We start from the raw sequence: 115,343 nt of genomic DNA, 5'->3' as shown, positions 1-115,343 counted from the left end.
AGAAGTTACAGAAGGTGCTTTGGATGATGCTATTCGTCATGCGATAACCAAATTGAGTTATTTGCATTTTACAAGTACTGAAGCTTATCGGAGAAGAGTAATCCAGCTGGGAGAATCACCGGAACGTGTTTTTTGCGTGGGAGCCATCGGGATAGAGAATGTTCTTAATACCAGGCTTCTTAGTAAGGAAGAACTGGAAAAAGTTTTAGGCTTTTCCCTTGATAAACCGTATGCGGTAGTTACCTTTCACCCGGTTACTTTAGAGGAGCAGACAGCTGAGAAGCAGATAAGAGCCTTGCTTAATGTATGCAGGGAATATAAAGATATAAATTTCATATTCACCAAAGCTAATGCTGATGAAGGCGGGAGGATTATAAACCAGATAATTGACCAGTTTGCCCGAGAAAACGCTAATGTAAAAGTTTTTGATTCTTTGGGGAATGTTAACTATCTGAGCGCGCTTAAGTATTGCGCAGCAGTAATAGGAAATTCTTCAAGCGGCTTGATAGAAGCACCCAGTTTGGGCATACCGACGGTCAACATAGGGGATAGGCAAAAAGGTAGGATGCAGGCGGCAAGCGTTATCAGCTGTAAACCTGAAGAAGGAGATATAAGAAGGGCTGTTGATATTGCTTTAAGCCAGGAATTTAGAGAAAAGGCCAAAAAAGTGACCAACCCTTACGGAGATGGCAGAACATCGGATAAAGTTGCTGGGATAATAAAAGATTTTTTGATTAACAGGAAGATAGACTTAAAAAAGAAGTTTTATGATATTTTTGGCTAAGGAGGAATAAGTTTAATTGCGGGTACTTGTTGTCGGATTAGGTTCCATGGGAAAACGTCGAATCAGGCTTCTTAAACAAAAATATGCTGATGAGGTGGATATAATTGGCGTAGATTTAAGAGAAGATAGAAGAATTTTTTGTCAGGAAGAGTATAATATAATGGTTTTTTCCTCATTGGAAGATGTTTTGGATAAATTTGACATAAAAGCTGCTTTTATATGTACTTCTCCTTTGTCGCATGGCAGGATAATAAATAAGTGTTTAAATAAGGGTATACATGTTTTCAGCGAGCTTAACCTGATTGCTGATGAATTTTACCACAAAAATATTAAATTGGCAGAAGCGAAAAAATGTGTCCTGTTTGCTTCTTCTACTTTGCTTTATAGGAAAGATATAGAGATCATAAATGAATATGTAGTGAATTTAACTAAACCGGTAAATTATATTTATCATGTAGGCCAGTATTTACCTGACTGGCATCCGTGGGAAGACTACAAGGATTTTTTTGTCGCTGACCGGCGCACCAATGCATGTCGCGAAATTATGGCAATAGAGTTTCCCTGGATTATTGAGGTTTTTGGGGAAATAGATTTTTGGAATGTCTTCTCCGATAAGATGAGCGGTTTAGATATAGAATACAATGATAATTTTTTTATATTTATCAAACATAGAACAGGTAATAAGGGATTATTAGAGATTGATCTTGTATCCAGAAAAGCAGTCAGAAATTTAGAAGTATTTGGAGAAGAATTATATTTGAGCTGGGATGGAAAACCTGAAGGATTAAGATTATATGATTTTACCGAAGGGAAAGAAAAATTATTGAATGTTTACCCTGTTATTGACAGAAATAAAGGATATTCTGAATTTATAGTTGAAAATGCTTATATGAGGGAAATAGAGATTTTTTTTGAGGCAGTGGCAGGCAAAAAAGAACTTGTAAAATATGATATAAACAAGGAAAGAGAAGTTATAAATCTTATGGATAAGATAGAGGGAAGAGTGTATGAAAAACTATAAAATTGCTATAGTAGGCCTGGGATCCATTGGTAAAAGACACTTGATAAACCTGGGGAAAATAGCCCGGGAAAACCAGATGTCTTTTTCTATTGATTTGATACGCAGTCAGAGAAGATATGATGATATTGAAAGCGATTATTTAAGGTTGGTTAATAATATTTATTTTTATGATGATAATTTTGCAGATGATTATTATGATGTTATTTTTATCACTAATCCTACTTTTTTACACTATGATACTATAAAAAAATTTTCATCCAAGACTAAACATATGTTTATTGAAAAGCCAGTTTTCCACGATTGTGGATTGTCTCTTGATGAATTGAACTTAAAAGAAAATTCTGTTTATTATGTAGCTTGCCCTTTAAGATATAGCAGTATTATAGAATATTTGAAAAATAGTATAGTAGGAAGGGAAAAAATATATAGTGTGCGAATTATATGTTCCAGTTATTTGCCTGATTGGAGACCAAATGTAGATTATCGTAAAATTTACAGTTCATACCGTGACAAAGGTGGAGGAGTTGTATTAGATTTAATACACGAATGGGATTATGCATGTTATTTATTTGGCTATCCCAAACATGTAAGTTGTATGAGAGGGAAATACTCTCATTTGGAAATTGACAGTGATGATCTGGCAGTATATTTGGCTGAATATGATAACATGTTGCTGGAAATTCACCTGGATTATTTTGGTAGAAAGGCTTTGAGGCAAATAGATGTATTGACAGAAGAGGAAACTATAACAGCGGATATAATCAATGGGAAAATAGACTTTTTGAAAGAGGGAAAGACCATCTCTTTTTCGGAAACTAAAGATGATTTTTATTTGAAAGAATTGAAATATTTTTTTGATGTGCTGGAAGGTAAGAAAGAAAACATGAATTCTATTTATAATGCAGTAAAGGTTTTGAAAATTGCTTTGGAAGGTAATGCAAAATGAAGATTTTGTTTACATTGTGTGCCAGAAAAGGTTCTAAAGGGTTAAAAAATAAAAATTTATTAAGTTTTGTAGGTTACCCCTTACCTTTTTATACTATTTCAGTAATAGATTTATATGCCAGAAAAAATTTAGATGTAGATATTGATATAGTTTTGAATACAGATTCTATTCAATTAATTGATATTATCAAGAACAATATAAAAATTAAAATTGACTTTATCGAAAGAAAATTAAGTTTGGCTGGCGATAATGTACCTAAAATCGAAGTAATTAGAGATAGTTATTATTTAATGGCTGATGCCAGGAAAAAAGAGTATGACTATATAGTTGATTTGGATTTTACTTCTCCTCTTAGAACATTACAGGATTTAGAAAATTTAATCGAAAAAAGAAGAAATTCGCATGCGGATGTGGTTTTTAGCGTTACTAAAGCAAGAAGAAACCCTTATTTTAACATGGTTAAAAAATTAGATAATGGATATTATGGAAGGGTAATCAACTCTAATTTTAATGCCCGGCAGGAAGCACCTGCTGTTTTTGACATGAATGCCTCAATGTATGGATATTTGCCAGGTTTTTTGAGGAGTAAAAAAGGAATTTTTGATGGAACTTGCGACATTGTTGAAATGGTTGATAGTGGTATACTGGACATAGATGATGAAGAAGATTTTGAGCTTATGCAGGTAGTAGCAAAATATTTTTATGATACGAAGAAAGATTACAGGTTAATCAGGGATAATATTGAAAAAATCCTGATAAACTGAAAACTGAAAAATAGACTTATTAAACAATAGATATCAAAATGTCTCTATACCTGTTAATTTCACAATAATCAGGCGAATAATTTTTTATGGGAGGGTGTATTTATGAAACATATTTTTTTGGATATGATTTTTGAATATGATTTACCTGAGATTAATAATGGGGATTTTAATCTAGAATATGGTTATGACAGAATCAAAGGATATTGGGTTGATAAAGAAGGTAATCCATGTATTTTTGATCCTAATTTTTCAAAACCTCGAACTAAAAAAGCAGATATTGAAACGGGGGAAGATTTAAAAGGTGAGTAGGCATGTGGATTATTTGATTATATCTAGGAAAGAAGATTTTACTTCTGATATAGTTTGTGTGGCTTTACGAAATTTTACGAAAAATTATTTGAGAGTTAACAGGGATGAACTAGCTTTGTATAAGATATTTTGGGATATTAGCAATGAAATGAGATTATTTATAATTATTGATGAAGAAGAATACATAATAGATGAAAAAATTAAGGGAGTTTATTATAGAGCTCCTGTTTTTTTGAGAAACTTTTTAAATGCTTCTGTGGAGGAGCAAATATCTAAAACTCAATGGATGGCATTTATAAAAAATTTAATATATTATGAAGATGCCATTTGGATAAATAATCCTGTAGCAACATATAAAGCTGAGAACAAGATGTTGCAGCTAAAATATGCCAAAAAAATAGGGTTTAAAATACCAGAGACTTTTGTTGTTAATCATTTATGTGAACGAATAAGAGATGATAGAGTATATGCTCTTAAATCTATTGATACTCTTTTTTTGAAATACATTGATAAGGAAGCTTTTTTATATACAAACATGATAAATGGAAATAAATTAAAATATTATAATTTGGATATGGCGCCTATAGTTTTGCAGAGTTTTTTAAGACCGAAAATTGATATTAGAGTTACAGTTATAAATGAAAATGTTTATTCCGTGAAAATAGTTAAAAATGGTATGCCGATAGAAGGCGATTGGAGAAAAGAAAAAGATAGTGTAAATTTTGTAGAGTGTGATTTACCAGATGAAATAAAAGATAAGTGTATTGAGATGGTTAAAATGATGGGACTTATTTATGGAGCAATAGATTTGGCGCTAGTAGATAACGAGTATTATTTTTTAGAGTTGAATCCTACAGGAGAGTGGGCTTGGTTAAAAGAAATTAATGGATTTGATATAGATGAAAAGATTGTGGAGGTTTTGATTAACAAATGAGTTTGTGGTTTTTAAAATCTTTAAAAAATTTTACAACAAAAATAAAATATGTGATGAATAGTGTGTTGGCGTTTTTTGCATCTTTATTTCTTTTTTTTTTGGGATAAACATTTTAATGGCAAAATATTAAAAAAATTGGAAATAATTAAAAAAACTGATGAAGAATCTTTTTACGATTTGGAATTAAATTTTTTAGGAAATATAAGGAGAATCTCTTTAAAAAAGATAAAAGAAAGATACGAAAAGAGCTTTGAAACAAAAAAAATTTTAGAAGAAAAGGCAAAAACTAATGTTGTGATTTTTACATTATTGACAACAGCTCTATCTATTTTTTCTTCAGAATTCCAGGATGTTAGCAATTTTGAATGTACGATATGGTGGCTTTTTAAAATGATGGTTGTTATTCTTATGATGTCCTATATGATTTTTGGTGCAATTAAAACTTTTGATGTTTTAATGAATAAAAATGTAATATATTTAGTCGATGATGATATTGATTCTTTTAGTAAGAGAAAACAGAAATCAAAATATGCTAAAGCTATTGAAATAAATGAATATTATAATCTTTTAAGAAATAATCGTATTTTTTTAGGCTATTTATGTATAAGAAATTATTTAATTTTTTTACTTGTTTATGTTTTTATAAAGTTTATAGAGGTACTGTCTATTTAGCCCCCTAAAACCTTTGGAGAAAATCTGTCTAATTATGATAACCTTTAAGTTAAATGGGGGTAGATTATTAATGAGCGGTAAAAAGCAGTACAGTGATGAGTTAAAAGAACAAATCATTAAAGAATATCAGGAAACAGGCAATGTAGCTATTGTAGCCCGGCGCTATAATATTTCATCCAACACTATTCATTCCTGGAGTAAAAAATATTGCAAAACCGGGTCTATGAAAACCTTACCCAGAGGCGAAAAGGATAGAAATAAAATCCTGGAAAAGCAGCTTCAACAAGTAAGCATTGAAAACGACAGGCTAAAAAGATTACTGCTAAAGAATTAGAACTTGCTATTTTAAAAGAGTTGGCTAATACCAAAAACCTGAGGTGAAGGCAGAGTTAATATAGCCAGAAGGTGGATAGAAAAAGGATATAAAACCTGTAAAGTCCTTAACTCTGCCTAAATAACCTCATCCACCTATTATGCTTATATAAAGAAAACTGAAAAAACAACTTTAGATATAGGAACTAATCCCGAAAAAAGGGGCCGTCAAAAACCGGAGTATTCCCTAAATAAGGCTGGTGAAAAAATAAGCGATGAAGAAATAAAAGAAAAAATAATCTTTATAATCTCCGGTGATGGTTTTCCCGGTGGATATAGAAAAATAAACGCAGTGCTAAGGGAGCAATATGGCATAGTGATAAACCATAAGAAGACTTACAGGTTGAGCAGGGAGCCTGGCATTCTAAAACCCCAGAGAAAAATATATCCCAAAAAGCCAGGGAAGTTAGCCAGAAAGCAAGAGATTACTGGTTCTAATCAATTATGGGAAATAGATATAAAATACGGTTACTTACAGGAAGCCCAAAAATTTTTCTATCTGGTATCGATAATAGATGTTTTTGAACGCATGATTGTAGATTATCACCCGGGATTAAACGCAACTGCTTCAGACGTCAGCCGTTTGCTTAAAAATGCCCTGCCCAGGAGAGGTTTATTGCCGGGAAGCAATAGGCCAGTAATAAGGACTGGCAATGGGCCGCAGTTTATGGCAGCAAGCTTTGAAAAACATGTCAGGAATTAAAGCTGATTCATGAGAGAATACCTGTAAAAACCCCTGATATAAATGCCCATATAGAAGCATTTCATTCTATTTTGGAAGAAGAATGCTGTGCCTGTAATGAATTTTTAAATTTCAGGGAAGCGTATGAAATTATCAGCCAGTATATAGAGTATTATAACAACTGGAGAATACATGGAAGCTTAGGATACCATATCCCTGCTGATTCTTATGAACTTAACAGGGATAGAGACATTTCGATACAGGTTGCTTAATAGACTTATCCTTTCAGCAGGCTAATTTTATGTAATTTTTAAAGAGTATTAGATTTAGACAGATTTTTTACATTAATAAGGGGCCAATGCGACCTTTCAGGGGATATTTAAGTATTTATAATATAAGGCTAAGGCGGCAACTGGTAATTTTTTTACTGATTGCAGTCTGTTATGGCTTTGAAACAGGCAATTATTTTTACCTAGCTGCTTGTTTTGAAAAACAGTTTTATTCATGGTGGATTAAGTAAAATTTGCTCCATTTAATTTTAAACCCGTCGTTATTAATATCCTCAAAACTCATAACTTCTTCAGCTTCTGCTATCAAAACATTCTCGCACAATATCCCTGTTGAGGTATCTGGCTCTACATACCGGCAGCAGCCATTAACCAGCTGTCTCCTGTCCATATCAAAAGGATAATAGGCATTAAGAACTCTGGTTTTTAAATCTTTTGTTCCATCCTGGTTTGAGAGCTTATTATCCTTTTCTATCCTGGCTTCTTTTTCAGCTTCCAAATTGGAAGCCTTTTTTCATCTTTTATAAAGTTTTCTGCATTCTGCGGCTTTATGTGATTTAAGGCAATATAACAATTTTTCGGCAAGTTTTCCCACATCAATATATCTTTGCTCAGGAATCTAATTTTAAAGGCAGCAGACCCCGATAAAAAGATAAAAATTTTTTATCAATATAAAATACCCCTTGCGAAGGCCTGGAAGCAGAAGCTTCCAGAACAGCCAGGCTTATCTGGTAGTAATAAGAGGTTCCATCCGGGTTAAATGTATAGACATCCATGAGCCCTTTATCATTTGCACCTGCCCAGGTCCCGATAAGCCTGACTTCCGTCTTCCGCAGCGGTGAAAGCCAGCATAAAAATACTCCCCTGCTGCCAGTCTGATAAAAAACATATACAATGCTTTCCAGGATTTTTTATAAATATATCATAAAATTTATTTATCTGATCTAATAAAAAAATATTATATTATTTTTTTTAGAAATAACCCTAAAAACAATCAGTTTATTTCATTTAGAGAAAAACAAATATTTAAAACAAAAATATATGTAACAAATTTAAAGGAGGTGGTAAATATGTTTAGAAATGTATATTAATAAAACATATATACTTAAAATGGTTAGTGTAGTAAAAATTAATAATTTTAAATAAGGAGGTATACTTTAAATGTCAGATATTAATATTAAAAATTATTTTGAAGAAATAAACAAATTTGAAGCCAAACGTTCATATGAGTTAGGCCGGAAAAAGGAAAAGGAACAGCTAGAAGAATACAGGTTTACAATGCGAATATACAACTTAATTGAAAATACTTACGAAGATAAAAAAGATAAAATAAAGCTATATAACAATCTAATGAAAATTCTGGCTAAAAATAAAGAAGTAATTAATGAATCAGCAGACAAAATGTTTAATTCCTAAAAATTTTCATAATTAAATTACCAAAATAACCATGGAAGGAGGGATTTAATGTTATGATTTTGAAAAAAGATTATCTGGCAAATATTTTAAATATTCCTTATAATCATAAATTGACTATTTTTACTTCAAATAAGGACAAAAACAAAATAGAAGAAACACTAAAAATTGCTAAAACCCAAAAACTTTTATTTCATTATCAATTTAAGGAAAACGAAAACCATAAAAAACAACTTGTAGAAATTTATATAACATATGATATTATACGATATGATATTTTCAATGAAATACTTGATTTTTTCAATAATTTTTACATTGACCAGAGAATATACGCACAACTTATCGATATAATAATATCGGAACCCCCATCAGCTATGCTTGTTGATGAGGATTTAGGAATAAATATTGAAATAAACCCATTAAATATGCAGAAACTCAAACTGGCCTTAAAAATTACCGGAAACATAGAAGAAATAAACTATGCATTAAATTATGCGTTAACAGAAAAAGACTTTCTGGATCCCGAAGCAAATATTGAATTTATAAAAGATCATAACCATCCATTGTTCGAATTTTTACCAACTGAAGAGCAAAAAAGTTTATTTAATACTTATACATCATTTTTCATAATAATACCTATAAATAAAGCAAAAATATTAAAACTAAATAAATATATAATACATTTCCTAAATAATTACGGAATGGAATATAAATTAAAATTTAATTACATCCCATATACAAACTTCTAAGAAATAAAATAAAATGTATGTAGAAAATAAAAGCAATAAAGTTGCAAAAGCAAACGTATACTACTTTTATAACTAAAATTCCTCTGATCCCAATTGTAAAAGTATTCAGCCTGATTGTACTGTAGAAACCTGTGAAATATACAAATGTATATAAAATTTTTTAAAATAGGTCCTTTGTCAATAGTTGGGGGAGCAGGTAGTGGTCAAATACCTGCTGCCTTCTTTTTATGTACAGCAATGCAGTATACGATTACTAAATCTGGAGGAATTTCTATAGCCGTAACCATTGCGCTTAATAAGCTTAATTTTATTATTGAAGCCTTAAACACATCCATTCGTATAAGGCACATCAAACGAATTCAATATTTCTTCTTTCCAATTGATAATGGTATTGGCAAGATAAGAAAACTGTTCAATATTATATACTTTTACCAGCTCAAGCCAGTCATTAAGCTTTATTTCAGCGTCAGCAGAATTAACAGCGTTCACAAAATCCATAAATTTTTCTTTTAATACATATGATAATCTTAGCTTTTCATCTATACGGAGCAGATTAGCTAGTTTTATTTTATCGTTATCACTTAATTTCCTTCGATTACGGGGCAGAAGTTTCCTGTTCTTTTTTAGAAATCTACTTTTCTCATATGGCAGATCCTTTTGAATATATTTACGAACTTTATCTATAGCCCAGATACAGTTTCTTACATAGTGAAAACGGTCGATAACTATGGTTGCCTGGGGAAAAACCTTCTTTACTGCTTCTTTATAAGGTTTCCACATATCAATAACCACATATTTAACATTTTCCCGGCTGGTAAATTTTTTGAAATATTTAACCAGGAAGTCAAAGTTACGCCGGTCCAAAATATCTAAAACAACTGAGTTAACTGGATCAACTAATATACAGTGATATTTTCCTTTATCAGTAGTACCCTTGAATTCATCAATTGATATGACTTCCGGAAGTTCATTGATACTATATGAAATATAATCAAAAATTCTGGCTACCGTACTCGAAGAAATACCGAAATCTTTAGCTATAGAAGTCATGCTGTAGTTAGTTCTTAATTTTTCAATAATAGCTTCAATAAGGCGATGGGTCATTCTTTGATATTTGCCAATAAAATCAGCTGTTTCATAAAACCTTTTGCCACATTCGGTACATCTGTAGCGGCGTTTGCGGTATAACAAATATAAGGGCTTGTTTAAAAAAGGAATATCTTTTATACGTTGATACCTGTAATCATGAATTTTTATAGCCTGTGTTCCGCAAACCGGGCATTTATGAGAACTTACCGGCTTGGAAATACTTATCTCATAATAGTTATCATACTGCCTTATACTGTCGATGTTTACATCTTTCAAAAAAAGCAAATTTTTGTTAAACTGAAATTGCATTGGGAAGAATACCTCCTTTTATGTGTTTTGGGGATTATACACAGGTATTCGACCCAATGCTTTTTATTTCCCTCCTACCCCAACATTTATTATAGAACCTGAAAAATTTTTTAAAAGGTTTTTTATGTGTTTTTAAAGCCAATTATTTGTCTGCAAGCTTATAATTATAGAAAGGGATTTTTTAAAAAGGGGATAGGGGAAGATGAACAGCATTAGCCAGAATATAAAGGGTTTGGTAAGCAAACTTGCTCTTTTGGAAAGCATGTATGATTATATTCGCCTGGTAAATCCGGTGAATAAAAAGGTTATAAATGTTGTTGACAGTAAAACATATGAACTGAAAGAAGCTGCTTCTTTTCCGTGTTTCAGTTTTTGGACTCATGATGATGTATGCAGCAACTGTATTTCTATAAGGGCTTACCGTGAAAAAGAGACTTTTATAAAGATTGAGTATACGGAAGAAAAAATTTTTATGGTAACTGCTATACCGCTTGATTTTGAAGGGCAAAGCGTAGTTATTGAACTGCTGAGGGATGTTACGAGAAGCCTGGTTTTTGATAATGGGGAACCGGCCAGAAATGTTGAGATAAAAAAGCTTCTGGATGAGGCGAATGTAGCTATTGTAACAGATGAGCTTACCAGGGTTTACAACAAGAGGTATATATTAGAAAAACTGCCGGTAGAAATGGTGATGGCCAGGGTGAATGAAAAACCTCTTTCTGTAGTCATGGCTGATATAGATTTTTTCAAGAAGGTTAACGATGTTTATGGACATCTGGCGGGAGACTATATTTTAAAGGAGTTTGCCGGGATACTTAAAAACAATATACGCAATGAAAAAGATTGGGTAGCCAGGTTTGGCGGGGAAGAATTTTTGGTATGCCTGCCTGATGCGGATAAAAAAGCTGCTTTTACTGTTGCCGAAAGGATGCGAAAAGCGGTGGAAGAAGCTGTTTTCACCTATAAAGATCTTGAGCTTAAAATAACTTCCAGTTTCGGGGTATATACAATGGAGCCAGTGGATAATATCAAGGATTATGCTGAGCTTATTGAACATGTGGATGAGAATCTTTACAAAGCGAAGAAAAATGGCCGAAACTGTGTTGTTGGCTGTTAAAAAAACTGATGTATGATGTATTTTCCTCCTCTTTTTAATGGGGAGGATTTTTTATGCCTGAATGTCAATGACAAATTAGGTATCTGGATTGTTTAACGTAGAAAAAAAACATATTGTTAATTTAGCAGATTGTTTTCTTAAAAATGCCAGAAGCTTTAAAAAATCATGATTTTACATGGAAGGGGGCAGTTTTATGCAGGTTTTCCGCACGGTTTTCGGCATGATGATTAATCCATCGGGAACTTTGAAAAGTGCCTTGTCAGAAAGCCACTGGGCACTGGCTCCAGGAGTTTCTGCTCTTGCTTTTACCCTGTTTTTTCTGCAGACAGGGCTTGATTTGTATAAAACCGGGCAGAAGGGGTTTTCTTATGTTTGGCTTGCGCTGGGCAGCGGATTTTTGTATGGCCTGCTTGTAATACCGGTACTGGGGGTTATCGCATGGGGGTTTTTGAAAACTTTCCGTATGGAAAGGAACCTTAAAGACGCGGTGGCTTCGATGTGTTTAAGCTATTCGGGAGCTTTGGTGTACGGAATTATCGGCCTTATTTTTTCCCTGCTTCTGGGCTGGAAGACGGCGGTAGCTTTTGGGGTGACAGGAGTTTTGTGGGCGGTAGGGCCTATGATGGTCGGCATCCGGGAGATGAGCGGGGGGAATAATGTTTTGAGCATGGTTATTTCAGCAGCAATAAGCGTTATAGTCCTTTTTTCCTGGTCATTCTGGGGGAATCTGTAGAAGGGGGGATTTTTTTGAACTGGCTGGGAATGCTTTGTTTTGCGGTTTTGGGGATAAGCGCCTTTTCTAATCCGGTAAATCCTTTATCAGCTTATAACATAGCTTTTGGCCTTATAGCGGGATTTTTTTGGGGCTGGCTTTTTATCTTTTTTATGCGAGTTTTCTTAAGGATAGCCAACCGTTCCCTGGTTAAGGAAAAGGGGAAAGGGGAAATAAAAAAAGCGGTAGATGGGGCGCTTTTGTTTCTTGTTCCCTTTGCGGTGATGATGTTTATTGCGGTTTTTGTGCTGGGATGGTCAAATACGGCTAGCTTTGTTTCTGCTGGGCTGATGGCAGTAGGTACGGCAGCTTCTGTGGAAATAGGCAAAAAGCTGGAAAAACAGGAGATAAAAAATGTTATTGCCGCTTCCGGGGTAGCTTTCCTCTTTTCCCTGCTGTGGATTATATCTTTTAGTTTTATGAGCAAAGTGCCGGGATATATTGAAGGGGGACTTTCTATCCTGCTTTCTCTGATGGAAGGAGGGGGGGCTTTATGAAAAAATACCGCAGGATTTGCTGGGGGCTATTGTCTTTGTTTGTTTTTGTGTATGTTTTTCCCCTGGCGGTTTTGGCAGCCGGCGATGTGGTAAGGGAAGCGTCTGCTGCGGTGAGGGAAGCGCCTGTTTATGAAAGGGTGGCAGCCAAGAAAGGAAGCTGGCATACGGAACAGGTAGCTGCAGGAGATAAAGGGATAATGGCGGTAGGGTATAAAGGAAGATACGGGACTGTTTTGGAAGGAGGGGAGTTCAGGCATAAGATAAGGGATGATGTGCTTTTAACCGGGATTTATGTACCGTACAGGGAAGACGCCGGTGAAAAGGTCAGGCTTGCAATATATGACAGGCAGGGATCCAGGCTGGGGGAAGTGGAGGCTTACCGCACCTGGAACGGGGATGTATCAGGGATGGAGAAGCAAGATGCAGGAGGGGATGAGGACGATTTTGTATATGTGGCTATGCCGGAAGATAACCTGGTGCTGCCAAAGGGGGAATATGTTTTAAGGCTGGAGCCTGCTGAAGGGGCAACCGGGGAATTTCTTGTCAAAGGAAAAAGCATGGCCGGGATAGAAAGGGAGAGGGGAGATTCCTCCCAGCTGGGCCATGAAGGCATGGCAGAAGGGCAAAAAATCACTCCTGAAATGCTGGCAGGCGCAAAGAAAAGCGCCAAGCCGATGGTTTTCGCTCTGGATAAGGATTACAGGCTGGATGAGGTCCTTATCAACACTTATAACGGCGGAGAAGGGGCTCTGCCGGGAATGGTAGAGATTTATAACCAGGCAGGGCAGCTTATATGGCAGGGAAAGGCAAGCGGCTTGAGCCTGGGTGCGACAGCGAATGGAATGTGGGCAGTTTATCCCGGAATAGTTTTAAAGGCGGGAAATTACAGGATTACAGTTTCACTGCCGGAAGCAGTTTCTTATGATGAAAAGGGAGAGCCTATGTTTTATGTGAGTGTTTCGGAGGCCAAACCTTCACCTTTTGATTTTACCGGCACCTATCTGGTAGATGCCGAGGGGAGAAAGACCAGCACCCTGATGGGGCCAGTAAACGGCAGCAGCTATGTTCTCAATGGTTTTGAACTGGCAGTGCTTGAGAAAGAAGGATTTGTCGAGCTTATAGGCAGGTATAAGGGGATGCCTTTTTCCCAGAATTGTGAAGTGGTAGAGAAAACTGAGAAGATGGTAAAAGCCAGATTTTCTTTCTCTGCCAGCTTGAGCGCGGAAGAGCGGATAAGCGCTGAAGGCACAGTGATTTTGTCCCGCAAGGGAGGAGAAAAAGCTTTTATAAATATTAGCGGCAATGCCTATTATACCCGGGAAGGTTCATCAAAAAGGGGAGCTGATGCCAACACTTATGTTTTCAAGGCGCAGGGGAATATGGTAAGAAAAGACCTGCCGCCTTTTGTGGCAACAGTTTTGGGAAGTACAGGCAGTGTGGGCAATATACCTGGCCCTGACAGCGCCGCTCAGGCAGCAGCGGGAATCCTTTTTCCACCTCTGGTAGGTCTGGTGGTAAATGTGCTCCAGGAAGCCAGAAAGGCCAGGGAGGAACGGGAAAGAGAGGCTAAAAAGAAAAGGGTGCGGGATAAAAGCTGGTATAAGGCAAAGTATCCTAATGCTTCCGATGAAACCCTAGCCATGATTATGCTGGCAGATGCCATGGCCAATACCGATGAGCCTGACGAGGAAGATGCTTTTTCAGCCGGGGATGATGAAAAAGGGCAGATTTCAGGGGATAGCACCTATGATGAGGGATATGAGGAAGAAGAGGCCGAAGAGATAGCGCAGGAAGAGCCTGAAGGCGCAGAAACGCCGGACAGCTGTGATTACGGCAGGGAAAATAGCAAACATGATGTAGTGCAGGAAGAAAGGACAGAAAAAAATATACCGGGAGAAACTCCGCTTGAAACTATGGAAATTACAGATCCCCTGACCGGGAATACCTTAACTTATGTAAAAGATCCAGCTTCTGGGGAATGGTATGATCCCCAAACCGGCTTTGTCTTCAGTGAAGACCGCTTGCGGGACGCGCAGCGCGGGAAAGAGTTCCAGGAATTTTATAATAAACAGGACCGCATGAAAAATCAGGAACCAGACCCTTATATGAAAGAAGCTATGGAAGAGATAAATAACCGCTTCAAGCAGGAAGAGTTCAAAGAAGCTATGCGGAGAAAGTATGGAACAAGAGATGATAGCGAGATAATGCGGATTATCAGGGAAAGGCAGGAGAAGGAAAGGGAAGCTTTCGACAGATGGCAGAGGATTGGCGACATAGCCCAGGTGATGGAAACGGGAGGCAAGGTTGTTCAGGTAGGGGCTGATGTAGCTATTGACGGCCTGGCAGCTGTTACTCCGGGAGGAAGCAAGGTGCGCGCGGTATATAAGCTAGTCAAAGGGATAGCCGGATCTGCAGCTGACAAGGGGTTAAACGCGGGTTCTCTGGTAGAAGGGGCTATCAAGGGAACAGCTGATGCCGGATTGGATTATATTGAAGGCCCGGTAAAAGGCGTTAATCCAGCCCTGATAAAAGCGGGAATATCAGTAGCCGGGGAAACGGCAGGTTCCACAGCCGGGGCAGCTTTAAGAGGCGAAAACTGGAAGGCTGCAGGTATGCAGGGCCTGGTGGATGGAACCCTGAAAGCCGGAGTGGGGACTATTACCGATAAACTCACCAGCAGCGCTCCTCCTGTAAAGCTTCCCGAAGGTCCGGTCAATATACTGTCGACCAGCAAACATGTCCTGGTTAACAAAGGAAGCCTTACCAGGATTGCGAGCGGCCTTACTGATGAGTTTGTGGTAAAACCGGTGGTGGGAGATCCCATCAAGAAGGCCCTGGAATAGGCTGATATTTGAGTAAGGAGGGGAATAGAAGATGAATTTTACCTTGCGTGAACTTAAGTTTCTGGGCAGTTTTTTTGCAAATAGCAATCCCCTTGGTTTTTTTAACAATATAAAGGCTGAACTAGAGGGGGATGAAGAGGAACTGTTAAAGGGAAAAGGGGTATTGGCAGACGGCAGGGTGGAAGATAGCCTGGCTGATATCCTTAAGACGGCGGCTGATCCCGAGAAATGCGCCCGTCTGGTGTTAGAGACCCCCTTTCTGGTTGTGGAAAAATACACTTACAGGAAAGGGGATAGGCTGGTCCTGCTTGAAAACCGGATGGGGGATGTGGGGATTGAGCCTTTGGATAGCCTGGAGCCGGTGATGGCTGAGTTGATACATTTTACCGGCCTTTCAGATATTAAAAATGCTGGCATAGATGTGGTTCTGGATAAAGAGGAGACTCTGGCATTCTTAAGCCTCATAGACTGGCGGCGCAGGCAGGCAATGGGCAGCTACTGGGGGGAAAGGGAGGAAAAAGAAGAGGTTGCTATTGGAGAAATTGCAGGCATGATGCAGAGCCTTTTGCCAAACAGCCTGCTTAAGATGATGGTCAATAACTACCGTTATGAACTTCCTCCCCGGGATAAAATCCCTCTCATTATGCAAAGGCTTGAGGAGAAAGGGGTAATAGATGGTGAGGCAAACGGGGGGATATATAAGCTTAAAGGGCAGTATGCCCTGCTGGGGCAGCTTTTTCTGCTTCCCCGGAGCATTGCTGTCCTTGAGATGCTTATAAATGACAAAAAGGAAGGGCTTATAAGCAGCGGATGCCTGCTGGTAAGTGCAGGACTTTATGATAATCTGCTTTTTATGTTCGATGAGGACAGTATCCGCATAAGTACGGTAACCAGCCGGACAGTGCTGGAGATTATGGAAGAGATGCTTATGCTGAAATAAAATGGGCTATATTGTAATATATAGAATAATATTCTATTTTATGGTATAAATTTCTTATATATTATTGCTATTTGCTAGAAAATGTAATAAAATTTAGTAATAACAGAATATAGATAAAATTATTACTTGGCAGGATTTATGCTTGCAAGATCTATGCTTCGGTATAAAAGATTTATGTTATGAAGCATAGATTTTTTTATCTCCAGAAAAGGTTTATAGAGAAAAAAACTTAAGAACGGGGAGGGGTTATGGATGAATATCGAGCAATTTGAAATTTTCAGGACTATTGCCCAGGTAAGAAGTTTCACCAGAGCGGCCAAGCTCCTTAATTTTACCCAGCCGGCAATAAGCACCCAGATTAAGCTTCTGGAAAAATACTACAATGTCGAGCTTTTTGAGCGGGGGAGCGGAGGGGTAAAGCTTACGGAAGCAGGCAGGAAGTTTTACGAGTATGGGGAAAAGATACTGGAGCTTTTTGCAGAAATGGAAAGGGAACTTGCGAGAATAAGCGGTTCGTCCAGAGAAGTTATAAAACTGGGGGCTACTTATTCTCCCGGCAACTATTTTTTGCCTTCAGCCATAAGGTTTTTTAAAACTCAAAACCCTGATGCTTATATAAGGCTTAATATAGCGCAGTCTGAAGAAATCATAGAAGCCTTGAGGGAAAGAAGCCTTGATATAGGGGTAATAGAAGGGGATATAAGCAGTACCCTGGATATAGAAAGGCACAAGGTTTCTGCCAACAAGCTGGTTCTGGTAGCCCCCAACAACCGTAGATGGCGGGAGGTTGAAAATATAAATATTGAGGAATTGAGGAAAGAACCTTTTATTACCCGGGAAGAAGAATCCAGCCTGCGCTATTTTTTTAATTCTTATCTGAAAAGCGTGGGATATGATTTGAGCAACCTTAATATTGTGATGGAGATAACCAGCTGGGAAGGCATGAAACAGGCTGTTTTGAACAACATAGGATTGGCTATAATCCCTTATCCGGTAGTGGAAAGGGAGATTAAAGAGGGAAGGCTTAAAGAGCTGAAACTGGAAGGGGAAGATATCAGGTTCAGCTGGGATACTGAAGTTATAGTCCGCAAAGGGGAAAGCCTTAATGGTTTAAAAAAGGCGTTTCTTGATTTTCTCCTTTCCCCTTCCATGGTGTGGACTTCAGAAGGGGAATATATCGAAAAGAACAAGATGCTTTTTATCTAGCATTTATATGGAAAATAAAAAAGGGAAAACCCCCTTTTTAATTTATTTTATCTTCATCGGTTTTGGCTTCTTCAAGCAGTTCAGAAACAGTAACGAACTGATAGCCCTGTTTTTTCAGCTCTTTTATTATTACCGGCAGGGCTTCGGCAGTTTGCTTGCAGGTGTCGCTGGCATGCATGAGTATTATATCCCCGGGATGCGCTTTTTTGGTAACCCTTTCGATGATGGTGTTTACTCCCGGATTCATCCAGTCCAGAGAATCGGTTCCCCACTGGATAGCCTCATAGCCACATTCATGGATAGCCTCAATCACATGGTTTTTGTAATCACCGTTGGGGGTGCGGATAAGTTTGGCATCTACCCCGGTTACCTCTTTTATGGCCTTATGAGCCTCTTTTACTTCTTCCTTTATTTCTGCTTTGCTGAGCTGGCTTAAATTGATATGGCGGTGTCCGTGGCTGGCTATTTCATGTCCGTCTTCCTTTATGCGGCTTGCGATATCCGGATACTGCCTTACCCAGGGGCCGGAGAGAAAGAAGGTGCACTGAATGTTATTTTCTTTTAGAATATCCAGCACCGGCAGGGGAGTTTGGTTGCCCCAGCTAATGTCGAAGGTGAGGGCAATTATTTTTTTGTCGGTTCTCACCTCGTAGATTGGTTTTTGCCTGTTGTAGGCTTCCACTACCAGAACACTGCTGGCGATAAGGACAAAGCTTAAAAGAAATATCAGTGCCAGGAGGGTTTTTTTGCGGAAATAATAAAATCCGACCATTTTAGGCATAGTTTTAGCCTCCTTGATTTTGCGCTTTTTGCAATTTTATGGCTTATGGAAAATTTTTATTACTTTTTTCTGCAGCTGTAAGTTCAGTTAGGGTTACAAAGCTGTATCCCTCTTTTTTTAGCGCAGGCACCAAAATATCAACAGCCAGGGCGGTTTCTCCCCCGTTAGGGCCTCCATCATGCAGGATAATTATTTGTCCTGGCTTTACATGGTTTATTATATAACCTGCTATTTGTTCCGCTTTTTTGCCCTGCCAGTCTTTCGGGTCCTGAATATAGCTCCAGTAACCTATGATCATTTTTTCCTCCTTTACCAGATCTACCATTTCATAGGAAAGGTATCCACCGGGGGGGCGGAAAAAACGGGGTTTGCTGCCGGTTAAACTCAATATTATTTGATTGGTCTTTTTTATTTGTTCCTGTATAGCTTGGCGGTTTTCCCGGTTAAAGTCGGGGTGGGAAAAGCTGTGGTTGCCTATTTCATGCCCTTCTTCAGCCATCCGCTTTATAATTGAGGGATACTTTTCGGCATATTTTCCCAGTACAAAAAAAGTGGCTTTAACCTGATGTTTTTTTAAAAAGTCTAAAAGAAGAGGGGTATTTATGGGATCAGGCCCGTCATCAAAGGTGAGGGCCAGAATTTTCTGGTCAGTGGCGACTTCCGTAATAATTATTTTTTCCCGCTTCCAGTTTTCCATGTTGGGATGCAGGGTAAGCCTGTAGGCTCCAATGGAAAAGCAGATAATGAAAAGACAGGACAGCATAAAAAAAGCTGATTTTTTCCTGACGTAAATCAGCAATGTGCTGGCTCCTTTCGGCTATTTTTTAAATATATATGTCAGGAACGGTGTAATATGTACATGAAAAAAGGGTGGTTTTCTTTTTTACCACCCTTCAGGTTTTGGCTTTGTGCTGCTTAAGTAGTGGGGAAGTTTGAAAAATCTTCTATTTTGTATTTCCTGAGAATTAAAAGCTCAACCCTTCTGTTCATGGCTCTCCCCTGTACCGTAGCATTGTTGGCACGGGGGCGGTATTCGCCGTAGCCTACCACGCAGAACCTGGCCGGGTCAAGATCCGGATTTTGCAGGAGAAATTTCATTACATTAAGCGCCCTCTGGGTGCTGAGCTCCCAGTTGGAAGGGAACTGGGGAGTGTGGATGGGCAGGTTGTCAGTGTGCCCGGAGACTTCTATGTTGTTGTCCAGGGAAGCCAGTATTACTGACAGGTCTCTCAATATCGGCATGGCTTCCGGTTTTATATCTGCTTTCCCGGAATCAAAAAGGGCCACATCCTGTATTATTATCTGCAAGCCTTTTTCATTTACTGTGGTGGTTACCAGTTTTTCAATGCCCTGTTCCTTGAAATAGCGGTCCAGGGCTTCTTTATACTGCTGAAGCTTTTGGGTTTCGATAAGGCTTTGGGTAGGAGGGTTTTCGGTATCCGGTTTTTCCCCTTCCTCTACCAGCGCTTTCCCGGTAGTCATGATGCCGGGGCCGCCGGCAAAAAGGGACTGCAGCATTCTTTTAAACTCTTCAAATTTTTGCTGGTCCACCTGGCTCATGGCAAATAATACTATAAATAAGGCAAGAAGCAATGTTAACATATCCGCATAAGGGATTAGCCAGGTTTCATCAATGTGTTCTTCATGTTTCTTGTGTCTTTTGGCCATTATTCTTCCTCCAGTTTCTTCCTTTCTTCAGGGGTTAAGAAGACCATCATTTTTTCTTTTATCTGTATGGGGTTATTTCCGCTCTGCAGTGAAATAAGCCCTTCCAGGAGCATGGTTTTAATAACTACTTCCTCTTCGGATTTTCTTTTAAGTTTGGTAGCAAATGGGTGCCACATTACATAGCCGCTGAATATCCCAAAAAGGGTAGCCACGAAAGCTGCGGATATGGAAGCACCCAATTTTTTGGTATCATCCAGATGGCCAAGGGCACCTATCAGGCCTACAACTGCCCCCATAACTCCCAGGGTAGGAGCATATGTACCTGCTTGAGTAAATACAAGAGCTCCTGACTGATGTCTTTCACTCATGGTGGCGATTTCAGTTTCCAGATAGTCGCGCAGGAACTGTTCGTCCTGGCCGTCGACTATGAGCTGTAGACCTTTGCGGATAAAAGGGTCCTCAATTTCGGGAAGCCTGGCTTCCAGGGACAAAAGCCCTTCTTTTCTTGCCTGCTGGGCAAGTTCGACAATCATTTTTACCAGTTCAGCCGGATCTTCTCTTTTGGGTTCGGTGAATATGATTTTAAATAAAGCCGGAATCCTTTTTAATTCTTTCATGGGAAAAGCGTTAAATATGGCAGCTGTAGTCCCTACAAATATTATGATTATAGCTGCCGGATTGATAAGTATGGCGATATTGGCTCCTTTGGCTATCATACCGCCTATGAGTGCAAAGAGACCTAGTAAAAGACCTATGATTACTGCAATATCCATAATGTCACCTCAAAAAAATTTTTAGGCATTTTTAATTATAATGGAATTTTATTTTGCAGGTCAGGTTAAAAAGTTAAATTTTTCGACTGATTCTTAATATATTATCGATAAAATGTTATTTTCCTTCAGTTTTTTGATAAAAATTATATTTAAGATGTATAAGCTGTATTTGGCGATGATGAAGTATTGAATAATGAAAACTGGCCAATCATATAATTATAGAGTAATTTAAACCGGAGGTTTTTTTATGTTTTATCAGTATGAAGTCGCAACAGTACTGGAAAATGGCGGCTGGATAAACGAGTTTGATAAAAGGCTGTGCTGGATTAAGCAAAAGGGATATTATGTAAAAATAGATATATATAAAGGAAAGGATTATGACTTTATATATCTGAAGCTGCAGGGGAAAAAGAGGGATGAGGTTTTTAAGGAAGAAGATATAGTGCATATTTTCCAGCATCAAATAGCGGAAATACTAGCGGAACATATTATAAAAGACTGGGAAGAAAAGCTTTTATGGAAAAAGGTTCTGAAATTGTGCCGCAGGTACCGGCCTCTGGAAAGAGAGGCTGTTTTCAGGAAGGCTTCTCATTTTTTGTCTCATTTTAATGAAAATGAGAGTATCAATATGCTTATAAATTTCAACCGCAAAAACAGGATAACCGGACGGGTTCTGGAACATATAAAACAGAGCGAGCGGATTATAGTTGACGGATTTATCCATTTCTGCCTGCCTGATTATCTGCAGGAGATAAGCTGTGCGGTAGAAATTGCCCTGGAGGAGTTTAAAAATGAGAAAGAATATAATGAATTTATAAGGCTTCTTAAGTATTTCGTCAATTCTCAGGTTCCCAAAACTTATGAAGTAAATATTATGCTGGGGGAAAATGGAAGCTTTTATTTCTGGGATAAAAACGGGGACGCGGTAGAGGAAAAGTATATAGATTATTATCGGGATCTTTGCGCTGATGAGATAAGCCTGGATGATATGCTTATAAGTGTGCTCATAACTATCGCTCCCCGCAGGATAGTCCTGCATAATGTCGAAAAATGCCGGCGCAATAAAGAAGCCCTGGATATAATTAAAAAGGTGTTTGCTGACCGTATTCATATTTGTCCGGGCTGCAGCTCCTGCCTTTTCAGGGAAGATAGGGATTTTAACTGGTAACCAAAGGGGTATAATGGCTGGTTAAAAGATGCTTGCGGTATATTGCAAAATTTGTTATATTCGATAAGTAAAAATAGAATAAGGTGGTAAATATGCTCCATTTTATAGTTATACCCCTTATAAGCGCTTTTATTGGTTATCTTACCAATGTTATCGCCATAAAACTTCTGTTTTGGCCTAAAAGGCCGATAAATTTTGGCTTTTTTACCCTGCAGGGGCTTTTGCCTAAAAGGCAGGCTGATATTGCAGCCAGTGTAGGGACACTGGTGGAGGAACAGCTTCTCTCCATGGACGAGCTTATGGACCGCATAGATAATCCGGATGTGCATCTTAAGATTGCGGACAAGCTGGCAGAAATTGCGAGAAACAAGATTGATACGGTACTTCCCAGCATTTTGCCTGGAAAAATTACCCGCTTGATTACAGACAACCTGGAACGCATGTTAAGACAGGAAGCTCCAGGGCTTATAAGGCAGGTTATGTCTTCCGGGCGCGACTATCTCGCCGAGGAAGTAGACATAAAGAAAATGGTGGAAGATAAAATAAACGGATTTGACCTGGATCAGCTGGAAGCGATGATAAAAAATGTATCATCACCTGAAATAAGGTTTATTGAAATTTTGGGCGGGGTTCTGGGGCTTTTGATTGGGCTTGTCCAGGTTTTGTTTTTGGTTTTGTTCCCTTTTGGCATTTAGACTTGTGTAAAAGCAGGAGGTATACATAGCATGATAAAGATTACGCTGAAGGATGGCAGCATAAGGGAATATCCGGAAGGGATAACCCTTATGAAGGTGGCGGAAGATATAAGCCCTAAACTGGCTAAAAACGCAGTAGCTGCTGTTTTCAACGAGGAGCTGGTAGATTTAAACCGGGAAGTTTTTGAAGACGGCACTTTGGAGATTGTTACTTTTGATGATGAAAGAGGAAAGGAAGTATACCGGCATACTTCGGCTCACATTATGGCTCAGGCGGTAAAAAGGCTGTGGCCGGATACCATACTGGCTATAGGGCCGGCTATTGATAAAGGTTTTTATTATGATTTTGACAGCAGCCACAAGTTTAGCCCCGATGATTTGGAAGCGATTGAAAAAGAGATGAAAAAGATTATTGACGCTGACTATCCGATAATAAGGAAAGAGCTTTCCCGGGAAGAAGCCTTGAAGTTCTTTGAAGAAAAGGGCGAAAAATATAAGGTTGAGCTTATTAATGACCTGCCGGAGGATGCAATTATAAGCATTTATGAACAGGGAGAGTTTGTGGACCTCTGTGCCGGACCTCACCTTCCTTCTACCGGGAGGGTAAACGCTTTTAAGCTTATGAGCCTGGCAGGTGCCTACTGGCGAGGCAGTGAAAAGAATCCCATGCTGCAGAGGATATATGCCACTTCTTTCCCCAAGAAGTCAATGCTGGATGATTATTTGACCAAACTGGAAGAAGCTAAAAAGCGCGACCACCGCAAATTAGGGAAAGAATTGGGGCTTTTTGTGCTTCTGGAAGAAGGGCCAGGCTTTCCGTTTTTCCTGCCCAAGGGCATGATTTTGCGCAATGAACTGGAAAAATTCTGGCGGGAAGAACATATGAAAGCCGGGTATCAGGAAATAAAGACCCCCATTATTTTAAACCGCGAACTGTGGGAGAGATCAGGACACTGGGACCATTATAAGGAAAATATGTATTTTACCCAGATAGATGGTGAAGATTATGCTATAAAGCCTATGAACTGTCCAGGAGGCATGCTGGTTTACAAACAAAACCTGCACAGCTACCGGGATTTGCCTCTGCGCACCTGTGAACTGGGGCTTGTTCACCGGCATGAGCTTTCCGGGGTCCTGCATGGGCTTATGAGGGTAAGGGCTTTTACTCAGGATGATGCGCATATTTTCATGCGTCCTGAGCAGATTATAGATGAGATTAAAGGTGTCATCGACCTGGTCGACCGTTTTTACAGCCTTTTTGGCTTCAGCTATCATGTAGAGCTCTCCACCAAACCTGAAAAAGCTATGGGTTCTGATGAAATATGGGAGCTGGCTACCAATGCCCTTATCCAGGCTTTAAATGAGAAGGGGCTTGAATATAAGGTGAATGAAGGGGATGGAGCATTTTACGGCCCCAAGATTGACTTCCACCTTAAAGATTCGCTGGACCGCACCTGGCAGTGTGGAACTATTCAGCTTGATTTTCAGATGCCGGAGAAATTTGACCTTACCTATATAGGTGAAGATGGGGAAAAACACCGTCCGGTCATGGTGCACCGGGTAGTTTACGGCAGTATTGAAAGGTTTATCGGCATATTGACCGAGCATTTTGCCGGTGCTTTCCCGGCCTGGCTCGCTCCTGTGCAGGTAAGGGTTATCCCGGTAGCCGAAAGGCACCATGAATATGCGAATAAAGTGGTAGAAGAGCTTAAAAATGCAGGTATCAGGGTGGAAGGCGATTTGCGCAGTGAAAAGGTAGGATACAAAATAAGGGAAGGGCAGCTTCAAAAAATCCCTTATCTTCTGGTAGTAGGGGATAATGAATGTGAAAGCGGCCAGGTAGCGGTAAGGCATAGAAAACTCGGCGATATGGGGGTAAAACCTGTTGCAGAGTTTAAGGATATGCTGATAAAGGAAATAGAAGAGAAAGCGATTGTATAATTAAAGCCTAAAATGCTTGCGACAAAATTTTATATATGTTATACTCTTATTCGGTACTAAGCAGGAGCTTCGCTTCTCACCTTACAACTTCGGTTCGTAAGGTAATGGTTTTGGATTGAAGAGTATGCACAGGCAGGGTGTGCCTGTTTCTGTGCCTCGATGAGGAAAGGAAGCGAGTTCATGCGAACTCGCTTTTATATTTTTAGGAGGTGAACTTCTTATCAGTAAGGATTGGAGAATTAATGAAGAAATACGGGCCAAAGAAGTAAGGCTTATCAGTGAAAATGGCGAACAGATTGGGATTGTGTCTCTTAAGGAAGCTCTGGATGTAGCTATGGAAAGAGGCCTTGATCTGGTGGAAATAGCACCCATGGCCAAACCTCCGGTTTGCCGTTTGATGGATTACGGAAAGTTCAAGTTTGAACAGAGCAAAAGGGAAAAGGAAGCCCGTAAAAAACAGAAGGTTATTGAAGTCAAGGAAATCAAAATGCGTCCAGGTATTGAAGAACATGACCTTATGGTTAAGGCTAAAAATGCGCGCAGGTTTTTAAACTCTGGGGACAAGGTGAAGGTTACGATAGTTTTTAAGGGAAGACAGATTACGCATCCAGAATTAGGGGAAAAGCTGTGTCTGCGCTTTGCAGAAGAGCTGTCTGATCTTTCCAATATGGAAAAGCCCCCCAAGATGGAGGGAAAAAATATGGTTATGGTTTTAGCACCTAAGCCAGAAAATGAAAAGAAGGAGGAAAAAAATAATGCCTAAAATGAAAACCCACCGGGGTGCCGCCAAAAGATTCAGAAAAACTGCCAGTGGGAAGATAAAAAGAGAAAGAGCATATGGCAGCCATCTTTTAGGCCATAAAACTCCCAAGAGAAAAAGAAGGCTTCGTCAGCCTGCTCTGGTAAGCAAGGTTGAAACCAAGAGAATTTCTAAGCTTCTGCCTTACAAATAGGAATAGGAGGTGTTATTAAATGCCAAGGGTAAAAAATGGTATAATCAGGCGCAAAAGACATAAAAAAATCTTGAAGATGGCCAAGGGCTACTGGGGCAGTAAATCAAAGCTCTATAAGGTAGCTAAACAGCAGGTTTGGAAATCCGGAAATTATGCTTATGCCCACCGTAAGCTTAAGAAAAGAGAATTCCGCAAACTGTGGATTGCTCGTATAAATGCTGCTGCCAGAGAAAACGGAACTACTTACAGCCGTATGATGCATGGCCTTAAACTGGCAGGTGTAAATATCGACCGCAAGGTTTTGGCTGATCTGGCTGTGAATGATCCGCAGGGATTTAAGGAATTAGCGGAACTTGCCAAACAAAGCGTGAAATAATTTATCTAAAAGTATGGCTTTTCTGCCATACTTTTATTATATATATGAGCATTTAAGGTGAAAGGTATGAAAGCTATAACTTCCAGGGAAAATCCTCAGGTAAAACAGGCAGCTAAACTTAAAAACCGCAAGAACAGGGTTAAAGAGGGGCTTTTTATAATTGAAGGGCGAAAGATGATTGATGAGGCCTTGCTGTTTTCACCCCCGATTGTGCAGAGCATTTTTGTGGAGGATAGATGGGCTGAGGAATATAAGGTTTTGGCTGGAAAATATCCCCATATTAACTGGTATGTGGTAGATGAAAAACTTATGAAACATATATGTGATACTGAAACTCCCCAGGGAGTGGCAGCTGTTGCCTCTATTCCCAGGGCTTCCGCAGAAGATTTAACAGGAGATGATAAACTGCTGGTACTTTTGGATGGAGTCGCTGATCCTGGAAATGTGGGGACTATTATCCGCAGTGCCTGGGCTTTTGGGGCAGGAGGGGTTATGCTTACCAAAGGGTCAGCAGATCCTTTCAGCCCCAAGGTGGTACGTTCCAGTATGGGAGGTATTTTACATGTGCCGGTAGTTCCTGATGTTGGAGAAAAAGATTTATATATGCTTAAGGATAAAGGGTATATTTTTATGGGGACTGATGTAAAAGGTGGCATTTCCTATGAAAATGTGGATTACAGCGGGCGCAGGGTGATAGTCATAGGAAGTGAGGCTAATGGCATAAGCCCGGCTGTAAAAGAATTGTGTGATCAGTTTTTTACTATTCCCATGAACCCTAAAGCAGATTCGTTGAATGCCGCTGTTGCCTGTGCTATAATTTTAAGCAGGGCATTTGCGGCCAGAAATGCCTGATGTGGGTTGTTGGGCATATCACGATATGTTATAATTATTATGGGTTCAAATTCCACATCAGGTGGAAGGGTGGGGGCAAGATGGGAGATCCAGCTCAAAGCTTATGGCTGCTTTTTGAGAAAACAGGCTGTATTATTTATTACCTCCTGTATAAAATGATTATGATGCAATAGACTAAAAAGGCGATGAACAGGAAGAGTAGCCTGCAGGTAACCTTCCAGGGAGGCTGCATCGTGACTGGAAGTGCGGCTAAGGGGATGGCAGGCGAATTCGCCTGGGAGCAGCAGGCTGAAAGAGGAGTAGGCCTGGCCGGCAGCCGCCGTTATCGGCTTCGAGTGAGCTGTGCCTTTATTGAAAGGCCGGCTAACTAGGGTGGTACCGCGGAAAAACTTTCGTCCCTTGGGGAAGAAAGTTTTTTTATTTTTATAAATAGTTATGTGCATTTTAAAGGCACATTTTTTTATGATAAGGAGGCAAAAGGGAATGACAGGTGAACTGAAAAAGATCAGGGTTCAGACTGAAGAGAGGCTAAGGGAAATAAGCAACCTGGATGAACTTAATGAACTTAAAGTTAGAACGCTGGGCCGCAAAGGCGAAATAACCATGATATTAAAAAAGCTTAAAGATATTCCTCCGGAAGAAAGGGCCGAAGTTGGCAAACTGGCCAATGAAGTCAAAAATGCTCTGGAACAGATGATGGAAGAAAAAGAAAAAGAGCTGAAGAAAAAAGAGCTGGAGCTCCGCTTGAGCCAGGAAGCAGTTGATGTTACACTACCCGGGCTTCCTCTTTTAAAAGGACGCAAACATCCTTTGACCCAGGTAATGGAAGAAATAAGGACTATTTTTACCGGTATGGGCTTTGCTGTGGCAGAAGGCCCGGAGGTGGAATCTGACTACTACAATTTTGAGGCCTTGAATATTCCAAAAGACCACCCGGCACGGGATATGCAGGATTCTTTTTATATAACGGAGGAAATCCTTTTAAGAACCCATACTTCTCCGGTACAGATAAGAACCATGGAAAAAATGGCCCCCCAGATTCCAGTAAAGATTATTGTGCCGGGGAGGGTTTATAGAAGGGACGATGATGCTACCCATTCTCCTATGTTCCATCAGATTGAAGGACTGGTTATAGATGAAAGGATAACTTTTGCCCATCTTAAAGGTACCTTGATGCTTTTTGCCAAGAAGGTATTTGGCGAAAAAGTGCGGGTACGTTATCGACCCAGCTTTTTCCCGTTTACAGAACCAAGTGCGGAAATGGATATTTCCTGTGTGATATGCGGAGGGGAAGGCTGCCGGGTATGTTCTTACACCGGATGGCTTGAGATCCTGGGAGCTGGCATGGTACATCCCCGGGTGCTGGAGTATGGCGGTTATGATCCCCAGAAAGTTACGGGATTTGCTTTCGGCATGGGGGTAGAAAGGATTGCTATGCTTAAATACGGCATAAACGACTTGAGGCTGTTTTTTGAAAATGACAAGCGGTTTTTAACTCAGTTTTAGGAGGATGGAAAAATGGGAGTATCGATAAAGTGGCTTAGGGAATATGTGGATTTTGATTGTTCAGCTGAAGAACTGGCCCATAAGCTTACCATGGCTGGCATAGCAGTGGAGGGGATAGAAAAAACAGATGACGGGGACCAGGTTATAGAACTGGACCTTACCCCCAACCGGGGAGACTGCCTGGGTATGATAAACCTGGCCAGGGAAGTGGCAGCTGTAACCGGGAGCAGGGTTCGGATGCCTGAGGTAAACATTAGGGAAAATGATGAAGATGTAAATGACTACATAAAGGTTAATATTGCTGAACCTGAACTTTGCCTGCGCTATGCAGCCCGTGTGATAAAAAATGTAAAGATAAAGCCTTCTCCGGAGTGGATGCAGGAGAAGCTTAGAAAAGCAGGCATAAGGCCGATAAATAATGTAGTTGATGTAACCAATTATGTCCTTTTGGAAACCAACCAGCCGCTGCATGCTTTTGACTACAATCTTTTTACTGCCCGGGAGATTAATGTGCGCAGGGCTAAAAGAGGGGAAAAGTTTACTACCCTGGATGGGGTGGAACGGGAATTGGATGAAGAAATGCTGCTCATCTGTGATGGAGATAGAGGAGTAGCTCTGGCTGGCATAATGGGAGGGCTTAATACGGAGATAAATGACAATACCACCACCGTTATGCTGGAGTCGGCCAATTTTGCGCCGGGCAATATAAGGAAAACTTCCAGGAAACTGGCGCTGCGCAGTGATTCTTCTGTCCGTTTTGAAAAAGGCGCTGACCCTAACGGGGTTATTTATGCCATAAACCGGGCTGCTGAACTTATTCAGGAGCTGGCAGGAGGGGAAGTAGTTAAGGGAATAGTCGATGTTTATCCGCAGCCGGTAGCCAGCAAGAAAATAAAACTCCGGGTAGACAGGGTAAATTATCTTTTAGGTACTGAGCTTGAGGCCGGGGAAGTCAGAAAATACATGGAGAGCCTTGGCTTTGCAGTGGAAGAGGAGAGCGACGGCTTTATAGTGGAGATTCCCACCTATCGTCCGGATATAACCCGGGAAGTAGACCTTATCGAAGAAGTGGCCAGGCTTTATGGCTATGACAACATACCTTCCGGGCTTCCCTGCGGTGATACTACGGTAGGAGGATTAAACCCCTATCAGGCTTTCAGGGAAAATATCAGAAGCATTATGGCCGAGAGCCTGTATGAGGTAGTTAATTACAGCTTTATAAGCCCCGTTCTTTTTGACCGGCTTAGGCTGCCTTTGGACAGCAGCCTCCGGAATACGGTAAGGATAGCCAATCCCTTGTCGGAAGAGCAGAGTGTAATGCGCACCCTGCTCCTGCCGGGGCTTTTGGAAAACTTGAGCCGCAACTTTGCGCGCAAAAACAGCGGATTGGCCTTTTTTGAAATAGGGGCGGTATTTTATCCGCAGGAGAAAAACCTGCCGGAAGAAAGGTTAAAGGTAGGGGCAGCAGTTGCAGGAACTAATGATATAAACTGGCTGAAACACAAGGTGGAAATGGATTTCTTCTTCCTTAAAGGGATTGTTGAGGATATGCTGCGCCGTTTGGGGATACATGAATATCAGTTCAGGAGGGCTTCTTATCCTTTCCTGCATCCGGGAAGAGCGGCCGAAGTGTGGGCAAAAGGCGAGAATATTGGCTTTATTGGGGAAATCCATCCTGAAACAGGTGCCAATTTCGAACTGCGGGACAGGGCCTGTGTTTTTGAATTTGATGTTGATGTGCTGTTTAAACTTAGCCAGGGCAAGCGCATGATGGAAAGCATAACCAAATATCCAGCAGTGGAAAGGGACATTGCCGTACTGCTCAAACATGAAGTAACAGCCGGGGAAGCGGTTGAGGTAATCCGGGAAAGTGATCATACTATCCTGAAAGAGGTAATTGTTTTTGACCTCTATACCGGTGAACAGATTACCCCTGGCTATAAGAGCATGGCTTTCCGGCTAAAATTCCAGTCCAGTGAACGCACTTTAACAGATGAAGAGGTAAATGAAGTGGTACAGAAGATATTGAGCAACCTGGAAGAAAAGTTAGCAGCCAAATTGAGGTAGGTTCAAAGGGCCATGGTTAAAGGTGACGGTTCTTGCAGTCCCGAAAGGGATACAAGAACCGTCCGTCATCAGAGGGGGGAGGCTTTTATATGCAAGAGATACAGCAGGATAAAGGGAAGATAAATGTTCTTGTTAAGGATATAGGGGAATTTGAGGTGCCTTATGGCACTGAGATTGAAGATCTGGTCAGGATGTGTGCGGATAGGCTGCCTTATATGGTAGTGGCGGCTATTGTCAATAATGAAGCGCAGGATTTGGCTTATCAGCTTGTAAAGGACAGCCGGGTAGAGCTGCTGGATCTGACATCTGAATATGGCCTGAGGGTTTACCGGCGGACGGCGGTTTTCATAATGCTTAAGGCTTTTCATGAACTTTTCCCGGAAAAAAGGCTTGTAGTTAGGCATTCGCTCTCTAACGGGCTTTTGTGTGAACTGGTCGGGGAAAGCATAAGCGAAAGAGAAGTACAGCTTCTGGAAGATAAGATGAAAAAACTGGTGGAGGATGATCTGCCGATAAATAAATTTATGCTTCCCCGCAGGGAAGCGGCAGAGATTTTTAAGAAGCAGAACCAGCCGGACAAGGCGGAGATGCTGGAGTTTGTGGAAAATGATGAAGTATGGGTGTATGAAATAGAAGGCTTTTATGATTATTTTTTCGGGTTTATGCTGCCAAGGACCGGGATGCTTAAACTTTTCAGGCTTCTGCCCTATGAGGGAGGCATTATACTGCAGACTCCGGAAATGGATGCACCGGACGGGATTAAGCCTTATATAGAGCAAAAGAAGCTGGGGGCCATATTCAAGGAATCCAAAAGGTGGGCGGAAATGCTGGAAACTCCTCATGCTGCCGCTTTGAACCGTCTTATTGAGGAAGGAAGGATAGCGGAGATTATACGAATCAATGAAGCACTGCATGAGAAGAAGGTGGCCCTGATTGCCGAAGAGATATGCAAAAACAGGGAAGTTAGGCTGGTTTTGATATCTGGCCCTTCTTCATCAGGCAAGACCACTTTTGCCCAGCGCCTTTATATACAGCTTAGAGCCAGCGGGAAAAAGCCGGTTACCATATCCCTTGATGATTATTTTGTGAACCGGGAAAATACGCCGCGGGATGAAAAAGGGGAATATGATTTTGAAGCGCTGGAAGCATTGAAGGTAGACCTTTTTAATGAGCATTTGCAAAGGCTTATAAATGGTGAAGAGGTAGAGGTGCCGGTTTTCAATTTTATAACCGGCAGGGCCGAGCCTAAAGGAAAAAATGTTAAGGTTCCCAGGGGTGAAGTTATCATAATCGAAGGGATTCATGCCCTTAATGACAAACTTACTTTCAGCATACCCGGGGAACAGAAGTTCAAGATTTATGTAAGTGCTTTAACCCAGCTTAATTTGGATAATACCAACCGTATACCGACTACTGATGCCAGGCTTATAAGGCGGATGGTCAGGGACAGCCGCACCCGGGGATATTCAGCCCGGGATACTATAAAGAGATGGCCGTCAGTGAGAAGGGGAGAAGAGAAAAATATTTTCCCCTTTCAGGAAAATGCTGATGTAATGTTTAACACTTCCCTGGTTTACGAGTTTTCGGTTTTGCGGCCTTTTGCCGAACCTTTGCTTAAGGAAATAACCCCTGATTATCCGGAATATCATGAGGCAAGAAGGCTTATGAGATTTCTTTCCCATTTTAAACCTGTAGAAACTGACCAGGTGCCTCCTAATTCGATCCTGCGGGAATTTATAGGCGGCAGCTGGTTTAAAGCCTGAATATATGCCGGCGCAAGCCGGCTTTTTTTATGTAAAAAATTTGTAAGTTTAAGGTAAAAATAAAGTAGGCCTATTTAATTAATCTTTTTTAAAAGCTAACATATAATTGTAAACTTTAATTTACATGACCTGGGGTGAGTTTATGAAAGGCAAAATACTGGTAGTAGATGATGAAGAAGCTCTGGTAAGGCTTATAACCTACAATCTGAACAAAGAGGGTTTTGAAACTTTAAGTGCCTATGATGGGGAGACTGCTTACAGCCTGGCTAAAGAAAATAATCCTGACCTTATTATTCTTGACCTCATGCTGCCGGAGAAGGATGGGCTGGAGGTTTGCCGGCAGCTCAGGGGTGAAGGTATAAATACCCCCATAATAATGCTTACTGCCAAGGATGAAGAGATTGACAAGGTTTTAGGTTTGGAACTGGGAGCTGATGATTATGTAACCAAGCCTTTCAGCGTGCGTGAACTTATAGCACGGGTAAAGGCAGTTTTGAGAAGAAGAGGGGAAAAAGAAGCGGTGCCTTCTGAGGGAGAAAAAACTCTGGTGGTGGGAAGTTTTACTATTAAGCCGGAAAGGTATGAGATTTATCATGAGGGAAAACTGCTGGACCTTACCTTAAAAGAATATGAACTTCTGGAAATTTTCCTGCGCAACCGGGGAAGGGTATTAAAGAGGGATTATCTTCTGGAAGTTTTGTGGGATTATGCAGATGGAGCCAACACCAGGGTTCTTGATGTTCATGTAAGCAAACTCAGGGACAAGATTGAAAAAGACCCCAAAAATCCGCAGTATATAAAGACGGTAAGGGGACTGGGATATAAGTTTGAGGTGGAGAAAAATGTTTAGCTCGGTTCGTGCCAAACTTACGGTGACTTATCTGGCGGTTATTCTGGCTATTATTCTGGTAAGCAGCCTTGTTCTTTCCCATTTTTTCAGGGAATATTATATTGACGATGTCAAAAACAGCCTTATATATGAAGCAGTTCTGACTGCGGAAATGTTCGAGTTGTATAATTCGGGGGAGGAAAATTTTGCGTTATTTGCAGATAAAATTGCTCACCGGGTAGCCAGGGATACAGGAAATCGGGTTACGGTTATTGACAGGGAAGGAAAGGTGCTGGCAGATTCTCATTTTGAAGCTTCCCGTATGGAGTCCCATGCGGGAAGGCCTGAAGTTTATAAGGCATTAAGGGGAGAGGTGGGGCAGGATATAAGGTTTAGCGGCACTGCCGGCATAAAAATGCTTTATGTTGCGGTACCCTTTAAAAAAGGGGACATTGAAGGGGTGGTAAGGCTGGCTAAACCTTTAAACGAGGTGGAAACCCTTTATAAAAAACTTTTCTCGGTTTTATTTTTCAGTATTATTCTTACCGGATTTACCGCTTTTCTTATAAGTGTTTTTATTGCCCGGCGTTTTTCCCAGCCGATAAGCGACATAACCGAAGCGGTGAAGGATATTGCCAGGGGAAACCTTAAACGCAGGGTAAGGTACAAGTCGGATGATGAGCTGGGGATACTGGCGGAAGCAGTAAATGATATGACAGAGTATCTGGAAAAGACCATTATTGCTATTTCTGAGGTCAAAAACCGCTTTGAGGCGGTTTTGAACAATACGGTAAACGCAATACTTATGCTGGATGATGAGGGAAGGATAATATATGCCAATCCGGTGGCTGAGAGGCTGTTTGGCTTTGAGGATGATTATATAGGGAGGAAAAGTGTGGAAACGATATCCAACTATGAACTTGCTCAGGCGATTGATGAAGTAAGGCAGGAACTTGTCCCGGTTCGCCGCAGTATAAACCTGCATGACCGGGGAGAAAGGATTATTGAGGCCAATGTGATACCGGTGATGGAAGGCAGTGAAGGCTTTTTAAACAGTATACTTATAGTCATGAATGATATAACTGAAATAAAGAGGCTGGAAAGGATAAGGCGCGATTTTGTAGCGAATGTATCACATGAGCTTAAAACCCCGGTAGCGGCCATCAGCGGTTTTGCCGAAACCTTGATGGAGGAAAAAGGCGACAATACGGAAAATATCAGGGAATTCAGCCGTATTATCTATGATGAGGCACAAAGGTTAAAGAAGCTTATTGATGAACTCCTGGAACTTTCCCGCATAGAAACTGGGAAGATGCCGACTAATTTTGTGGAAGTCGATGTATTGAAGATAGTTAGGGAAGCGGCGGAAATAATAAGGAGACGTTTTCCGGAAAGAAAGGATGATATTTATATTGCCGGAAGTGAAGATGTAATTGTCGAAGCTGATAAAGAACAGCTTATGCGGGTTATGCTGAATCTTCTGGAAAATGCAGTCTACTACAGCCTCCAGGGAAGCAGGATAACTCTGGAAGTTGCCCGGGAAGGCCAAAATGCTGTAATAAGGGTGGGCGATGAGGGAGAAGGGATACCGGAAAAAGAAATCCCCCGGCTTTTTGAAAGGTTTTACCGGGTAGACAAGGCCAGGTCGCGAAAGACTGGAGGTACGGGATTAGGGCTGGCGATTGTAAAACATCTGGTGGAAAATCATGGCGGGTTAATAAAAGTGGAAAGCCAGATGGGAAAAGGTTCTGTTTTTACTGTAATATTGCCGTTCAAACAAAGCTAGTTTGCATGTATAATTTTTTCGCCGGGAGGCGAGATTTTTTTAAAAGATTTGACAAAAAAATTAGGAGTTATTATCTATATGCGAAATATTATTTATGATAAAATATAATTAAAATGCTGCAGGGGGGAGATATATGGTAAAAAGAGAACATATGAGGGTTTGTACAGTTCCCCAGATGTTTAATGAATCGGTTATAAAATATGGGGAGCGAAGGTGCCAGTGGTTTAAGACAGGCCCCAGTACTACTTCTTCACTTACCTATTCGGAAGTGGGCATGATAGTTCGTGATATTGCCGGTGGACTTCTGGCTTTAGGCATGCAAAAAGGTGACCGGGCAGCGATAATGTCTGCCAACTGTCCCCAGTGGCTGTGGGCAGATTTTGCTATTTTATGCAGCGGAGGGGTTACGGTTACTATTTATCCCACGCTTTCTCCCGGGGAGATGAAATTTATTGTTAATAATTCAGGTTCCCGCTTCCTTTTTATAAGGGATGAAGCTACCCTGGAAAAAGTAGTCCAGGTTCTTGATGAAATGCCGGTTCTGGAAAAGGTTATAGTTATGGAGGATAATGTGAAGCTTCCTCCGGATAACAAATTCATGTATCTTGGTGTTTTAAAAGAAATAGGCATGAGGTATCTTCACAAACATCCCTATGCCTATGAAAAGGCCTGGCATGATATAAAGGTATGGGATCCGGCTACTATAATATATACTTCCGGGACTACCGGCCAGCCTAAAGGGGCGGTACATACCCACCAGACTATAATGACAGCCATTCAGGCCGATAACAATAATTTTGCCCATGCCGGCTATATGATTGATGAAAATGATGTCAACCTTTCTTTCCTGCCTTTATCTCATTCCTATGAAAGACAGTGCGGACAGATGGTTTCTATAAATGCCGGCTGTACTATTGCCTATGCCGAGAAACCGCAGACGATAATGACTGACCTGCAGATTTTCAAACCTACCTGGTTTTGCTGCGTGCCCCGCATTTTTGAAAGGATATATATGGCCATAAGGGACGCAGCCAGCAGTACTCCGGAAGGGAAAGCAGCCTTTGAAAAAGCGGTAAATATAGGACTTAAGGTCGTGGAAGCCCGTATGGATGAAAATGGCTGTGTTGATATGGGGTTTGATGTAGATTTACTGGAAGGGCTTCCGGAAGAGCTCAAAGAAGAATACAGATGGGCTGACCAGGCGGTTTTCAGCAAGGTAAGGCAGCTTTTGGGAGGCAATTTCCGCATTGCTTTTTCGGCTTCTGCAGCTCTCTCCCCTGAACTCTGCAAGCTTTATATGGCAATGGGGATAAGGATATGTGAAGGTTATGGGCTTACGGAAACTATGAATGCCATTAATTTCAACAGCTTGCGCGCTGTTATGCCTGGTTCAGTCGGGCCTACCCTTTATTTCAGCGAAGAAAAAATCGCGGAGGATGGGGAATTGCTGGTAAGAGGCGGCACTGTATTCCTGGGCTATTATAAAAATCCTGAAGCTACTGCTGAAGCTTTTACAGAAGACGGCTTTTTCAAGACTGGCGATATAGCAGTAAAACTCCCCAACGGGTATTATAAGATTGTCGACCGCAAAAAGAGCATAATAGTGCTGGATACCGGCAAAAATGTGGCCAGAGCCAAGGTGGAAAGCAAATTTGCCACTGCCCGCTATATTGAGCAGATATGTGTGCTGGGAGATGACCGCAAATTTATAAGTGCCATTGTAGTTCCCAAGTTTGACTATATAATGAGCCTGCTTAAAGCCAGGGGAATAGAATTTGACCAGTCGCAGATTGTATATGAAGGGGAAGGGGCAGAAAGGATATGTGTCAAAGTGGGAGATGATTTTGTAAATCATGAAGAAGTGAGAAAGCTTATTGAGCAAGATATTGCGGAAGCTAATAAGGAACTGGAGGATTATGAACGGATTAAGAAATTCCATATTTCTAACCGGCGGTTCCTGGAAAGCCTGGAAGAGCTTACTCCCACTTTAAAGACCAAGCATCGTAATATAATTAAAAACTTCAGCAAAGAGATTGAGGAGATGTATAGCTGATAAAAAAGGCTAAAAACCCTGTTTTAGGCTCGAAGCTTAAAATAGGGTTTTAGTTTTTTTAAGATGTTTACAGATATTTTACATTATAAAAAGACAAAATTTAGAAAGAATAGATTTTAGGTTTACATGGGTAAGTTATCTTTAGTTACAGATGAGATTTAAAATTTTTTTGGGAGGTAAGAAAGTGAGAGGAAAAAAATTAATCAGTCTGGTAGTCTTAAGTATGCTGCTCTTTACCACTCTTGTTTTAGGTGGATGTGGAAAGAAGCAGCAGGAAGAAAAAGCTGCCGAGGAAGGAGAAAAGCTTACAGGTACCATAACTATTGCTGGTTCCACTTCGGTGCAGCCTTTTAGCGAAGTGCTGGCTGAAAAATTTATGCAGGATAATCCCGGCGTACAGATTAATGTACAGGGTGGCGGTTCCAGCCAGGGTATAACGGCTGCTGCTACAGGAGCTGCTGACATCGGTTCCAGTTCCCGTGAACTGAAAGAGGAAGAAAAAGGACAGGGCCTTGTGGAAACTGTTATTGCTTATGACGGTATTGCCATTATCGTAAACCCGGCCAATAAAATTGATAATTTGACTAAAGAACAGATAAAAAATATTTACCTTGGCAATATAACCAACTGGAAAGAAGTAGGAGGGGACGATGCTCCTATCACTGTGGTATGCCGGGAAGCAGGCTCTGGAACCAGAGGGGCTTTTGAAGAAATAGTTATGGAAAAGCAGGATATTTCCAATAAGGTTATTATCCAGAATTCTACTGGAGCAGTAGCTTCAGCAGTAGCGGGAGATAAAAATGCGATAGGGTTTGTTTCCCTGCATGCACTCGATGATAAGGTAAAAGCTGTTAAAGTGGATGGAGTAGAGGCTAATGCTGAAAATGTAAAGAATGGCAGCTACAAGATTTCAAGGCCGTTTATCTACCTTACCAAGGGCGAACCGACTGGTGTAGTAAAAGCTTTCATCGACTTTGTTTTAAGCGCTGAAGGGCAAAAGATTATGCAGGATGAAGGAGCAGTGCCTTTAAAATAATATAGCTTAATGATATCTATGGGCATAGACAGATGCTGTGACCCTAGGTTCCCTATGCTAGGAGACTGCACCTTAAGGTGCAGCTCTAAAGCCAGTTGCTGGTTTTTGAAACCTGCCTCATATCGTATAGGATGTGGGGCAGGTTTTACATTGGGTTTACAATAAAACAACATTTTATTAAAGTTGTAATTTATATCGCTTTACAGTGGCATATTAAGATTAGTCTAGAATAGAGCAGAGGCTGGTGAGAGAGTGACCAATTATACTATTGCGAAAAGTGTTAAAGATGGGTTAACAAATGTTTCTTCAGGTGAGGATTTGGGGAAAACCCGCATGGCCAGGAATAAAGAGCTGTGGGTAGAAAAAATTTTAGCCTTGAGTGCAAGTATATTTATTCTGGCCATTCTGCTTATAACCATATTTATTTTTGTAAAAGGCATACCCCTGATTGCCAGGACAGGAGTTGCTGATTTTATCTTAAATACCGAATGGAATCCGATGAAGAATAAATTCGGCATCGGCACCATGTTCGTAGGTTCTCTGGCGGTTACTTTGGGAGCGCTTTTGTGGGCAGTTCCTCTAGGCCTTATTACCGCTATTTTTATGGCAGAAATAGCGCCTTTAAGGGTGCGAAATGTCCTGGGGAGTTTTATAGAGCTCCTGGCTGGTATACCTTCCGTAGTTTACGGTTTTTTTGGGCTGATTGTGGTAGTGCCTTTTATAAGGGATAACCTGGGCGGAAGCGGGTTGAGTATCCTGGCAGGAGCCATTATTCTGGGGATTATGATCCTGCCGACCATAATAAATATATCGCGTGATGCCATCCTGGCGGTTCCTGAGGAATACAAGATTAACTCCCTTGCTTTGGGGGCCACTCATTACCAGAGTATATGGAGGATTATTGTACCTTCAGCCCGTTCCGGGATAATTACGGCAGTAGTTCTGGGGATGGGAAGGGCAATTGGGGAAACGATGGCGGTGGTTATGGTGACCGGGAATGCCACCATTATTCCGGAAAGCATATTATCACCGGTAAGAACGATGACCAGCAACATAGTCCTGGAAATGGGATATGCCGCAGGCGATCATCAGGCAGCATTGTTTGCTACCGGAACTGTACTTTTTGTTTTTATTGTACTCCTAAATATTATAGTCAGTATTTCAGCAAAGGCAGGTATTAATAATGCAAACCGTTAATTATAAGGAAAAGATGATGACTTTGCTATTCTGGCTGGCAGCTTTTATTATTACAGCCATACTGGCAGTTATTATTGGTTATATTATTTTCCGGGGGATTTCTTCGGTAAACTTCGATTTTATTTTTACTCCCCCAGCCAGAGCCGGCAAGGAAGGCGGAATTTCTACCACTATTATAAGCACCCTTTATCTGGTTTTAGGATCGCTTCTTCTTGCAGTACCTATAGGGGTTGCCAGTGCAGTTTATCTTGAAGAATATGCCAGGAAAAACAGCCGGTTTGCCTATCTGGTAAATTTGACTGCCGAAACGCTGGCTGGTATTCCGTCTATTGTATTTGGACTGTTCGGTTTTGTATTTTTTGTGATTTTTTTGGGCTGGGGATGGTCGATATTGTCTGGTTCCATGACGATGGCCATCATGATACTTCCGACTATCACCAGGACTTCTCAGGAAGCGATTCTGGCAGTTCCCCGTGAATACAGGGAAAACAGCCTGGCTTTAGGGGCTGGCAAGTGGCAGACGATAAGAAAGATTGTGCTTCCTTCTGCTCTTCCAGGTATAGCTACCGGTATTATCCTCTCCGTAGGAAGAGCGGTAGGTGAAACAGCAGCCCTTCTTTTAACAGCCGGGAGTTCTCTGGGAATGCCTATGGGGATAACGGATCCTGCGCGTACCATGGCAGTGCATCTTTATATTCTGGCTATGGAGGGAATATCTTTAGAAAGGGCTTTTGGCACCGCATTTGTTATCATTGTTCTTATATTAATAATAAACTATGCAGCTCATTATGGTATGAGACGTTTGTCTCCACTTAACAGATAGAGGTGAAGAGATTATGAATAATATAAAAATAAGCAGCAGGGATTTGAAGGTTTTTTACGGCAGCTTTCAGGCCCTTTATGATATCAATATGGATATAGAAAGCAATAAGGTAACCGCTCTTATTGGCCCTTCCGGCTGTGGAAAATCTACTTTTCTGCGCAGTATCAACCGTCTTAATGAGCTGATTGATGGGGTAAGGATAGAAGGCCAGATATATATTGATGAAAAGCCTATTTATGATAAGGATGTAGATGTGGTGGCCCTGCGCAAAAAGGTAGGGATGGTTTTTCAAAAGCCTTCTGCTTTTCCTATGTCCATCTATGAAAATGTAGCTTATGGGCCCCGCATTCATGGAATAAAAGACAAAAGGGTTCTGGATGAAATTGTGGAAAAAAGCCTTAAGGCAGCCAATCTGTGGAATGAAGTAAAAGACAGGCTTAAATCTCCAGCGACCGGCTTATCAGGGGGGCAGCAGCAAAGGCTGGTTATTGCCCGGGTGCTGGCAGTTAATCCTGAGATTATACTTATGGATGAACCGGCTTCGGCTTTGGATCCCATTTCAACTGCCAAGCTGGAAGAATTGATAGCTGAACTCCGCAGCAACTATACTATTGTCATCGTTACCCATAATATGCAGCAGGCTGCCAGGGTTTCCGATTATACCGGGTTTTTCTTAAACGGCAGGCTTGTTGAATATAACCGTACAGATGAGCTTTTTGTAAATCCCCGGGATAAGAGGACGGAAGATTATATAACCGGAAGGTTTGGCTAAAAAGGAGGAGTTGCTTGATGGTAATTGATAACCTGCAGAATGAGCTGGAAAAGTTAAAAGAAGAAATTTTGAAAATGGGAAGGCTTCTGGAGGAACAGGTATATAAATCCGTAAAATCACTGGTGGAAAAGAATCTGGATTTGGCCAATGAGGTTATTGCCCATGATGATCTTATTGACAAAATGGAATTTGATATTGAAAAGAAAGCTTTGGGCCTGATTGCGTTAAAGCAGCCTATGGCTAAAGATTTGCGGCTTATAGCTACAATTTTGCGCATGATAATTGATATGGAAAGAATGGCTGACCATGCAGAAGATATAGCCGGAATTACCATTAAGCTTTATGAACAGCCTTATATAAAAAGGCTTATCGATATTCCGCGCATGGCGGAGATTGGAAGGGATATGATAAGCATTGCTCTTGATGCTTTTATATATGAAAATATCGAAAAGGCTATGAGCCTTATTCCCATGGAAGAACAGATGGATGCCCTTTATGACCAGATTTTCAGGGAACTTCTTTCCTATATGATGCAGGATCCCAGGACTATTACCCAGGCTACGGAGCTTCTTTTGGTGGCGGGGCATCTGGAAAGGATAGGGGATCATGCAACCAATATTGGAGAAATGGTGGTTTATATCGTAGAAGGACGCCGGGTAGACTTTAACGAACTGGCCAGAAAAAAAAAAGCTGGCAGGTAACTGGATAACCAGCTTGTATCGATCAGCATGATGGATAAAAATCCTTTATGCTGATTTTTTATTTTATGTCAGCTGTTTTATTTTTTAATTCTGACATCTCAGCTTTTGCCTTGGTAATACAGGAAGGAAAAGATATAATGGTTATAGAATAAACCGCTTATGTAAAATGGGGAGGCATTTGTTTTGGATAAAGATAGGAAAACGGTCAATAAGGTGAATGTGGAGATTTTTGGGGAAAACTATGTGGTAAAAGGGGAAGAAAGCCCGGAATATATAGAAATGCTGGCTGCCTATATCGATAAACGCATGAAGCTTATCCAGCAGCGCAATCCCCATCTTTCTACTGCCAAAATTGCCGTTCTTACTGCCCTTAATCTGGCTGATGAGCTTAATAAGCTGCAGGATGACTATGACAAGCTTTTGAAGATGGTAGAAGAAGAAAGAAAAAACAGGATGGGAGAAAAGAATGACTAACAGGCAGATAGCTGATATTTTAAACCGTATAGCTGATATACTGCTTATAAAGGATGAAAATCCTTTTAAGATAAAAGCTTACCGGAATGCAGCCCAGGCTATATATTATCTGGATGAAGATGTACGGGTACTTTATGAGAAAGGGAAACTGGAAGAGATACCTGGAGTAGGCAAGGCAGTGAAGGAAAAGATAGAGGAGATGCTGAATACCGGACGGCTTGACTATTATGAAAACCTTCTTCTTCAAATTCCTCCCGGAGTGCTTAATATGCTGGCTATACCAGGCATAGGGCACAAAACGGTGAAACTTATCTACGAGAAGACGGGAATTGATAATATCGATGACCTTTTAAAAGCGGCAGAAGAAGGTAGATTAAGGGAGATTCCGGGAATAGGGGAAAAAACAGAAGTTAATATAAAAAAAGGCATAGAGATGCTAAAACAGAACAGCGGCAAGGTTAATCTGGGGATAGCTTTGCCCCTGGCGGAAAAGTTTCGTGATTTTCTGCTTGCAGATAAAAGGATTTTTGATGCTTCCATAGCAGGAAGCCTGCGCCGGGGAAAACCGCTGGTAAGTGACATAGATATACTGGTAGCAGCTGACGATTATCTGGCTGTACATGAAAAAGCGGAAAAATTCCCGGAAATAAAGGAAATTACCAGGAAAGACCAGGAAAATGTAAAAGGAAAGCTTGTCTATGACATAGATTTTGAAATTATAATTGTTCCTCCCGCAGATTACTACCATACTCTGGTATGGACAACCGGGTCTAAATCCCACCGGAAAGTTTTGTTTTCCGGAATAGACCGGAAGGAACTAAGAGGCCTTACCTCGGAGGAAGAAGTGTATGCCCGGTTAGGTATACAGTATATTCCTCCGGAATTGAGAGAAAACCGCGGCGAGATAGAAAAAGCCCGCCTTTATGAACTGCCTTCTCTGGTTGAAACTGGGGATATAAAAGGTGATCTGCATGTTCATTCTGACTGGAGCGATGGTGGGCACGATATTATGGAAATGGTCAGCAAGGCAAGAGAAAGGGGTTATAGCTATATAGCAATAACTGACCACTCCCGCTCCCTCCCTATAAGCGGTGGATTAAGCGTAGAGCGCCTTTTGGCCCAGGGAAAGGTTATAGATGAGATAAACAAAAGCCTTGATGGTTTTAAAGTTTTAAAAGGGATTGAAGTTGATATACTTAAGGATGGCACTCTGGATTACAGTGATGATATACTGGAAAAGCTGGATATAGTAGTGGCTTCCATACATTCCAGCTTCAAGCTCGGCAAGGAAGAGCAGACGGAAAGGATTATAAAGGCCATAAAGAGCAACAGGGTTAATATAATAGGCCATTTGACAGGCAGGCTTTTAAACAGAAGAAACGGCTATGAACTGGATATCGACCGCATACTGGAAGCAGCGGCTATGCATAATGTAGCTTTGGAGATAAATTCCCATCCGGAAAGGCTGGACATTGATGAGGAAATTGCCTTAAAGGCCAGGGAATATGGGGTAAAGATAGCTATAAGCAGTGATGCGCACCATAAGGAAGATTTAGAACTCATCCGCTACGGAGTTATTAATGCCAGAAGGGGATGGCTTACCCCTGATGAGGTAATAAATACCTGGCCTTATGACAGGCTGCGCTCTTTTCTGCAAAGAGATTAGAAGAACCCGGTTTTTACGCATAAGCAGCTGTCACCTGGCACAATAATAAGGAGTAGGATATAAAACAGGTGGTAAGCTGATGTGCTGGATTTTGTTTTGAAAGCTGTGGTTATGTATTTTATGGCTCTCATAATGATCAGGCTTTTGGGTAAAAGGGCTTTGGGAGAACTGGGCCCTTTTGATTTTGTAGTTATGACAGGCGTAGGACATACCGTAGTATCGGTAGCCCTGGACAAGAGCATTCCCTTTTATGAAGGAGTGGTAATACTTTTTACTCTGGCCCTCCTCGAATATCTGGTAGGTTATGCAGCCCTTAAAAACCAGAAGCTGGCTCACATTATAACCGGAAAACCGGTTATATTGATTGATAACGGCAGGATTATAAAGGAAAATCTGCGCCGGGAAAAGTTTAATATCGATGACCTTATGCAGGAACTTCGCAAACAGGGCATAAAGAACATAGATGAGGTGGAAAAAGGAATACTTGAACCCTGCGGAGGCTTTAGCGTGCTTTTGAAAGATGATGATGAACCGGTAAGCAGGCGCGATTTGGGAATAAAAGAAGCTAAACGGCGTGATATACCTACTTTTAGCGAGCTTTCGCGCGCGGAACTTTTTGCCCTGCTCAACAAGGAAGAGGAGGAAGTGGTACCGGAAGTAAGGATTACCGAGGTTTTGGATAAAATTTTTCTCAAACTGGAAACTATAGAAAAGAGGATTAATCTAATAGAGGATAAAATAGAAGGATGAATAAATTAAGAATAGTTAAATGATGGGAGGGTATGAAATGAAGCTTCGCCAAATATATGAACTGGCTGTTGAGATGGGGAAAAAGTATGATGTAAGGGGAAATTACCTTTATAAGATACTGGAGGCCAAAGAGAAGGAATATGAAAAATTGAACGACGAAGAAAAAGAATTTTATGATAAAGAAAATCTGGTTAACCCTTTCAGCGATACCCGTATTCTGGTGGGAACCGGGGAGGAGGAAGTCAAGACTGTCCTGTGCGGTATAGATATGGAAATCGGTGAAATACTCCTTGCTGAGCGGCTGCGCGAAAAAGGCCATAAAATAGACCTGGTCATGGCACATCATCCGGAAGGTATTGCCTATGCTGCTTTGCATGATGTAATGCATATGCAGGAAGATATGCTGGAAAGATTTGGGGTACCCATCAATGTAGCCCAGGGTATAATGGCAAGCCGTATTTCTGAGGTGGAAAGAAATATTATGCCGGTTAACCACCAGCGGGCAGTGGATGCTGCCAGGCTTTTGGATTTGCCTTTTATATGCGTCCATTCTCCTGCGGATAACCTGGTCAATAACTATCTTGATGAGCTTTTTAACACCAAAAAGCCTGATACAGTAGGCGATATAGTGGATATTCTGCTTGAAATACCCGAATACAGGAAAGCCCGGGAATTAAAAGCTGGTCCCCGGATTATCGTGGGCGACAAAAAGAGAAGGTGCGGTCGGATTTTTGTCAAGATGACCGGGGGAACCTCAGGCTCGGTGGAAGCTTATGGCAAGCTGGCACAGGCTGGGGTAGGCACCATAATATGCATGCACATGCCCGATAAACACAGGCAGGCTGCCAAGGAAAACCACATTAATGTGGTTATTGCCGGACATATGGCAAGCGATTCTCTGGGTATGAATCTTTTCCTGGATGAACTGGAGAAAGAGGGGGTAAATATTATACCTTGTTCCGGGCTTATAAGGGTTAAACGTTTTTTGGAAAATGAACTGCATTGATTAGGAGGAAGATAAATATAATGGAACTTTTGGCCCCGGCAGGAAATTTTCAAGCTTTGATAGCCGGAATAGAAAACGGTGCTGATGCTGTATATTTGGGAGGCAAAGATTTTAACGCCCGCAGGGGAGCTGAAAATTTTACCGAAGAGGAGATAAAGGAAGCGGTTTATTATGCCCATATACGGGACAGGAAGGTTTATGTGACTATAAATACCTTGCTGGCTGATGATGAATTTGAGCCGGCTCTGGATTATCTTTTCCGTCTTTACCGTTCAGGCATAGATGCGGTTATTGTACAGGATTTGGGTTTTATGCAGGCTGTCCGCAAGGTGCTTCCAGATATGCGCATCCATGCCAGTACCCAGATGACTGTCCATAATGAAGAGGGGGCTCTTTTCTTGTATAATGAAGGGGTTAAAAGGGTGGTGCTGGCTAGGGAAATGTCTTTAGAGGAGATAGAAAAGGTGGGCAGGACAGTTCCCGATCTGGAACTGGAAGTTTTTGTACACGGGGCTCTTTGTTATTCTTATTCCGGACAGTGCCTTTTTAGCAGCATGGTAGGGGGCAGAAGCGGCAACCGGGGAAGATGTGCACAGCCCTGCCGCTTGGGTTATAAGCTTTACGGGAGAAAGAATCAAGCCCCTTTGGCTTTAGATAAGGGACAGTATATATTAAGCCCTGCTGATATAGCCCTTATAGATTTTCTGCCTGAGCTGGAAAAAGCGGGAGTAAAATCCTTAAAAATCGAAGGGCGCATGAAAAGGCCGGAATATGTGGCGGTAGTTACCAGAAACTATCGGCGGATGCTTGATATTTTGGAAGAAAAGAAAGATTATGCGGTAGATGAAGAGGCAAAAAGAGAACTTTTAAAGATATTTAACCGTAATTTTTCCCATGGATATTTTTTTGGGGTGGAAGATAAGATTTTAAGCCCCATGCGCCCCAATAACCGGGGAGTAAGCGTGGGAAGGGTTTTAAGCCAGGACAAGGATTTTAATACGAAAATAAAGCTTACGGATGAAGTTAATCTGGGAGATGGCCTGGAGATTTGGGTAAATAAGGGAAAAAACCCGGCGTTTATTGTGAAGGAAATGAGGATTGATGGGAAGAAAGTAGTTTCGGCAGGCAAAGGGGATATTATAACATTAAAAGTTGATGGGCGGGTAGCTCCTTATGACCGGGTTTTCAAGACTCATGACGAAAAGCTTATTGCTTCAGCCATCTCTACTATCAGGGATAATAACTTTAAGATGGGGCTTTTAGCCCGGGTTTATCTGGAAGAAGGCAAACCTCTGGTTTTGGAGTTTATAGATGAGAGAGGAAACCGGGCTTTGGCTAAAAGCGATATGCCTCTTGTAAAAGCGGAAAAACAGGGGCTTGATGGCGAGACATTGAGGGAGAAGATAGGAAGGCTGGGCAATACTCCTTTTTATCTCAAAGATTTGGAAGTGATGGGGCCTGAAAATCATCTTATGCTTCCTTTCAGTGAGCTTAATGCTACTCGCCGCCGGGCCTGTGAAGAGCTTTATAAAGTTTACAGCTTTGGCTATGAGCGTATAAAAGAAGAGGAATATAATGAAAATAAAAGGGCCTATTTGACCAGAAAATCTGGAAAAACGGCAGTTAGCCGGAAAAAAGGGATGCCCAGGCTTTGTATAACCGTAAGCGGTATTAAAGAAGCATATGCAGCCAAAGAAGCGGGGGCTGACCGGGTTTATGTAGCGGTAGAAAAACTGCTGAAGCCGGGGCAGCCTTTTAAAACCGAAAAGATTAACAGGTTGTTTTTAAATCTTAAAGAGGAATATAAGGGGATTATTCCCTCTCTTCCCCGCATTCAGAAACCGGGCGAATTCAGGAATGAATTCCTTGAAGGGATAGAGGAAGTCCTGGTTGGCAATATGGGAAGCATGAAGTGGTGTCTTGAGAGAGGTATAAAGACCAGGGTTGATTACAGCCTTAATGTTTTTAACAGCTATTCCATGGAGTACCTCCTGTCTAAAGGGGTTATAGGGGTTACTCTGTCGCCGGAACTGAGTTTTAAGGAGCTTATGGATTTTGACTATTTAGACAGGGCAGAACTTTTGGTGCATGGCGAGCTTATTTTGATGGTTTCTGAATACTGCAGTTTCCCTTATCTTTTGGGAGGAGACCGCAAAAAGTGCGATCGCTTTTGCCTGCAGGATGAATATTATATAAAAGATGCCAAAGGATATGAATTCCCGGTTTATACTGATGCTTTCTGCCGTTATTATGTTTTTAATTCCCGGACCCTCTGCCTTATTGAAGATTTGCCCAAAATTGCAGATTTGGGGGTAGAAGCGGTTAGGATTGAGGGGAGGCGGCTTTCTGAGGAAGAGGTGAAAAAAACAGTTGCTATATACCGTAAGGCTCTAGATATAATAAACAGCGGAGGAAATTTTGCTGGAGAAGAATATAAGGAAAAGCTGAGGGAAATAAGCCGTTCTGATTTTACTAAAAGTCATTATTATCGTGGGGTTTTGTGATATGGACAGGAAAACACTTATAAGGCTGGAATTTGACAAAATACAGGAGATGCTTGCAGGGTATACGCATTTTGAGGGAGGAAGGCGGGAAGTGCAAAATATACAGCCTTCCTCCGATTATGAACAGGTTAACATGTGGCTTGATGAGACGGAGGAGGCTATGGAATTTCTCCGTTTTCAGGAGCCTTTATTTTTGAATAATTTAAAATGGGTGGAAAGGGAGATTAATAAAGCCAAAATAAAGTATTTATTGACTCCGGATGAGCTTTATAATCTTTATCTTCTGCTGCAGGCTGCCCATAAGGCCAAAAAGTACCTGACCAATGAAAAGTATCCGCGTTTAAGCCGTTTAGCTTCCAGGATAGACGAGCTTTATTTTTTGGAAGGGGCGATAGCCAGGGCGGTAAATGAAGAAGGGGAGATAAAAGATGATGCTTCCCCTTCCCTTAAAAATATAAGACAGCAGATTAATACAGCCCGCCAGCGTATAAGGGATTATCTGCAGAATTTTGTAAGGTCTGAGCAAAATCAGCGGTTTTTGCAGGATGCCCTGATTACCGAGCGGGACGGCAGATATGTAGTGCCGGTAAAACAGGAGTACCGGCATGAAGTTAAAGGAATAGTGCATGACGAGTCGGCAAGCGGAGCTACGGTTTTTATTGAGCCTCTGGCAGTGGTAGAGCAGAATAACCGGATAAGGATGCTTCTTTTGGAAGAAAAAAGGGAAGTGGAAAGGATTCTTAAGGATCTAAGTGACAAAGCATCTTCCTGTGCTGAAGAGCTTAAGAACAATCTGGACATTTTAAGCCGGCTTGATTTTATTTTTGCCAGGGCTTATATGGCTTATAAAACTGATTCCTACAGGCCGCTTGTAAATACCAAAGGTATTGTGGAGATCGAAAAAGGGAGGCACCCCCTTCTGGGGAAAAAGGCAGTCCCTCTCAATATCCATCTGGGAAGGGATTTTGATATTCTGGTTATTACCGGGCCTAATACAGGCGGTAAAACAGTAACCTTGAAAACAGTAGGGCTGTTAACCCTTATGGCTATGTGCGGCCTTTTTATTCCTGCCAGGGAAAAAAGCCGGATTGCCCTGTTTAAGAAAATATATGTAGATATAGGTGATGAACAGAGCATTGAACAGTCGCTAAGCACTTTTTCTTCCCATATGACTAATATAATATCCATACTGCAGGATATAGATGAAAATTCCCTGGTTTTGCTGGATGAATTGGGAGCAGGCACGGATCCGGCAGAAGGTGCGGCCCTGGCCAGGGTAATCCTGGAAGAGATTTTGCGAAAAAGGGCAAAGGCTGTTGTGTCTACCCATCAAAGTGAGCTTAAAAATTTTGCCTACCAAAAGGAAAGGGTAGAAAATGCCTGTGTAGAATTCGACCCGGTTACCTTAAAGCCTACTTATGAGCTTACTATCGGAATGCCGGGGCAGAGCAACGCTTTTGAGATTGCGTCCAGGCTGGGGCTCCCTTCCTATCTGGTTGAAAGGGCGCGCAGGATGGTACCGGAAAATGAAGCTGAAATAAGCAATATGATAAAGAAGATGAAAGAGGCTAAAAACTATTACGATAATCTGGTAAAAGAACTGGAAGAAGAAAAGAAGGAATTAAAACAGATAAAGGAAAATATGGAAAAAGAAAAAGAAGCGCTGGTTAAGGAAAAGGAAGAGGTTCTGGCTAAGGCAAGAAAAGAGGCAGAGGAATATGTGCGCAGGATAAGGCGGGAAGCAGATGAAGCAGTCCAGGAATTAAAAGAGCTGTTAAGGAAAAAAGAAGAGGTTCCTAAATGGCATGAAATTGAAAGAGGCAGGCAAAAATTAAAGCAGATTGATTTGGGCAAGCTGGAACCTGCGAAAGAACCGGAAAGAAAAGAAGCTGTTAAGGTGAAAGCAGGAGATTATGTCTATATTAAAAGCCTTTCCCAAAAAGGCTATGTTTTGGAGCCGCCCAATAAAATGGGAGAAGTGGTGGTACAGGCTGGTATCATGAAGCTTACTGTCAAGGAAAAAGATATACTTCCTGTAGAGGCTCCAGAGGAAAAAGAAATGAAATTTAAGGCAGAAACTTTTTTAAAAAAGGCCCAGCATATATCAAATGAGATTGATGTAAGGGGAAAACTGGCAGAAGAAGCTCTGGAAGAAATTGAAAAATATCTGGAGGATGCCAATCTGGTAGGCTTAAGTCCGGTAAGGATTATTCACGGCAAGGGTACAGGGGCTTTGCGCAAGGCGGTAAGGGAATATCTGAAAGATCACCGGTATGTGAAAAGCTTTCGGGATGGTATGCTCAATGAAGGCGGTTTTGGGGTGACAGTAGTTGAACTCAGATAAAAAAGAGGGCACATGCCCTCTTTTTTATCTGCCGGTTAAATCATTAATCACATCTTTGACTTTACGTTTTTTGACCTGATGGTCGGGTAACGGGCAGTAAGGCAAATCCTGCCCGGGTGCCAGCACGATTTTTTGAATATATTCTGCAGGACAGCCTCCTTCCTGCAGCGGACCAGGTATATTGGCCCGGTAAAGCTTGCCTTCGTGCCGGGGATCGGTACAAATGGCAACTTCATTTTTAAATATTCCTGACAGGTTAGGATCATTATGAATATCGCATTTTTCAGCAGGTATTTTGTCAGGATCGCTGCTGCCTTCCGGTGCCCTTACCATAACTCTGAGTTCAGGATTGGGGCAATATTTGCCTGCCAGTTTGCCAGACTCAGGACATATATAAACTGCTTCATGTAAATCGCATACTTCGGTAGGTACTGCGTCTTTACGCGCATATTCGCTTATTACCTGGTTTCCCGGACAGACATCGGATGCCAGTTTGCCTGATTTAAGACATATAGACACTTTTACTATGTCAGGCGGTATAGCTTTTGGTTTTGGATTATATCCCTCATGGGCCTTGGCTAATACCTGCCGGAATATTAAAGCTGGGTAACTTCCACCATATACCCTTTGCATGGTGTGTTCTTTATCATATCCCATCCACACAGCACAGGCATAGCCAGGCGTAAACCCGCAGAACCAGGAGTCCTTGTATTCTTCAGAAGTCCCCGTTTTGCCTGCAGTCATTACCCCTGGCACCTTGGCTCTAACGCCGGTACCGGAACTTACAACCGTTTCCAGCATACTGGTCATCAGCCAGGAGGTTTGTGGAGACATGACCCTTTTGGCTGATGGTTTGTAAGTGTATATTTCAACTCCGTGTTCATCCACTATTCTGGTTATGAAGTGGGGAGGGTAATAAATTCCCCCATTGGCAATAGCTCCATAGGCAGCAGCCATCTGTACAGGGGTTACTCCTTTGGTAAGCCCTCCCAGGGCAAGCTGGGCCAGCCCCAGGTCATTGGCTCCCGGACTGTCGATAAGAGGAAGCCCTAAAGCTTTTCCAAAGTCAAAGCCGGCTCTTACTCCGATTTTATCCAGCATCTGTACAGCATAGGTATTTACTGACCACTGTACTGCGGTACGCATGGTGATAAGCCCGCGGTATTTGCCGTCATGGTTTTTGGGCGACCACATGCCGTTTGCCCCTTTAAATGAGATGGGAGAGTCATCCAGCACATAAAAAGGCATATAGCCTGCTTCCAGGGCAGGAGAATATACTGTAAGCGGCTTGATAGAAGAACCAGGCTGCCGGTAGGCGGAAGTTGCCCGGTTGAACCCGCGCCTCTGTTCATATTTTCTGCCGCCTATTATGGCTTTCACTTCCCCATTGTGGTGGTCGACAACTGCCATAGCTGACTGTATTTGTTCTCCATCAGCGCTCTGGTTGGGGAAATTGGCAGGATTAGAGTAAACCTGCTCAGCATAGCTTTGCAGTTCACTGTCCATGGTAGTGTATATCTTAAGCCCTGCTTTATATATAGCATCATTGGGGTTGTCATAAATTTTTAGCTTGCTTAATATATCAATAGCCTCTTCGGTTACTGCATCAATAAAATAGCCGTATCTGAATGCTTCATTATTAACTGATGATTTAAATACCAGAGGTTCTTCATAAGCCTCCTTGGCTGTTTGTTCATCAATATAGCCGCATTTTACCATGTTATTAAGGACAATCTTCTGGCGAGCCCTGGCGGCTTCCAGGTTTTGAAAAGGGTTGTAGTAGTTGGGGCTCTGGGGAAGACCGGCCAAAAGTGCCGATTCAGCCAGGGTAAGTTCGCTTACGTCCTTGCCGAAATAGGTATTGGCAGCTGCCTGTACGCCGTAAGCCCCGGAACCAAAGTAGATTTTATTGAGATACATGCAGAGTATTTCATCTTTACTGTATTTTGATTCGATTTTAAAAGCCAGAATAATCTCCTTAAGTTTTCTTTCCCATTTTTTTTCAAAAGAGAGAAAAGCGTTGCGAGCCAGCTGCTGGGTAATAGTACTGGCCCCCTGGCTGGTAAGGTCGCCGGAAGTAATATTTACTATCAAGGCACGTATGATTCCTTTGAAATTTACCCCGTGGTGTTCATAAAAATCTTTGTCTTCAGTGGCTATAAAAGCATTTATAAGGTCAGGCGGAATTTTGTCCAGGGTTACTTCCGTACGGTTTTCTGCAGAGTGCAGCTTGCTTATGAGGTTGCCCTGGTCGTCGTATATAAGCGTAGATTCTGCTCCCGAAAGCTGGTCAGGATCAAATACCGGCAGGTCATGGGCGGCATAGATAAAAGCCCCTGCCAGTATACCCAATCCTATCAGGCATAAAAATAGCAAACTTCTAAAAATTTTGCGCGGTGTTTTATTTGTTTTTGCCATTCTGGATTTAAGCCTCCTGAATCAAAAGTTTTGTTTGGTATGAGCTAAGCAGATTTTTTTGTGAACAACTGTGAAATATTAAGAGCAGATATAAACCTTATCTTTCTAATTATTGCATATTTCACATTTATTGTGCTATCATTTTTTTTAGTAAGGAGGTAATTTTATGGAAGAGAGTATAAAAAAGCAGGTAGAAGAACAGATGCAGCTTATATCACGCGGAGTAGCAGAAATCGTACCGGAAGAAGAACTGAAGGAAAAGATTTACAGGTCTATAAAAGAAAACCGGCCCCTGCGCGTAAAATTAGGGCTTGATCCTACGGCTCCTGACATACATCTGGGGCATACCGTAGTTTTGAATAAACTCCGCCAGTTTCAGGATTTAGGACATGAAGTGCATTTGATTATTGGGGATTTTACTGCGCGTATTGGCGATCCTTCCGGCAAGTCGGAAACCAGAAAGCAGCTTACTGAAGAACAGGTCAAGGCTAATGCGGCTACTTACCAGGAGCAGATTTTTAAGGTTTTAGACCCGCATAAGACTATTGTACACTACAACAGCGAGTGGCTTATGCCCTTGAAGCTGGCTGATGTTTTGGCTTTAGCCAGCAAATATACAGTTGCCCGCATGCTGGAAAGGGATGACTTCCATAAAAGGTATACTTCTAATCTCCCGATATCTATTCATGAATTTATGTACCCACTTATGCAGGGTTATGATTCCGTGGTTTTAAAGGTAGATGTTGAACTGGGAGGAACTGACCAGAAGTTTAATCTGCTGGTAGGAAGACATCTGCAAAAAGAATATGGCTTTGAACCCCAGGTAGCTCTCATGATGCCCATCCTGGAAGGCACAGACGGGGTGCAGAAGATGAGCAAAAGCCTGGGCAATTATGTGGGAATATATGAAGAACCATATGAAATGTTTGGCAAGCTTATGTCTATTCCTGATGAGCTTATTATAAGATATTTTGAGCTCTTAACCCGCGTGCCTATGGAAGTTATAAATACATACCGGACAGGTATGGAAAAGGGAGAGCTTAATCCGCGTGATGTTAAGATGAAACTGGCCAAAGAGATTATTACCATGTACCATAACGCAGAAGAGGCAGAAAAGGCAGAAGAAAGATTTAAGCTGGTATTTTCCAAAAGGGATATACCTGAGGATATACCGGAAGTGAAAGTAGAAGAAGATGAGATATGGCTGCCTAAATTCCTGTATGAAAATAATATGGTGCCTTCTACCAGTGAAGGCAAGCGTATGATAAGCCAGGGAGCAGTAAAAGTGGATGGGAATAAATACGAAAGCGAAAACCTGGTGGTAGACCGTTCCCTGGTAGTACAGGTAGGCAAGAGAAAGTTTGTGCGTATCCTTAAATAAAAGCAAGCGTCGGGCAGGATTGAGTCCCGACGCTTTTGCTTAATATCCCCTTTTTAAAGATTTCAGCACCTTGCCCATTTCATCCAGATGTCCTTCAAAAAAGATGGCATGCCCTTTTATATTATTAAATTCCGGAGATATGATATTTATGAAGGTAAATCCTGCATCTTCCAGCTGTTCGCGAGTCAGGCTGCGCAGGGTTTTAAGCTGGTCAGCTGTAACTTTGGGAGTTATGCAGTAGATTTCCCTTCCTTTGGAGTTATATAGAATAGTTGCCACTAAAGTGCGCATATTTTCACCTCACTGTTTATATATTTGTGCGATTTTTTATTGCAGGCCTGTGTTTTAACATTATATGTAGAAACAAAAAAATTAAAACGTAAAACGCTTTTCTTCCGTTTTACGTTTTAATCCAGTTTCAGCGTTTTTTTAGCTGTTCGTATAAAATGGCAGCCAGGCCGGTAGATTTGCTCTGGCTTATTTTTTTGGCGTATTCGTCAAATAACATGCCTTCAAAGGTATCCATGGCAAAACTGTAATCAATAAGCCCGCTGCGCGGGATGGTTGCCCGCATAGACTGCAGGACTTTGCTTAAAAAAACGCTTTCCAGTTCCTGACAGGCTGCATATAATTTTTGGTTGTCTTTTTCTTTTAGAGCTGCATTTAACTTTTGTTCAAAGCTTTTTTTGTCAGCAGATGAAGAAATATCCTTAATATAGGAAGGAGAATTTGCCTGGCTTAAGGTACCTGTCATATTTATTTTCATTTTACTTTCCCTGCCTTACTGTTATCTTCTCAGGTTGCTGGCAGTTTGCAGCATTTCATCTGATGACTGGATTACTTTGGAATTTATTTCATATGCTCTCTGGGCAGTGATGAGGTTTACCATTTCTTCTACAATCTGCACATTGGACATTTCCAGGTAACCTGCTTCCAGATAAATGGTATTATCTTCTTCAGGATCCCAGTCTATCGGATCGCCTGAGTTGGCTGTAGCTGCCAGCAGGTTGGAGCCTATCTTTTGCAGTCCAGATGGATTTGTAAATTTAACAAGTTCAATCTGGCCTGCCTCTACTGGTTCATCGCTTCCCGGCAGCATATAGGTTACTCTGCCGCTTTTGTCGATTACTATGTCATAGGCTCCTTCTTCCAGTGGTTCCACTCCTATTATTTTGTAGCCGTCCGAAGTTACCAGGTTTCCTTCCGCATCAAGCTTTAATGCCCCATTGCGGGTATAAAGCGGTTCATCTCTCCCGGGTACTTCCACCTTGAAAAATCCGGGACCTATAATGGCAACATCCAGCGGGTTATCGGTAGACTGCAAACTGCCCTGGGAAAACAGGGTGGTGATGGCTGCCGGTTTGACTCCCAGGCCTACCTGCATTCCTGCCGGCTGATTGGTATCCTCGGTAACGGCTGGCCTTTTTATAGTTTGATAAAGGAGATCCTGAAATTCTACCCGCTGTTTTTTGAAACCAGGGGTATTAACATTGGACATGTTGTGGGCAATAGTGTCTACATTGAGCTGCTGGGCATACATGCCTGTACTTGCGGTATAGAGAGACCTCATCATAAAAATTTTTCCTCCTTCAAGGATGGTTTAAGGTTCAGTGCTTCAGTCGATCAGCACTGATGTGGGCCCCTCTTTTCGAGTCCAGCCCATTTTAACAATATATATCATACTATATTATCGTTAAAAAAAGAATTTTATTTAGCATAATTTTTATCGTTTTCAATTTTGGCTTCTAAGGGGGAAACTTTCATTTCCGCTTTTCATATATTAAAAATAAACACATAAGGGAGAAGGGGGATAATCGTAATGATTAAAATTTCTGACCTTAAAGCCAGGGATGTCGTTAATGTTTTGGATGGTAGAAAATTAGGGAATATAATTGATATAGATCTGGATTTGGAAAACGGCAGGGTAACTGCTTTGATACTGCCGGGAAGGAGCCGGGGGTTAGGTATTTTCGGCCGGCGGGAAGAGCTGGTAGTACCCTGGGAAAAGATTGTCCGCATAGGAAGGGATGTTGTGCTGGTAGAGGTGCCAACTGTAGCCGAAATAGATGGACGCAGGAGGACTTATCTGCTGGATGAAGACGATTTTTAACGGGAGAGTTGAACTAAATATTTTATTCCTGCATAATAAGCTAAAGAATGTTTTAAGGGGTGGTATAGCATGCGCTGCCCTTACTGTGGTGAATATGAGAGCCGGGTAGTAGATTCCAGGGCCAGTGATGATGGGACCTGCATAAGAAGGCGAAGGGAGTGCAACTCCTGCCGGAAGAGGTTTACTACCTATGAGAGGATAGAGGAAAGGCCGCTTCTGGTTATAAAAAACGGCGGCCACCGCGAACAGTTCAATCGGGAAAAAATCCTGAACGGCATTACCAGGGCCTGTGAAAAAAGGCCGGTAAGTATGGAAGAAATTGAAAGTATAGTGGCTGATATAGAAAGAGAGCTCAGGGACAACTATGACCGGGAAGTCAGCAGCAAAGCTATTGGTGAAATGGTAATGGACAGGCTTAAAAAAGTGGATGAAGTGGCCTATGTGCGTTTTGCTTCCGTTTACCGCAAATTTACTGATTTAGACAGTTTTATAAAGACTATTGAGCAGATGAAAGAAAAGTAGAAAGAAAGGATGCTTTTATGAAGAAATGGATATGGCATAATAAAGGTGAAATCGTTTATATCACTTTGCCCTCCTGGCGGGAGCGGGGGGTTGATGTGCTTTTTTCATCCCGCAGAGGAGGAGTAAGCGAAGGGGCTTTTTCTTCTCTTAACCTGGGGCTGCATGTCGGCGATGAAAAAGAGAGGGTAATTGAAAACCGGCGCAGGGTTTTGGAACTGCTGGGGACAAGCCTTGATAGCGCGGTTTGCTGTGAACAGGTGCATGGAAGCGAAGTGGCAGTGGTAGGAAAAGAGCAGATAGGGTGTGGGGTTTTAGATTATGGCACTTCCCTTCGCGGTTTTGATGCCATGGTTACTGATGAGCCTGGCCTTTATCTCATGACTTTTTATGCCGACTGCTACAGCCTGTATTTTCATGACCCGGTCAACAGAGCAATTGGACTTGCCCACAGCGGATGGAAGGGAACTGCAGGCGGTATTGCTGCAAGGACAATAGAAAAGATGCGGGAAGTTTTTAAAACCTCTCCTGCTGAACTGGAGGTTTTCATAGGGCCAGGGATTGGAAAGTGCTGTTTTGAAATAAGTACGGATCTGGCAGGGAGGGTGGAAAAGGAACTTGGATATTTGGGCAATTTTATAATAGAAAAGGATAATTTACTGTACTGGGATTTGAAGGAGACAAATTGCAGGCTGCTTGTAGAAAACGGAATAAAACCGGAAAACATAATTGTCTGTGATATGTGCACTGCCTGTCACAGCGAATATTTCTTTTCCTATCGGCGGGATAAAGGGATTACGGGAAGGATGGCTGCTGTTGCTGGTATCCGGAAGTGAGGTGGTAGGCTTGTTTAATAACAGGATTCTGGTAGTTGATGATGAAACTCACATTGTGGAGCTGGTTAAATTCAACCTGGAAAAAGAAGGCTTCAAGGTGCTGGAAGCTTATGACGGCCTGACGGCTGTCGAAATGGTAAAGAAGTATGTGCCTGACCTTATTATACTTGATATCATGCTTCCCGGTATGGATGGCCTTGAGGTATGCCGCACCCTGAAGCAGATGCCTGAATACTGCACTATACCTATTATAATGCTTACTGCCAAGGGTGAAGAGATTGATACGGTTTTGGGGCTGGAAATGGGAGCTGATGATTATATCAAAAAACCTTTCAGCCCCAGAGAGATGGTGGCCAGAGTAAAGGCACGGCTCAGGGCGCTAAAGATACTGCAGGCGGAAAAGGCTATGGGGAAAAAGGCTTATGTTTTTAAAGATTTAACCGTAGTCCCCGACCGGTATGAAGCGTTTCTGGGAGAAGAAAAGCTGGACCTTACACCAAAGGAATTTGAGCTTTTAAGTTTGATGGCTTCCAACCGGGGCAAGGTTTTTACGCGGGAAGCCCTCCTGGAAAAGGTATGGGGATATGAATTTTCCGGCGATACGCGTACGGTTGATGTACATATAAGGCATTTGCGGCAGAAACTTAAGGATGATTCCAGCTATCCCCAGTATATTGAGACTGTAAGGGGGGTAGGCTATAAATTTGTAGATAATGAAGGATAATATACTGGATATGGGGGAAGGGGTTTATGCTGAATCTGATGAACAGCAGCCGAAAGGTACAGACTATCATTGACAGCATGATTGATGCGGTCATAATTTTTGACCCTGATGAAAACATAATTATGGCCAATAAGGCGGCTGAAAGCCTGTTTCTGGTAAAAGAAGGCGGGCTTTTGGGGCGCAGGCTGACAGAGATAACGGAGAATGAGAAAATATCCTGCATGATAGGACAGGTGATAAAAACAGGCAAAGAAGTATTTACCGAAACTGAGATTATTCCCGGGACTTATATATACCGCGTACATGTAGTTCCGATAAAGGATGATGACGGCAGGATTGAAGCAGCGGTAGCCGTTTTTCATGATGTTACCGATGCGAGAAATTTTGACCAGATGCGCTCAGAATTTGTAGGGAATGTTTCCCACGAGTTGAGAACCCCTTTAACCTCGATAAAGGGATTTGTGGAAACCCTGCTGGATGGAGCTATGGAAAACAGCGATACCTGCCGGCGTTTTCTCACTATAATCGAGGCCGAAACCCAGAGGCTTACCAGGCTCATAGATGACCTTTTGAACCTTTCGGCTATTGAGTCCAAGGAGAGGATAATAAGGCCCAAGCCGGTCTGTGTGCAGCATGCTATACGGGGAGTTATGAATATATTAGGGCCCCAGATTACGGAGAAAAAGCTGTGTGTCGAACTTATATGCTCTCATAATCTGCCCCGCATCTATGCAGATGAGGATCTTTTTGGACAGGTTATGATAAACCTTCTGGACAATGCTATAAAATATACCCCCAGGGGGGGAACTATAACTATAAGGTGCCGGCAGCGCGACAGCCGGGTAGTTATTACGGTTACCGATACCGGCGTAGGGATACCTCATGAAAGTATCCCCCGCGTATTTGAAAGGTTTTACCGGGTAGACAAGGCAAGGAGCCGCAATCGGGGAGGAACTGGAGGAGGAACGGGCCTGGGGCTGGCTATAGTAAAACATATAGTGGAATCTCACGGCGGGGAAGTTTTTGTGGACAGTGAAATAGGTAAAGGTTCTACCTTTGGAGTAAGCTTTTTAGCAGTATAAATGAAACAGGGCAGGTGAAATAATTTGAATCATCTGGAGCACAATTTGAAAAATGTGAGGGAGAGGATAGAAAAAGCCTGCCTTAGGGCAGGGAGAAACCCGCAGGATGTCACTCTGGTGGCGGTGAGCAAAACGGTGGATATTGAAACAGTAAAAAGGGCTTATGAGCTTGGGGTAACCCATTTTGGAGAAAACCGGGTGCAGGAGCTTAAAAGCAAAATCCCTCTTTTGCCGCAGGCGAACTGGCATATGATAGGCCGTTTGCAGACTAACAAGGTAAAAGATGTAGTGGGGAAAGTGGTGCTTATTCATTCCCTGGATCGCTGGCATCTGGCAGAAGAAATAGATAAAAGGGCTAAAATGCTTAATATAAATGTTTCGACACTTTTACAAATTAATGTGGCGGGAGAAGAACAAAAGGCAGGAATTTCTCCGGATGATGTAGAATATTTTTTAGGATCGATTGGCCAGCTTGCCAATATTCGCATTTTAGGCTTTATGACAATGGCTCCGCTTCTTGATGACCCGGAAGAGGCACGTCCTGTTTTTAGAGAGCTTGCCCATCTCAAGCAGAAGTTTTCAAAAAAAGATTATCCTAATGTAGAATTGAAATATCTTTCCATGGGCATGTCGCAGGATTTTGAGGTAGCAATTGAAGAGGGAGCCAATATTGTACGCATTGGAAGCTCAATTTTTCATGGGGAATAAATGTTTAGGAGGTAGAAAAATGTCTTTGGCTGACAAGTTCTGGAAGTGGCTTGGTGTGCAGGAAGAAACTGAAGAGAGGCTGGCTTTGCCTGAACCTAAAGAGGAAACAGCCAAAAACCCCAGGAATATAGTAAGCCTGCACGGAAATAAGACTATGAAGGTAGTCGTGTGTGAGCCGGAAAGTTTTGATGAAGCACAGACCCTGGCTGACCACCTGAAAAACAGGAAACAGGTCATACTTAATTTTGAAAATACCAGTCCGGATATTGCCCAGCGGATAATCGACTTCCTGAGTGGAACTACCTATTCCCTGGATGGCCACAGCCAGAGGATAGGCCCGCATATCTTTATATTTACTCCCAGCAATGTGGAGATTGCCACCGACCACCGGGTGGTAATCCGCCGCCATGGGCTTGGCACTTCCTGGGGAGGCAGCAAATAAGTGAATAAGACAATAGGTATTATAGGGTGCGGGAAAATGGCTTATGCCATAGCGAAAGGTCTTTTTTCCGCTTCTTCTTTTTATCGGGGAGACCTGGTAGTAAATGATATTGATGAGAAAAAAACAGAAAGGTTCCAGACAGAACTGGGAGCCAAGAAAGCTGATTTAACCTCTCTTATTGACAAAAGCCAGATAATTATTTTGGCGGTAAAGCCGAACCAGGTGGAAAATGTTCTGGAAAAAGGGCGGGGCTTCTGGAAGGAAGATAAGCTTTTAATATCAGTAGCTGCTGGCATAAAGACATCATTTATAGAAAAAATATGCGGGATTGCCATTCCTGTGGTAAGGGTTATGCCCAATACTCCAGCCTTGATAGGAGAAGGGGTGGCAGCTTTGTGCAGAGGCGAGTTCGCGGGAGCTGAGCATCTGGATACCGCGGATAAGATTTTTTCTTCCCTGGGGACCACCCTGGTAGTGGAGGAAAAAATGATGGATATGGTTACGGCAGTGTCAGGAAGCGGGCCGGCTTATTTTTATCTGGCCGCAGAAGCGATGATAAACGCGGGGGTACAGATAGGGCTCGACTTTGAAACTTCCCGGCTTCTGGTTTTAAATACCTTAAAAGGAAGTGCTGCCATGCTGGAGAAGACGGGCGAGCACCCTGCCCTTTTGAGGGAAGCTGTCTGCTCACCAGGCGGCACTACTATAGCTGCCGTGCGCAAGCTTGAAGAAAACGGCATACGAAAGGCCTTTTTCGAAGCGGTAGAAAGCGCATATCGGCGTTCGTGTGAACTGGGAAAGGAATAAGAATTGGGAGGAACTTAAAGTGCGATTGATTTTTGAAGTTCTGGATACGGCTCTTTATGTTCTGTCATGGCTGGTTATTATCCGCTGTATTTTGTCTTTTATAAGGCATGACCCTTACCAGCCGATAATAAAATTCATCTATGATGTAACCGAACCGGTAATGAAGCCTTTTAGAAGCTTGATTCCAGCAGCAGGGGGATTTGATTTTTCGCCTATCCTTGTGCTACTGGCTATTTATTTTTTGCAGGGACTGCTGTGGAAAATATATTATATGTTTTTATAGGAGAGTTAGGGTATGAAACAGGGGAAGCTGGAGCTGCTGGCACCAGCCGGCAAATGGGAAGTAGTAAAGGCTGTGGCAGAAGCGGGAGCTGATGCTGTCTATGCAGGCGGCAAGCGCTTTAATATGCGCCTTTTGAGGAAAGATTTCAATTTTACCGATGAAGAGCTTTATGAGGTAGTAAACTATCTGCATGACAGTGGAAAAAAGCTTTATGTTACCGTCAACAGCCTGTACTATGAGGATGAAATAGAAAAAGTAGGAGAATATCTTTTTTATTTAAAGGAGATAGGAGTAGATGCGGTAATTATCCAGGATACAGGCCTGGTATCGATCATTAACCGTTTTAATATCGGAATTCCTTTTCATGCCAGCGTGCAGATGGGGATAAATAACAGCGGGGCGGTAAAGTGGCTGGAGAGTTTGGGGTTTAGCCGGGTTATTCTTTCCAAAAACCTTTCCCTCAAAGAGATAAGGGATATAAGCCATAACACTTCTTTAGGTATTGAATTTTTTATACACGGGGACATGTGCATATCCCATACCGGACAGTGTTACATGAGCAGCTTTATTGCCGGCGAGAGCGGAAACCGGGGAAGATGTATAAAGCCGTGCCGCTGGCCTTATTATCTGGAAGAAAACGGACAAATAGAAAAAGAAAGATGGTATTACCTGGCTCACAATGACCTGTGCCTTTATCCTTATTTGAAGGAATTGACAGAAGCAGGGGTTACCTCTTTTAAAATAGAAGGCAGGATGCGAAGTGCGCACTATTTGGCCCACCTGGTAAGCATATATAGAAAAGCCCTGGACCGCATAGAAAAAGGGTATGCTGACTATGATGAAGAAAGAAGAGACTATGAAAAACTTTATACCGGAAGAATAAGGGATTTTACGAGCGGCAGCCTGTTTTCCAAAATAGACCGGGAGGCTATAGGCCTTACCGGGGAAAGAGAGCCTTTTTTCCCTACTGCACCGCGTGAGCTTAAGGAGCTTGCGGGTGAAGACAAAGGCATTCCATCATATAGCGGAGGATGTATTGAGGAGATAACCGTTAAGGTAGGTAGTCTTTCCGGATTCAAGACGGCTCTGGAAAATAGAGTTTCCCGTATAGTAATAGGTTTGGAAAAATTCCGCTCCCCTTATGTTAGCTGGGAGCTGGAAGATATAGAAAAAGCCCTGGCTATGGCCTCATCTTGTGAAAGCCGCATTTTTATAGAACTTCCCCGTATCATGAAAGATGAGGACAAGGGTTTATATGATGACATGAAAAAACTCAAAGGCTTATCTTGCCTGGCTGGCTTTATAGTGCATGATGCGGGAAGTTTGCAGATGCTTAAAGATACAGGGAAAGAAATAATAGCTGGCTGGGGGCTTAACACGAGCAACAGTGAAGCTATTAAACTGCTTAATAATGAGGGGATAAAGCGCATATATCCTTCTTTGGAATTGAAATATAAGGATTTGGCTGACCTGCTTGCCAGATACAGCGAGATTGAACTCCTGGTACAGGGGCCGCTTTGTGGAATAATTACCGATTTTTGCATTCCCGGAAGCAGGGAAGGAAGCAGTTTTGGCTGCAAGCAGTGTAGGGACAAAGATTATGCTTTGTATGACGAACTGGGGAACCGTTACCAGGTAGCTAATGATTACAGCTGCCGCAGTTATATTTTTTATCCCCATGAAATATGTTTGCTTCCTTATCTGCCTGTTTTGGCTGCCGCCGGCCTTAAATATATAAGGATAGACGGGCAGTTTTATGATGATGAAAAGCTTAAGAAGGTTATAGGTATTTATAAGACAGCAGTTAGCCAGCTTAAAAATGGCGATTTTAATCCCGCAGGCGAAATGAAAAAAATTTTAGAAATGTTTCCCGGAGGCTTGACTTCACATCCCCTTTTTTAGATGGGGTTAGACAGGAGAGGAGGTAATATTTATGCTTACACCGATGGAGATAAGGAACCAGCATTTCAGCCGGGGTATGCGGGGGTTAAAAGAGGAAGAGGTAAGGAATTTTTTATACCAGGTGGCGCAAAACTATGAATCCCTTTACAGTGAAAATGCCAAGCTAAGAGAACAGATTCAGCGTCTGGAATATGAACTGGCCAGATACCGCAAACTGGAAGAGACGATGAATAACAGCCTTATTTTGGCCCAGCAGGCTGCCGAAGAGTATAAAGCTAATGCCCGCAAGGAAGCTGAATTTATTCTGGAAAATGCCAAACGCAGGATTTCGGAAATGCTTTTTGTATATCAGGAAATCGTAAAACGGCTTAATATTTTTAATGCAGAGATAAAAGCACAGCTTAACAGCGAACTGGAGCTTCTGGAAAAAAATCAGCGCAAAATCGATGAAATGGCAGAGTTTTTCTACAGCAAGGATATAAAAGAGATTATGGAAAAGCTTGAAAAAATAAGCCTGAAGGAAGATGGAAATGATAAAGATAACAGAAGTTAGCGGGGGCGTTCGCTTTAATGTCAAGGTTCTGCCCCGTTCCTCCCGCAACGAGATAGCAGGTGAGGAAGGGGAAGCTTTAAAGATAAAACTTAATGCCCCTCCCGTAGACGGAGAGGCTAATAAAGCTTTAATTGCCTTTCTGGCAGATACTTTTAAGGTGCCCAAAAGTGGTGTAGCTATTATAAAAGGGGAAACTTCCCGGCATAAATTAGTGGAAATAAAAGGGATAGACAAAAAAACTTTTCTTGAAACAAGGGGACGGTTCTCTGTTTCATTTTGAAACAGAGAACCGTCCCCTGTTTCAGCGGGGGGCGAGGACAGCAATCAGCATGGATAATAGTATAAGTCCGGCTCCAATAAGGCCTCTTAAGGAAAGGATTTCTCCTGCCCACAGGTAGCCGGCTAAAGCGGCAAATACCGGTTCCATGGTGAATATGATGGCAAAACGGGTGGGGGTACTGTATTTCTGCATACCGTTTTGCAGAAGAAAAGCAAGGGCAGTTGCCAGTATGGAAGTTATCAATATGGCACTTGCTGCGTTCCAGGTTATTTTAACGGGAAAAGGTTCTATAAACATGGCTATTATAAACGAAAGCACTCCTACAAACAAAATCTGCACTCCGGTTATAGCAACGGCATCATGAAGGTGGGAATATTTATCTACCAGTATTATCTGCAGGGCAAATCCCAGTGAACATATAAAGACCAAAAAGTCCCCGTAGTTCAGCTTATAGCTGCTGGTATTGAAGGAAAGCAAAAAAAGCCCGGCCAAAGCGGCGAGGGTAGCCAAAACGGTTTTGGGCTCTGGCATTTTTCGGTACATGAGTGCATATATGACGGGCACCAGCACCACACTGAGCCCGGTTATAAATCCGGCATTGGAGGAAGTTGTATATTTTAGCCCTATAGTTTGAAAGGTATAGCCTATAAAAAGGAATAATCCGATAATAGAACCGTATACCATCGTAGAAGGGTTAATTTTTTTTATATTTTTAAATGCCAGCAAGGCTAAAACGAAAAAAGCCAGTATGAAGCGCAGGGCCAAAAACCAGAAAGGGCCTATGTCAGCCAGGGCATTTTTTACTACTACAAAAGTAGTGCCCCAGATAAAAGCTACCAGCAGCATGCTTGCTTCTGCCTGCAGCTGTTTATTGTTAAGGAACATATGCATGACTTTCTACCTCATTTCTGTTGCTTGCTAACTATCTAAATATAATAGCATGAATTGACGAAAAATGTGGATAAAAATTTTATTAGGCTAATAAATATACAAAAACCCCGTGTGAAAAAATATGCACTGGTGGATAAAGGAAATTTTAAAATAAAAAGCTAATTTTTGAGAAAGAGTATTGTCGATTAATACAGACGAATGTATAATTATAATTGTTAAACTTAAAGGCAGGAGTGATAAAGGTGAAAGGTAAATGGCGTTTGTGGCTGAGCATGCTTCTGATAGCAGGCTTGTTGTTTACTGTGGCCGGATGTAGAGGAAAAGAAGCCGAAAATGCAGGGGACAAGCCCAAGAAAATCGTAGTAGGGACTAATGCGACTTTCCCGCCGTTTGAATCGCAGGAAAAAGGTGAACTGGTCGGGTTTGATATCGACCTTATCAAGGCTATAGGGGAAGTACAGGGTTATGAAGTAGAAGTACAGCACATGGGTTTTGAAGCTCTGATTCCTGCTGTACAGCAGGGCAAAATCGATGCCGCTATTGCAGGTATGTCCATTACTCCTGAAAGGCAGAAAGCGGTAGATTTTACAGATCCCTATTTTAATGCCGGACTTATTATTGCGGTAAGAAATGATAATACTGCCATAAATGGGACTGAAGATTTGAAAGGCAAGAAATTGGGGGCTCAGACCGGTACCATAGGAGCATCCTACTGTGACAAGGTGAAAGCAGAGGATCCTTCTACCCAGGTAAAACTCTTTAAGGATATCGGGGAAGCTTTTATGGAGCTCAAGAAAGGCGGAGTAGATGCTGTAGTTAACGACCATCCGGTTACCCTGAACTATATTCTGACTACCGAAGATGCCAATATCAAAATGGTTGGCGATGTGTTCTCCGCTGATGACAAATACGGTATAGCTGTAAAGAAAGGGAATAAGGAACTCTTGAATATGCTTAACGAAGGATTGGCCAAGATTAAGGAAAACGGCACCTACGACAAAATTTACCAGAAATATTTTAAGCAATAATGACTAACAGCATGGCATAAGGCATAATACTAAAAGCGCGAGAAGAGGCTCGCGCTTTAAATTTGTTAGAACAGGAGGAATGCTTTTGTCAGGAATTTGGGGAATAATTGGTGGACTATCCGAGATAAGTGGATTTCAGGTAGTATGGGAAAACATGGCGTATTTTCTGGAGGGAGCCTTAATAACGATAGAAGTTACTGCCTTATCGGTAGCTATGGGAATGGTTCTGGGGTTATTTGCCGGCCTTTTCAGGCTGTCCAGAAACAGGATGCTTCGTTCCCTGGCAATTGCCTATATCGATTTTTTCCGGGGGACGCCTCTTTTTGTGCAGATACTCTTGCTGCATTTCGGTATTTTGCCTTATTTTGGAATAAATGAAGCGTTTACTTCCGCTATCATTGCCTGTGGTTTAAACAGCGGAGCGTATATAGGGGAAATTGTAAGAGCCGGGATTCAGGCAGTAGATAAAGGGCAGATGGAAGCAGCCAGATCTTTGGGAATGAATGAAAGACAGGCCATGACCTATGTAATACTTCCCCAGGCCTATAAAATTGTTATTCCGCCGCTCATAAACGAGTTTATAGCCCTGCTCAAGGATACCTCTCTGGTATCGACTATCGCAGTAGCCGAGCTTACTTACCGCGGAAACCTGGTTTATGCCAATACCTATCAGGCAGCCTGGGTTTGGGGAGCAGTAGCGGTAATCTACTTTATAATCACCAAGAGCCTTGGGCTTTTGGGTGATTATACCGAAAGGAGGCTTAAGACGGAGTGATAGATATAGTTGATGTATATAAGAGTTTCGGCAGGCTTGAGGTATTAAAGGGAATAAACCTGCATATTGACCAGCAGGAGGTAGTATGCGTAATTGGACCTTCCGGGTCGGGAAAAAGTACCCTGCTTAGATGTATAAATCAGCTGGAAAAGGTTAATAAAGGCCATATTTATGTAGATGGGGAAGAAGTGACTGACCCGAAAACCGATATAAATAAGGTGCGCCAGAAGATGGGCATGGTTTTCCAGCATTTTAACCTTTTTCCCCATAAAACTACCCTGGAAAATATAACTATGGCTCCGATCAAGATAAAAGGGGTGCCCAGGGAAGAGGCCAATAAACTGGCCATGGAGCTTTTGCGCAAAGTGGGGCTGGAAGACAAAGCCCATGTATATCCTGCCAATCTTTCCGGAGGCCAGAAGCAGAGGGTGGCTATTGCCAGGGCTTTGGCCATGCAGCCCAAGGTAATGCTTTTTGATGAACCTACTTCTGCCCTGGACCCTGAAATGGTGGGGGAAGTTTTGTCCGTTATGAAGGATTTGGCTCTGGAAGGCATGACTATGGTGGTAGTGACGCATGAAATGGGGTTTGCCAGGGAAGTTGGGGATCGGGTAATATTTATGGACGAAGGCCAGATAATTGAGGAGGGGACTCCGGAAGAGATTTTTAACAATCCCAAAAACCCTCGTACCCAGTCTTTTTTGAGCAAGGTTTTATAACGGGAGCCTTATTTGCAGCCTGGTTTTTAAGAAAAGGCCAGGCTTTTAATTCAGGAGGATTTGATGTAAAGTGGAAAACCGGGAAAGATGCCGTATTATGCTGGAAAAGCTAAGCCATGAATATCCTGATGCTGGTACCCTGCTTAAATACAGTTCGCTTTTTGAACTTTTGGCAGCTGTAATACTGTCAGCACAGAGCACGGATGAACAGGTTAATAAGGTAACGGAAAAGCTTTTTCTTAGGTATAATACCCCTCATGCGATGGCACAGGCGGAGATTGCGGAACTGGAGAAGCTGATAAGACAGGTAGGGCTTTATAAGAGCAAAGCAAGAAACCTCAAAAAGATGGCTGAGATGCTGGTAGAAGAGCATAATGGAGAAGTACCTGACAATATGGAAGACTTGCTAAAGCTTCCGGGAGTGGGAAGAAAGACAGCCAATGTGGTTCTGGCGGTAGGTTTTAATAAGCCGGGACTGGGGGTAGATACCCATGTCCACCGGGTTGCCAACCGTACAGGCCTGGTAAGGGCAAAAAATCCGGTCGCGACTGAGATACAGCTTAAGGAACTTATTCCTGTTTCCAGCTGGGGAAAAGCCCACCACCTTTTTATTTTCCACGGGCGCAGGGTTTGCAGGGCACGCAGGCCGGAATGTGAAAGCTGTATAATTGAGGATTTATGCCACAAAAATTTTTAGGATAAAATTCTCAATTGCCGTTTCCTTATAGTTGTTTTGTAAGATGGTATATGCTACAATAAAATACGATTTTCAGGTAATAAATGAATATTTATGGTGATGATCGGGAGAGTAGCCGGATAACGAGCTTTAAGCGAGCCTGGGAGGGTGAAAGCCAGGCAGCTTGTTGCCAGGTGAAGATCACCCGGGAGCTTTCAGGCCGAAAGCCTGCAGCAAGTAGGCTTGAACGGGTGCCTTACGTTATAGGGCTTAAAGTGGTGTTTTTTAAAAACACTATAAGGGTGGTACCGCGGAAGCAAACCTTTCGTCCCTAGGGATGAAAGGTTTTTTGTCAATATATACAAATAATCTGGTGAGGTGGTAAAAAAAGCATGGGCAAAGGGAAATATGACAGCACTTTAAATCTGCCGCAGACAGAATTTCCTATGAAGGCAAATCTGCCTACCCGCGAACCTGAATTTTTAAAATTCTGGGAAGAGAATGACATATATCACAAAGTACAGGAGAAAAATGCAGGCAAGCCCAAGTTTATACTGCATGATGGGCCTCCTTATGCCAATGGGAACATTCATCTGGGACATACCCTTAATAAAGTATTGAAGGATATTATTGTGAAATACCGCTCCATGAGCGGCTTTGATGCGCCTTATGTACCGGGATGGGATACCCACGGCCTTCCTATCGAACAGCAGGCTATCAAGAAGATGGGAATTGACCGGCATAAAACAGATGTCGTGGAATTCCGCCGTCAGTGCAAGGAATATGCCCTTAATTATGTAAATATCCAGCGCGAGCAGTTCAAAAGGCTGGGGGTAAGAGGGGACTGGGAAAGGCCTTATCTTACTTTAGAGCCTTATTTTGAAGCGGTACAGATAAAAGTCTTTGGCGAAATGGCCAAGAAAGGCTATATTTATAAAGGCTTAAAGCCGGTTTACTGGTGTGCCGACTGCGAAACAGCCCTGGCAGAGGCAGAAATTGAATACAGCAGCAAGGTTTCACCTTCTATATATGTTAAGTTCCCGGTGAAGGATGGACGCGGAGTTCTGCCGGAAGATGCCTATATAATCATCTGGACTACTACTCCCTGGACAATTCCGGCTAATACCGGCATTTCCCTGCATCCTGAATTTGATTATGCACTGGTTGAGGTAAATCGCGAAAAATACCTGATAGCCAAAGGACTTCTGGAAAAGGTAGCTTCTGAAATAAGCTTTAATGCTTATATCATTTTGAATGAATACAAAGGAAGGGAACTGGAAAGGGTTATATGCAGGCATCCCATGTTTGACCGCGATTCCATAGTAGTTTTGGGTACCCATGTAACTTTAGAGGCTGGTACCGGATGTGTCCATACTGCTCCCGGCCATGGGGAAGATGACTTCTATGTAGGCAAGGAATACGGCCTTGAAGTAATATCACCTGTTGACAACAGCGGGCGCTTCACGGAAGAGGCAGGCAAGTTCAAGGGTATGCTGGTGCATGATGCCAATAAGGATATTATTGCCGAGCTGGATAATCTGGGGATGCTGCTCAAGGCAGACAAGATAGAGCACCAGTATCCTTACTGCTGGAGATGCAAGCAGCCTATTATCTACAGGGCAACTGAACAGTGGTTTGCTTCTATCGAAAATTTCCGCAAAGAAGCTCTGGAAGCTATTGATGAAGTTACCTGGATTCCTGCCTGGGGGCGCGACCGTATTTACAACATGGTAAGGGACCGCGGCGACTGGTGCATATCCAGACAGCGCACCTGGGGGGTACCGATTCCCATATTCTACTGTAATGAATGTGGAGAAACGGTGATTAAAGATGAAGTTATAAACCATGTGAGCGAGCTTTTTGCCGAGCACGGTTCGGATATCTGGTTTGAAAAGGATGCGGAATATTTGCTGCCTTCCGGATATAAATGCGAGAAGTGCGGAGGAAGCAGTTTCAGAAAAGAAACTGATATTATGGATGTCTGGTTTGATTCCGGCTCCAGCCATATGGCAGTTCTGGAAACTTATCCGGAACTGGCATGGCCGGCTGACCTTTACCTGGAAGGAAGCGACCAGCATCGCGGATGGTTTAACTCCTCACTTTCCACCGCTGTAGCTGTAAGAGGAAAGGCACCTTATCGCAGTGTTTTAACCCATGGTTTTGTGGTAGATGAGCAGGGGCGCAAGATGTCCAAATCCCTGGGTAATGTAGTTGACCCGCTCAAGATGATTGAAGAAATGGGCGCGGATATATTGAGGCTCTGGGTAGCCTCGGCTGATTACCGTTCTGATGTGGCGGTTTCCGAAAATATAATCAGGCAGAGCGCGGAAGCTTACCGCAAGATAAGGAACACCTGCCGTTTTATCCTGGGCAATATCTATGATTATGATCCTTTGAAACATCAGGTAGCATACGAGAAACTGTCTGACCTTGACAAATGGGTCCTGATAAAGCTTGACAGGCTTACGGAAAGGGTTACCCGGGCTTACGAAAATTATGAGTTCCATATTGTATTCCATTCTATTCACAACTTCTGTACTGTCGATTTGAGCAATATCTATTTTGATATATGTAAAGATATACTGTACTGCTCACATCCTGATGACCAGGAAAGAAGAGCTGTGCAGACAGTCCTTTATGAGCTTATAAATACCCTGGTAGTTCTTTTAACTCCGATTCTGGCTTTTACTACCGAAGAGATTTGGAGCTATTTGAGGAAGGATGACCAGCCGATAAGCGTGCAGCTTCTTGATTGGCCGAAAGTAAAAGGTTATACAGATGATAAAATCGAAGACCGGATGGAAAAAATCCTTAAGGTGCGGGAAGTTGTAACCAAGGCTATGGAAGAAGCGCGCAGCCGCAAGGTTATAGGCCATTCCCTGGCAGCCTGGGTGACTATTTATGCTAATGAAGAGTGGCTTGCAGCATTAAAAGAAGTTGCCAGCCTGGATAAGATTTTCATAGCTTCCCGGGTAGATGTAAAACCTGTTTCGGAAAAACCGGAAGGAGCTGTTTCTCTGCCTGATATAGAAGGGGTATGGGCTGAAGTCAAAAAGGCAGAAGGGGAAAAATGCGAACGCTGCTGGGTAATTTCACCTTCAGTAGGTGAAAATAAGGATTATCCCACCCTCTGCTCGCGCTGTGCCGAAGTGGTGGCAAGGATGAAATAAGAAAGGCGGGGGAGAAGTGGAAGAGGGAAAGAGGCTTATAATAACGGTTCTCGGCCATGACCGGGTAGGAATAATTGCCGGCATATCTTCTATCCTGGCTGAAGCCAATATAAATATCCTGGATATAAACCAGACTATCCTGCAGGGGTTTTTTACCATGGTGATGGTGGTAGACAGCGCCAAAAGCCGGATAGATATAGGAGAGCTGAGGAAAAGGCTGCATGAAAAAGGAAAAGAGCTGGGGCTGGAAATAACTGTCCAGCATGAGGATATATTCAAGTTTATGCACCGCATATAGGTTTTTAAAAGAGGGAAAGGGTTATCCTTTCCCTCAAATCTTATAAAAAACTTGAGGGGGAATAATAATGTCCACCAGGTTCAGTATAGAGGAAATACTTGAGACCGTATCCATGCTCAATGTGGAAAATCTGGATATAAGGACTATAACTATGGGTATAAACATTATGGAGTGCCGGGACAGTGATGGGGACAAAACGGGAAGGAAGATATATGACAAGATTGTCTATTACGCCAAAAATCTGGTTAAGGTAGGGGAAGAGATAGAAAAAGAATACGGCATCCGCATCGTAAACAAAAGGGTGGCGGTAAGCCCGGTAGCCATGGTAGGAGAAGGACTGACCAGGGACGATTTTTTAACGATTGGGCAGTATCTGGATAAAGCAGCCGAAGAGGTAGGGGTAAATTTTTTGGGCGGGTTTTCCGCTTTGGTACATAAAGGTTTTAGTAAAGGGGATCTGGCTCTTATTGATGCCATTCCCGAGACCCTGGCAGCTACGGAGAGGGTTTGCGCTTCGGTAAATGTAGGTACTACCAAATCCGGGATAAATATGGATGCCGTTTACCATATGGGAAAGATAATAAAGAAAACTTCCGAGCTTACCAGGGATAGGGACGGCATAGGCTGTGCCAAGCTGGTGGTTTTCTGCAATGCCGTAGAGGATAATCCTTTTATGGCAGGGGCTTTTCACGGGCCGGGAGAGCCGGAATGCACTTTAAATATCGGGATAAGCGGCCCGGGAGTAGTTTTAAATGTGGTAAAAAAACACCCGGATGCTGACCTGGGAACTTTGGCCAATATTATCAAGAATACGGCTTTTAAAATCACCCGCATGGGAGAACTGGTAGGCAGGGTAGCCTCCAAAAGGCTTAATGTCCCTTTTGGCATAGTTGACCTTTCTTTGGCTCCTACTCCCGCTTTAGGGGATAGTGTAGCCAATATCCTGGAAGCGATGGGACTGGAAAGGGTAGGGACGCATGGAAGCACCGCGGCGTTGGCTATGTTGAATGATGCAGTTAAAAAAGGGGGAGCTATGGCTTCCTCATATGTAGGGGGGCTTTCCGGGGCTTTTATTCCGGTAAGCGAGGATGCCGGCATGATAGAAGCTGCCAGCTGCGGGGCATTGTCTTTTGATAAACTGGAGGCTATGACCAGTGTATGTTCAGTAGGCCTGGATATGATAGCCATACCGGGAGATACCCCTTTTTACACTATTGCGGCCATTATTGCGGATGAAGCAGCTATCGGCATGATTAACCGCAAGACTACAGCCGTAAGGATTATTCCGGCTCCCGGCAAGAAGGCCGGGGAATGGGTGGAGTTCGGAGGGCTTCTGGGACGGGCTCCCGTTATGCCGGTCAATAATTACAGTGCGGAAAAGTTTATAAGCCGGAAAGGAAGAATCCCTTCCCCAATCCAGGCACTTAACAATTAATGTAAGGTATGATTTGGGCTTTTAAAGGCATACTAATAATTAGACTGGAGGGGGGATAAATTTGCGTTTTAATTCAGATAAACCGGAAGAAAGTGAAAAAATAAACCTGGTTGTAAAAAAACTTATGGATAAGGTGGATGAACTTTCTGTAAACATGGAAAAAATGAGGCTGGCGGAATATGTGGAGCTCCTGGAAAATCCCCGCCGCCTTTTGTGGTTAAATTTTCTTATCGGCCTTTCCCGTGGTTTTGGTACTGCTATCGGTTTTACAGTGCTGGCGGCTTTGGTCCTGTATTTTTTACAGCAGATGATAGTTCTCAATATTCCGGTTATCGGCAGTTTTATTGCCGATATAGTAGCAATAGTACAGGCTCAGCTCAAAGTGGGAGGGTTCATATATTATTAATGAATCGGGGTGTTTAGAGTGGATATAGAAACCTTGCTCAAGAGGAAAGAAGAAATTGAAGGCCTGATAGAAAGGAAAAGGGAGCTTTTCATGATTCCCCAGCAGGAATCTACCGATGAACTCTCCCTTTATGACCAGCATCCAGCTGATGCAGCATCCGACCTTTATGAAAGGGAAAAAGATGCCGGGCTTCTTGAAATGCTGGAGTTTGAACTGGAAAAATTAAATGATGCCATAAACCGCTATAACAGGGGAAATTATGGAATATGTGAAAACTGCGGAAAAAAGATTGAAGAAGCCAGACTTAAAAGAATGGTTAATACCACCCTCTGTGCGGAGTGTGCTTCAAAAAGCAGGGATAAGTTTACCAGGCCTTATGAAGAGGATATTTTATCAGCCGGCAGTATGGCAGATAAAGGAGAAGCCTTCCAGGTGGCCGGTTATGAAATGTATGAAGAGTAGGGAAAATTTATTTTAGGTACTTGCAAGAATTGAAGGAGCAGGATATATTTATTGTGATACTGGAAAAAGGGGGGAGCATCCTTGAAAATAGGGGTATTTACCGACAGCTACAAGCCTTATACCAGTGGGGTAGTTACCTCCATCACCACTTTCAAGCAGGAACTTACCAGCATGGGTCATGATATATATATATTTGCTCCCAGTTATCCCCATTATGAGGAAGAGGAAGAAAAGGTTTACCGCTTTTATTCGCTTCCTGCTCCCACTAACCCTGATTATACCCTGGCTATCCCTGTTTATCCGGGGTTAAACATGCTCCTTAAGAAAATTGACCTGGATATAATCCATGTCCACTCTCCTTTTACCATGGGCAGGGTGGGGCTTCACTATGCCAGAAAGTACGGCATACCTATTGTTTTTACCTATCATACTCTATATGACCAGTATGTGCATTATGTACCTGTGGCCCAGGATTTGGCGCGGGATATAACTATAAGGTACAGCACCAATTTCTGCAACCAGTGCGACCATGTTATCGTGCCTTCCACAGAAGTGGAAGCCAGGCTCAAGGAATTAAAGGTAAAGACTCCCATTTCGGTGATACCGACAGGGGTTCCCCTGCACAAGTTTAAGCAAGGAGATGCTGCCTGGCTTAGAAAAAATTATCCATCCATTCCAGCAGCTAATAAAATACTGCTTTTTGTAGGCCGTTTGACTAAAGAGAAAAATCTGGAATTTTTAATAGAAGCCTTCAGCATGCTTAAAAAAGATAAGCCCGATACTACCCTGGTGTTAACTGCCCAGGGGCCGCTTGAGCATGAGCTTAAAAAGCTGGTCAGGGAGCTTAATCTTTCTTTGGAGGAAGATGTGGTATTTACCGGTGCTTTGCCTTTTGATACCCTGGTAAATGTGTATTTTTCCGCTGACCTTTTTGTCTTTGCTTCCTTAACGGAAACCCAGGGGCTGGTACTGATTGAGGCCATGGCGGCAGGGCTGCCGGTGGTAGCGGTAAGGGCTAACGGGGTAATAGATATGGTAGATGACGGGATAAACGGCTATTTAACCCCCTGTGATAAGGAAGCGTTTGTAGAGGCGATAAAAAAGGTGCTGGCTGATGAAAAGACTTATAGCGGTTTTAAAGCTAATGCCTATAAAAAGGCAGAGATGCTCTCTTCAGCCAATATGGCCCGCAAGCTGGAAAAGGTGTATCTTGACCTTCATGATCGTTCAAGGCCTAAAAGGTACAGGAAAAGCTACCTTATGGATTTGATTTACCGTTTAGGTTCCTAGGCTAAACTGTAAAAAAGTAAACATTTTCTAAAGGTATGCCGAAGACAGCTTAGCATACCTTTTAATTCTTTAAGAGTAGAAAAGAATGAGGTAGAAATATGAGCATGCTGCGCAAGATAACTGCTATAATGGCGGGAAAACTGGTCTTATTTATATTAAGAATTTTAGGCCGTAAGGCCACCGTACTTCCCGGACGTGTGGCCCGCAGGATAGACCCGGATATTTTAAAAAAGCTTTCCCGCAACATAACGGAAGAAATAATCGTAATTACTGGCACCAACGGCAAGACTACCACTTCCAATATGCTGGCCAGGATACTTAAGGAAAAAGGATACCGGATTGTGCACAACCGGGCAGGTGCCAATATGCTTACCGGTATTACAGCCGCTTTTATAAAAGAAACGGATATAAAAGGGAAAAAGAAACATCATTATGCCATTTTAGAAACTGATGAGGCTAATGTGCCTCTCCTTTTGAAAGAGGTAAAGCCCAGGATGCTGCTGGTTACCAATTTTTTTCGGGACCAGCTGGACAGGTATGGGGAGCTTGACCATACGGTAAGGCTTATAAAGGAAAGCATAAAGGGAAGGAGTATAGAACTGGTTTTGAATGCCGATGACCCGCTGGTTGCACAGCTGGCTCATGATACCGGGTTATCTGCCTGGTATTATGGTTTCTCCGATACCGATTATGATACTCTGGAAAGCCGGGAAAGCCGGGAAGGAAGGTACTGCATCTTTTGCGGGCATGAAATAAGCTACCGGCGGTATCATTATGCCCAGCTGGGAAGCTACTACTGCGAAAAATGCGGATATCACAATCCGGAACCAAACTTTACGGGAAAAGATCTGGCCATGAGGCCGGGGATAAGTTTTCGCATAAATGATATAAAGATTGAAAGCCCCTATACCGGCTTTTATAATGCCTATAATATCCTGGCAGCGGTTGCGGCAGCCAAGCTGCTGGGGATTGAAAACGAGGTCATAGAAGCAGCCATAAAAGGATATATGCCCAGGGCAGGCCGTATGGAAAGATTTGTCATTAATGGCAAACCGGCGGTGCTTATTCTGGTAAAAAACCCTGCCGGCTTGAACCAGGCTTTGCATGCCCTGAAATATGATGAGAAGAGCAAGGATATCTTTTTTGCCTTGAATGATAATGCTGCCGATGGACGTGATGTTTCCTGGATATGGGATGCTGATGTGGAACTGATAAACGATATAAACTACCGGCAGGTAATCTGCTCTGGCCAGCGAAGCGGCGATATGGCAGTGCGCATGAAATATGCCGGGGTGGATGAAAGGTCCATAATTGTTAGAACCCCTCTCAAGGAAGGGATAGAGGAGGCCTTAAACGGAGAGGGCGAAACAGCCTATATTTTATCCACCTACACCGCTTTATTTGACTGTCAGAAGATTTTGCGGGAACTGGCTGACAAATCAGAAGAAGGTAAAGAGGGTAAAAAAGCTTTACCGTCAGCGTAAAGGGGAAAAAGAAGCATGGAAAACATAAAAATTGCCCATATGTATCCGGATTTGCTCAATTTATACGGCGACCGGGGGAATCTTATCTGCTTGTCCCGGCGGATTAACTGGTACGGCTTTGCATGCCAGATAATCCCGGTAGAGCTGGGAGATGAGATAGATTTTTCTGAAATAGATATGGTTTTTATGGGGGGAGGTTCGGACCGGGAACAGAATCTGGTTTACCGGGACCTCTTCAAAAAGTCGGATGCCTTGTGGGCAGAAATTGAGGATGGACTGCCTCTTCTGGCTATATGCGGGGCTTATCAGCTTCTGGGCAGGTATTATGAAGCTGTGGACGGCAGCCTGATGCACGGCCTTAACTTTTTTGATTTTTATACTGAAGGGGAGGAAAAGAGGCTTATCGGCAATATCCTCCTAGAAACAGAGATAACAGGGGAAAAAACGACAGTGGTAGGTTTTGAAAACCACGGCGGGAGAACTTATTTCAATGATGACAGATTAAAGCCTTTTGGCAGGGTTTTAAAAGGATACGGCAATAACGGAAAAGATAAGATGGAAGGGATAAGCTATAAAAACCTTATAGGGACTTATCTGCACGGGCCTTTGCTTCCCAAAAACCCTCAGGTTGCCGATTTCTTAATAAGGGCGGTTTTGCGGAGAAAAGGGATAGAGCTCAACCGAAAGCTGGATGATAAGATAGAAAACTTTGCTCATGAACAGGTAAAAAAGATGATACTTGGCAGATAAGGCGAGGATTTTTCCAGTGCCTTTTTTGTTTGTAAGAGGTGAATCAGCCTGCTGCCCGTTTAAGGGCTTTATCCAGCCAGTCCCGGCGCAGGATAATGCTCAAGTAAACTGCGGTTCTCAAAGCCCAGTCAGCTACAAATGCCAGCCAGACATAAGTTATGGGAGCCTCTATAATTTTTATCAGCAAATAGATTAAAGGCAGACGGAAAAGCCAGGTAAAAAGGGTGCTTATAAGCATAGGGGTGCGGGTATTGCCGGAGCCTTTTAAAATGCCCCCGAAGACCATGCTGGAGGCAATGGTGAGCTGTTCCAGGGAAGCTATCCTTATAAGGCTTCCAGCCAGGCTTATTATGTCAGGGTCGTGAGCAAAAAGGGCAGCGATCCGGAACGGGAAAAGGGCAAAAAGAAGCCCGAAAAAACCCATTATCACCAGGGCAAATTCCAGGGTTCCCCTGGCATAATTCCTGGCCATTTTTTTGTCCCTGGCTCCAATGCTCTGCCCTACCAGCACGCTGGCGGCAATGGCGATGCCAAATCCCGGCATAAAAGATATAGATTCAACGGTAATGGCCAGCTGGTGTGAGGCGTAAGCCAGGGTACCGGCATATACGATGAGAAAGATAGATACGAGATTGCTTAAAGCCCAGAAAAACTGTTCCAGAAGGCTTGGGGTTCCCAAAACCAGTATATCGCGGAAGATGCCGGGTTTAAGCGATATTTTCCGTATATCTGCGTTTTTAAAGAGCTCTTTTTTGTTTTTAAACAGAAAATAAAATGCCAGAAGAAGCCCAAGGACATGGGCCAGAGAAGTGGCAAAAGCGGCACCGGCCACTCCCAGAGCGGGAAAGCCGAATTTCCCGTATACCAGAATATAGTCTCCCAGGGCGTTAAAAAGGTTTACGATAAGCGCAATCTGCATGGGGATATCGGTTCTTCCCATGCCCCGAAAGACAGCATGCATCATGTAAAGGGTGATGGCAAAGGGAGTAATCTTGAAAGTTATCAGGAGATAGGAAAGTGCATCTTTATACACCTTTTTTTCTACCCCGAAAAGGCCTACTATCTTTTCGGCATTTATAAGGCCGATGGCTCCGGTAATTATTCCTATAATCCCGCCTATAACCAGGGTGTGCAGGGTAAGGCTCATGATGCGGCTGTAGTTGTTGGCCCCTTTAGCCTGGGCTACCAGTACCGATGAGCCTACGGAAAGGGCTTCAAAAAGAAGGACGATGGAAAAAAATATTTCTGCTCCCAGTCCCACAGCAGCCAGCGGTGCTGCCCCCAGACGGCCTACGATGGCTACATCGATTACCCCGATTATCATATACATTATCATTTCTACCATTGCCGGCCAGGAAACCTGCCATATTTTCCTGCCAAGATTCCGGTCTTTAAATATCAGCATATCTGTTACCCCGATTCAAAAATTTGATTTTATCATCAGTTAATAAGTATAGCCTTCCTTAAGATTAAAAGCCAGCAGCAAAAATAAAAATTTTTATTTTCGGTGACAAAAAGTTGTCACTTTATATGGTTATACTATTTATAAAAAAAGAAGGAATATGGAATATTTAAGCAGAATTTAGTATTATAAACCCATTTAAGGAAAATCATGATATTAAAATGGGACGATGACAGGAAGAGAGGATGGGAAATAATGCGCATAACTATTAGTATCGGATCGGATAAGGATATAGTTTTGCCTGTCCATTATCACCATATTTTGCAGGGATTTTTGTACCGGCATATATCGGACCGTGATTACAGGGAGTTTTTGCATCAAGAGGGCTTTGTCTACCAGAAGAGGCGTTTTAAGCTTTTCACTTATTCTGCCCTGAGGGGAGAATTCAGGCTAAACAGGGAAAAAAGGGATATAATCTTCAGGCCACCGGTAGCTGTAACTGTTTCTTCCCCCCTGGAACCTTTTATCACTGATCTGGCAGAAACCCTGATGAAATCGGATGAACTTTATCTGGGAAATAACAGGGTGAAATTAAATTCGATAAATGTCCACAAACCGGTAGTTTTTTCGGAAAAAGTGCGCATAAGAATGCTGTCCCCAGTGGTAGCCCATACGACGGAAGAAATACAGGGAAGCAAGAAAACGACTTATTTTTCCCCCTGGGATACCCCTTTTGACAGCCTGATTTTAAGCAACCTGCACAAAAAATACTGGGTACTGAAAGGAGAATATTCCCGGGGCGACCTCAAGGTTATTCCGTGCGACAGCTGCAAGGAGAAATTTTTGAGGATCATAAAATATAAAGATTTTATAATCAAGGGCTACAGCGGTGTTTACTGGCTGGTGGGAGATCCGGAGCTTATGGAAGTCGCTTATTACACAGGCCTTGGCTCCAAGAATTCGCAGGGGTTTGGGTGTTTTGAGGTAGAGGGGGTTTAACCAGATGCTGGAAAGTATTATTGAACTGGGAGGAGCTGTCCTGGAAAAACAGGACCGGCTGGATTCTTTTATCCAGGAGGTTCCTGCCGAAAAAAAAGGCAAGAAAATGCATGTCTGCAAATTTATTTTTGATACCAGGAATAAAAAATTTGACATTGATGTCAATGAGGAAATAGACCAGAATACTGCCAAAAAATATTTATTTATAGGTTCAGCTGATGCTCCAGGCTTGCCGCAGTGGTATATAACTGCTAAAAGCAACAATTATATATTAAGCGAGCTTTTTCCAAATCTTAAGGAAAAAGGTTTATTTGCGGATATAGTAGACGATGTTTTAAAAAATTTTTACTGGCAGGCTAATGAGAATTTAGGGAATAAAAAGTATAACTATATTTTAGATATTGAAAAACTGGGCATAAGTCCCAATAAAACTATGGAAGAGTTAAAAAATGAGGCTTTGGGAGATGCGAAGCCGGGCAAAAAACTTTTGGATTTAGTGGTAAAAGAATTTGAAAAATGGGTAGCTGAAAAAACAGGGTGCAAAAAAGATGAAATAGGGCTTTATACAGTATTAGTCAATGGAGAGCTGCTTACCGATAATAAGGATTATAGGAATAAGGTTCTGGAATCTAAAAAGCCTGCTGCCAAAGGGCAAATGGGTACTTCTAACCTGCAGTGCAATATCTGCGGCAGTTTTCAGAACATCAGCCAGGAAATAAACAGGATGCAGATAAAATACTTTACCACCAACCAGGAGATTTTTAAGGGAAGTTTAAAGAGCTATGAGAAAAGCTTGAATTTATGCAGCGAATGTATTGAAAAGCTGCAGTCCGGGGAAGTTTTTGTACAGCAGAATCTGGCAACTAATATAGCAGGCTTTGAAGTACTGGTGATTCCCAATCTTATATATGGGCAAAGGCTGGATTATGATAGCATGGAGAATTTAACCAAAGAGGTTATAAAGACAGTCAATATGTCAAAGAGTATTGATGCTCTGAAAGAATTCCGGGAACAGATAGATTGCCTTAAAGAATTTGATGATATTGTTTACCTGCTGGACTTTGTTTTTGTGCGCAGAGCCAATGCGGCTACCAAAATTTTGCGGCTTATAAAAGATGTTAAGCCTTCGTTTTTCGAGTTTCTGGAAGCAGCTGTCGCTGAAATAAGGGAAATAGTTAATAAACATTTTAAAGAGGCTTATAACTACCGGGGCGGGCTTAACAGTGTTTACTACATGACTCCGATAAGGATGAAAAGTGGAGACTATTCAAGTTTTCGCGATCTTTTAGCACTTTATGATGCTTTGTTTTTGGCAAGGCAGGTGGATGAAAAGCGCATAATAGCCAACCTGGTTAAGGGCTGCGGCGTAGTTTTCTATGGGCAGGATGGCTATAATATCAAGCATTCCAGAGATAATTTGCACTACTTTATCCTGGATGGTATGTTTTTCCTTAAGTTCCTGGAAAAAATGGGCTGTATGAAAGGTGGTGAAAAGGTGGATTACAGCAGTCTCGGATTAAATGATGAATTATGCAGCTTTATGGAGGAAATGGGATATGACGAGATGCAGGCGGCTATGTTTCTCCTTGGTTATCTGGTGGGAGAAGTAGGCAATGCCCAATATCGAAGAAGCCAGGACAGCGGAGGTGAAGGTACTTACAAGCCGGTACTCAACAAAATCAATTTTAATGGAATTGATAAAGGCAAGATTATGAAGCTCCGATCTGAAATCCTTAATAAGCTGCGGCAGGAAAAAATTCTACAATATAATGAAAAGATTTACGCTGCCTGTGCTCAGCTTATGGACCGTCATATAGGGAACTGGAAGCTCAACAAAGATGAAAATCTGTTCTATCTGCTGTCAGGTTATGCTTATGCTACTACTGCACCTATGAAAAAGAAAGGAGAGGAAAACAGTGATAAATAACAGTTTAATACTTTATCTTTATGATGCCAAGCTCACCAATCCCAATGGGGATCCGGACGAAGAAAACCGGCCGCGTATGGATTATGAGAGAAGCATAAACCTGGTTTCTGATCTGCGGCTCAAAAGATATATAAGGGATTATCTGCTGGATAAAGGGTATGAGCTTTATGTGCAGAAGGTAGGGGATAAGCCTGTTACTGCTGAAGAGAGGGTAAGTAAACTTGAAAACGCCAGTGATGAAGAAATTTTTAATAGTTTTATAGATATAAGGATGTTTGGGGCTACAGTTCCTGTGAAAAAAGATAACAAATCTTTTATTGGCCCTGTACAGTTCAACTGGGGCTATTCTCTGAATAAAGTTGAGCTTTTGGAGTCAAGCATTACTTCAACTTTTGCCAGTTCAAAAGGAAACAAGCAGGGGGCTATAGGCAAAGACTACCGCGTGAAATACTCTTTTATAGCGTTTTCAGGGGTAGTAAGCGGCAAAAGGGCAGAATGTGTGAAATTAACTAAAGAAGATATAGGTCTGCTGGATGAAGCCATGAAAAAAGCTATACCTCTGCAGGCTACCCGCAGCAAAATAGGGCAAACCCCCCGGCTTTATTTGCGGGTAGAATTTAAAGATAACCATACTATGCTTAATGACCTGCGCGGCTATATAAAACTGGTAAGCGAAGAGGAAAGCCTGCGCTCTATTGAAGAATGTGCTCTGGAATGCGCAAGGCTTCGAGATTATCTTAACAGCCATAAAGATTTAATAGCCAAAGTCTACTATTTCAAGGATGATGAACTGAAGCTCCTGGTGGAAGGGAAAGAATGTGGCATTGATGATGTGCTGGCTGGTTTGCCTATTCAAGAAATATAAAGGTTTAAGGGATGATTAACTATGAAGGTGATTATTTTTGACCTGAAAGGGCCTTTTGCCCATTTTCGCAAAATATATACCAATTCTTCTTCTTTAAGCTATTCGCTTCCTCCCCGCACTACGCTGGCGGGAATAATTGCCGCTATTCTGGGATGGGAAAGGGATTCTTATTATGAAAAGATGAGTTCGCAAAAAGCAGGGCTGGCAGTGCGCAAGATAAACAGCACCCGGAAGATTATGCAGACATTGAATTATATAAAGGCTACCAGCCCTTCCCACCTGGCTAATTTCAAGGAAGGGCACACCCAGATCCCTTTTGAAATAGTATGCGGAGATCCTGAGATAAGATACCGGGTTTATTTTAAAACAGGGGATACTGAAACATATAAAGCGTTAACAGAGGCTCTAAAAAGCGGCAGATCTGTTTTCCCGGTTTATCTGGGAGCTGCACCTTTCAGCGCAGTGTTTGAATGGATAGGAGAAGGAGAGCTGGAACAGGAATCATGTGCGGATGTAAAGGAAATATTTACTCCTGTAGATGTAAATCTGGTAGAAAAACTTATGTGGCAGGAGATGCAGAAAGAATGTATGCTTGTAAAAGACCGGATGCCGGTTGATTTTACCAGTGAGAGATACCCTGTAAATACCAGGAGTTATCTATACGATGACAGAGGGGGAGGAGTGAAGGTAAAGCTTAAACCGGAAGCAGTCTGCTACAGGGTTTATTATGCTGAAAAAGATAAAAAAACGAGTGAACAGATACTTTTTTACTAAATGCCAGGAAGGTGAAAGTGGTGGAATTTTTTTCTCATCCTGATAAAAAACTGGTTCAGCATTTGTGTGAGGTGCGGGACTTAGCTCTGGCATATGGCCCGGAAAAATACCGGGAGATTATAGAAATTGCTGCTTTAAGTCATGATTTTGGCAAATTTACGACCTATTTCCAAAAGTATCTCTTAAAAAAGGAGAAAAATAATAATCTTCATCATCATGGCTTTATATCTGCTCTTTTTGGAGCCTTCTGGGCATTCAAAAAATGGGGGGATGATTCATTCTTCCCCCTTGTTGTTTACAGCTCTATTTACCATCATCATGGAAACCTGAGCCCTTATGACGATATATTGCCCCACAGCCCATCTCAGATGGGGGAAAATATAAAAACAAAGCTGGAGCAGTTTCGCAAACAAGCAGATGATATAAAAAACAACCTTGAATATATAAAAAAGGAATGTGCCGGGATTATACCTGAAGATGTACTCGATGATTTTGTTTACCGCTGTTCCCCGGAGTATTGCCTGAAATCGCTTTTAAAAATAAACCATAATTTCAGGCTGAGAAATAGATGGAAGAATGATGAAAGTTATTTTTTGCACCAGTTTGTATATTCTTCTCTTATTGCGGCAGATAAGCTGAGCGCAGCGGATATTTCCTGCATAGAGCCAGCATTTGTAGGATATGAGGAATGGCTTGAGGCGAGGGAAAAGTTTTTAGTTTCAAGTGATCTATATAGTGATATAAACCAGATTAGAGCGGAGATTTTTAATAAAGTGCAGCATAATCTTGAAAAAAACTGGGATAAAGGCAAGATTTTTACTATAACCAGCCCTACTGGTTCCGGAAAAACCCTGACCGGTTTTTGCGCGGCCGCTGCCCTTAACAGGTTTTTGGGCGAAAATCGGCAAATAATCTATATCTTGCCTTTTACCTCCATTATTGACCAGAATTATGAGGTTATTGAAAAAATGCTGGCTAATACATCGTCAGGAAAAGAAGATATTTCTTATTTATTAAAACACCATCACTTAAGCGGTGATGGAGTAAAAGATGCTGGTGAAATGAAGGATGAAGAAGATTACAGTTCTGCCGATTTGAAGCTTCTTGTTGAGAATTGGCCAGCTGGTATAGTAGTTACTACTTTTGTCCAGTTTTTTGAAAGTATTATAAGCCATCGCAACCGGATGCTTAAAAAACTGCACAGACTGAGAAAGGCTATTATACTTATTGATGAAATACAGGCCCTGGATTTTGAATATTACCGGCTGATAGAATATGTACTTAATATTCTTTGCCAGTATTATGATGCCAGGGTTATACTGATGACTGCTACCAGGCCTTTTTTATTTACAGGTGAAGAAAGCTTGCCATCAGTTGAGCTTCTGCCTGATTATCCGCGGTATTACAGGCATTTTAACCGTACGGTTATAAAAATAGCCCGTGAAAAGATGTCTATACATGACATGGTGAATAAATTCGAAAGTTTATTAAGCTCTGATTTATCATGCCTCCTGGTGCTTAATACCATAAATTCTTCCCTGGAAGCTTACCGGGAGATTGAAAGATTTTTAAGGGAGCAAAATATTGACAAGCCTTTATTTTATTTATCCACCAACCTGGTTCCTGTGCACCGGGCAGAGAGGATAGAAGAAATCAGAGAAAGGATGAAAAAAGGGGAAAAGCTAATCCTGGTTTCCACCCAGGTGGTGGAAGCAGGGGTAGATTTAGATTTTGATGTAGTTATTAGGGATTTTGCCCCTCTTGACTCTGTTATCCAGTGTGCCGGAAGATGCAACCGTTCAGGAATGCGGCATGACGGGAAAAGAGGGACAGTTTATTTGTGCAATCTTATGGATGCTAGCGGAAATCGTTATGCTTACAGGGTTTATGGAAAGACTAACCTTAATTTAACCGAAAAGGTTCTGGAAGGGTATGAAGAAGTAGAAGAAAGTGATTATCTGGCTATAATTGAAAATTATTATCTTTTGCTTAAAGAAAACAAGAGCAGCCAGGCTTCCCATGATTTGATTGACGCTATCAAGGATTTTGACATGAAGAAAGGTGGCATAGCCAGTTTTTCCCTTATCAAGAATAATCCAGGCTATATTGATGTTTTGTTCAGGATGAATGAGGAAGTAGAAAAGGCTTACCAGGATTTCTTTGAAGTAATAAAAATAAAGGATCCCAGGAGCAAGGCAGACAGGTATATCAAAATTGCGTCTATTTTAGCAAGGTATACTATCTCCATGCCGGCTAAATATCATACATATTTTGAAAAAAGGCAACTGGGAGATGGCTGTTTCTTTTCTCTTCCTCCGGAAGGGGTTAAGGACTATTATGATGAAAAAACTGGATTTATAAGGGATAAAGAAGATGAAACCATATTTTTCTGATAAACAAAGAAGGGATGAAAATGGATTTTTATGTAACTGGAACCCTTATATGGTATTATTATATCTGCAAAAGGCAGGTCTGGCTGCTGGCGCACGGCCTGGAGCCGGACCAGGATGATGAGAATATAAGGATAGGGAGGCTTATAGGGGAAATAAGCTATGCAAGGGAAAAGAAAGAGGTGGATATAAGTACTGGAAAATTTGATGTGATGAGAAGAGAAGGGGAAAATCTGGTGGTAGGGGAAATAAAAAAATCTTCCCGCTTCATAGAAAGTGCTGGAAAACAGCTGCTTTTTTACCTGTGGCAGCTTAAGGAAATGGGGATAGAAGCCAAAGGGGAACTTTTGATTCCGGAGGAAAAGAAAAAAATAGAATTTATCCTGGATGACGAAAGCGAAAAAGAACTAAAAGAGGCAGTTAAACAGATAGAAAGGATTGTATCTGATGCCCTGCCACCCCCTCCGGAAAAAAGCAGGTATTGCATTAAATGTGCTTATGCGGAGTTCTGCTGGGCTTAAGGGAAAAGCAGGTGGTTATATGAAAAAGACTGTTTATGTGTTTAATGATGGGGAATTTAAACGCAAAGACAATACAGTCTATTTTGAAACCGAAGAAGGGAAAAAATATCTGCCAGTTGAAGATTTAAAGGAAATTTATATATTTGGGGAAGTAACCCTTAATAAGCGATTTTTGGAGTTTGTAGCCCAGAAGGAAATAATATTGCACTTTTTCAATAATTATGGATATTATACAGGAAGTTATTATCCCCGGGAACATCTTAACTCTGGATACATGATTTTAAAGCAGGCTGAATTTTATCTGGATGCCGAAAAAAGGATAAAACTAGCCAGGGAATTTGTACGGGGAGCAGTTTACAATATGCTGGCTGTTCTAAGGTATTATCAAAACCGGGGGAAAGATTTGAATAGTACAATAGAGCATATAAAAGAGCTGGAAGGAAGTATTGACAGATGTATTACAACTGAAGAACTGATGGCTATAGAAGGGAATATAAGAGAAACTTACTACGAAGCTTTTAACATGATAATTGACAAACCTGACTTTACATTTAACGGCCGAAACCGCAGGCCTCCCAGGGATAGGATAAATGCCCTTATCAGTTTTGGCAATACTATACTTTATACCGCAGTTTTAAGCGAAATTTACAAAACCCATCTTGACCCCCGCATAGGATATTTGCATACTACCAATTTTCGAAGATTTACCCTTAATCTTGATATAGCAGAAATTTTTAAGCCGATACTGGTAGACAGGCTTATCTTCAGCTTGCTGGGGCGCAATATGCTCAAAGCCTCCCATTTTGAGAGTAAACTGGATGGTATCTTGCTTAATGACAACGGCCGCAAGCTGTTTTTGCAGGAATGGGAAGATAAAATAAAGACCACCATTAAACACAGGGAACTGGGAAGAGAAGTTTCCTATAGAAGACTTATAAGGCTGGAGCTTTATAAGCTGGAAAAACACCTGATGGGCGAAAAAGAATATGAACCCTTTGTCTCGCGCTGGTAGGAAGTGGAGCAGAGATGTTTGTTATAATGGTTTATGATGTAGGAGAAAAAAGAGTAGGCAAAGTACTTAAAATTTCCCGGAAATATTTGTACTGGGTACAAAATTCTGTCCTAGAAGGGGAAATAACTGAAAGTAATCTGCGCAAACTTAAATATGAATTGGAAAGGGTTATAGATGAAGAACATGATTCCATAATATTTTATATGTTCCGCACTACCAAATATTATCAGCGTGAGATTATGGGAGTGCAAAAAGGGGGAGAGGAGCGCTTTTTATAATTTAGGAATAAAAACACAACTTTAAATTAAGGCCAGCCAGTTTTGTCGTCGACCTCCAATAATGCAAAAAACCCAGGAGGTCGACGACAATTTTATTTGCCTGAAATTCTTGACATTGAAGGATTTTATAATTAAAATTAAGCCAAAAATAAATATGTTATATCTAAAGTAAAGGCTTGATTTTATGGGGTGTTTAATTGGTTTTTAGCCTACCTAAGAGGAATTGAAACGGGATACCATATTTGTAGACTTCGATACAGCATCCGCGTTTTTAGCCTACCTAAGAGGAATTGAAACGAAGGATGGAACTCAAATTAGACAAGACGCATTATAAGTTTTTAGCCTACCTAAGAGGAATTGAAACAGATATAGGAATGGGTATGTACTTTCATTGGATATAGGGGTTTTTAGCCTACCTAAGAGGAATTGAAACGTGGGAACATATGTAGGGACATATTCATAGATGAAAGTTTTTAGCCTACCTAAGAGGAATTGAAACCCTGGTAGGGCAAAGCCATGTTCGCCGTTGCCGCAAGGGTTTTTAGCCTACCTAAGAGGAATTGAAACTTTTTCTAGCACCTCATCCTCAGATCCCCAAATATCGTTTTTAGCCTACCTAAGAGGAATTGAAACTTGAAGATAGCTGAGTGGGAAGGGATAACGACTTCAAAGTTTTTAGCCTACCTAAGAGGAATTGAAACTTGGCTTCCAGAAACATTCCTCCACAACCTGCTTCGTTTTTAGCCTACCTAAGAGGAATTGAAACTCCAGCCCGGGCAAGCCTGATGATATGCCTTCCAGGTTTTTAGCCTACCTAAGAGGAATTGAAACTGCCGACAGATGAAAATATACTGACAAACCATATCAGTTTTTAGCCTACCTAAGAGGAATTGAAACTCGCGCTTGCGAACGGATGATTTTTCAGAAAAACTGCAGTTTTTAGCCTACCTAAGAGGAATTGAAACAACCCTCTAAAAACTCCTCTATCTCTATATCCCTCTGTTTTTAGCCTACCTAAGAGGAATTGAAACCTCCACCTCCATTCTGCACTTGGCAAGACGCTTCCCCGTTTTTAGCCTACCTAAGAGGAATTGAAACCCGGGCTGGGGGCCGACCCTACGCGTTGTACCCAGTTTTTAGCCTACCTAAGAGGAATTGAAACAATCGACATACCCGATAATACCGCCAGTGGGCAAAAAAGTTTTTAGCCTACCTAAGAGGAATTGAAACTAAAAAATTAAGATGGAACGCCGCCGCTCAATTGAGGTTTTTAGCCTACCTAAGAGGAATTGAAACGCGTCGTCGTCATGTATGACGACGAGCGTGCGGTCGGTTTTTAGCCTACCTAAGAGGAATTGAAACTGCTTTCCAACTGCTTCTGCGATAGCGCGCCCCAATGTTTTTAGCCTACCTAAGAGGAATTGAAACGCCATTGTCTTTATTGGGTCATAACACGCTGTGTTCGTTTTTAGCCTACCTAAGAGGAATTGAAACATTATGAGGGCGCTAGGACAATAACAGACGATATAAGTTTTTAGCCTACCTAAGAGGAATTGAAACAAATAACCTTCCAGGAGCCTCTCCTTGGCTCTTGGGTTTTTAGCCTACCTAAGAGGAATTGAAACTGGCAAGACATAGCCTTATGTAGTGGGGTAGTTCTTGTTTTTAGCCTACCTAAGAGGAATTGAAACGACACATCGATACAGCGGCAGTCGTATCCAATATGTGTTTTTAGCCTACCTAAGAGGAATTGAAACATCCAATCTTTGAATACGCTGTCATGGCGCCCTTCGAGTTTTTAGCCTACCTAAGAGGAATTGAAACAGCTTGCCCGCGGGTGACTTTCCCCGCTTTCCCAAGAGGTTTTTAGCCTACCTAAGAGGAATTGAAACCATTGAACATATTGGCATTGCTTGCGATGAACCCAGGTTTTTAGCCTACCTAAGAGGAATTGAAACCATCCAACTGCTTCTCTGCCTCCACATTCTGAATCTGTTTTTAGCCTACCTAAGAGGAATTGAAACTGCTTGTCCCGGCACAAAGTCTGTGCCCACCGCTTTTTTCGTTTTTAGCCTACCTAAGAGGAATTGAAACATTCCTCGCATATCTTCGCCTTTGCTTGTTTTGCGGGTTTTTAGCCTACCTAAGAGGAATTGAAACATCTTGTCCATATTGTCAGCAAGGTACATTTTGTAAGTTTTTAGCCTACCTAAGAGGAATTGAAACTCAGGGAAGCGAAGAGATTAGAGATGTAGCGAAATGGGTTTTTAGCCTACCTAAGAGGAATTGAAACTACGGTGCATATGCATAAACTCCATCGTAAGCATAGCAGGTTTTTAGCCTACCTAAGAGGAATTGAAACTCTCTCTCACTTTCCTTATTTACCCAATCACTATAAGTTTTTAGCCTACCTAAGAGGAATTGAAACTGGATTATATCGGCCGCATGGAGAAATATGACCCGGGTTTTTAGCCTACCTAAGAGGAATTGAAACCGGCTAATGGCCGCCGATCTTTTCGAAGTAACTAAGTTTTTAGCCTACCTAAGAGGAATTGAAACCGGGCTTGATAACCTGCCTGCCTGCTTGTCCTCATCAGTTTTTAGCCTACCTAAGAGGAATTGAAACCCAGAGAAAGATTACCCGGCACATAAGATACATTAATGTTTTTAGCCTACCTAAGAGGAATTGAAACCCGGAATATCTGCTATATCTTGCAAGATTATTTCTTGGTTTTTAGCCTACCTAAGAGGAATTGAAACCCCAATAGCACGATTCGTTTTCAAAGCTATGGCTTGCGTTTTTAGCCTACCTAAGAGGAATTGAAACCTGACAATACCATAGCTAAATTCTCAACATGAATGTCGTTTTTAGCCTACCTAAGAGGAATTGAAACCAAGGGATAACCTCCTCCACTGGTTCAGGGTTCGCAAGGTTTTTAGCCTACCTAAGAGGAATTGAAACCGGCGGCGGCCATGCATTGCCTATGTTCAGAAAATCCGTTTTTAGCCTACCTAAGAGGAATTGAAACAAAGGCGAGGTATACAAAGAAGCCCAGGAAGTTTTCGGTTTTTAGCCTACCTAAGAGGAATTGAAACACGGCAATAGCTTTCATATTGCCTCCTCCTTTTTAGTTTTTAGCCTACCTAAGAGGAATTGAAACTGGGGATTGAAATTCCCCACAATAGAGTGAACATCAGTTTTTAGCCTACCTAAGAGGAATTGAAACCTGGTTCGCCAAGACCAGATGGCGAGCCTTGAAATGTTTTTAGCCTACCTAAGAGGAATTGAAACTCAGGCTCTTTTTAAGGCGCTTCTTTGCGCCTTCGTGTTTTTAGCCTACCTAAGAGGAATTGAAACTAAAATCTTCTACAAGATAAATTTCAAAATTATTGAGTTTTTAGCCTACCTAAGAGGAATTGAAACCCCCACTATTCTTGTTAAATGCACTATTGTAATCATCGTTTTTAGCCTACCTAAGAGGAATTGAAACTAATCACTGCTGTCCTCCATCCCCCAATCATCATAAGTTTTTAGCCTACCTAAGAGGAATTGAAACCACTACAGATGTCGATAAGTTGATACCACCTTTGAAAGTTTTTAGCCTACCTAAGAGGAATTGAAACAATATTTCCCGTGGATGAGCAAAGGCTGCCGATACAGTTTTTAGCCTACCTAAGAGGAATTGAAACATGCCTCCTCCAATATCTCACTTATAGCCCCCTTCCGTTTTTAGCCTACCTAAGAGGAATTGAAACTAAAGGCGACAATGCAGGCGAAGGCAACGATAAATTGGTTTTTAGCCTACCTAAGAGGAATTGAAACCTATTTCAAATTTTTGATATTTTGCTCTTTTTGGCAGTTTTTAGCCTACCTAAGAGGAATTGAAACACAAAGGAGAAGGGAGGTAGTATGATGAGGACAAGCAGGTTTTTAGCCTACCTAAGAGGAATTGAAACCCAGCAATTTAACGATATCCTTCTTAATACTCATAGTATGTTTTTAGCCTACCTAAGAGGAATTGAAACCCGGGTTAGCAGAAATACGTATTGTAACATTTCTGCGTTTTTAGCCTACCTAAGAGGAATTGAAACAAAGAGTTTGGTATAGAGGAATTGGGCTTTGAAAACTCGTTTTTAGCCTACCTAAGAGGAATTGAAACCAGGATATTCTAATAAAAATACCCTCTTTCCCCTAGGGTTTTTAGCCTACCTAAGAGGAATTGAAACTATGTAGAGATACACGAAAAAGGTCGCATAACAATTCGTTTTTAGCCTACCTAAGAGGAATTGAAACAAGAAATGAATGTGCCGCCCAGTGAGGAATATATCGTTTTTAGCCTACCTAAGAGGAATTGAAACGCGATATGGCGGACCAGCTTCTGCGAGAATTGCAACGTTTTTAGCCTACCTAAGAGGAATTGAAACCCCTCATCATTTCTTTTTTCGAGGGACATAACATAAGTTTTTAGCCTACCTAAGAGGAATTGAAACTTCGGCAAGTGCTTCCGCTTCGGCATGTCTTTCGCGTTTTTAGCCTACCTAAGAGGAATTGAAACCGAAGAATCGGGCACTCCTGGCCAGGTGTTCAGAGGTTTTTAGCCTACCTAAGAGGAATTGAAACTTTGTCATATCCATCTCTCCTTAAAAGCGGGCACTCGTTTTTAGCCTACCTAAGAGGAATTGAAACTACTGCCGCTATCATTGGTCGGCAGTACCCAGGAAATAGTTTTTAGCCTACCTAAGAGGAATTGAAACACAAATTTCTATGCCCTGTGATAGCAAGTAGCGCATTCGTTTTTAGCCTACCTAAGAGGAATTGAAACTTACTCAGAGCGGCCTCAACTTCCTGGCCGCTCTTTTGGTTTTTAGCCTACCTAAGAGGAATTGAAACGCCGACCTCCGTGAGCACGCCAACCCGCGAGTGAAGGGGTTTTTAGCCTACCTAAGAGGAATTGAAACTCACGGCCTGAACCGGGAGGCTTTGCAGCTCTACAAGTTTTTAGCCTACCTAAGAGGAATTGAAACCGATGGTAAATTTTATCCCGTTTTTATCCCTCATATGGTTTTTAGCCTACCTAAGAGGAATTGAAACGGTAAGGAGGTGACATAGTTTGCCTTTATACGCGTTGTTTTTAGCCTACCTAAGAGGAATTGAAACCTCATTAACTTTTATTTCCAAAAATGCAGGTGTCGTGTTTTTAGCCTACCTAAGAGGAATTGAAACTTTAAATACCTCCTTAATTTAATAAATACGTCACTAGTTTTTAGCCTACCTAAGAGGAATTGAAACTTCCCCTGCCGCCCATGCTTCCACCGCCGATTCCACCGGTTTTTAGCCTACCTAAGAGGAATTGAAACTTTCACAGGCAGGATGGCTTGCCTGCCTGCTTGCCTGTTTTTAGCCTACCTAAGAGGAATTGAAACAAACCGTCAGAAGAAGCGTTATTGGTTTGAGGGGCGGGTTTTTAGCCTACCTAAGAGGAATTGAAACTAAAGTGTCTACCCTCGGAATTCTTTTCCCGTTTTCGTTTTTAGCCTACCTAAGAGGAATTGAAACATGGGGGCACTGGTGACGTGAGCATTGGCGATACCGAGTTTTTAGCCTACCTAAGAGGAATTGAAACAAAGAGAAGACATAGGTAGGTTGGCTTCCCAAAAGGCGTTTTTAGCCTACCTAAGAGGAATTGAAACTGTTTTTCAATGAAATTACTGCCGAAGCCACAAACTTCGTTTTTAGCCTACCTAAGAGGAATTGAAACCTCAACCTCTATCAACGGCTTACCCAAAAGCTTTTTGTTTTTAGCCTACCTAAGAGGAATTGAAACTTGAAAAGCCAGGGGCAGGAGTCTGCGCCCCAGCAGGGTTTTTAGCCTACCTAAGAGGAATTGAAACGGGGGAAACCATAAATTTTTCCCAAGACCATTTTTCTGTTTTTAGCCTACCTAAGAGGAATTGAAACCGGCTGGCTTCCCGCCGCCCCCGGCCAGCGTTCCAGTTTTTATCCTACCTAAGAGGAATTGAAACCAGAGGCTTTTGTGAAAATTGTAAAAGGAGCTTAAGGGTTTTTAGCCTACCTAAGAGGAATTGAAACGAGCTTGTACGGAAACATGACCAGCGTACAAGAAGGGTTTTTAGCCTACCTAAGAGGAATTGAAACAGCCAATTCCCTGAAACTCTTTTTCATGTTCATGCGTTTTTAGCCTACCTAAGAGGAATTGAAACCCCCCCATGTGGTACACATATACGGAAGCGTATACGGTTTTTAGCCTACCTAAGAGGAATTGAAACTGAACAGTTAATAAACATGGTAAACGACCCATCATTGTTTTTAGCCTACCTAAGAGGAATTGAAACAGCATAATCATTCCTCCTTTTCATTTTTTACAACCTAGTTTTTAGCCTACCTAAGAGGAATTGAAACCGGGAGTACCCTCAGGATATGTCTCATTATTTTAAGTTTTTAGCCTACCTAAGAGGAATTGAAACCTCAGCCAGCCTCCTTATATAGGCTGGCCGGCTTGCCGTTTTTAGCCTACCTAAGAGGAATTGAAACCTGCCACTCCCGCTGACAGCTTCAAACCGTCAAAAGGTTTTTAGCCTACCTAAGAGGAATTGAAACTGTACTGAAGACGTCCAGCTTGGACGTCTTCAGTACAGTTTTTAGCCTACCTAAGAGGAATTGAAACCAGTTCTATGGATGGCAAATATGGTACTGCCTTTGGTTTTTAGCCTACCTAAGAGGAATTGAAACAGGATATTTCAATGGAGAAGGGAATTCCCTTCTCCAGTTTTTAGCCTACCTAAGAGGAATTGAAACTATTTCATCACAGTAAAAAGTAGCCAAGTAAAAAGCAGGTTTTTAGCCTACCTAAGAGGAATTGAAACTCGGCTACCTTCAGCGCCACCGCCAGGTTTACATGGTTTTTAGCCTACCTAAGAGGAATTGAAACAATTATATGCCATTCTTGTAAAGGCGGGCAAAAGAAGTTTTTAGCCTACCTAAGAGGAATTGAAACCTTGGCCCTGGCCAGCCGTCGCCAGTGGACGTGGTGGGTTTTTAGCCTACCTAAGAGGAATTGAAACTTTTATAACTTCAGGATGATGCATGTCATCTGGAGGGTTTTTAGCCTACCTAAGAGGAATTGAAACTCAGCTCGGAGAAGTCCCTCCTAATTTCATAAATTTCGTTTTTAGCCTACCTAAGAGGAATTGAAACAAAACGCAGACGGGACAGTAAAACCTTTTAAACAAGGTTTTTAGCCTACCTAAGAGGAATTGAAACGACAAATACTCAGAAGAATTTTACAAGAAATGCAGAGTTTTTAGCCTACCTAAGAGGAATTGAAACCCTGATTTTGCAGATACTATTGGGTCTGAAATTACTGTTTTTAGCCTACCTAAGAGGAATTGAAACGTAAATTTTATATTTGTTTTTACATATAAAGGACTGAGTTTTTAGCCTACCTAAGAGGAATTGAAACACGAATTTGCCAACAGGGATACCATTATGACAGCGGTTAGTTTTTAGCCTACCTAAGAGGAATTGAAACTATCCAAACTAACTACATAATCAGCGCAATATAAACCGTTTTTAGCCTACCTAAGAGGAATTGAAACTCTTGTTCCCATGCTCATCCAATTCATAAATGTTTTGTTTTTAGCCTACCTAAGAGGAATTGAAACATCCCCCAATCTTCTTCCCATTCCTCTCCACCCCCTAGTTTTTAGCCTACCTAAGAGGAATTGAAACTAATGAGGATGTATCATCATAATAATCGGATACCAGAGTTTTTAGCCTACCTAAGAGGAATTGAAACACTATACCACTTTTCAGCATTTCGTAAAAACTGTTTTAGTTTTTAGCCTACCTAAGAGGAATTGAAACAGTTTTCCGCGCGCTATATATGCAGGCGGAATTTTGTTTTTAGCCTACCTAAGAGGAATTGAAACTTCCATGCAATCACTCCCCTGTTTTTACGTTTTTTATAGTTTTTAGCCTACCTAAGAGGAATTGAAACCCAGTAAAATATCGAACGGATTTACCGACAATACCAGTTTTTAGCCTACCTAAGAGGAATTGAAACCCGCAACCACGACCGTTCTCCAGACTTGGTACGAAGCCGTTTTTAGCCTACCTAAGAGGAATTGAAACAATATCAAACATATTCGGGACAATCCCGCCAAGGTCGTTTTTAGCCTACCTAAGAGGAATTGAAACTCAAGCTGACCGATATATATTTTGTCGTATCCAGACAGTTTTTAGCCTACCTAAGAGGAATTGAAACCCTCTATGGGTAAAGGTGTAGCCAAAGCCGCCTTCGTTTTTAGCCTACCTAAGAGGAATTGAAACAAACTTTAGTCCGTGGAGCAAAGCACCAGCTTTTCTGTTTTTAGCCTACCTAAGAGGAATTGAAACGCTTGAGCGACGGTGATGTACTCATCGTCGCTCAGGGTTTTTAGCCTACCTAAGAGGAATTGAAACTTCGCCTCTTTCGATGGCTTGAAGCCATCTGAAGAAGGTTTTTAGCCTACCTAAGAGGAATTGAAACACCGATTTGTAATCCCCAAGCAGAAACTCCCTTTTCGTTTTTAGCCTACCTAAGAGGAATTGAAACACACCGTCCGGGAGGGTAGTGCAGCCCTCCGGCAGTCTAGTTTTTAGCCTACCTAAGAGGAATTGAAACAGAGGACGACGCGAACGTGAAATACCGCCAACTTCCGCGTTTTTAGCCTACCTAAGAGGAATTGAAACTCCCGGTGCTCCCTTTTATCCCACTGCCTCCCCTAGTTTTTAGCCTACCTAAGAGGAATTGAAACAACATTCCCGCAGGCAGGGAAATGTTCCTGCTCACCGTTTTTAGCCTACCTAAGAGGAATTGAAACTTCTGTACGGCATCAGTAATAACGCGAAGGGCATCACTGTTTTTAGCCTACCTAAGAGGAATTGAAACTGTGATACAGCCCGCCGCGCTTGGCAAGCATTTTCCTGTTTTTAGCCTACCTAAGAGGAATTGAAACCATCGAGATCTTTTTTCGCTTCTTTTGACGGCTTAAAGTTTTTAGCCTACCTAAGAGGAATTGAAACCCTGCCTGCTTGCCTTCATCATATCACCCCCCACCGGTTTTTAGCCTACCTAAGAGGAATTGAAACCCCGTATCGTCTCCGTATACGTCTCCGTTCCCGTATTTGTTTTTAGCCTACCTAAGAGGAATTGAAACTAGGTTTGGCACTATTTTGGCAGAACACGAACTACGTTTTTAGCCTACCTAAGAGGAATTGAAACTCGCGGATAGCGTTTCTGGCCGTAGCCGAGGCTGCCGTTTTTAGCCTACCTAAGAGGAATTGAAACCCAGTCGTAGCTGGCTTTAGCTCGTTCAAGGCCGGCCAGTTTTTAGCCTACCTAAGAGGAATTGAAACAGGGTACTCCCGGAAAAGCGGGAGTACCTTTTAATTGTTTTTAGCCTACCTAAGAGGAATTGAAACCAGATGACAGCGGGTGTGTTGAGGATTCCCCCTTCGGTTTTTAGCCTACCTAAGAGGAATTGAAACTTTCATGAATACCACATGTGGTATATGCATATGAGCCAGTTTTTAGCCTACCTAAGAGGAATTGAAACCAAGTTCTTCGCTGATAATTCCAAAAACGATAAGGCGGTTTTTAGCCTACCTAAGAGGAATTGAAACATACTCTCCCACTTCCATTTGCTTTACTGTTCTTCAGTTTTTAGCCTACCTAAGAGGAATTGAAACGTCATGGGGTCGCTTCATTCTTCTAATGCATCTCAGTTTTTAGCCTACCTAAGAGGAATTGAAACTTTTTGATATAGATTGTATATTTTGCTTTTTCACTCGTTTTTAGCCTACCTAAGAGGAATTGAAACTTCAAGGTTTATAACTTTTTGGTAAGGAATCGTTTCCAGTTTTTAGCCTACCTAAGAGGAATTGAAACCTGCCTGCGGCTGAGGAGCAGATAGCGTCAAACGAAGTTTTTAGCCTACCTAAGAGGAATTGAAACTCCACAACGGACAGGAATCTGCTCAAATCTTCGTCGTTTTTAGCCTACCTAAGAGGAATTGAAACCTAGACCAGCATCCTGGGCGAGTTCGATGGCTTCAAACGTTTTTAGCCTACCTAAGAGGAATTGAAACTATCAAGCACGAGATAGTTGAACGTTTGGCAACGAGTTTTTAGCCTACCTAAGAGGAATTGAAACTTCACGGTTGTACCAGGTATCAGCGGGGGAGAAAGCCGTTTTTAGCCTACCTAAGAGGAATTGAAACTGAAAACAGAGCTTGCAATGCAAGTTCTGAAAAAGGTTTTTAGCCTACCTAAGAGGAATTGAAACACTATGGTCGAGTTGAAATTGTCCAGGCAGTTTATAGTTTTTAGCCTACCTAAGAGGAATTGAAACTTTCAGCACAGGCTGTCATCGTTCAGAACCTCCTTTCCGTTTTTAGCCTACCTAAGAGGAATTGAAACCATGGCAAAACACTATGCGCTGACTGTATTCGTGAAAGTTTTTGGCCTACCTAAGAGGAATTGAAACAATAGCTCACAACTTTCATACTCCTTGATAACTCTGTTTTTAGCCTACCTAAGAGGAATTGAAACAGGGCCCAATCTATAAGCGCGGGGCCAACGATGTAAGGTTTTTAGCCTACCTAAGAGGAATTGAAACTTGGATCAACATAAGTCTTGTGGTTTCCGTCACGGGTTTTTAGCCTACCTAAGAGGAATTGAAACCCTTCATGATATACCACCCCCCTCCGCCGTGTCAAGCAGTTTTTAGCCTACCTAAGAGGAATTGAAACAAATAAACGCAACGTATAGTACCACAATAAAACACCAGTTTTTAGCCTACCTAAGAGGAATTGAAACTTGGGTTAGCTGTTTTAACAGTTTTGCTGTAATTTAAGTTTTTAGCCTACCTAAGAGGAATTGAAACCGAATACTTCAATTGGTATAATGCCCCCCAAGCCCGGTTTTTAGCCTACCTAAGAGGAATTGAAACTGACTATAAATTTGATATTCTTTCTATTTCTACATTGTTTTTAGCCTACCTAAGAGGAATTGAAACCTACCAAGCTGGTCTTCTTCTGGACATCTTCCCCATGTTTTTAGCCTACCTAAGAGGAATTGAAACTGGCCTCCCCAAAATCGTCCCCTCTCAGGTCACATACAGTTTTTAGCCTACCTAAGAGGAATTGAAACATCCAGGTAGGTCTGCGTGGTAATTTCGCGGTGTATGTTTTTAGCCTACCTAAGAGGAATTGAAACCATAATCAGCGCAATATAAACCTAATTCTTTGATATGTTTTTAGCCTACCTAAGAGGAATTGAAACACCCTAATTTTAATAAATCATGATCATCTTCCTCTTTAGTTTTTAGCCTACCTAAGAGGAATTGAAACCGAGGAGGACCCGAATACGAAATACCGCCAACTTCCGGTTTTTAGCCTACCTAAGAGGAATTGAAACTTCGTAGCGCTGCTTTTTTATGTCCTGAAAGAAAACGTTTTTAGCCTACCTAAGAGGAATTGAAACTTTTTCTATCTGAATATTCCTCCCCAGCCCCCCATAGTTTTTAGCCTACCTAAGAGGAATTGAAACAACCCCAAAGCTGAAAGATACCACTAACAGCGGCAGGTTTTTAGCCTACCTAAGAGGAATTGAAACCTTGACGTGGCCTATGATCTCTGGGGGACAGGAGAGTTTTTAGCCTACCTAAGAGGAATTGAAACTTGTAATGTACGCGGATGCCGCCCGCAGAGCATCCGGTTTTTAGCCTACCTAAGAGGAATTGAAACTCTTCTTTATCTCTTCCTTCCTGTTAGATTTTAGTGTTTTTAGCCTACCTAAGAGGAATTGAAACCGAGGAGGACCCGAATACGAAATACCGCCAACTTCCGGTTTTTAGCCTACCTAAGAGGAATTGAAACAAAATTAAAACGGGGTGTCAACCGTTTCTTCCCCTAGTTTTTAGCCTACCTAAGAGGAATTGAAACATTCTGCTGGTGGTTCTGGTACAGGAAGGTTGTATAAAGTTTTTAGCCTACCTAAGAGGAATTGAAACCTGAAGAGCCTGCATCAGCAGGTTCTTCAGTTCGTTGTTTTTAGCCTACCTAAGAGGAATTGAAACTTTGGTGGCAGTCAGGAAGCACAGGAAAAAGCAATGGAAGTCGCACGTTTTTTGCGGGACAGCTTGACCTCTACTGCTTTGCCGTAATAGCTCGGGTAACGGGAGCGATAAAGCTAGACGAGTGGCTGGAGCTGGATAAAGAGGTCAAGGCGGCGTTGTGGGAGGCGTTTTCTGCGGATCTGGAGCCCGAGAAGGAGGAAAACAACAAATAGGGCCGCAGTGAGAGCGCGGCCCTATTCAATCCTAATCCTTCCCTTTGGTCATCCGGTCGGACATCCAGAGCGCGGCCAGTATTGGTACCCAGCTGTGGCGGCCTTTTTCCTCCCACCAACCCACAAGCGGGCCTATCATCGACACGGCAACGATTATGGTAATAGCACTCATACCCAGCCACATGGGAATATGCCAAAATGCATTGAGCATTGACCCCATTATCCAGCCAATACCGAGGGAAATCCCAAAGATAATTGCCAGGCCTGCTAATATCACAAAGCCGAGGATACATAGCAACACGACTTTGAGAGTGATTTCAAACATAAGGATACCCCCTTAATTCCATTATACGGCAGAGAAGGACCGGGAGAAAGGAGTGCGGGCGTGAATACGAGCTTTAGTGTCGCTCTAATCCTGACCTTCTACAACAACATGGCCGGCGCATTAAGGTTTGCTGCGGGTTTTTTGCCTACCTAAATTGAAACTATACCCTGGCCGGCTAGGTGAAGGGAAAACCTGCCGCGTTTTTAGCTTACCTAAGAGGAATTTAAACAATGGGCGGCAAGCGGTACCAGTTGTGCTCTATGCTGACAGCTTAACGGGAAGGTAGTGGATATTGATACCCCTTTTGTAACGGTTTGGGGGAAAGGAGATAAAAAGCAGCCGCCGCTACATGAAGGGTGTGACTGTTATCTGATACCGGAAAGAAGTTCTGCAGAGGCGACATAAAATCCAAGGACTATACAGTTTAAGGATAATATTGGAAAAGGACTTATACTCTTAAAGTTAAAAGCAGCTGGAACATATATTAGGAACTGTAAAGTATGAAGAATATGTGCGAAGGCTGGCGGGTACAGTATGGAGACCTAGTGTTTTAATTGTAGATGCTCAAAAATTGATTAATATGTATGCGGGGAAAGGGAGATTAGAATGGATTAAAGGACAAGAATATCCTCGAGAACATATTGTGCATACTGATATTATCGGTCAATATTGGGATAAAGATTTGCAACAATATGTAGCTACCGCCTTGGCCCCTTATTAGTGTAAAAAATCTGTCTAAATCTAATACTCTTTAAAAATTACATAAAATTGGCCTGCTGAAAGGATAAGTCTATTAAGCAACCTGTATCGAAATGTCTCTATCCCTGTTAAGTTCATAATAATCAGCAGGGGTATGGTATCCTAAGCTTCCATGTATTCTCCGGTTGTTATAATACTCTATATACTGGCTGATAATTTCATACGCTTCCCTGAAATTTAAAAATTCATTACAGGCACAGCATTCTTCTTCCAAAATAGAATGAAATGCTTCTATATGGGCATTTATATCAGGGGTTTTTAAAGGTATTCTCTCATGAATCAGCTTTAGTTCCTGGCATGTTTTTTCAAAGCTTGCTGCCATAAACTGCGGCCCATTGCCAGTCCTTATTACCGGCCTATTGCTTCCCGGCAATAAACCTCTTTTATCCAGGGCATTTTTAAACAAACGGCTGACGTCTGAAGCAGTTGCGCTTAATTCCAGGTGATAATCTACAATCATGCGATCAAAAACATCTATTATCGATACCAGATAGAAAAATTTTTGGGCTTCCTGTAAGTAACCGTATTTTATATTTATTTCCCATAATTGATTAGAACCAGTAATCTCTTGCTTTCTGGCTAACTTCCCTGGCTTTTTGGGATATATTTTTCTCTGGGGTTTTAGAATGCCAGGCTCCCTGCTCAACCTGTAAGTCTTCTTATGGTTTATCACTATTCCATATTGTTTCCTTAGCACTGCGTTTATTTTTCTATATCCACCGGGAAAACCATCACCGGAGATTATAAAGATTATTTTTTCTTTTATTTCTTCATCGCTTATTTTTTCACCAGACTTATTTAGAGAATACCCCGGTTTTTGACGTCCCCTTTTTTTGGGATTAGTTCCTATACCTGAAGTTGTTTTTTCAGTTTTCTTTATATAATATAAGCATGATAGGTGGATGAGGTTATTTAGGCAGAGTTAAGGACTTTACAGGTTTTATATCCTTTTTCTATCCACCTTCTGGCTGTATTAACTCTGCCTTCACCTCGGGTTTTTGGTATTAGCCAACTCTTTTAAAATAGCAAGTTCTAATTCTTTAGCAAATAATCTTTTTAGCCTGTCGTTTTCAATGCTTACTTGTTGAAGCTGCTTTCCCAGGATTTTATTTCTATCCTTTTCGCCTCTGGGTAAGGTTTTCATAGAGCCGGTTTTGCGATATTTTTAATCCAGGAATGAATAGTGTTGGATGAAATATTATAGCGCCGGGCTACAATAGCTACATTGCCTGTTTCCTGACATTCTTTAATGATTTGTTCTTTTAATTCATCCCTGTACTGCTTTTTGCTCCTCATTAATAATCTACCCCCATTTAACTTAAAGGTTATCATAATTAGACAGATTTTCTCCAAAGGTTTTAGGGGCTAAATAGCTACGAACAAAGCAGTTATTGTATACTCAAGTAAAGGACCTCATGTTTATCCTGAGAGGTGATTTTAATGTTCACAACTATTCCGAATTTATTTAAGTTAGATGACCTTCGCGGCAAGCTTATAAAACTTATTTTGGTTAATGGAGAACAGTATATTTGTATTCCCAGGGATTTTACCCCAATTGAAGGCAGGGTTGCGTACACAGTCGAAATAGTTGAAGGCGAGGACAGTGGTTATAGCATTGATGTTTACAGAAGCGGAAATAAAAGATATAGTTGAAGTTGTTAGTTAATTTGAGCCTTTTACCTTTTTATTTCAAGTAGGCCGGTTCTTCGGAGCCGGTTTTTTATTGCCCAGAATCGAAAGGGGGGTTAAAACATGAAAGACTTAGAACGCCGGGCGTATCCGGTGAAAGTGGAAATACGGTGAGACGAAACAGGGCCGCTGGGGTTCGTAGGATATGCAGCGGTTTTTAATACCTTATCTGAGGACCTGGGGAAATTCAGGGAAAAAATCAAACCCTGGGCCTTTGCAAAAACAGTATAAAGAATTCAGACATTCGGGCTTTGTGGAACCACAACCTGGATTTTGTTTTGGGCAGAAACAAGTCAGGGACATTGGCTTTGGAAGAAGATGAGCTGGGGCTGCAGATAGAAATCATCCCTCCATAAACAACCTGAGCCAGGAATTTGATGGAATCCATTTGCTGCAGGGATGTAGATCAGATATCTTTTGGGTTCAGTACTAAGAAGGATGCATGGGATGAGAGCCATCCAAAAAACATTATCCGTACATTAATCGAAGTAGAACTTTTTTATATATCTTCTGAAACCTACCCTGCCTACCCATCTACCAGCATTGGGGTGCGGAGCGCGAGGGAGATATGGGAGGCGCTAACTGCTGCTCAGGCGAGCTAAAAAAGCGGCTGAATAGGATAAGAAGTGCTGAGGAGGGGGGATTTTGGGGGCAACCTGAAATACATCAATTAAGAAGATTTTTTATACAATTAAAGAAAAAAGAGTTTTCGAAGTATTGATACCTCAAAGGTATGAAAAAAATGATATTCTTGTGATAGATTTTTCCATTGTTACAGTGACTGGTTTTAAAAATCAATTGATTTTGATTATTGCTGATGTAACAGGCAAAAGAAAAGTTAGGAGGTAAGGAAATTGGCACCAAAAGCACTTCATTCATGGAGAACCACTCGTTTAAACGGTGAATATCTAGCTGTGAACATATGTTTCACAATAGATAATAAGTATGAAACTGTATCACCGATTTATAAACCAGGTTATAATACACTCCATTTTCGTGAACCTGGTAGTGAAAGGTCCCGTAATATGAAAGGGCAAATGATTGAGGATAATGAAAACGGTTTTATTTGGCTAAGGGACAATGGAGAAAGATTGGAGTTTAAGTTGATTACTCTTGAAGATTTCAGAACAAAGTGGAAAGACAGAATTATTGATTTTGAATTATTGCCAGACTTTAAATTCGACCGTCAGCTTTGGGAGTGGTATGAGAGGAACACATAGAATCTAATTAAGATGGGGGTTATCCCGCTGTTTTTTCTGGTTTTTTTGTTTTTGGTTTTTGATTTTTAACTTACCTGGGAAGAAAGGAAGGAATTTAGGAAATTTTGGCGAATAGTAAATGATATTACATATGACCACCTGTGACCACCTGGTTATATTTCACAAATTTTTTGATTTTTAATACATATTTTGCATAAATATAGCCTATCTAACGGGATTTGCCTTTCTTTTAGCCTACCTAAAAGGATTTCCTGAATTTTGTATTTGTTTTTTGTTAAGTAAAGGATTTTTGAAGGCAGGAGGGATGAATTTGGAAGAATTGTATTTGGCAGCACTTTTGCATGATATAGGGAAATTTTATCAGAGAACAAATATTAAGGAAGATAAGAGAAAAATTAATGAAATATATCGGGAAATTTATGAAAGCGAAGGGGCTAAGGGAGCCAGACATCAAGAATGGGGAGCTTATTTTTTGGAAGGCTTAAAGGGGATAGATGAGAATACCAGGTTTAAAGTGGCTCAGTTAATCAGGAATCATCATAATCCATCTACATTGGAGGAAATGCTTATCGCTGTGGCTGATAGGCTTTCTTCAGGGGAAAGAGATGAGAAAGGTGAAAATGAAGAAGAAAGCAAGAATTTGATATCGGTTCTGAGTATTGTTGATATTATGGGGCAAAAAGGGGAAAATAGGCATTTTAATAGATATAAGCCTTTAACAAGGCTTTCTGATTATAGTTATCCTCTGGAAAAAGAGGAGGCCAATATTGAAGAGCGTTATAGAAGTCTGTGGGAAAAGTTTTGCAAAGTTATACGGGAAGAAGATGATGCAGAGAGAATTTATTATATTTTAAGGGAGTATACTTCCAACATTCCTGCTGCTTATTATTATTCACGTCCTGATATTTCGCTTTTTTCCCATTTAAAAACGACAGCTGCTATTGCGGTCTGTCTTTACCGGCAGTTTGAAGAAGACATTAAAAAAGGAAGATATGAAAAAATAAATGATTTATATACTGCTCTAAGTAAAATGCGGAAAGGCCAAAAACTGGAAGGTGATGACAGGCTATTTTGCCTGATAAAAGGCGATATATCGGGAATACAAAACTTTTTGTACAGCATTGATATGGATGGAGCGGTAAGGAATCTTAAAGCCAGATCTTTTTATATCGCATATATTCTGGAAATAATAGCCAATTATATTATAAAAAATGAAGGGCTTACTATCAGCAATCTTCTTTATTGCGGCGGCGGGCATTTTTATATACTGGCTCCGGCTAAAACTATGGAACGTTTGAATATTTATCAACAAAAGATAGATGAAGTTTTCTGGCAGGCTCATGAGCTTGATCTGGCTGTTATTCTGGCAGCGTCTGATTTTAGCTGGCAGCGCCTTTATGCTGTAGATTTTTCACCGGTATTTACAGAAGTAGGCCAGAAACTGGAGGAGGCCAAGAAACGAAAGTATTATTCGGTTCTGCAGGAGGAGGTTTTTGCACCTGTAAAAAGATTTAAGGTTTGTCCTTACTGCGGCCGTGAAATAGGTGAAAAATGTGAGTTTTGCGCGTCTTTTATAGAAATAGGAAATAACCTTTTCCGGCAAAAATATGTCATTTTTTCAGAGCAGGAGGCTTATAGAGGGCCTATAAGCAGTGTTAATGATGTTTTTAGGGCTTTTGGCTGTGAACTTGTTTTCAGCAGCCGTCCTCATAAGAAAGGATGGGCCATAAACAGGGAGGATGTTGACTTAAGTAAGGTGGCAGGTTATTTAAAGACAGCCAACTATGTGTGGAAAGAAAGTGATAAGGTAGTGGAAATAAGCCAGGTGGCTGAAGCTGCTCAGGGTATAAAAAGATGGGGAGTTTTAAGGGGGGATATGGATAATTTAGGGGAAATATTTGCCAGAGGTTTGGGAGATAACAAGTCAATTTCGCGTACTTCTACCCTTTCTATGGAACTGGAAATGTTTTTTGGCAAATTTATGGAAGATATGGTAAGAAAGGACTTTAACAGGTGTTCGGTTATATATGCTGGAGGTGATGATTTCTTTATCATAGGCCCCTGGAGTGATCTGCCAGGACTGGCGGAGAGGATACGCGAAGAACTGGCAAATTATTCGGGAAATAACACTTGTTTGAGTATTTCAATGGCGATAGAGATTGCCCCTGATGTCAAATATCCCATTTATAGAGTGGCACAGGAAGCTGGAGATAGTTTGGATATGGCTAAGGAATATATCCGAAACAACAGCAGGAAAAATGCACTGGTTATTTTTAAGACCCCAGTAGGATGGGAAGAGTTTGCGGAATATAAGGAGATAAAAGATATATTGTTTAAGCTTATACAGGCTAAAGTCAGCCGCAGCCTTTTTAATGTTATTTATTCTGTTAACGAACAATATGAAAAGAGCCAGGCTGAAGGCGATATATTTAAATCCTGGCGGTTAGTTTATTATATAGCGAGGTTGAAGGAAAGAAACAGGGGAGCTAAGAATGAGTTTGACGATTTCATGGGTAAGGTTTTGAAAAGCAATAATAAGCTTTATCCAAAACTGTCTTCGGCTGCCTGGTGGGCAGATTTGGAAACTAGAGTTTAGGAGGTAGGAAGTTATGAATATGGAACGTCAAAATAGAGGTGGGGGAAATCCTGGAAATGAAAATCGTACCAGGAATAATAGTCAAAACGCTAGTTTAATTGATTCAATAAAAAATGACGCTGCAAAGATTTTAAGGAAAGAAGAAGATAGGTATGGGGAAATGCTTTTCGAATACGCAGAAAAGGTAGGAAAAAAAGCCAAGGAAGATAGAATAACTGTTTCCCAAATACGAAAGATTTTTTCTGAAGTAAAGAAACTGGAATACGATGAAGAGGGCAATTATAGGTATAGATTGCGTATAGTTAAAAGCCAAATGGCTTATACAGCGGGGCGTTTTAGCAATTTGAAGGATTTTAGAAATATATTTAATGTGTTAATTGATGAGACTTTAAAAGGTGGGGAAGAAGAGCTTAAAAGGTTTAAGAATTTTTTTGAGGCGGTAATAGCTTACCATCGTGCTTATGGCGGTTCTTGATTGATTTTTTTGGCGTGCAAATATTTTTGGTTGAGAATAAATGGGTTAAGGAGGCTTGATTTATGTTCAAGGAAATTAAACTGGCTGGCAAATATATTGTGGATGCTGAACTGGAACTTTTAACCGGTTTACATATAGGAACAGCAGGCAATAGCCTGGAAATAGGTGGGGTTGACAATCCGGTTATCAAGGATGCCTGGGGAAGGCCCTATATACCTGGAAGCAGCCTTAAAGGCAAACTCAGAAGCTTGATGGAATTTTACCATGATAAGCTTAAGATAAATGAGGTCATATATTCTGTATATAATGAAAAAGATCGAAGCAGGGCTATAAGGATGCATATGTGCGGTGAGGAGGATTGCCCCGTATGCAGCCTGTTTGGGCGCAATCACGGCAGCCACAAGGTAATAGTTGGCAATGATGGAGGACATGAAAATAGGGATTTTTCAGCAAGTGTTCAGCCAACCCGGCTTATAGTAAGGGATGCTTTTTTAATTGAAGATAGTATTACGGAAGAGATGAGAGAAAACCTGGATTTGGAATATACCGAGGTTAAATTTGAGAATAATCTGGATCGCATAACTTCCGCTGCCAATCCGAGGCAGACGGAAAGGGTCCCTGCGGGAGCGCGTTTTAAATGCAGTATGGTAGTCAATGTTTTTAATGAAGATAAAGGGAAATACCTGGAAGAGCTGATAAAGGCTATGCGGCTTTTGGAAGACGATTATTTGGGAGGCCAGGGAAGCCGGGGATATGGACAGGTAAAGTTTTATAATATTTCTATTACTTACAAAGATAAAGACTATTATTTGGATCCGCAAGATGACAAGCTGAAGAAAGCAGCCTTTGCATCTCTGGAAGAGATTAACAATCTGGTTGATTTATTCAAATAAGCAGTATCGTATTAAGTGTATAGTAAAGAATGGGTGATAATTTATGAAGAGATATAGAATAAAAATGGAGTTTACAGGTCCTGTACATATTGGTTATAAAGAAGGATTGTATAACCTGACGGAGACGGTTATACATTCGGATACTATTTTTTCGGCTCTGGTAAACTGCTATAACCTTTTGTTTGGGCTGCAAAAAACGAAAGCGTTTTTAAATGAGGTTCTAAAAGGCAGCCTCTTGCTCTCTTCTGCTTTTTATTATGCAGATGATGAGTATTTTTTGCCCAGGCCTATGGACGCTAGAAAGTATGCTGAAGATTTTAAAGAAGACAAGAAAATAAAATATGTCAGTGAAAAGATTTTAAGGGGCGAAGAGAGCAAAGGCTTCAGGAAAGGGGATATGTTCTGGCTAAGAGAAAGGGAGGATGTTGTCTATAAAATAGAGGAAAGACCCCGGGTAACTGTAGACCGTTTGACTAGCGCTTCTAACATTTATTACACCAGTGCCTGCCGGTTTAACAAGAACTGCGGGCTGTGGTTTTATATTGATATGGAAGAAGCATTGGAAAAAGAGGTCATGGCAGCTTTGAGGCTGATGGGGGATGAAGGTTTAGGCGGTGAAAGAACCTATGGATATGGATGTTTTGTCTTTAAAGAAATGGAAGAGGTTAAAAGAGAAACAGGCGGGAAAATAAACCTTCTTTTGTCTTTGTGCATGCCATCTTCGATGGAAGAAATTAAGAGGTTTGCTTATTATGGCTTGATACAGAGGACAGGTTATGTTTTTTCCCCTTATAGCAATATAAGAAGGCACAGCGTTTTCCGGATGTTTGCAGAGGGAAGCGTAGTAGAGGGACATGTAGAGGGAACTATATATGACGATACTCCGGAGGGATTTGACTATCATAAAGTTTTCAAGTACGGGAAGGCTTTTTTGCTGCCTCTTGAGTAAGGGAGGGTTTTAATATGGACTGTGTCACTTACAAATATGAAATAGAAGTTTTGTCACCTCTCTGTGTAAGCTCCGGCAACAAGCTGCAGAGTTTTGAAGTAGCCAGGGAGAGAGAGAAGGTTTATGTTCTGGATGTTATGAAGATGGCGAAAGATAAAAACATTATGAAGCATGTTATAGATTTTAATTTTAGTGAGGGTAATAATTTGGCTTCTTTTTTAGATAAAAGAAAAATTAATTATAAAAAGTTTGTAAAATATGAGCTGGAAGCTGCCGGCACTGCCTGGGACAACAATCGCTTTGAGATAAATGAACTTATAAAAACAGCCGGCAGGCCTTATATTCCTGGCAGCTCTATAAAAGGGGCTATGCGCACAAGCCTGACCAGGAAGTTAGATGAGGAAGATGTTTATCTTAATGCACTGGAAAATGCTGTCAGGAATAGAATAGCAGATAAAAATTGCGATAACCAGGCGGAAGAAAGTCTGTTTGGTACTCCTTACACTTCCCCGTTTAGATTCTTAAGAGTTTCTGATACGGATCCGGCAGATTTTAGAGATTTGGAACTTACGTCTATAAAGGTGTTAAATGATGTAAGGGGAAGGATTAAATGGTTTAGAAGGGGAGACAATGAAGAAAGATTAGAAGATGGATTAACGCTTTATGCGGAGGCTTTTAAGGTTGGCACCAGGCTTAAGGGAAAGATTGGTTTGGGTTTTGTTGAGTATTTTAAGAATAACCCTTTGGCACAAAATGAAATAAAAAATTTGCCGGTTATAGATAGCTTCGTAACCAGGATAAATGAAGACATGAAAAGATATATAAATGAAGAGCTTGCTTTTTATAAAAAATATAACAGTCCTAATTTAAGTGAGGTAGTGAGTTTTTATGAAGGCTTATCCAGGATGAAACTGGAAGATAACCAGTTTTTGCTGCAAATAGGTTTTGCTTCTGGCTATAAAGCAAAAAGCGTTATAGTAAAAAGATTAAACAGGGATTTTTATGAAAAATTGCAAAATATAAGCAGAGGCAGGGTGTATGATTATTTGTTCCCGAAAACAAGGAGATTGGCGGTAAAAAATGGGGAAATTTTATATCCGCTGGGATGGGTAAAAATTACTTTGAGGTAGGTTTTTATGCTGGGAATCAGGGTAAGTATCTATATGCATTTGCCTGATCCTTTTTTCTTTGAAGAGGATTATAAGCAATCTATAAATAAAGAGCTTGTGGAACGGGGATTAAGAGGTTTTGTGTTTTCTGACCTGGTTTGCCGCAAGAAAGTGCAACAAAAAGAGGGATTTTACGGGTGGAAAGGAGCCAGGTTTGATTTTTCCACCATTTATCCGGATGGGCTTTTTAAGATAGTGAAAAAAATCTCCGGGGAAGGTTTGGCTTTCAGATACGGCAGGGTAAGGGAAGTTTCTTTTAAGATACGGAAAATAAGTAAATTTTCCGAAGGATATCTTTTATCCCCGGCTCTGGTGCTTGATAGTAATGGGGAAAGCCTCGATTTTGCTTCTGATCCTGTGTTATACAGTGAAATGGTCAGGTCAAAGCTGATACATAAGTATGAAGAGATTTTTGGCTGTTATCCGCAGAATGATTCTTTTATATTGGTATATCCTTATATATCAGAACGAATAGATAGGAAAAATATGGTTTATATAAAGTCTAAGCTTCATCTCTATGGTTCAGAAGAGCTGGTCTACCTGGCTAATGTTTGCGGCATAGGGGATTTTAATGAGCAGGGCATGGGTATGATAGCGGAAGATTTGTATTTTTTTAAAAAGAAGGGAAGCGGGGGACTGGCCAGGAAATAATTGGATAAAATCAGGATTTGTGGGAGAAGAATTTAACAAAGGGGTAGGTTTTGTGAAGCCGGGATTAGATGTGATATTGATATCTCTTATTGGCAAGGGTAAGAGGAAAGACGGAGGCAAGGGATATGAAAAGACGGTTTACAAATTCCCGGATGGAACTTTAAGTGCGGAATCGGCTTTTTTCGGACGGGAGCTCTTTAAGTATCTGAAGAAAAAAGGCTTGAGGGTTGAACAGTGGATAGTTTTCGGTACTTCCACTTCTTGCTGGTCGGAAATAGGGGGATGGGAGTTTGAGAGCCAGGAAGAAGAGGAGCTTTATTTTAAGGTTTTTGAGGAAGAAGATAATAATAATGGCGGTATAGGTGGTACAACTTTAAAAGAATGGGAAAAAAGTGTTAACCGTGTTTTAGGGCTGGAAAGGTTAAATTTTGTGGCGGTAGATCCTCAAGATTACGCAGCTTTTATAAATACTTTGATGGAGGTTGTCCCGGAAGACAAAGAATATAGTATAGTGTTTGACATGACTCATGGCTTCAGGCATATGTCGATTCTTATCTCTTTTGCCTTGATGTATCTGGGAAACTTTAAAAAAATCAAGGAAATTGAAGTTTATTACGGAGCTTTTGAATTAGCTTCGGCTTCTGAACCTAAACCGGTATTAAAACTGGATCTTATCAGTGAATTATATACTCTGGGGGTTGCTTACAATAATTACAATAACCTGGGGTACTTCCCGGAATTTTTAAATAATCTGGGGATAGAAGGGGCGGAGAATATTTACTTTAAACTGGAGATGAACAGGAATCCCCGCAGTGATATCGAGAGGCTGCTTCACCAGATGGAGGAAAGAGAAAAAGAAAACCCGCTTTATCTTTATTATCCTCTGCAAAAGATTAAGGAGGATTTGAATTCCTTTGTGTATTTGAAGTATCTGGACGAGCGGATGGTAAAAAGGGCTGAATTTTATGTGGAGAAAAAACAGTATTTAAAATCGCTGATACTGCTGTATGAAGCCTTGATTATACTGGCTGGAAGATTTTATAAAATCGGCAGTTATCTTGATTATGAGAACCGAGAAAAAATAAGAGAAAAATTAAAGAAGGAAATATTTTCTAAAACCAGTCCTTTATTTTTGACTGACGGTAAACATAAAGAATTATTCAAGCGCATAGAATATTTGCGCAATGCCTCAGCCCACGGTTCCAATCCTAGAGGCGACCAGGCATATCTGGAAAACCATGTTCGCTTTAAGGAGTTGTTCAGCCAGGGTCTGGAGATGTATTATGAGTTAAGGAAAAAAGTGGAGTAAAACAAAAATTTTACTCCTTTTCTATTTTCTTTATTATTGCTTTAGCTTGTTCCAGAAAATTTTTTAGATTTTCTTTCAGGGTTGAGCAATTGCTGGCGTGGTTGCGGAACCCGCAGTGGTTTATATCGTTTCTTATGCCAGCGATGTTATAAATTAACAGGAAGATTTCTTCCCCTAAGTTATTTATCAACATATCTTCTGTTATGTTCCCATTTTTGCTTATTTTATAGGCTAACTGGGTAATTTTTTCTCTCTCGCTAACATTTTTTATATCTTTGCCTGTTTTTTCTAAAATATAAGTAATCAAACTTTCCTGCAGGATAGTTAGACCTTGTTGAACCAGGTTGTTCTGGTAACAGAGCTCGACTATTTTGAGGTAGGTGTTTATATTGCTGGCCTGGCTGTCGGGCTTCTCTTTTTCTAAAACAGTATCCAGTTTTTCAATTATATAAATGAAAGGCTTTAAAGATGACCGGGCGTGGTGGTTTGCTTTTATATCAGAGAGGTTTTGTTTAAGATCAGAGAGGTTTTGTTTAAGATTCTGGTAGCTATCAACTAGCTCCAGTCCCCGGCATAAAGCAACATGATCGCTGAAGTTTTTTATGTTCTGGCTTAAATCTCTAAGTTCACGGATTTTTACAAATTCCTGTTTTTCTTGCAGGGTTTGGTTAATGTTTTTTACACTTTGCGAAGTAAGGTTTTGCAGCAGGCTGTAATTCAAAGAAGTCATAAATTCTTTGCCACCTATGACCCAGTCTAAAAGCTGTATAAAACTGGTAAGATCCAAAAGGGGTGCGATGCGCTGAGAAAGAGGAATCTTGCCAATATCTCTCATGTCAATTTTATTTTCCTGGCAGAAGGATTCTATATTACCATAAAAGACCCCTTTAACAGAGGTGTTTTTAATATAGCGGGCATAATTCAGGGTTATGAAGGCCAGCATAGGCAAAAACCGGAAGGAATGAGTTATATCGAAGTATAACACATCATTGTCCCTGATATTAGACATTAAAATATCAAAAATTTCCCATATTTCTTCCTGGCTGTTGCCGTTAGGGATATTTACAGCAGTTATCCGGGTAGGCAGATTTTTTTCTTTTATGTATTGCTCTAAATTTCCTTTAAGTCCCGGTTTTTCAGGGTTCCTGGCATTGTTTATGTAATTTTCAGTTTGTGCTTCCGGAGTAAGAAATATTATTACTTCTTCAACAGGGTCTTTTAATTGCTGGATAATTATATCAAGTATGCAGGTCTGGATGTAATGGCTGGGCTTAGAGACGAAATCTTCGTATTTATAATGGCATTCTTCATATTTACCTTTACCTAAAAAGGTTAAAAATTTGGCCATTTTAGAACCCCCTTCAGCGGATTTTTATGATGTTTTTATTAATTATTAAATTTAAATTCCAGTAGATCAGGAGGAGAAGCTTGTTGGTTAAAAACGATAACCATAAAAAAATGTTTTTGCTTATATCCCATTCTCTTAATGAAAATCAGAAACAGCAGGCCAGAGAAATTTTTGAGGTGCAAAGTTTCGTTAGCCTTCCAGAACAGTTACAGGAAAAGTGGTCCAATATTCCTCCGGAACCTGCGAAAATAGATGATTATCTGCATGATATATGTATTTTTCTGCGCGATAATAGCCAGGAGGGAGATATAGTCCTGGTACAGGGCGATTATGGTGCTACCTATAGTATGGTTAATTTTTGCAAGCAGTCAGGTTTAATACCGGTTTATGCTACAACCAAAAGGGTGGTGCGTGAAGAAATAAAAGACGGCAGAACAATAGTGCAAAGAATATTTGAGCATGTAAGATTTAGGGAATATTAAGTTTTAAATGTTTAAAAAATAATCTGTAACCTAAAAATGAGGGTTTTGGCTGATTTGTGCTTGGGTGATAGTATTCCTTCGATATAGTGTCTTCATTAATTTATAGGGCAATTACTGCTGTCATAGGCTTAAAATTTGCATTATATAATTATATAATGCATTATAAAAAATTTTCGGCATAAAAGCAGAGCTTTGTTTAGAACCTGGTTGAGAAAGGAGATGCTCCTTGAACAAGAATGAAAGAGATAAAGCGGTTGATTTTATAAGTCTATTATACAAAATACGGCAGTTTTTATGCAGCAGAAATATTCAGGGCTGGCTGGTAGGCGGCGCGCTGCGGGATAAGTTGCTCAACAAAGTGCCGGCTGATATTGATTTGCTGTTAAAAGCGGATAAAGGAGTGATTGATGAATTAAATGATTTTTTAAAAGGCGTTAAAGTAGAATTTGCGCAGGGGGAGCTGGTGCGGCTGGTAGTCGGGGAGGAAGAGCCTGAATTTAACATCGATATCGAGATTTTGGCCGAAGCAGATGTTATAGATAATCTTAGGAAAAGGGATTTTACGATTAATGCTCTGGCTGTATCCCTGGATGAAATGGAGCAGGAAAAGATATTAGACCCAAATGGTGGGCTTAAAGATTTGCAGGACAAGCTTATAAGGGCAGTGAACCGGGAAGTTTTTTTAACCGATCCTGTCCGCATCCTGCGGGCTTTGCGGTTAGTTTTAAATCTTGGTTTTGCGCTGGAAGAAAAAACGGAGGGCTGGCTGAAGGAAAGCGTACTAAGAGTAGACTGGGATAAAGTAGCCGGGGAAAGGATATGGAAAGAGCTTAGAGAAATATTAAGTTTTTCTGAAAGTGCTGCTGTTCTTAAAGATGTAGAGGAAAAAACTGGATTTTTGAGCAATTTATTGAGGTTGTCTCCCCATGAATTGAAAATAGAGCTGCTGATTGCCCTGGAGAAGCTTCTGCATGATGAGATGATAAAAGGTTTGTATGAAAAAACGCTGGGAGGAAAAGATATTATTCCTGTTTTCAAGCTGGCCCTGCTTTTGTCCGATATTAAAGAAAAGGGCAGGATGGAGGATATATGCGCTTTCTTGCGTCTGGCAGGCTGGGAGAGGGATTTGATTTTATACCTGGCCAGTTTTGATAGGGAAAAACTTTTGTATGAAAGGATAGATGAGGTTTATAAGAGGCGGTTTATATATGAAAACAAGGAATATACCCCGCTGTTGCTTTTTTTCATTTTAGTTGAGTTAATGGCTGGAAGCGAGGCTGATTTTGTAAAGTACAAAGGCTATATAGCTGATATGCTTGAATTTTATATAGAAGAAGGA

Annotated in this window: 101 protein-coding genes, 3 pseudogenes, 1 CRISPR repeat array and 2 other annotated features (2 of these 107 running past the window's edge); of the genes and pseudogenes, 87 read left to right on the top strand and 17 right to left on the bottom strand. The window is 41.5% G+C overall.

Going from position 1 to position 115,343, the window contains the following annotated elements:
* The 8 genes and pseudogenes from neuC to ACZ42E_RS06410 all read left to right on the top strand — a co-directional run.
* Window positions 1-784: the 3' portion of a UDP-N-acetylglucosamine 2-epimerase gene (gene neuC / locus ACZ42E_RS06445; protein WP_464891532.1), read on the top strand. The gene continues 383 nt to the left of window position 1, outside the view; only the last 784 of its 1,167 coding nucleotides appear in the window; its start codon lies beyond the left edge, outside the window; it ends in the stop codon at window positions 782-784.
* A gap of 16 nt (window positions 785-800) precedes the next feature.
* Window positions 801-1,805, top strand: coding sequence for a Gfo/Idh/MocA family protein (locus tag ACZ42E_RS06440; RefSeq protein WP_464891531.1), 1,005 nt, complete (start codon window positions 801-803; stop codon window positions 1,803-1,805).
* On the top strand, window positions 1,792-2,751 hold the full coding sequence (locus ACZ42E_RS06435) for a Gfo/Idh/MocA family protein (protein ID WP_464891530.1): 960 nt from the start codon (window positions 1,792-1,794) through the stop codon (window positions 2,749-2,751). The genes ACZ42E_RS06440 and ACZ42E_RS06435 overlap by 14 nt, the downstream gene beginning before the upstream one ends.
* Window positions 2,748-3,515 carry an acylneuraminate cytidylyltransferase family protein gene (locus ACZ42E_RS06430; protein WP_464891529.1) on the top strand — a complete coding sequence of 256 codons (768 nt, stop codon included), beginning with the start codon at window positions 2,748-2,750 and terminating at the stop codon, window positions 3,513-3,515. The genes ACZ42E_RS06435 and ACZ42E_RS06430 overlap by 4 nt, the downstream gene beginning before the upstream one ends.
* A gap of 102 nt (window positions 3,516-3,617) precedes the next feature.
* A complete protein-coding gene (locus ACZ42E_RS06425) occupies window positions 3,618-3,824 on the top strand; it encodes a hypothetical protein (protein WP_464891528.1) in 207 nt (68 codons plus the stop codon).
* A gap of 4 nt (window positions 3,825-3,828) precedes the next feature.
* Window positions 3,829-4,758: a hypothetical protein gene (locus ACZ42E_RS06420; RefSeq protein ID WP_464891527.1), complete on the top strand. Its 930-nt coding sequence runs from the start codon at window positions 3,829-3,831 to the stop codon at window positions 4,756-4,758.
* A 135-nt stretch (window positions 4,759-4,893) separates the two neighbouring features.
* On the top strand, window positions 4,894-5,430 hold the full coding sequence (locus ACZ42E_RS06415) for a hypothetical protein (RefSeq protein ID WP_464891526.1): 537 nt from the start codon (window positions 4,894-4,896) through the stop codon (window positions 5,428-5,430).
* 70 nt (window positions 5,431-5,500) lie between these two features.
* A pseudogene (locus ACZ42E_RS06410) lies at window positions 5,501-6,756 on the top strand (IS3 family transposase).
* A gap of 226 nt (window positions 6,757-6,982) precedes the next feature.
* Here ACZ42E_RS06410 and ACZ42E_RS06405 read toward each other — a convergent pair.
* The gene (locus ACZ42E_RS06405) at window positions 6,983-7,270 is read right to left on the bottom strand and encodes a hypothetical protein (RefSeq protein ID WP_464891525.1); all 288 of its coding nucleotides are present in this window, start codon (window positions 7,268-7,270) and stop codon (window positions 6,983-6,985) included.
* Between the two features lie 112 nt (window positions 7,271-7,382).
* A complete protein-coding gene (locus ACZ42E_RS06400) occupies window positions 7,383-7,547 on the bottom strand; it encodes a hypothetical protein (protein ID WP_464891524.1) in 165 nt (54 codons plus the stop codon).
* A gap of 385 nt (window positions 7,548-7,932) precedes the next feature.
* Between ACZ42E_RS06400 and ACZ42E_RS06395 the strand changes: the two genes are divergently transcribed.
* Complete coding sequence (locus ACZ42E_RS06395; protein ID WP_464891523.1) at window positions 7,933-8,187, top strand: hypothetical protein; 255 nt, start codon at window positions 7,933-7,935, stop codon at window positions 8,185-8,187.
* Window positions 8,188-8,240: 53 nt separating this feature from the next.
* A complete protein-coding gene (locus tag ACZ42E_RS06390) occupies window positions 8,241-8,933 on the top strand; it encodes a hypothetical protein (protein ID WP_464891522.1) in 693 nt (230 codons plus the stop codon).
* Window positions 8,934-9,158: 225 nt separating this feature from the next.
* On the opposite strand, the pseudogene ACZ42E_RS06385 reads toward ACZ42E_RS06390, so the two are convergent.
* A pseudogene (locus ACZ42E_RS06385) lies at window positions 9,159-10,331 on the bottom strand (ISL3 family transposase).
* Between the two features lie 202 nt (window positions 10,332-10,533).
* Here ACZ42E_RS06385 and ACZ42E_RS06380 point away from each other — a divergent pair.
* From ACZ42E_RS06380 to ACZ42E_RS06355, 6 genes are all read left to right on the top strand, one after another.
* Window positions 10,534-11,448, top strand: coding sequence for a GGDEF domain-containing protein (locus ACZ42E_RS06380; RefSeq protein WP_464891521.1), 915 nt, complete (start codon window positions 10,534-10,536; stop codon window positions 11,446-11,448).
* Between the two features lie 193 nt (window positions 11,449-11,641).
* Window positions 11,642-12,181, top strand: coding sequence for a hypothetical protein (locus ACZ42E_RS06375; protein WP_464891520.1), 540 nt, complete (start codon window positions 11,642-11,644; stop codon window positions 12,179-12,181).
* Between the two features lie 14 nt (window positions 12,182-12,195).
* Window positions 12,196-12,717, top strand: a complete 522-nt coding sequence (locus ACZ42E_RS06370) for a hypothetical protein (protein ID WP_464891519.1) — start codon at window positions 12,196-12,198, stop codon at window positions 12,715-12,717.
* Window positions 12,714-15,560: a hypothetical protein gene (locus ACZ42E_RS06365; protein WP_464891518.1), complete on the top strand. Its 2,847-nt coding sequence runs from the start codon at window positions 12,714-12,716 to the stop codon at window positions 15,558-15,560. The genes ACZ42E_RS06370 and ACZ42E_RS06365 overlap by 4 nt, the downstream gene beginning before the upstream one ends.
* 31 nt (window positions 15,561-15,591) lie before the next feature.
* Entirely contained in the window at window positions 15,592-16,500 is a 909-nt protein-coding gene (locus tag ACZ42E_RS06360; protein ID WP_464891517.1) for a hypothetical protein, read from the top strand.
* A gap of 252 nt (window positions 16,501-16,752) precedes the next feature.
* Window positions 16,753-17,706, top strand: coding sequence for a LysR substrate-binding domain-containing protein (locus ACZ42E_RS06355; RefSeq protein ID WP_464891516.1), 954 nt, complete (start codon window positions 16,753-16,755; stop codon window positions 17,704-17,706).
* Between the two features lie 37 nt (window positions 17,707-17,743).
* On the opposite strand, the gene pdaB is transcribed toward ACZ42E_RS06355, so the two are convergent.
* The 4 genes from pdaB to motA all read right to left on the bottom strand — a co-directional run bounded on the left by pdaB (window position 17,744) and on the right by motA (window position 20,928).
* The gene (pdaB, locus tag ACZ42E_RS06350; protein ID WP_464891515.1) at window positions 17,744-18,487 is read right to left on the bottom strand and encodes a polysaccharide deacetylase family sporulation protein PdaB; all 744 of its coding nucleotides are present in this window, start codon (window positions 18,485-18,487) and stop codon (window positions 17,744-17,746) included.
* A gap of 43 nt (window positions 18,488-18,530) precedes the next feature.
* On the bottom strand, window positions 18,531-19,250 hold the full coding sequence (locus tag ACZ42E_RS06345; RefSeq protein ID WP_464891514.1) for a polysaccharide deacetylase family protein: 720 nt from the start codon (window positions 19,248-19,250) through the stop codon (window positions 18,531-18,533).
* Window positions 19,251-19,402: 152 nt separating this feature from the next.
* A complete protein-coding gene (locus ACZ42E_RS06340) occupies window positions 19,403-20,155 on the bottom strand; it encodes a flagellar motor protein MotB (RefSeq protein ID WP_464891513.1) in 753 nt (250 codons plus the stop codon).
* The gene (gene motA, locus ACZ42E_RS06335; RefSeq protein ID WP_464891512.1) at window positions 20,155-20,928 is read right to left on the bottom strand and encodes a flagellar motor stator protein MotA; all 774 of its coding nucleotides are present in this window, start codon (window positions 20,926-20,928) and stop codon (window positions 20,155-20,157) included. Before motA ends, ACZ42E_RS06340 begins: the two co-directional genes overlap by 1 nt.
* Window positions 20,929-21,175: 247 nt before the next feature.
* Here motA and ytxC point away from each other — a divergent pair, with 247 nt between their 5' ends.
* The 24 genes from ytxC to ACZ42E_RS06215 all read left to right on the top strand — a co-directional run bounded on the left by ytxC (window position 21,176) and on the right by ACZ42E_RS06215 (window position 50,190).
* Complete coding sequence (gene ytxC / locus ACZ42E_RS06330; protein ID WP_464891511.1) at window positions 21,176-22,096, top strand: sporulation protein YtxC; 921 nt, start codon at window positions 21,176-21,178, stop codon at window positions 22,094-22,096.
* A 92-nt stretch (window positions 22,097-22,188) separates the two neighbouring features.
* Entirely contained in the window at window positions 22,189-22,791 is a 603-nt protein-coding gene (locus ACZ42E_RS06325) for a DUF445 domain-containing protein (protein ID WP_464891510.1), read from the top strand.
* A 30-nt stretch (window positions 22,792-22,821) separates the two neighbouring features.
* Window positions 22,822-24,732: a threonine--tRNA ligase gene (gene thrS, locus ACZ42E_RS06320; protein ID WP_464891509.1), complete on the top strand. Its 1,911-nt coding sequence runs from the start codon at window positions 22,822-22,824 to the stop codon at window positions 24,730-24,732.
* A gap of 220 nt (window positions 24,733-24,952) precedes the next feature.
* The gene (gene infC, locus ACZ42E_RS06315; protein ID WP_464893499.1) at window positions 24,953-25,495 is read left to right on the top strand and encodes a translation initiation factor IF-3; all 543 of its coding nucleotides are present in this window, start codon (window positions 24,953-24,955) and stop codon (window positions 25,493-25,495) included.
* Complete coding sequence (gene rpmI / locus ACZ42E_RS06310; RefSeq protein WP_464891508.1) at window positions 25,488-25,685, top strand: 50S ribosomal protein L35; 198 nt, start codon at window positions 25,488-25,490, stop codon at window positions 25,683-25,685. The genes infC and rpmI overlap by 8 nt, the downstream gene beginning before the upstream one ends.
* 19 nt (window positions 25,686-25,704) lie before the next feature.
* Window positions 25,705-26,061: a 50S ribosomal protein L20 gene (gene rplT / locus ACZ42E_RS06305; RefSeq protein WP_464891507.1), complete on the top strand. Its 357-nt coding sequence runs from the start codon at window positions 25,705-25,707 to the stop codon at window positions 26,059-26,061.
* A gap of 66 nt (window positions 26,062-26,127) precedes the next feature.
* Window positions 26,128-26,913 carry a TrmH family RNA methyltransferase gene (locus tag ACZ42E_RS06300; RefSeq protein WP_464891506.1) on the top strand — a complete coding sequence of 262 codons (786 nt, stop codon included), beginning with the start codon at window positions 26,128-26,130 and terminating at the stop codon, window positions 26,911-26,913.
* Window positions 26,914-27,089: 176 nt separating this feature from the next.
* Window positions 27,090-27,316: a binding site (T-box leader), on the top strand.
* Window positions 27,317-27,396: 80 nt separating this feature from the next.
* Complete coding sequence (pheS, locus tag ACZ42E_RS06295) at window positions 27,397-28,419, top strand: phenylalanine--tRNA ligase subunit alpha (RefSeq protein WP_464891505.1); 1,023 nt, start codon at window positions 27,397-27,399, stop codon at window positions 28,417-28,419.
* Between the two features lie 12 nt (window positions 28,420-28,431).
* Window positions 28,432-30,486: a phenylalanine--tRNA ligase subunit beta gene (gene pheT, locus ACZ42E_RS06290; protein ID WP_464891504.1), complete on the top strand. Its 2,055-nt coding sequence runs from the start codon at window positions 28,432-28,434 to the stop codon at window positions 30,484-30,486.
* An 89-nt stretch (window positions 30,487-30,575) separates the two neighbouring features.
* Window positions 30,576-32,249, top strand: a complete 1,674-nt coding sequence (locus ACZ42E_RS06285; protein ID WP_464891503.1) for a uridine kinase family protein — start codon at window positions 30,576-30,578, stop codon at window positions 32,247-32,249.
* A gap of 142 nt (window positions 32,250-32,391) precedes the next feature.
* Complete coding sequence (locus ACZ42E_RS06280) at window positions 32,392-33,099, top strand: response regulator transcription factor (protein WP_464891502.1); 708 nt, start codon at window positions 32,392-32,394, stop codon at window positions 33,097-33,099.
* Window positions 33,092-34,864: a two-component system histidine kinase PnpS gene (gene pnpS, locus ACZ42E_RS06275; RefSeq protein WP_464891501.1), complete on the top strand. Its 1,773-nt coding sequence runs from the start codon at window positions 33,092-33,094 to the stop codon at window positions 34,862-34,864. Before ACZ42E_RS06280 ends, pnpS begins: the two co-directional genes overlap by 8 nt.
* Window positions 34,865-34,997: 133 nt before the next feature.
* Complete coding sequence (locus tag ACZ42E_RS06270; protein ID WP_464891500.1) at window positions 34,998-36,917, top strand: AMP-dependent synthetase/ligase; 1,920 nt, start codon at window positions 34,998-35,000, stop codon at window positions 36,915-36,917.
* 184 nt (window positions 36,918-37,101) lie between these two features.
* The gene (locus tag ACZ42E_RS06265; RefSeq protein WP_464891499.1) at window positions 37,102-37,953 is read left to right on the top strand and encodes a phosphate ABC transporter substrate-binding protein; all 852 of its coding nucleotides are present in this window, start codon (window positions 37,102-37,104) and stop codon (window positions 37,951-37,953) included.
* 333 nt (window positions 37,954-38,286) lie between these two features.
* Entirely contained in the window at window positions 38,287-39,150 is an 864-nt protein-coding gene (gene pstC, locus ACZ42E_RS06260) for a phosphate ABC transporter permease subunit PstC (protein ID WP_464893498.1), read from the top strand.
* Window positions 39,137-39,973 carry a phosphate ABC transporter permease PstA gene (gene pstA, locus ACZ42E_RS06255; RefSeq protein ID WP_464891498.1) on the top strand — a complete coding sequence of 279 codons (837 nt, stop codon included), beginning with the start codon at window positions 39,137-39,139 and terminating at the stop codon, window positions 39,971-39,973. Before pstC ends, pstA begins: the two co-directional genes overlap by 14 nt.
* Window positions 39,974-39,986: 13 nt before the next feature.
* A complete protein-coding gene (gene pstB, locus ACZ42E_RS06250; protein WP_464891497.1) occupies window positions 39,987-40,745 on the top strand; it encodes a phosphate ABC transporter ATP-binding protein PstB in 759 nt (252 codons plus the stop codon).
* A 17-nt stretch (window positions 40,746-40,762) separates the two neighbouring features.
* A complete protein-coding gene (gene phoU, locus ACZ42E_RS06245; RefSeq protein ID WP_464893497.1) occupies window positions 40,763-41,446 on the top strand; it encodes a phosphate signaling complex protein PhoU in 684 nt (227 codons plus the stop codon).
* Window positions 41,447-41,629: 183 nt separating this feature from the next.
* Window positions 41,630-41,920: a cell division protein ZapA gene (locus ACZ42E_RS06240; RefSeq protein ID WP_464891496.1), complete on the top strand. Its 291-nt coding sequence runs from the start codon at window positions 41,630-41,632 to the stop codon at window positions 41,918-41,920.
* Complete coding sequence (polX, locus tag ACZ42E_RS06235) at window positions 41,913-43,586, top strand: DNA polymerase/3'-5' exonuclease PolX (protein WP_464891495.1); 1,674 nt, start codon at window positions 41,913-41,915, stop codon at window positions 43,584-43,586. The genes ACZ42E_RS06240 and polX overlap by 8 nt, the downstream gene beginning before the upstream one ends.
* An 81-nt stretch (window positions 43,587-43,667) precedes the next feature.
* A complete protein-coding gene (locus tag ACZ42E_RS06230; protein ID WP_464891494.1) occupies window positions 43,668-44,336 on the top strand; it encodes a DUF421 domain-containing protein in 669 nt (222 codons plus the stop codon).
* A gap of 37 nt (window positions 44,337-44,373) precedes the next feature.
* A complete protein-coding gene (locus ACZ42E_RS06225; RefSeq protein ID WP_464891493.1) occupies window positions 44,374-45,342 on the top strand; it encodes an NGG1p interacting factor NIF3 in 969 nt (322 codons plus the stop codon).
* A gap of 20 nt (window positions 45,343-45,362) precedes the next feature.
* A complete protein-coding gene (locus tag ACZ42E_RS06220; RefSeq protein ID WP_464891492.1) occupies window positions 45,363-47,846 on the top strand; it encodes a U32 family peptidase in 2,484 nt (827 codons plus the stop codon).
* 1 nt (window position 47,847) lies between these two features.
* Window positions 47,848-50,190, top strand: coding sequence for an endonuclease MutS2 (locus ACZ42E_RS06215; protein ID WP_464891491.1), 2,343 nt, complete (start codon window positions 47,848-47,850; stop codon window positions 50,188-50,190).
* Between the two features lie 24 nt (window positions 50,191-50,214).
* On the opposite strand, the gene ACZ42E_RS06210 is transcribed toward ACZ42E_RS06215, so the two are convergent.
* The gene (locus ACZ42E_RS06210; RefSeq protein ID WP_464891490.1) at window positions 50,215-52,608 is read right to left on the bottom strand and encodes a transglycosylase domain-containing protein; all 2,394 of its coding nucleotides are present in this window, start codon (window positions 52,606-52,608) and stop codon (window positions 50,215-50,217) included.
* Between the two features lie 166 nt (window positions 52,609-52,774).
* On the opposite strand from ACZ42E_RS06210, the gene tyrS reads away from it, so the two are divergent.
* Entirely contained in the window at window positions 52,775-53,989 is a 1,215-nt protein-coding gene (tyrS, locus tag ACZ42E_RS06205; protein ID WP_464891489.1) for a tyrosine--tRNA ligase, read from the top strand.
* Window positions 53,990-54,028: 39 nt separating this feature from the next.
* Here tyrS and ACZ42E_RS06200 read toward each other — a convergent pair whose 3' ends face one another.
* The 3 genes from ACZ42E_RS06200 to flgG all read right to left on the bottom strand — a co-directional run bounded on the left by ACZ42E_RS06200 (window position 54,029) and on the right by flgG (window position 55,562).
* Window positions 54,029-54,280, bottom strand: coding sequence for a hypothetical protein (locus ACZ42E_RS06200; protein ID WP_464891488.1), 252 nt, complete (start codon window positions 54,278-54,280; stop codon window positions 54,029-54,031).
* Window positions 54,281-54,407: 127 nt separating this feature from the next.
* Window positions 54,408-54,755, bottom strand: a complete 348-nt coding sequence (locus ACZ42E_RS06195; RefSeq protein ID WP_464891487.1) for a rod-binding protein — start codon at window positions 54,753-54,755, stop codon at window positions 54,408-54,410.
* A gap of 21 nt (window positions 54,756-54,776) precedes the next feature.
* Entirely contained in the window at window positions 54,777-55,562 is a 786-nt protein-coding gene (gene flgG, locus ACZ42E_RS06190; RefSeq protein WP_464891486.1) for a flagellar basal-body rod protein FlgG, read from the bottom strand.
* A 246-nt stretch (window positions 55,563-55,808) separates the two neighbouring features.
* On the opposite strand from flgG, the gene ACZ42E_RS06185 reads away from it, so the two are divergent.
* The 12 genes from ACZ42E_RS06185 to ACZ42E_RS06130 all read left to right on the top strand — a co-directional run bounded on the left by ACZ42E_RS06185 (window position 55,809) and on the right by ACZ42E_RS06130 (window position 64,235).
* Window positions 55,809-56,099 carry a YlmC/YmxH family sporulation protein gene (locus ACZ42E_RS06185; protein ID WP_464891485.1) on the top strand — a complete coding sequence of 97 codons (291 nt, stop codon included), beginning with the start codon at window positions 55,809-55,811 and terminating at the stop codon, window positions 56,097-56,099.
* Between the two features lie 69 nt (window positions 56,100-56,168).
* Window positions 56,169-56,621, top strand: a complete 453-nt coding sequence (nrdR, locus tag ACZ42E_RS06180; RefSeq protein WP_464891484.1) for a transcriptional regulator NrdR — start codon at window positions 56,169-56,171, stop codon at window positions 56,619-56,621.
* A gap of 17 nt (window positions 56,622-56,638) precedes the next feature.
* Entirely contained in the window at window positions 56,639-57,454 is an 816-nt protein-coding gene (pgeF, locus tag ACZ42E_RS06175) for a peptidoglycan editing factor PgeF (protein ID WP_464891483.1), read from the top strand.
* Window positions 57,455-57,464: 10 nt separating this feature from the next.
* Complete coding sequence (locus ACZ42E_RS06170) at window positions 57,465-58,178, top strand: response regulator (protein ID WP_464893496.1); 714 nt, start codon at window positions 57,465-57,467, stop codon at window positions 58,176-58,178.
* 26 nt (window positions 58,179-58,204) lie between these two features.
* On the top strand, window positions 58,205-59,260 hold the full coding sequence (locus ACZ42E_RS06165; protein ID WP_464891482.1) for a sensor histidine kinase: 1,056 nt from the start codon (window positions 58,205-58,207) through the stop codon (window positions 59,258-59,260).
* A gap of 24 nt (window positions 59,261-59,284) precedes the next feature.
* Window positions 59,285-59,968, top strand: coding sequence for a YggS family pyridoxal phosphate-dependent enzyme (locus tag ACZ42E_RS06160; protein ID WP_464891481.1), 684 nt, complete (start codon window positions 59,285-59,287; stop codon window positions 59,966-59,968).
* A gap of 19 nt (window positions 59,969-59,987) precedes the next feature.
* The gene (locus tag ACZ42E_RS06155; RefSeq protein ID WP_464891480.1) at window positions 59,988-60,410 is read left to right on the top strand and encodes a cell division protein SepF; all 423 of its coding nucleotides are present in this window, start codon (window positions 59,988-59,990) and stop codon (window positions 60,408-60,410) included.
* Window positions 60,411-61,217, top strand: coding sequence for a pyrroline-5-carboxylate reductase (proC, locus tag ACZ42E_RS06150; protein WP_464891479.1), 807 nt, complete (start codon window positions 60,411-60,413; stop codon window positions 61,215-61,217).
* A 19-nt stretch (window positions 61,218-61,236) separates the two neighbouring features.
* Window positions 61,237-61,500: a YggT family protein gene (locus ACZ42E_RS06145; RefSeq protein ID WP_464891478.1), complete on the top strand. Its 264-nt coding sequence runs from the start codon at window positions 61,237-61,239 to the stop codon at window positions 61,498-61,500.
* A gap of 12 nt (window positions 61,501-61,512) precedes the next feature.
* Window positions 61,513-63,402 carry a peptidase U32 family protein gene (locus ACZ42E_RS06140; protein WP_464891477.1) on the top strand — a complete coding sequence of 630 codons (1,890 nt, stop codon included), beginning with the start codon at window positions 61,513-61,515 and terminating at the stop codon, window positions 63,400-63,402.
* Window positions 63,403-63,433: 31 nt separating this feature from the next.
* Window positions 63,434-63,955, top strand: coding sequence for a DivIVA domain-containing protein (locus tag ACZ42E_RS06135; protein WP_464891476.1), 522 nt, complete (start codon window positions 63,434-63,436; stop codon window positions 63,953-63,955).
* Window positions 63,933-64,235, top strand: coding sequence for a DUF167 domain-containing protein (locus ACZ42E_RS06130; RefSeq protein WP_464891475.1), 303 nt, complete (start codon window positions 63,933-63,935; stop codon window positions 64,233-64,235). The genes ACZ42E_RS06135 and ACZ42E_RS06130 overlap by 23 nt, the downstream gene beginning before the upstream one ends.
* 21 nt (window positions 64,236-64,256) lie before the next feature.
* On the opposite strand, the gene ACZ42E_RS06125 is transcribed toward ACZ42E_RS06130, so the two are convergent.
* Entirely contained in the window at window positions 64,257-65,120 is an 864-nt protein-coding gene (locus tag ACZ42E_RS06125; protein ID WP_464891474.1) for a DMT family transporter, read from the bottom strand.
* Between the two features lie 248 nt (window positions 65,121-65,368).
* Between ACZ42E_RS06125 and ACZ42E_RS06120 the strand changes: the two genes are divergently transcribed.
* From ACZ42E_RS06120 to ACZ42E_RS06065, 12 genes are all read left to right on the top strand, one after another.
* A complete protein-coding gene (locus ACZ42E_RS06120) occupies window positions 65,369-66,154 on the top strand; it encodes a basic amino acid ABC transporter substrate-binding protein (RefSeq protein ID WP_464891473.1) in 786 nt (261 codons plus the stop codon).
* A 154-nt stretch (window positions 66,155-66,308) separates the two neighbouring features.
* Entirely contained in the window at window positions 66,309-66,929 is a 621-nt protein-coding gene (locus ACZ42E_RS06115) for an amino acid ABC transporter permease (RefSeq protein ID WP_464893495.1), read from the top strand.
* The gene (locus ACZ42E_RS06110; protein ID WP_464891472.1) at window positions 66,926-67,648 is read left to right on the top strand and encodes an amino acid ABC transporter ATP-binding protein; all 723 of its coding nucleotides are present in this window, start codon (window positions 66,926-66,928) and stop codon (window positions 67,646-67,648) included. Before ACZ42E_RS06115 ends, ACZ42E_RS06110 begins: the two co-directional genes overlap by 4 nt.
* A gap of 70 nt (window positions 67,649-67,718) precedes the next feature.
* On the top strand, window positions 67,719-68,345 hold the full coding sequence (nth, locus tag ACZ42E_RS06105; RefSeq protein WP_464891471.1) for an endonuclease III: 627 nt from the start codon (window positions 67,719-67,721) through the stop codon (window positions 68,343-68,345).
* A gap of 90 nt (window positions 68,346-68,435) precedes the next feature.
* Window positions 68,436-68,660 (top strand) — a binding site (T-box leader).
* A gap of 56 nt (window positions 68,661-68,716) precedes the next feature.
* The gene (gene ileS, locus ACZ42E_RS06100; protein ID WP_464891470.1) at window positions 68,717-71,494 is read left to right on the top strand and encodes an isoleucine--tRNA ligase; all 2,778 of its coding nucleotides are present in this window, start codon (window positions 68,717-68,719) and stop codon (window positions 71,492-71,494) included.
* Between the two features lie 16 nt (window positions 71,495-71,510).
* Window positions 71,511-71,792 carry an ACT domain-containing protein gene (locus ACZ42E_RS06095; protein WP_464891469.1) on the top strand — a complete coding sequence of 94 codons (282 nt, stop codon included), beginning with the start codon at window positions 71,511-71,513 and terminating at the stop codon, window positions 71,790-71,792.
* A 67-nt stretch (window positions 71,793-71,859) separates the two neighbouring features.
* Complete coding sequence (locus tag ACZ42E_RS06090; protein WP_464891468.1) at window positions 71,860-73,227, top strand: DUF711 family protein; 1,368 nt, start codon at window positions 71,860-71,862, stop codon at window positions 73,225-73,227.
* Between the two features lie 61 nt (window positions 73,228-73,288).
* A complete protein-coding gene (locus ACZ42E_RS06085; protein WP_464891467.1) occupies window positions 73,289-73,633 on the top strand; it encodes a DUF5665 domain-containing protein in 345 nt (114 codons plus the stop codon).
* A 9-nt stretch (window positions 73,634-73,642) separates the two neighbouring features.
* Window positions 73,643-74,095: a TraR/DksA C4-type zinc finger protein gene (locus ACZ42E_RS06080; protein WP_464891466.1), complete on the top strand. Its 453-nt coding sequence runs from the start codon at window positions 73,643-73,645 to the stop codon at window positions 74,093-74,095.
* An 81-nt stretch (window positions 74,096-74,176) separates the two neighbouring features.
* Complete coding sequence (locus ACZ42E_RS06075; RefSeq protein WP_464891465.1) at window positions 74,177-75,385, top strand: glycosyltransferase family 4 protein; 1,209 nt, start codon at window positions 74,177-74,179, stop codon at window positions 75,383-75,385.
* A 98-nt stretch (window positions 75,386-75,483) separates the two neighbouring features.
* Complete coding sequence (locus tag ACZ42E_RS06070; RefSeq protein WP_464891464.1) at window positions 75,484-76,869, top strand: DUF1727 domain-containing protein; 1,386 nt, start codon at window positions 75,484-75,486, stop codon at window positions 76,867-76,869.
* Window positions 76,870-76,884: 15 nt separating this feature from the next.
* Entirely contained in the window at window positions 76,885-77,619 is a 735-nt protein-coding gene (locus tag ACZ42E_RS06065; RefSeq protein WP_464891463.1) for a type 1 glutamine amidotransferase, read from the top strand.
* 43 nt (window positions 77,620-77,662) lie between these two features.
* On the opposite strand, the gene ACZ42E_RS06060 is transcribed toward ACZ42E_RS06065, so the two are convergent.
* Entirely contained in the window at window positions 77,663-79,024 is a 1,362-nt protein-coding gene (locus ACZ42E_RS06060) for an MATE family efflux transporter (protein WP_464891462.1), read from the bottom strand.
* A 207-nt stretch (window positions 79,025-79,231) separates the two neighbouring features.
* Here ACZ42E_RS06060 and cas6 point away from each other — a divergent pair, with 207 nt between their 5' ends.
* The 8 genes from cas6 to cas2 are packed head-to-tail and all read left to right on the top strand — an operon-like array spanning window position 79,232 to window position 87,787.
* Entirely contained in the window at window positions 79,232-80,020 is a 789-nt protein-coding gene (gene cas6, locus ACZ42E_RS06055; protein WP_464891461.1) for a CRISPR-associated endoribonuclease Cas6, read from the top strand.
* 4 nt (window positions 80,021-80,024) lie between these two features.
* Entirely contained in the window at window positions 80,025-81,947 is a 1,923-nt protein-coding gene (locus ACZ42E_RS06050; protein WP_464891460.1) for a TIGR02556 family CRISPR-associated protein, read from the top strand.
* Window positions 81,937-82,812, top strand: a complete 876-nt coding sequence (cas7b, locus tag ACZ42E_RS06045; protein WP_464891459.1) for a type I-B CRISPR-associated protein Cas7/Csh2 — start codon at window positions 81,937-81,939, stop codon at window positions 82,810-82,812. Before ACZ42E_RS06050 ends, cas7b begins: the two co-directional genes overlap by 11 nt.
* Before the next feature lie 21 nt (window positions 82,813-82,833).
* Complete coding sequence (gene cas5b / locus ACZ42E_RS06040) at window positions 82,834-83,586, top strand: type I-B CRISPR-associated protein Cas5b (RefSeq protein WP_464891458.1); 753 nt, start codon at window positions 82,834-82,836, stop codon at window positions 83,584-83,586.
* A gap of 17 nt (window positions 83,587-83,603) precedes the next feature.
* Window positions 83,604-85,979: a CRISPR-associated helicase Cas3' gene (gene cas3 / locus ACZ42E_RS06035; RefSeq protein WP_464891457.1), complete on the top strand. Its 2,376-nt coding sequence runs from the start codon at window positions 83,604-83,606 to the stop codon at window positions 85,977-85,979.
* A 20-nt stretch (window positions 85,980-85,999) separates the two neighbouring features.
* Window positions 86,000-86,497, top strand: coding sequence for a CRISPR-associated protein Cas4 (gene cas4, locus ACZ42E_RS06030; protein ID WP_464891456.1), 498 nt, complete (start codon window positions 86,000-86,002; stop codon window positions 86,495-86,497).
* Between the two features lie 19 nt (window positions 86,498-86,516).
* Complete coding sequence (gene cas1b / locus ACZ42E_RS06025) at window positions 86,517-87,509, top strand: type I-B CRISPR-associated endonuclease Cas1b (protein WP_464891455.1); 993 nt, start codon at window positions 86,517-86,519, stop codon at window positions 87,507-87,509.
* 14 nt (window positions 87,510-87,523) lie between these two features.
* Complete coding sequence (gene cas2, locus ACZ42E_RS06020; RefSeq protein ID WP_464891454.1) at window positions 87,524-87,787, top strand: CRISPR-associated endonuclease Cas2; 264 nt, start codon at window positions 87,524-87,526, stop codon at window positions 87,785-87,787.
* 200 nt (window positions 87,788-87,987) lie between these two features.
* Window positions 87,988-99,927: a CRISPR direct-repeat array (repeat unit 30 nt; unit sequence GTTTTTAGCCTACCTAAGAGGAATTGAAAC).
* A 243-nt stretch (window positions 99,928-100,170) separates the two neighbouring features.
* On the opposite strand, the gene ACZ42E_RS06015 is transcribed toward cas2, so the two are convergent.
* On the bottom strand, window positions 100,171-100,464 hold the full coding sequence (locus ACZ42E_RS06015) for a hypothetical protein (protein WP_464891453.1): 294 nt from the start codon (window positions 100,462-100,464) through the stop codon (window positions 100,171-100,173).
* Window positions 100,465-100,936: 472 nt separating this feature from the next.
* Between ACZ42E_RS06015 and ACZ42E_RS06010 the strand changes: the two genes are divergently transcribed.
* Complete coding sequence (locus ACZ42E_RS06010; RefSeq protein ID WP_464893494.1) at window positions 100,937-101,185, top strand: polymorphic toxin type 50 domain-containing protein; 249 nt, start codon at window positions 100,937-100,939, stop codon at window positions 101,183-101,185.
* Window positions 101,186-101,257: 72 nt separating this feature from the next.
* Here ACZ42E_RS06010 and ACZ42E_RS06005 read toward each other — a convergent pair whose 3' ends face one another.
* Window positions 101,258-102,073 (bottom strand): IS3 family transposase, encoded by an 816-nt coding sequence (locus tag ACZ42E_RS06005; protein ID WP_464893493.1) that lies wholly within the window; start codon window positions 102,071-102,073, stop codon window positions 101,258-101,260.
* Between the two features lie 290 nt (window positions 102,074-102,363).
* On the bottom strand, window positions 102,364-102,519 hold the full coding sequence (locus ACZ42E_RS06000; protein WP_464891452.1) for a transposase: 156 nt from the start codon (window positions 102,517-102,519) through the stop codon (window positions 102,364-102,366).
* A 144-nt stretch (window positions 102,520-102,663) separates the two neighbouring features.
* Between ACZ42E_RS06000 and ACZ42E_RS05995 the strand changes: the two genes are divergently transcribed.
* The 11 genes and pseudogenes from ACZ42E_RS05995 (at window position 102,664) to csx2 (ACZ42E_RS05945) (ending at window position 112,174) form a co-directional block, all read left to right on the top strand.
* A complete protein-coding gene (locus tag ACZ42E_RS05995) occupies window positions 102,664-102,876 on the top strand; it encodes a hypothetical protein (protein WP_464891451.1) in 213 nt (70 codons plus the stop codon).
* Window positions 102,877-103,041: 165 nt separating this feature from the next.
* On the top strand, window positions 103,042-103,143 hold the full coding sequence (locus ACZ42E_RS05990) for an HK97 family phage prohead protease (RefSeq protein WP_464893492.1): 102 nt from the start codon (window positions 103,042-103,044) through the stop codon (window positions 103,141-103,143).
* Window positions 103,098-103,514, top strand: a pseudogene (locus tag ACZ42E_RS05985) (HK97 family phage prohead protease). Before ACZ42E_RS05990 ends, ACZ42E_RS05985 begins: the two are co-directional and overlap by 46 nt.
* 252 nt (window positions 103,515-103,766) lie before the next feature.
* On the top strand, window positions 103,767-104,132 hold the full coding sequence (locus tag ACZ42E_RS05980) for a hypothetical protein (protein ID WP_464891450.1): 366 nt from the start codon (window positions 103,767-103,769) through the stop codon (window positions 104,130-104,132).
* A gap of 310 nt (window positions 104,133-104,442) precedes the next feature.
* Entirely contained in the window at window positions 104,443-106,728 is a 2,286-nt protein-coding gene (gene cas10, locus ACZ42E_RS05975) for a type III-A CRISPR-associated protein Cas10/Csm1 (protein WP_464891449.1), read from the top strand.
* Window positions 106,729-106,741: 13 nt separating this feature from the next.
* Window positions 106,742-107,203 (top strand): type III-A CRISPR-associated protein Csm2, encoded by a 462-nt coding sequence (gene csm2, locus ACZ42E_RS05970; RefSeq protein ID WP_464891448.1) that lies wholly within the window; start codon window positions 106,742-106,744, stop codon window positions 107,201-107,203.
* Window positions 107,204-107,265: 62 nt separating this feature from the next.
* A complete protein-coding gene (gene csm3, locus ACZ42E_RS05965) occupies window positions 107,266-108,096 on the top strand; it encodes a type III-A CRISPR-associated RAMP protein Csm3 (protein ID WP_464891447.1) in 831 nt (276 codons plus the stop codon).
* Window positions 108,097-108,139: 43 nt separating this feature from the next.
* The gene (csm4, locus tag ACZ42E_RS05960; RefSeq protein WP_464891446.1) at window positions 108,140-109,045 is read left to right on the top strand and encodes a type III-A CRISPR-associated RAMP protein Csm4; all 906 of its coding nucleotides are present in this window, start codon (window positions 108,140-108,142) and stop codon (window positions 109,043-109,045) included.
* A gap of 14 nt (window positions 109,046-109,059) precedes the next feature.
* Complete coding sequence (gene csm5 / locus ACZ42E_RS05955) at window positions 109,060-110,175, top strand: type III-A CRISPR-associated RAMP protein Csm5 (RefSeq protein WP_464891445.1); 1,116 nt, start codon at window positions 109,060-109,062, stop codon at window positions 110,173-110,175.
* 6 nt (window positions 110,176-110,181) lie between these two features.
* Complete coding sequence (locus ACZ42E_RS05950) at window positions 110,182-110,865, top strand: CRISPR-associated endoribonuclease Cas6 (protein ID WP_464891444.1); 684 nt, start codon at window positions 110,182-110,184, stop codon at window positions 110,863-110,865.
* A 19-nt stretch (window positions 110,866-110,884) separates the two neighbouring features.
* Window positions 110,885-112,174, top strand: a complete 1,290-nt coding sequence (csx2, locus tag ACZ42E_RS05945; protein WP_464891443.1) for a TIGR02221 family CRISPR-associated protein — start codon at window positions 110,885-110,887, stop codon at window positions 112,172-112,174.
* A gap of 10 nt (window positions 112,175-112,184) precedes the next feature.
* Here the strand turns inward: csx2 (ACZ42E_RS05945) and csx2 (ACZ42E_RS05940) are convergent, their stop codons facing one another.
* Window positions 112,185-113,522 (bottom strand): TIGR02221 family CRISPR-associated protein, encoded by a 1,338-nt coding sequence (gene csx2, locus ACZ42E_RS05940; RefSeq protein WP_464891442.1) that lies wholly within the window; start codon window positions 113,520-113,522, stop codon window positions 112,185-112,187.
* 83 nt (window positions 113,523-113,605) lie between these two features.
* On the opposite strand from csx2 (ACZ42E_RS05940), the gene csx20 reads away from it, so the two are divergent.
* On the top strand, window positions 113,606-114,004 hold the full coding sequence (gene csx20, locus ACZ42E_RS05935) for a CRISPR-associated protein Csx20 (RefSeq protein WP_464891441.1): 399 nt from the start codon (window positions 113,606-113,608) through the stop codon (window positions 114,002-114,004).
* A gap of 226 nt (window positions 114,005-114,230) precedes the next feature.
* Window positions 114,231-115,343, top strand: the 5' portion of a protein-coding gene (locus ACZ42E_RS05930) for a tRNA nucleotidyltransferase/poly(A) polymerase family protein (protein WP_464891440.1). It continues 195 nt past the right edge of the window; only the first 1,113 of its 1,308 coding nucleotides appear in the window; the start codon lies at window positions 114,231-114,233; its stop codon lies off the right edge, out of view.

This window comes from Thermosyntropha tengcongensis (assembly GCF_055381335.1).
Note: the sequence above shows the minus strand (reverse complement) of the source record. Positions and strands in the feature narration are given on the sequence as shown.

Bases quoted from the DNA above. Each gene is read 5' to 3' on its own strand.
- ACZ42E_RS06435 (WP_464891530.1), top strand. From the start codon at position 1,792: ATGAAAAACTATAAAATTGCTATAGTAGGCCTGGGATCCATTGGTAAA.
- ACZ42E_RS06430 (WP_464891529.1), top strand. From the start codon at position 2,748: ATGAAGATTTTGTTTACATTGTGTGCCAGAAAAGGTTCTAAAGGGTTA.
- ACZ42E_RS06425 (WP_464891528.1), top strand. From the start codon at position 3,618: ATGAAACATATTTTTTTGGATATGATTTTTGAATATGATTTACCTGAG.
- ACZ42E_RS06400 (WP_464891524.1), bottom strand. From the start codon at position 7,547: ATGGATGTCTATACATTTAACCCGGATGGAACCTCTTATTACTACCAG.
- ACZ42E_RS06395 (WP_464891523.1), top strand. From the start codon at position 7,933: ATGTCAGATATTAATATTAAAAATTATTTTGAAGAAATAAACAAATTT.
- ACZ42E_RS06390 (WP_464891522.1), top strand. From the start codon at position 8,241: ATGATTTTGAAAAAAGATTATCTGGCAAATATTTTAAATATTCCTTAT.
- ACZ42E_RS06380 (WP_464891521.1), top strand. From the start codon at position 10,534: ATGAACAGCATTAGCCAGAATATAAAGGGTTTGGTAAGCAAACTTGCT.
- ACZ42E_RS06375 (WP_464891520.1), top strand. From the start codon at position 11,642: ATGCAGGTTTTCCGCACGGTTTTCGGCATGATGATTAATCCATCGGGA.
- ACZ42E_RS06365 (WP_464891518.1), top strand. From the start codon at position 12,714: ATGAAAAAATACCGCAGGATTTGCTGGGGGCTATTGTCTTTGTTTGTT.
- ACZ42E_RS06360 (WP_464891517.1), top strand. From the start codon at position 15,592: ATGAATTTTACCTTGCGTGAACTTAAGTTTCTGGGCAGTTTTTTTGCA.
- ACZ42E_RS06355 (WP_464891516.1), top strand. From the start codon at position 16,753: ATGAATATCGAGCAATTTGAAATTTTCAGGACTATTGCCCAGGTAAGA.
- pdaB (WP_464891515.1), bottom strand. From the start codon at position 18,487: ATGCCTAAAATGGTCGGATTTTATTATTTCCGCAAAAAAACCCTCCTG.
- ACZ42E_RS06345 (WP_464891514.1), bottom strand. From the start codon at position 19,250: ATGCTGTCCTGTCTTTTCATTATCTGCTTTTCCATTGGAGCCTACAGG.
- ACZ42E_RS06340 (WP_464891513.1), bottom strand. From the start codon at position 20,155: ATGGCCAAAAGACACAAGAAACATGAAGAACACATTGATGAAACCTGG.
- motA (WP_464891512.1), bottom strand. From the start codon at position 20,928: ATGGATATTGCAGTAATCATAGGTCTTTTACTAGGTCTCTTTGCACTC.
- ytxC (WP_464891511.1), top strand. From the start codon at position 21,176: ATGTTTTATCAGTATGAAGTCGCAACAGTACTGGAAAATGGCGGCTGG.
- ACZ42E_RS06325 (WP_464891510.1), top strand. From the start codon at position 22,189: ATGCTCCATTTTATAGTTATACCCCTTATAAGCGCTTTTATTGGTTAT.
- thrS (WP_464891509.1), top strand. From the start codon at position 22,822: ATGATAAAGATTACGCTGAAGGATGGCAGCATAAGGGAATATCCGGAA.
- rpmI (WP_464891508.1), top strand. From the start codon at position 25,488: ATGCCTAAAATGAAAACCCACCGGGGTGCCGCCAAAAGATTCAGAAAA.
- rplT (WP_464891507.1), top strand. From the start codon at position 25,705: ATGCCAAGGGTAAAAAATGGTATAATCAGGCGCAAAAGACATAAAAAA.
- ACZ42E_RS06300 (WP_464891506.1), top strand. From the start codon at position 26,128: ATGAAAGCTATAACTTCCAGGGAAAATCCTCAGGTAAAACAGGCAGCT.
- pheS (WP_464891505.1), top strand. From the start codon at position 27,397: ATGACAGGTGAACTGAAAAAGATCAGGGTTCAGACTGAAGAGAGGCTA.
- pheT (WP_464891504.1), top strand. From the start codon at position 28,432: ATGGGAGTATCGATAAAGTGGCTTAGGGAATATGTGGATTTTGATTGT.
- ACZ42E_RS06285 (WP_464891503.1), top strand. From the start codon at position 30,576: ATGCAAGAGATACAGCAGGATAAAGGGAAGATAAATGTTCTTGTTAAG.
- ACZ42E_RS06280 (WP_464891502.1), top strand. From the start codon at position 32,392: ATGAAAGGCAAAATACTGGTAGTAGATGATGAAGAAGCTCTGGTAAGG.
- pnpS (WP_464891501.1), top strand. From the start codon at position 33,092: ATGTTTAGCTCGGTTCGTGCCAAACTTACGGTGACTTATCTGGCGGTT.
- ACZ42E_RS06270 (WP_464891500.1), top strand. From the start codon at position 34,998: ATGGTAAAAAGAGAACATATGAGGGTTTGTACAGTTCCCCAGATGTTT.
- pstC (WP_464893498.1), top strand. From the start codon at position 38,287: ATGGCCAGGAATAAAGAGCTGTGGGTAGAAAAAATTTTAGCCTTGAGT.
- pstA (WP_464891498.1), top strand. From the start codon at position 39,137: ATGCAAACCGTTAATTATAAGGAAAAGATGATGACTTTGCTATTCTGG.
- pstB (WP_464891497.1), top strand. From the start codon at position 39,987: ATGAATAATATAAAAATAAGCAGCAGGGATTTGAAGGTTTTTTACGGC.
- phoU (WP_464893497.1), top strand. From the start codon at position 40,763: ATGGTAATTGATAACCTGCAGAATGAGCTGGAAAAGTTAAAAGAAGAA.
- polX (WP_464891495.1), top strand. From the start codon at position 41,913: ATGACTAACAGGCAGATAGCTGATATTTTAAACCGTATAGCTGATATA.
- ACZ42E_RS06225 (WP_464891493.1), top strand. From the start codon at position 44,374: ATGAAGCTTCGCCAAATATATGAACTGGCTGTTGAGATGGGGAAAAAG.
- ACZ42E_RS06220 (WP_464891492.1), top strand. From the start codon at position 45,363: ATGGAACTTTTGGCCCCGGCAGGAAATTTTCAAGCTTTGATAGCCGGA.
- ACZ42E_RS06215 (WP_464891491.1), top strand. From the start codon at position 47,848: ATGGACAGGAAAACACTTATAAGGCTGGAATTTGACAAAATACAGGAG.
- ACZ42E_RS06210 (WP_464891490.1), bottom strand. From the start codon at position 52,608: ATGGCAAAAACAAATAAAACACCGCGCAAAATTTTTAGAAGTTTGCTA.
- tyrS (WP_464891489.1), top strand. From the start codon at position 52,775: ATGGAAGAGAGTATAAAAAAGCAGGTAGAAGAACAGATGCAGCTTATA.
- ACZ42E_RS06200 (WP_464891488.1), bottom strand. From the start codon at position 54,280: ATGCGCACTTTAGTGGCAACTATTCTATATAACTCCAAAGGAAGGGAA.
- ACZ42E_RS06195 (WP_464891487.1), bottom strand. From the start codon at position 54,755: ATGAAAATAAATATGACAGGTACCTTAAGCCAGGCAAATTCTCCTTCC.
- flgG (WP_464891486.1), bottom strand. From the start codon at position 55,562: ATGATGAGGTCTCTCTATACCGCAAGTACAGGCATGTATGCCCAGCAG.
- ACZ42E_RS06185 (WP_464891485.1), top strand. From the start codon at position 55,809: ATGATTAAAATTTCTGACCTTAAAGCCAGGGATGTCGTTAATGTTTTG.
- nrdR (WP_464891484.1), top strand. From the start codon at position 56,169: ATGCGCTGCCCTTACTGTGGTGAATATGAGAGCCGGGTAGTAGATTCC.
- pgeF (WP_464891483.1), top strand. From the start codon at position 56,639: ATGAAGAAATGGATATGGCATAATAAAGGTGAAATCGTTTATATCACT.
- ACZ42E_RS06165 (WP_464891482.1), top strand. From the start codon at position 58,205: ATGCTGAATCTGATGAACAGCAGCCGAAAGGTACAGACTATCATTGAC.
- ACZ42E_RS06155 (WP_464891480.1), top strand. From the start codon at position 59,988: ATGTCTTTGGCTGACAAGTTCTGGAAGTGGCTTGGTGTGCAGGAAGAA.
- ACZ42E_RS06140 (WP_464891477.1), top strand. From the start codon at position 61,513: ATGAAACAGGGGAAGCTGGAGCTGCTGGCACCAGCCGGCAAATGGGAA.
- ACZ42E_RS06135 (WP_464891476.1), top strand. From the start codon at position 63,434: ATGCTTACACCGATGGAGATAAGGAACCAGCATTTCAGCCGGGGTATG.
- ACZ42E_RS06130 (WP_464891475.1), top strand. From the start codon at position 63,933: ATGATAAAGATAACAGAAGTTAGCGGGGGCGTTCGCTTTAATGTCAAG.
- ACZ42E_RS06125 (WP_464891474.1), bottom strand. From the start codon at position 65,120: ATGTTCCTTAACAATAAACAGCTGCAGGCAGAAGCAAGCATGCTGCTG.
- ACZ42E_RS06115 (WP_464893495.1), top strand. From the start codon at position 66,309: ATGGCGTATTTTCTGGAGGGAGCCTTAATAACGATAGAAGTTACTGCC.
- ileS (WP_464891470.1), top strand. From the start codon at position 68,717: ATGGGCAAAGGGAAATATGACAGCACTTTAAATCTGCCGCAGACAGAA.
- ACZ42E_RS06090 (WP_464891468.1), top strand. From the start codon at position 71,860: ATGTCCACCAGGTTCAGTATAGAGGAAATACTTGAGACCGTATCCATG.
- ACZ42E_RS06070 (WP_464891464.1), top strand. From the start codon at position 75,484: ATGAGCATGCTGCGCAAGATAACTGCTATAATGGCGGGAAAACTGGTC.
- ACZ42E_RS06065 (WP_464891463.1), top strand. From the start codon at position 76,885: ATGGAAAACATAAAAATTGCCCATATGTATCCGGATTTGCTCAATTTA.
- ACZ42E_RS06060 (WP_464891462.1), bottom strand. From the start codon at position 79,024: ATGCTGATATTTAAAGACCGGAATCTTGGCAGGAAAATATGGCAGGTT.
- cas6 (WP_464891461.1), top strand. From the start codon at position 79,232: ATGATATTAAAATGGGACGATGACAGGAAGAGAGGATGGGAAATAATG.
- ACZ42E_RS06050 (WP_464891460.1), top strand. From the start codon at position 80,025: ATGCTGGAAAGTATTATTGAACTGGGAGGAGCTGTCCTGGAAAAACAG.
- cas5b (WP_464891458.1), top strand. From the start codon at position 82,834: ATGAAGGTGATTATTTTTGACCTGAAAGGGCCTTTTGCCCATTTTCGC.
- cas4 (WP_464891456.1), top strand. From the start codon at position 86,000: ATGGATTTTTATGTAACTGGAACCCTTATATGGTATTATTATATCTGC.
- cas1b (WP_464891455.1), top strand. From the start codon at position 86,517: ATGAAAAAGACTGTTTATGTGTTTAATGATGGGGAATTTAAACGCAAA.
- cas2 (WP_464891454.1), top strand. From the start codon at position 87,524: ATGTTTGTTATAATGGTTTATGATGTAGGAGAAAAAAGAGTAGGCAAA.
- ACZ42E_RS06015 (WP_464891453.1), bottom strand. From the start codon at position 100,464: ATGTTTGAAATCACTCTCAAAGTCGTGTTGCTATGTATCCTCGGCTTT.
- ACZ42E_RS06000 (WP_464891452.1), bottom strand. From the start codon at position 102,519: ATGAGGAGCAAAAAGCAGTACAGGGATGAATTAAAAGAACAAATCATT.
- ACZ42E_RS05995 (WP_464891451.1), top strand. From the start codon at position 102,664: ATGTTCACAACTATTCCGAATTTATTTAAGTTAGATGACCTTCGCGGC.
- csm2 (WP_464891448.1), top strand. From the start codon at position 106,742: ATGAATATGGAACGTCAAAATAGAGGTGGGGGAAATCCTGGAAATGAA.
- csm3 (WP_464891447.1), top strand. From the start codon at position 107,266: ATGTTCAAGGAAATTAAACTGGCTGGCAAATATATTGTGGATGCTGAA.
- csm4 (WP_464891446.1), top strand. From the start codon at position 108,140: ATGAAGAGATATAGAATAAAAATGGAGTTTACAGGTCCTGTACATATT.
- csm5 (WP_464891445.1), top strand. From the start codon at position 109,060: ATGGACTGTGTCACTTACAAATATGAAATAGAAGTTTTGTCACCTCTC.
- ACZ42E_RS05950 (WP_464891444.1), top strand. From the start codon at position 110,182: ATGCTGGGAATCAGGGTAAGTATCTATATGCATTTGCCTGATCCTTTT.
- csx2 (WP_464891442.1), bottom strand. From the start codon at position 113,522: ATGGCCAAATTTTTAACCTTTTTAGGTAAAGGTAAATATGAAGAATGC.